This is a genomic window from Streptomyces sp. NPDC048643, assembly GCF_040650615.1.
Classification (GTDB): domain Bacteria; phylum Actinomycetota; class Actinomycetes; order Streptomycetales; family Streptomycetaceae; genus Streptomyces.
In genome coordinates, this window is the sequence record NZ_JBEZHO010000002.1 from 338,987 (window position 1) to 420,573 (window position 81,587).

At 70.8% G+C, this 81,587-nt stretch carries 80 protein-coding genes, 1 rRNA gene and 1 riboswitch (1 of these 82 cut by a window edge); of the genes, 32 read left to right on the top strand and 49 right to left on the bottom strand.

The features are described from left to right. A protein-coding gene (locus AB0C62_RS03385; protein WP_362969387.1) for a hypothetical protein crosses the window boundary here: on the bottom strand, positions 1-576 show its 5' portion. 156 nt of this gene lie to the left of the window's left edge; only the first 576 of its 732 coding nucleotides appear in the window; it begins with the start codon at positions 574-576; the stop codon falls past the left edge of the window. A 257-nt stretch (positions 577-833) separates the two neighbouring features. Between AB0C62_RS03385 and AB0C62_RS03390 the strand changes: the two genes are divergently transcribed. Further along, positions 834-1,241: a CoA-binding protein gene (locus AB0C62_RS03390; protein ID WP_362969388.1), complete on the top strand. Its 408-nt coding sequence runs from the start codon at positions 834-836 to the stop codon at positions 1,239-1,241. Between the two features lie 91 nt (positions 1,242-1,332). Beyond that, the gene (locus AB0C62_RS03395; RefSeq protein WP_362969389.1) at positions 1,333-1,773 is read left to right on the top strand and encodes a GNAT family N-acetyltransferase; all 441 of its coding nucleotides are present in this window, start codon (positions 1,333-1,335) and stop codon (positions 1,771-1,773) included. 66 nt (positions 1,774-1,839) lie between these two features. Here AB0C62_RS03395 and AB0C62_RS03400 read toward each other — a convergent pair whose 3' ends face one another. Continuing rightward, a complete protein-coding gene (locus AB0C62_RS03400) occupies positions 1,840-2,688 on the bottom strand; it encodes an alpha/beta hydrolase (protein WP_362969390.1) in 849 nt (282 codons plus the stop codon). 179 nt (positions 2,689-2,867) lie between these two features. Here AB0C62_RS03400 and AB0C62_RS03405 point away from each other — a divergent pair, with 179 nt between their 5' ends. From AB0C62_RS03405 to ppk2, 3 genes are read left to right on the top strand one after another with little or no spacing between them, the layout of a single operon-like run. After that, complete coding sequence (locus AB0C62_RS03405) at positions 2,868-4,022, top strand: inorganic phosphate transporter (protein WP_362969391.1); 1,155 nt, start codon at positions 2,868-2,870, stop codon at positions 4,020-4,022. A gap of 19 nt (positions 4,023-4,041) precedes the next feature. Next, positions 4,042-4,284 (top strand): hypothetical protein, encoded by a 243-nt coding sequence (locus tag AB0C62_RS03410; protein ID WP_362969392.1) that lies wholly within the window; start codon positions 4,042-4,044, stop codon positions 4,282-4,284. 56 nt (positions 4,285-4,340) lie between these two features. Beyond that, complete coding sequence (gene ppk2 / locus AB0C62_RS03415) at positions 4,341-5,246, top strand: polyphosphate kinase 2 (RefSeq protein ID WP_362969393.1); 906 nt, start codon at positions 4,341-4,343, stop codon at positions 5,244-5,246. A gap of 21 nt (positions 5,247-5,267) precedes the next feature. Here ppk2 and AB0C62_RS03420 read toward each other — a convergent pair whose 3' ends face one another. Then, positions 5,268-5,615, bottom strand: a complete 348-nt coding sequence (locus AB0C62_RS03420; RefSeq protein ID WP_362969394.1) for a metalloregulator ArsR/SmtB family transcription factor — start codon at positions 5,613-5,615, stop codon at positions 5,268-5,270. Positions 5,616-5,940: 325 nt separating this feature from the next. On the opposite strand from AB0C62_RS03420, the gene AB0C62_RS03425 reads away from it, so the two are divergent. Beyond that, a complete protein-coding gene (locus AB0C62_RS03425; protein ID WP_362969469.1) occupies positions 5,941-6,921 on the top strand; it encodes a cation diffusion facilitator family transporter in 981 nt (326 codons plus the stop codon). A gap of 56 nt (positions 6,922-6,977) precedes the next feature. On the opposite strand, the gene AB0C62_RS03430 is transcribed toward AB0C62_RS03425, so the two are convergent. Further along, positions 6,978-7,535 (bottom strand): YbaK/EbsC family protein, encoded by a 558-nt coding sequence (locus tag AB0C62_RS03430; protein ID WP_362969395.1) that lies wholly within the window; start codon positions 7,533-7,535, stop codon positions 6,978-6,980. Between the two features lie 77 nt (positions 7,536-7,612). Continuing rightward, positions 7,613-8,185 (bottom strand): XRE family transcriptional regulator, encoded by a 573-nt coding sequence (locus AB0C62_RS03435; protein WP_362969396.1) that lies wholly within the window; start codon positions 8,183-8,185, stop codon positions 7,613-7,615. Positions 8,186-8,277: 92 nt separating this feature from the next. Between AB0C62_RS03435 and AB0C62_RS03440 the strand changes: the two genes are divergently transcribed. Further along, on the top strand, positions 8,278-9,135 hold the full coding sequence (locus AB0C62_RS03440) for a DMT family transporter (RefSeq protein ID WP_362969397.1): 858 nt from the start codon (positions 8,278-8,280) through the stop codon (positions 9,133-9,135). A 28-nt stretch (positions 9,136-9,163) separates the two neighbouring features. Here AB0C62_RS03440 and AB0C62_RS03445 read toward each other — a convergent pair whose 3' ends face one another. Then, entirely contained in the window at positions 9,164-9,982 is an 819-nt protein-coding gene (locus AB0C62_RS03445) for an acyltransferase (RefSeq protein ID WP_362969398.1), read from the bottom strand. A gap of 153 nt (positions 9,983-10,135) precedes the next feature. Between AB0C62_RS03445 and AB0C62_RS03450 the strand changes: the two genes are divergently transcribed. Then, positions 10,136-10,666 (top strand): gamma carbonic anhydrase family protein, encoded by a 531-nt coding sequence (locus AB0C62_RS03450; RefSeq protein WP_362969399.1) that lies wholly within the window; start codon positions 10,136-10,138, stop codon positions 10,664-10,666. A 25-nt stretch (positions 10,667-10,691) separates the two neighbouring features. Here AB0C62_RS03450 and AB0C62_RS03455 read toward each other — a convergent pair whose 3' ends face one another. From AB0C62_RS03455 to AB0C62_RS03465, 3 genes are all read right to left on the bottom strand, one after another. Beyond that, positions 10,692-11,342 (bottom strand): DedA family protein, encoded by a 651-nt coding sequence (locus AB0C62_RS03455; RefSeq protein ID WP_362969400.1) that lies wholly within the window; start codon positions 11,340-11,342, stop codon positions 10,692-10,694. Between the two features lie 222 nt (positions 11,343-11,564). Then, positions 11,565-14,033 (bottom strand): beta-glucosidase, encoded by a 2,469-nt coding sequence (locus AB0C62_RS03460; protein WP_362969401.1) that lies wholly within the window; start codon positions 14,031-14,033, stop codon positions 11,565-11,567. Positions 14,034-14,295: 262 nt separating this feature from the next. Next, a complete protein-coding gene (locus AB0C62_RS03465) occupies positions 14,296-15,003 on the bottom strand; it encodes a TetR family transcriptional regulator (protein ID WP_362969402.1) in 708 nt (235 codons plus the stop codon). A 106-nt stretch (positions 15,004-15,109) separates the two neighbouring features. Here AB0C62_RS03465 and AB0C62_RS03470 point away from each other — a divergent pair, with 106 nt between their 5' ends. Further along, entirely contained in the window at positions 15,110-16,054 is a 945-nt protein-coding gene (locus tag AB0C62_RS03470; protein WP_362969403.1) for an SDR family oxidoreductase, read from the top strand. A gap of 77 nt (positions 16,055-16,131) precedes the next feature. Here AB0C62_RS03470 and AB0C62_RS03475 read toward each other — a convergent pair whose 3' ends face one another. After that, entirely contained in the window at positions 16,132-16,569 is a 438-nt protein-coding gene (locus tag AB0C62_RS03475) for a DUF4442 domain-containing protein (RefSeq protein ID WP_362969470.1), read from the bottom strand. 217 nt (positions 16,570-16,786) lie between these two features. Between AB0C62_RS03475 and AB0C62_RS03480 the strand changes: the two genes are divergently transcribed. Together AB0C62_RS03480 and AB0C62_RS03485 are read left to right on the top strand one after the other, a co-directional pair. Beyond that, complete coding sequence (locus tag AB0C62_RS03480; protein WP_362969404.1) at positions 16,787-17,851, top strand: hypothetical protein; 1,065 nt, start codon at positions 16,787-16,789, stop codon at positions 17,849-17,851. Between the two features lie 87 nt (positions 17,852-17,938). After that, positions 17,939-19,300 carry an MFS transporter gene (locus tag AB0C62_RS03485; RefSeq protein WP_362969405.1) on the top strand — a complete coding sequence of 454 codons (1,362 nt, stop codon included), beginning with the start codon at positions 17,939-17,941 and terminating at the stop codon, positions 19,298-19,300. On the opposite strand, the gene AB0C62_RS03490 is transcribed toward AB0C62_RS03485, so the two are convergent. From AB0C62_RS03490 to AB0C62_RS03500, 3 genes are all read right to left on the bottom strand, one after another. Next, on the bottom strand, positions 19,262-20,107 hold the full coding sequence (locus AB0C62_RS03490; protein WP_362969406.1) for a fused MFS/spermidine synthase: 846 nt from the start codon (positions 20,105-20,107) through the stop codon (positions 19,262-19,264). The genes AB0C62_RS03485 and AB0C62_RS03490 overlap by 39 nt on opposite strands. Positions 20,108-20,359: 252 nt before the next feature. After that, positions 20,360-21,529 (bottom strand): elongation factor Tu, encoded by a 1,170-nt coding sequence (tuf, locus tag AB0C62_RS03495; protein WP_362969407.1) that lies wholly within the window; start codon positions 21,527-21,529, stop codon positions 20,360-20,362. A 351-nt stretch (positions 21,530-21,880) separates the two neighbouring features. Continuing rightward, a complete protein-coding gene (locus AB0C62_RS03500) occupies positions 21,881-22,615 on the bottom strand; it encodes a DNA alkylation repair protein (protein WP_362969408.1) in 735 nt (244 codons plus the stop codon). 49 nt (positions 22,616-22,664) lie between these two features. Here AB0C62_RS03500 and AB0C62_RS03505 point away from each other — a divergent pair, with 49 nt between their 5' ends. Beyond that, positions 22,665-23,489 (top strand): VTT domain-containing protein, encoded by an 825-nt coding sequence (locus AB0C62_RS03505; protein ID WP_362969409.1) that lies wholly within the window; start codon positions 22,665-22,667, stop codon positions 23,487-23,489. Here AB0C62_RS03505 and AB0C62_RS03510 read toward each other — a convergent pair. Then, positions 23,486-24,661, bottom strand: a complete 1,176-nt coding sequence (locus AB0C62_RS03510; RefSeq protein WP_362969410.1) for a thiolase family protein — start codon at positions 24,659-24,661, stop codon at positions 23,486-23,488. The genes AB0C62_RS03505 and AB0C62_RS03510 overlap by 4 nt on opposite strands. A 190-nt stretch (positions 24,662-24,851) precedes the next feature. Here AB0C62_RS03510 and AB0C62_RS03515 point away from each other — a divergent pair, with 190 nt between their 5' ends. From AB0C62_RS03515 to AB0C62_RS03525, 3 genes are all read left to right on the top strand, one after another. Then, positions 24,852-25,313: a helix-turn-helix domain-containing protein gene (locus tag AB0C62_RS03515; RefSeq protein ID WP_164374808.1), complete on the top strand. Its 462-nt coding sequence runs from the start codon at positions 24,852-24,854 to the stop codon at positions 25,311-25,313. Between the two features lie 233 nt (positions 25,314-25,546). Beyond that, entirely contained in the window at positions 25,547-26,422 is an 876-nt protein-coding gene (locus tag AB0C62_RS03520) for an undecaprenyl-diphosphate phosphatase (RefSeq protein WP_362969411.1), read from the top strand. A 168-nt stretch (positions 26,423-26,590) separates the two neighbouring features. Beyond that, complete coding sequence (locus AB0C62_RS03525; protein ID WP_358819174.1) at positions 26,591-26,770, top strand: hypothetical protein; 180 nt, start codon at positions 26,591-26,593, stop codon at positions 26,768-26,770. Between the two features lie 34 nt (positions 26,771-26,804). Here the strand turns inward: AB0C62_RS03525 and AB0C62_RS03530 are convergent, their stop codons facing one another. Continuing rightward, positions 26,805-27,545 (bottom strand): glucose 1-dehydrogenase, encoded by a 741-nt coding sequence (locus AB0C62_RS03530; RefSeq protein WP_362969412.1) that lies wholly within the window; start codon positions 27,543-27,545, stop codon positions 26,805-26,807. Positions 27,546-27,771: 226 nt separating this feature from the next. Between AB0C62_RS03530 and AB0C62_RS03535 the strand changes: the two genes are divergently transcribed. Further along, entirely contained in the window at positions 27,772-28,257 is a 486-nt protein-coding gene (locus AB0C62_RS03535; protein ID WP_362969413.1) for a nuclear transport factor 2 family protein, read from the top strand. Positions 28,258-28,506: 249 nt separating this feature from the next. Beyond that, on the top strand, positions 28,507-30,093 hold the full coding sequence (lnt, locus tag AB0C62_RS03540) for an apolipoprotein N-acyltransferase (protein ID WP_362969414.1): 1,587 nt from the start codon (positions 28,507-28,509) through the stop codon (positions 30,091-30,093). On the opposite strand, the gene AB0C62_RS03545 is transcribed toward lnt, so the two are convergent. Further along, positions 30,011-30,922 carry a Gfo/Idh/MocA family oxidoreductase gene (locus AB0C62_RS03545; protein WP_362969415.1) on the bottom strand — a complete coding sequence of 304 codons (912 nt, stop codon included), beginning with the start codon at positions 30,920-30,922 and terminating at the stop codon, positions 30,011-30,013. The two genes, lnt and AB0C62_RS03545, sit on opposite strands and share 83 nt — an antisense overlap. Before the next feature lie 444 nt (positions 30,923-31,366). Between AB0C62_RS03545 and AB0C62_RS03550 the strand changes: the two genes are divergently transcribed. Further along, positions 31,367-31,834 carry a hypothetical protein gene (locus AB0C62_RS03550; protein WP_362969416.1) on the top strand — a complete coding sequence of 156 codons (468 nt, stop codon included), beginning with the start codon at positions 31,367-31,369 and terminating at the stop codon, positions 31,832-31,834. 28 nt (positions 31,835-31,862) lie between these two features. On the opposite strand, the gene AB0C62_RS03555 is transcribed toward AB0C62_RS03550, so the two are convergent. From AB0C62_RS03555 to AB0C62_RS03585, 7 genes are all read right to left on the bottom strand, one after another. Continuing rightward, on the bottom strand, positions 31,863-32,420 hold the full coding sequence (locus AB0C62_RS03555; RefSeq protein WP_362969471.1) for a hypothetical protein: 558 nt from the start codon (positions 32,418-32,420) through the stop codon (positions 31,863-31,865). A gap of 136 nt (positions 32,421-32,556) precedes the next feature. Continuing rightward, positions 32,557-33,240 carry a uracil-DNA glycosylase gene (locus AB0C62_RS03560; protein WP_362969417.1) on the bottom strand — a complete coding sequence of 228 codons (684 nt, stop codon included), beginning with the start codon at positions 33,238-33,240 and terminating at the stop codon, positions 32,557-32,559. A gap of 167 nt (positions 33,241-33,407) precedes the next feature. Further along, on the bottom strand, positions 33,408-34,988 hold the full coding sequence (locus AB0C62_RS03565) for an ABC transporter substrate-binding protein (RefSeq protein WP_362969418.1): 1,581 nt from the start codon (positions 34,986-34,988) through the stop codon (positions 33,408-33,410). Positions 34,989-35,259: 271 nt separating this feature from the next. Next, positions 35,260-36,021, bottom strand: coding sequence for an SDR family oxidoreductase (locus AB0C62_RS03570; protein ID WP_266854274.1), 762 nt, complete (start codon positions 36,019-36,021; stop codon positions 35,260-35,262). A gap of 17 nt (positions 36,022-36,038) precedes the next feature. Further along, on the bottom strand, positions 36,039-36,800 hold the full coding sequence (fabG, locus tag AB0C62_RS03575) for a 3-oxoacyl-ACP reductase FabG (protein WP_081223210.1): 762 nt from the start codon (positions 36,798-36,800) through the stop codon (positions 36,039-36,041). Between the two features lie 204 nt (positions 36,801-37,004). Next, positions 37,005-37,388, bottom strand: coding sequence for a DUF3037 domain-containing protein (locus AB0C62_RS03580; protein WP_081223211.1), 384 nt, complete (start codon positions 37,386-37,388; stop codon positions 37,005-37,007). Beyond that, positions 37,385-38,167 carry a HipA family kinase gene (locus AB0C62_RS03585; RefSeq protein ID WP_362969419.1) on the bottom strand — a complete coding sequence of 261 codons (783 nt, stop codon included), beginning with the start codon at positions 38,165-38,167 and terminating at the stop codon, positions 37,385-37,387. The genes AB0C62_RS03580 and AB0C62_RS03585 overlap by 4 nt, the downstream gene beginning before the upstream one ends. 211 nt (positions 38,168-38,378) lie before the next feature. Here AB0C62_RS03585 and AB0C62_RS03590 point away from each other — a divergent pair, with 211 nt between their 5' ends. Further along, positions 38,379-38,846 (top strand): Rieske (2Fe-2S) protein, encoded by a 468-nt coding sequence (locus tag AB0C62_RS03590; protein WP_362969420.1) that lies wholly within the window; start codon positions 38,379-38,381, stop codon positions 38,844-38,846. Between the two features lie 12 nt (positions 38,847-38,858). Here AB0C62_RS03590 and AB0C62_RS03595 read toward each other — a convergent pair whose 3' ends face one another. Beyond that, on the bottom strand, positions 38,859-39,497 hold the full coding sequence (locus AB0C62_RS03595) for a cysteine hydrolase (RefSeq protein ID WP_362969421.1): 639 nt from the start codon (positions 39,495-39,497) through the stop codon (positions 38,859-38,861). A gap of 145 nt (positions 39,498-39,642) precedes the next feature. On the opposite strand from AB0C62_RS03595, the gene AB0C62_RS03600 reads away from it, so the two are divergent. Continuing rightward, positions 39,643-40,110 (top strand): pyridoxamine 5'-phosphate oxidase family protein, encoded by a 468-nt coding sequence (locus AB0C62_RS03600; protein WP_362969422.1) that lies wholly within the window; start codon positions 39,643-39,645, stop codon positions 40,108-40,110. Positions 40,111-40,132: 22 nt separating this feature from the next. Here the strand turns inward: AB0C62_RS03600 and AB0C62_RS03605 are convergent, their stop codons facing one another. After that, on the bottom strand, positions 40,133-41,035 hold the full coding sequence (locus AB0C62_RS03605) for a LysR family transcriptional regulator (protein WP_362969423.1): 903 nt from the start codon (positions 41,033-41,035) through the stop codon (positions 40,133-40,135). Positions 41,036-41,109: 74 nt separating this feature from the next. Between AB0C62_RS03605 and AB0C62_RS03610 the strand changes: the two genes are divergently transcribed. After that, positions 41,110-42,045: a DMT family transporter gene (locus tag AB0C62_RS03610; RefSeq protein WP_362969424.1), complete on the top strand. Its 936-nt coding sequence runs from the start codon at positions 41,110-41,112 to the stop codon at positions 42,043-42,045. A 76-nt stretch (positions 42,046-42,121) separates the two neighbouring features. Here AB0C62_RS03610 and AB0C62_RS03615 read toward each other — a convergent pair whose 3' ends face one another. Continuing rightward, positions 42,122-43,453 carry an aminotransferase class I/II-fold pyridoxal phosphate-dependent enzyme gene (locus AB0C62_RS03615; protein WP_362969425.1) on the bottom strand — a complete coding sequence of 444 codons (1,332 nt, stop codon included), beginning with the start codon at positions 43,451-43,453 and terminating at the stop codon, positions 42,122-42,124. A 35-nt stretch (positions 43,454-43,488) separates the two neighbouring features. Here AB0C62_RS03615 and AB0C62_RS03620 point away from each other — a divergent pair, with 35 nt between their 5' ends. Beyond that, positions 43,489-44,175 (top strand): pyridoxamine 5'-phosphate oxidase family protein, encoded by a 687-nt coding sequence (locus tag AB0C62_RS03620; protein ID WP_362969426.1) that lies wholly within the window; start codon positions 43,489-43,491, stop codon positions 44,173-44,175. Positions 44,176-44,275: 100 nt separating this feature from the next. On the opposite strand, the gene AB0C62_RS03625 is transcribed toward AB0C62_RS03620, so the two are convergent. The 3 genes from AB0C62_RS03625 to AB0C62_RS03635 form a co-directional block, all read right to left on the bottom strand. Next, entirely contained in the window at positions 44,276-45,253 is a 978-nt protein-coding gene (locus AB0C62_RS03625) for an EamA family transporter (RefSeq protein WP_362969427.1), read from the bottom strand. A 205-nt stretch (positions 45,254-45,458) separates the two neighbouring features. Next, the gene (locus AB0C62_RS03630) at positions 45,459-46,469 is read right to left on the bottom strand and encodes an EamA family transporter (protein WP_362969428.1); all 1,011 of its coding nucleotides are present in this window, start codon (positions 46,467-46,469) and stop codon (positions 45,459-45,461) included. 46 nt (positions 46,470-46,515) lie between these two features. After that, positions 46,516-47,037: a Clp protease N-terminal domain-containing protein gene (locus AB0C62_RS03635; RefSeq protein ID WP_362969429.1), complete on the bottom strand. Its 522-nt coding sequence runs from the start codon at positions 47,035-47,037 to the stop codon at positions 46,516-46,518. Positions 47,038-47,324: 287 nt separating this feature from the next. On the opposite strand from AB0C62_RS03635, the gene AB0C62_RS03640 reads away from it, so the two are divergent. Then, complete coding sequence (locus AB0C62_RS03640) at positions 47,325-47,753, top strand: SRPBCC family protein (protein ID WP_355867336.1); 429 nt, start codon at positions 47,325-47,327, stop codon at positions 47,751-47,753. Between the two features lie 108 nt (positions 47,754-47,861). On the opposite strand, the gene AB0C62_RS03645 is transcribed toward AB0C62_RS03640, so the two are convergent. Further along, positions 47,862-48,515: a PadR family transcriptional regulator gene (locus tag AB0C62_RS03645; protein ID WP_362969430.1), complete on the bottom strand. Its 654-nt coding sequence runs from the start codon at positions 48,513-48,515 to the stop codon at positions 47,862-47,864. 478 nt (positions 48,516-48,993) lie between these two features. Here AB0C62_RS03645 and AB0C62_RS03650 point away from each other — a divergent pair, with 478 nt between their 5' ends. Beyond that, positions 48,994-50,643 carry a hypothetical protein gene (locus tag AB0C62_RS03650; RefSeq protein WP_362969431.1) on the top strand — a complete coding sequence of 550 codons (1,650 nt, stop codon included), beginning with the start codon at positions 48,994-48,996 and terminating at the stop codon, positions 50,641-50,643. 271 nt (positions 50,644-50,914) lie between these two features. Here the strand turns inward: AB0C62_RS03650 and AB0C62_RS03655 are convergent, their stop codons facing one another. Next, on the bottom strand, positions 50,915-52,918 hold the full coding sequence (locus AB0C62_RS03655; protein ID WP_362969432.1) for a HEAT repeat domain-containing protein: 2,004 nt from the start codon (positions 52,916-52,918) through the stop codon (positions 50,915-50,917). A 27-nt stretch (positions 52,919-52,945) separates the two neighbouring features. Further along, positions 52,946-53,092 (bottom strand): hypothetical protein, encoded by a 147-nt coding sequence (locus tag AB0C62_RS03660; protein WP_362969433.1) that lies wholly within the window; start codon positions 53,090-53,092, stop codon positions 52,946-52,948. An 82-nt stretch (positions 53,093-53,174) separates the two neighbouring features. Between AB0C62_RS03660 and AB0C62_RS03665 the strand changes: the two genes are divergently transcribed. Together AB0C62_RS03665 and AB0C62_RS03670 are read left to right on the top strand one after the other, a co-directional pair. Continuing rightward, positions 53,175-53,831, top strand: coding sequence for a hypothetical protein (locus AB0C62_RS03665; protein WP_362969472.1), 657 nt, complete (start codon positions 53,175-53,177; stop codon positions 53,829-53,831). Continuing rightward, the gene (locus AB0C62_RS03670; RefSeq protein WP_362969434.1) at positions 53,828-54,301 is read left to right on the top strand and encodes a hypothetical protein; all 474 of its coding nucleotides are present in this window, start codon (positions 53,828-53,830) and stop codon (positions 54,299-54,301) included. Before AB0C62_RS03665 ends, AB0C62_RS03670 begins: the two co-directional genes overlap by 4 nt. Before the next feature lie 1,319 nt (positions 54,302-55,620). Here the strand turns inward: AB0C62_RS03670 and AB0C62_RS03675 are convergent. From AB0C62_RS03675 to AB0C62_RS03685, 3 genes are read right to left on the bottom strand one after another with little or no spacing between them, the layout of a single operon-like run. Continuing rightward, complete coding sequence (locus tag AB0C62_RS03675; RefSeq protein ID WP_362969435.1) at positions 55,621-56,655, bottom strand: ATP-binding protein; 1,035 nt, start codon at positions 56,653-56,655, stop codon at positions 55,621-55,623. Beyond that, entirely contained in the window at positions 56,652-58,739 is a 2,088-nt protein-coding gene (locus AB0C62_RS03680; protein WP_362969436.1) for a Mu transposase C-terminal domain-containing protein, read from the bottom strand. Before AB0C62_RS03680 ends, AB0C62_RS03675 begins: the two co-directional genes overlap by 4 nt. Beyond that, complete coding sequence (locus AB0C62_RS03685) at positions 58,727-59,488, bottom strand: TnsA-like heteromeric transposase endonuclease subunit (RefSeq protein ID WP_362969437.1); 762 nt, start codon at positions 59,486-59,488, stop codon at positions 58,727-58,729. Before AB0C62_RS03685 ends, AB0C62_RS03680 begins: the two co-directional genes overlap by 13 nt. Before the next feature lie 155 nt (positions 59,489-59,643). Between AB0C62_RS03685 and AB0C62_RS03690 the strand changes: the two genes are divergently transcribed. Both AB0C62_RS03690 and AB0C62_RS03695 read left to right on the top strand, forming a co-directional pair. Beyond that, on the top strand, positions 59,644-60,063 hold the full coding sequence (locus AB0C62_RS03690) for a hypothetical protein (RefSeq protein WP_362969438.1): 420 nt from the start codon (positions 59,644-59,646) through the stop codon (positions 60,061-60,063). 236 nt (positions 60,064-60,299) lie between these two features. Beyond that, complete coding sequence (locus AB0C62_RS03695) at positions 60,300-61,109, top strand: PhzF family phenazine biosynthesis protein (RefSeq protein ID WP_362969439.1); 810 nt, start codon at positions 60,300-60,302, stop codon at positions 61,107-61,109. A 102-nt stretch (positions 61,110-61,211) separates the two neighbouring features. Here AB0C62_RS03695 and AB0C62_RS03700 read toward each other — a convergent pair whose 3' ends face one another. Continuing rightward, positions 61,212-62,012, bottom strand: a complete 801-nt coding sequence (locus AB0C62_RS03700) for a type II CAAX endopeptidase family protein (protein ID WP_362969440.1) — start codon at positions 62,010-62,012, stop codon at positions 61,212-61,214. Between the two features lie 187 nt (positions 62,013-62,199). Here AB0C62_RS03700 and AB0C62_RS03705 point away from each other — a divergent pair, with 187 nt between their 5' ends. Then, on the top strand, positions 62,200-63,969 hold the full coding sequence (locus tag AB0C62_RS03705; RefSeq protein WP_362969441.1) for a substrate-binding and VWA domain-containing protein: 1,770 nt from the start codon (positions 62,200-62,202) through the stop codon (positions 63,967-63,969). Positions 63,970-64,058: 89 nt separating this feature from the next. On the opposite strand, the gene AB0C62_RS03710 is transcribed toward AB0C62_RS03705, so the two are convergent. Further along, positions 64,059-65,576 (bottom strand): glutamate-cysteine ligase family protein, encoded by a 1,518-nt coding sequence (locus AB0C62_RS03710; protein WP_362969442.1) that lies wholly within the window; start codon positions 65,574-65,576, stop codon positions 64,059-64,061. Between the two features lie 544 nt (positions 65,577-66,120). Here AB0C62_RS03710 and AB0C62_RS03715 point away from each other — a divergent pair. Together AB0C62_RS03715 and AB0C62_RS03720 are read left to right on the top strand one after the other, a co-directional pair. Next, the gene (locus tag AB0C62_RS03715) at positions 66,121-66,714 is read left to right on the top strand and encodes a hypothetical protein (protein ID WP_358819203.1); all 594 of its coding nucleotides are present in this window, start codon (positions 66,121-66,123) and stop codon (positions 66,712-66,714) included. A gap of 377 nt (positions 66,715-67,091) precedes the next feature. After that, entirely contained in the window at positions 67,092-67,298 is a 207-nt protein-coding gene (locus tag AB0C62_RS03720) for a DUF5999 family protein (RefSeq protein WP_081223229.1), read from the top strand. A gap of 134 nt (positions 67,299-67,432) precedes the next feature. Here the strand turns inward: AB0C62_RS03720 and gcvP are convergent, their stop codons facing one another. After that, a complete protein-coding gene (gene gcvP, locus AB0C62_RS03725; protein ID WP_362969443.1) occupies positions 67,433-70,318 on the bottom strand; it encodes an aminomethyl-transferring glycine dehydrogenase in 2,886 nt (961 codons plus the stop codon). A gap of 177 nt (positions 70,319-70,495) precedes the next feature. Then, a riboswitch (glycine riboswitch) is annotated at positions 70,496-70,591 on the bottom strand. Between the two features lie 130 nt (positions 70,592-70,721). Here gcvP and AB0C62_RS03730 point away from each other — a divergent pair. Next, a complete protein-coding gene (locus AB0C62_RS03730; RefSeq protein ID WP_356167592.1) occupies positions 70,722-71,093 on the top strand; it encodes a PRC-barrel domain-containing protein in 372 nt (123 codons plus the stop codon). Here AB0C62_RS03730 and AB0C62_RS03735 read toward each other — a convergent pair. From AB0C62_RS03735 to rrf, 11 genes are all read right to left on the bottom strand, one after another. Next, on the bottom strand, positions 71,015-72,601 hold the full coding sequence (locus AB0C62_RS03735; RefSeq protein WP_362969444.1) for a DNA polymerase IV: 1,587 nt from the start codon (positions 72,599-72,601) through the stop codon (positions 71,015-71,017). The two genes, AB0C62_RS03730 and AB0C62_RS03735, sit on opposite strands and share 79 nt — an antisense overlap. 74 nt (positions 72,602-72,675) lie before the next feature. Then, positions 72,676-73,302, bottom strand: coding sequence for a MerR family transcriptional regulator (locus AB0C62_RS03740; RefSeq protein WP_362969473.1), 627 nt, complete (start codon positions 73,300-73,302; stop codon positions 72,676-72,678). A gap of 265 nt (positions 73,303-73,567) precedes the next feature. Then, positions 73,568-74,041: a bifunctional nuclease family protein gene (locus AB0C62_RS03745; protein ID WP_006123076.1), complete on the bottom strand. Its 474-nt coding sequence runs from the start codon at positions 74,039-74,041 to the stop codon at positions 73,568-73,570. Between the two features lie 85 nt (positions 74,042-74,126). After that, the gene (locus AB0C62_RS03750) at positions 74,127-74,879 is read right to left on the bottom strand and encodes a MerR family transcriptional regulator (protein ID WP_362969445.1); all 753 of its coding nucleotides are present in this window, start codon (positions 74,877-74,879) and stop codon (positions 74,127-74,129) included. A gap of 42 nt (positions 74,880-74,921) precedes the next feature. Further along, entirely contained in the window at positions 74,922-75,881 is a 960-nt protein-coding gene (locus AB0C62_RS03755) for an FHA domain-containing protein (protein WP_362969446.1), read from the bottom strand. A 60-nt stretch (positions 75,882-75,941) separates the two neighbouring features. After that, positions 75,942-76,781 carry a DUF881 domain-containing protein gene (locus tag AB0C62_RS03760; protein ID WP_362969447.1) on the bottom strand — a complete coding sequence of 280 codons (840 nt, stop codon included), beginning with the start codon at positions 76,779-76,781 and terminating at the stop codon, positions 75,942-75,944. 5 nt (positions 76,782-76,786) lie between these two features. After that, complete coding sequence (locus AB0C62_RS03765) at positions 76,787-77,119, bottom strand: small basic family protein (RefSeq protein WP_003988855.1); 333 nt, start codon at positions 77,117-77,119, stop codon at positions 76,787-76,789. Continuing rightward, positions 77,116-78,021: a DUF881 domain-containing protein gene (locus tag AB0C62_RS03770; RefSeq protein ID WP_362969448.1), complete on the bottom strand. Its 906-nt coding sequence runs from the start codon at positions 78,019-78,021 to the stop codon at positions 77,116-77,118. Before AB0C62_RS03770 ends, AB0C62_RS03765 begins: the two co-directional genes overlap by 4 nt. A gap of 98 nt (positions 78,022-78,119) precedes the next feature. Then, positions 78,120-80,615, bottom strand: a complete 2,496-nt coding sequence (locus AB0C62_RS03775) for a mannose-1-phosphate guanyltransferase (RefSeq protein ID WP_362969449.1) — start codon at positions 80,613-80,615, stop codon at positions 78,120-78,122. Positions 80,616-80,733: 118 nt separating this feature from the next. Further along, the gene (locus AB0C62_RS03780; RefSeq protein ID WP_362969450.1) at positions 80,734-81,342 is read right to left on the bottom strand and encodes a CDP-alcohol phosphatidyltransferase family protein; all 609 of its coding nucleotides are present in this window, start codon (positions 81,340-81,342) and stop codon (positions 80,734-80,736) included. 161 nt (positions 81,343-81,503) lie between these two features. Continuing rightward, positions 81,504-81,587 (bottom strand): 5S ribosomal RNA (rrf, locus tag AB0C62_RS03785); the annotation flags it as partial.

The following is an 81,587-nucleotide window of genomic DNA, read 5'->3' on the forward strand; positions in this document are numbered from 1 at the left end:
TGTGCGCAGCCGCAGGCGTACGTCGTCGGGGACGGCCTTGGACGGCCGGGTGGCCCAGCCGGCGACGGCGCCGCGCCAGCGCTTGAGCGTGCCCTCGGCGTCGGCCAGCGTTGCCGCGTCGAGACGCAGCGGCTGGTCCCTGCGGGGCGCGAGCAGCGCCAGCCGCAGGACGGTGGGGTCGGCGGGAACGGGAACCGGGCCTCCGTCGGTGTCGACCGGCGCCACCTCGAACCGGACGGCGTCCGTCGGGGTGCCGCCGGTGGCGCGCGCCTCGACGGTCTGGGTCGCCACCGGTCCCGTCCCGGTGTCGTGATGCTCCTCGAAGGGCCTGATGCCGAGTCCGGCCGCGCTCTCCCGCAGCCTGTCCGCGTCCGCAGGATCCTCGGCCGACGTCAGCGTCGCCCACACGGGGTTGCTGCCGACCTCCAGGGCCCGCACCAGGACGTCGGCGCAGACCAGCACCCGCAGCGCCGTGGCGTCGAACGTGTCCACGCGCGCGTGGACCCGGACCAGACCGCGGCGGGCGCGGGCGGCGTCGATGAGTTCGCCCGTACGGGCGTCGAGGATACGGAGCACGAGCTGAGCCTAGGCGGGTGGGCGGCCGGGGGCGGGGAGGTGGGAGCCATTCCGGACAGACGCTCCCGGTCGCGAGGCCTTCCGGTGCCGGGCCGCACCACGTTCGGCAGCTTCTTGGACGTCCGGGCGACGACAGGGCGAACCGCTGGGAACCGGCGGGAATCACCGCGTGACGCGAGCCGTTGTCCCTGGTGAGCGGCCGGACGGCCGAGCACTCATGTCAGGGACCCACTCAGGGACCCACGAGGAGGCCGAGCGTGTACGGCGACCAGGCAACGATCCGCAAGATCCTCACCGAGCTGGGCGACACCTGGGCGATCGTCGGGCTCTCCTCGAACCAGCACCGCGCGGCCTACGGCGTCGCCGACGTCCTCCAGCGCTTCGGCAAGCGGATCGTCCCGGTGCACCCGAAGGCCGAGACGGTCCACGGGGAGAAGGGGTACGCCTCGCTGGCGGACATCCCCTTCGAGGTCGATGTCGTCGACGTCTTCGTCAACAGCGGGCTGGCCGGTCCGGTCGCGGACGAGGCCGTCACCATCGGGGCCAAGGGCGTGTGGTTCCAGCTCGACGTGATCGACGAGAGGGCCTACGAGCGGGCGCGCGCCGCCGGGCTCGACATGGTGATGGACCGCTGCCCCGCGATCGAGATCCCGCGTCTGGGCTGAACCGGCCGGCGCGACCGCCCCGGCGCCGTCCGGACGGCCTTGCCCGCGAACGCCGTTGACGCCGGACGGCCCGTGAGGGTTTCCTGCTCCGGTGCCCAGACTTCGTATCGAGAAGCCCGACGACGACGCCCGTCTCACGGACTGGCAGCACGTCCACAACGTGATCGTCCCTCCCGCGGCCCTGTCGCTCGACGAGGTGCGGGAGCGGGTCCGGCGCAACCGTCTGGAGGTCGCCTACCTCGGTGACGTCCTGGTGGGCTGCACGACCGTTCGTCCGCCGGCCGGGGACCGCGGGACGGCGACCGTCATCGCGCGCGTGCTGGCCGAGCACCGCGGACGGGGCTTCGGCGAGGAGCTGTACGCGCGCGGCCTGGAGGAGGCCCGGGCGCTGGACGCCGGGACGATCGAGACGGTCGTCCTGGCGGCCAACGAGGCAGGACTGCGCTTCGCCCGACACCACGGGTTCGTGGAGATCGATCGGTACGTCCTGCCGGGCGAGACGGCGCAATGGGTCGATCTACGCCTGGCCTAGGGCCGGTTCACTTCCTTCGGCCCTCCCACGGACCCGTCTCCGGGAGTTCCGGTGAGACCGTTCCACTCAATCCTGACTGCCGAGGAATCCCTCGACCGTGTCCGTGAAGAGCCGCGGATCGTCGAGCCAGGGGAAGTGCCCCGCCCCCGGCAGGACGGCCGACTCGGCGTGCGCGAAGAGGTCCGCGACGGTCGCGGCGACGCGCGGCAGCGGGCCGCTGTCCAGGGCACCCGAGACGAGCAGCACCCGCACGTTCCAGGCGGCGACCACCGACCGGGCGACAACGGGCCGGAAGGCTTCCGGCGTCGCGTAGCCGTCGGCGGCCTCCTCGTTGGTCTGGTCGACGTCGGTCGCCGCGTGCGCGCGTGCGGCCGCGTCCCAACGGCCGTAGAAGAACGGGGTGGCCGCGTCGAAGTCGGCATCGCTCGCGGTGCCGGCCCAGATCCGCGCGTACGCCTCGTGCGCGCCCTCGAACCACGGTTCCCCCGAGCGGAGCGCTGCCCCCTCCGTCCGATGCTCCGGCGTGAAGTCGACACCGAGCGTTCGCGCCCGGGCGGTGACGAGGGTGAGGCAGCGGACGCGCCCGGGGTACCGGACCGCGTACAGGAGGGCCAGGTCGCCGCCCGCCGAGTGGGCGAGCAGGTCGACCCGGTCGAGTCCGAGGCGCGTCCGGAACGCCTCCACGTCGTCGACCTGGCGGTCGCAGCGGTATGTCGCCGGGTCGGCCGGGCGGTCCGAGGCGCCGGTCCCCCGCAGGTCGAGGAGGCACAGCCGGCGGTGGCGTGTCAGCCCTCCGAGGTCACCGAGGTAGGCGGAGGCGCGCATCGGCCCGCCGGGCAGACAGAGCAGCGGCGCGCCCTCGCCCCTGCTGTGGTGGGCGAGTCGGGTTCCGTCGGGTGCGGCGAAGGTCGGCATGACCGTCATCCTGATCAGCACATCCGTCGGCGGGCAAGCGGTTTGACGGCCCGTCAGCGACGTCCGCACGGGTGGACGCCGTCCGAAACGTCGTGAACGCACGTCCATCTCGACTCGGCCATGCGTGCGCTTTGCCTCCGGTTCTCCCTGCGTACGCCTCCGATTGCTTTCATCGAGGGATGGACCACATCACGTTCCTCGTGGCGGTCGTCATCGTCACGGCTCTGGCCTTCGATTTCACCAACGGATTCCATGACACGGCGAACGCGATGGCCACATCCATCGCCACGGGTGCGCTCAAGCCCAGAACTGCCGTCCTCATCAGTGGTGTTCTGAACGTGGGCGGCGCGTTCCTGTCCACCGAGGTCGCCAAGACGATCTCCGGCGGGATCGTCGACGACACCCTCGTGACCCCCGGCATGATCTTCGCGGGACTGGTCGGGGCGATCCTGTGGAACCTGCTGACGTGGCTGCTCGGGCTTCCGTCCAGTTCCTCCCACGCCCTGTTCGGCGGGCTCATCGGCGCGGTGTGGGTGGGGGCGGGCGCGAAAGGCGTCCACTTCGACAAGGTGCTCGAGAAGATCCTGATCCCGGCGGTGGCCTCGCCGGTCGTCGCGGGTGTCGCCGCCCTGCTGGCCACGTACCTCGCGTACCGGATCACCGCCCGGGCCCGCGAGAAGTCGGTGACCAAGGGCTTCCGGCTCGGCCAGATCGCCTCCGCCTCGCTGGTGTCGCTGGCCCACGGGACGAACGACGCGCAGAAGACGATGGGGGTCATCACGCTGACCCTGATCTCGGCGGGTGCGCTCGGCCACGACGCGGGCCCGCCGGTCTGGGTCATCGCGTCGGCGGGTCTGGCGATCGGGCTCGGCACCTACATCGGCGGCTGGCGGATCATCCGGACCATGGGCAAGGGCCTCACGGACATCCAGTCCCCGCAGGGATTCGCGGCCGAGGCCGCCTCCACGACCGTGATCCTCACCTCCGCCCACCTCGGTTTCGCGCTCTCCACCACCCAGGTCTGCTCGGGCGGCATCCTCGGCGCCGGGCTGGGCAGGCGGCTGGCCGAGGTGCGCTGGGGCACGGCGGGGCGGATGGCGGTCGCCTGGCTGGTGACCCTGCCGGCCGCCGCGTTCGTCGGCGGTGTGTCGGCGAGCGTGGTGAAGCACGGCGGGACCTTCGGCACCGTGGTGATCGCGCTCGTCGCGGCGGCAGTCGCCGCGTTCATCGTGGCCGCCTCGCGCCGCAACCCGGTGCACGCCTCGAACGTCAACGACCACCACGAGGTCTCCGTCCGCACGGCGTCGCCGGCCGGCGTCGGCTCGGCCGCCTGAGTCAGGGAGAGTTCCGGACATGCATCTCGACTGGACCGCACTCGGCGAGGTCGCCGCGGTGAGCACGGGAGTCACCGTGGCCGTGGTCGTCGTCTTCGCCCTCGGCGTGCTCGGGCTCGCCCGGGTCGAGGCCGCTCGCGAAGGCGACACCGGCACCTCCGGCGGCGGCGCCCTGGGGATCGCCCAGGCAGGGCTCTGCTTCCTGGCCTGCGCGGCCGTGGTGGCGTACGGGATCTATCTGATCGTGCCGCAGTTCCACTGACCTGCGGGAAGAACCGGGTCGACGGGGTACGCGCACCACGAGAGAGGGAGGGCCGGATGACGGAACTGCTGGCAGGCATGCGGGTCGACTACACCGACCACGACGACCCGGTACTGATCCGGCCGGACGGCAGCACGGTCGACACCTGGCGGGAGAACTACCCGTACGAACAGCGCATGGAGCGCAAGGAGTACGACTGGCACAAGCGGCTCCAGCAGATAGAACTGCTGAAGCTGCAGAGCTGGATCAAGGAGACGGGACGGCGGCTCGTCATCGTCTTCGAGGGGCGTGACGCGGCCGGCAAGGGCGGCACGATCAAGCGCTTCACCGAGCATCTCAACCCGCGCGGCGCGCGGGTGGTCGCCCTGGAGAAGCCCACCGAGCGGGAACGAGGTCAGTGGTACTTCCAGCGGTACGTCGAGCATCTGCCGACGGCGGGCGAGATCGTGATGTTCGACCGGTCCTGGTACAACCGGGCCGGCGTGGAGCGGGTGATGGGCTTCTGCGGCGACGACGAGTACCGGCGCTTCATGCGGCAGACGCCCGCGTTCGAGCGGATGCTCGTCGACGACGGCGTGGATCTGATCAAGTTCTGGTTCTCGGTCTCCCAGGGCGAGCAGCGCACCCGGTTCACGATCCGTCAGGTCGATCCGGTGCGGCAGTGGAAGCTCAGTCCCATGGACCTGGCCTCGCTGGACCGCTGGGACGACTACACCGCCGCCAAGGTCGCCATGTTCCGCGAGACGGACACCGAGCAGGCGCCCTGGACGGTGGTGAAGAGCAACGACAAGAAGCGGGCCCGCGTCGAGGCGATGCGCAGTGTGCTGGCACGGTTCGCCTACGCCGACAAGGACGAGGAGGTCGTCGGCCTGCCCGACCCGAGCATCGTGGGCGCGGCGGCGAACCTGATGGAGGAGGGCGAGGACGACACGGCGCCCCCGGGTGGTCCCGCGGCGTCCTGAGTTCCGGGCCGACGCGCGGATTCAGTCGTGCGCGGGACGGTCGGACAGCCGGTGGTCGGCCAGGCTCAGCGCCTCGTCGACCACCCGGCGCAGATGGCCGTCGCCGAGCGAGTAGATCACCCTGCGGCCGTCCTTGCGGGTGTTCACCAGCCCGGCGAGACGGAGCCGGGCCAGGTGCTGACTGACCGCGGGGCGGGCGGCCCCGCAGCCCTCGGTCAGCGTGGTGACGTCCGCCTCGCCGTCGGCCAGCGCGTGCAGCAGCGCCAGGCGCGTGCGGTCGCCGAGCAGGGCCAGGAGTTCGGCCGCGAGCTCGAACTGTTCCTCGCCGGGGCTGCGCGGGTGCGCATCGTGCGCAGGTGATAGGTGCATGCGTGCGCTCATACGCACATAATGGCGTCGTGGGCGCCGTGCGTCCACTCCCGCGCACCGGAAGGGGACGCCCGTGCACGACCGGCACCGTCACGAGGACGGCCACCACGACGATCACGGCGCCGGCCACCGCCACCACGCGCACGGGGACGACCACCACGGCCATCACCGTCGCACCGCGGGCGATCCCGACCGCACCGAGCACCGGCAGCCGCATCCGCGTCCACATCCGCACGGCGATCAGGACCGGACCGAGCACGCTCACCCGCACGGCGATCACGACCACGTAGGCCACCGTCACCCGGCCGGCGACCGGTCCCCCGGCCTGATCCGCCGGCTGCGCCATCGGCTCGCCCCGCACTCCCACGACACGGCCGACCGTGTCGACGCCGCGCTGGAGTCGTCGGCCCGCGGCATGCGCGCGCTGTGGGTGTCGCTGGCCGTGCTCGGCACAACGGCGTTGGCTCAGGCGGTCGTCGTGGTGCTGACGGGGTCGGTCGCCCTGCTCGGCGACACCGTGCACAACGCGGCCGACGCGCTGACGGCCGTACCGCTCGGGATCGCGTTCGTGCTGGGCCGTCGTGCGGCGACCCGGCGTTTCACCTACGGCTACGGACGGGCCGAGGACCTCGCGGGCATCGTGATCGTGCTGACGATCGCCGCGTCCGCGGGCTTCGCGGCCTGGGCAGCCGTCGGCCGCCTGCTCGATCCGCACCCCGTGCGACACCTTCCGGTGGTGGCGGCCGCCGCGCTCATCGGCTTCGCCGGGAACGAGTGGGTCGCCCGGCACCGGATCCGGGTCGGCCGCGAGATCGGCTCGGCGGCGCTGGTGGCGGACGGACTCCACGCCCGTACCGACGCGTTCACCTCGCTGGCGGTGCTGGCGGGTGCGGGCGGCTCGGCCCTGGGCTGGCAACTCGCCGACCCGTTGGTGGGGTTGGCGATCACGGTGGCCATCCTGGTGGTGCTGCGGGACGCGGCCCGTGAGGTGTTCCGGCGCGTGATGGACGCCGTGGAACCGGAGTTGGTGGACCGCGCCGAACGCGCACTGCGGGACGTGGCGGGTGTGCGCGACGTGGGCGAGCTGCGGCTGCGCTGGATCGGGCACCGGCTGCGCGCGGAGGTGGCGGTGGTGGTGGACGGCGAGGCGACCGTGCGCCGGGCCCACGCCATCGCCGTCGAGGCCGAGCACGCCCTGCTGCACGCGGTCCCGAAGCTGACCGCCGCCCTCGTCCACGCCGACCCGGCGCCGCTGCCCGGCGAGGCGGACCCGCACGGGCGGCTGGCACATCACGTCACCGCCTGAACGAGCCCCGGCGGGGCACGGAGGCCGATGACGGCCTCCGTTCCCCGGCGGAGGGGTCAGACGAGGCCCAGACCCTCCAGCACCACCGCGTTCGGCAGCTCCGCGAACGCGGCTCCCGGTACGAGGAGTTTGCCGCGCCGGCGCCCACTGCCCACGAGGACGTACGGCAGCGCGACGACGGCCGCGTCCACCAACACCGGCCATTCGGCGGGTAGTCCGATGGGGGTGATGCCGCCGTACTCCATGCCGGTCTCACCGGTCGCCGTGTCCGTCGGGGCGAACGAGGCCTTGCGCGCTCCGAGTTGGCGGCGCACGACGCCGTTGACGTCGACGCGGGTGGCGGACAGGACGACGCAGGCGGCGAGGGTCGTCTCACCGCCGCGCTTGCCGGCGACGACCACACAGTTGGCGGACCGGTCGAGCAGCTCCTTGCCGTAGTGCTCGACGAAGGTGGCGGTGTCGGCCCATTCGGGGTTCGTGTCGACGTGGACGATCTGCTCGGCGGGGGTGGCTCCGCGCCAGCCGCGTACGGCGTCGGCGACGGGGCGGGTGAGTTCGTCCAGGCAGTCGGGGGCGGGGACGGCGTGGTCGAAGTGTCCGATCGGTGCGCGCATGACGGCACGCTAACAGCCGTACGGACCGGCCTCGCGGGAGTGTCCGCCCGGCGAACGGGGACCGGGCGCCCGGCGGCTCAGTGGACCAGCGGGACCGACACGGCCATCACCATGTCGACCGGGACCTCGCCCTTGTTGGCGTACGTGTGAGGGGTGTTGGCCTCGAAGGACGCGCTCGCGCCCTCGGGGACGCGGTGTTCGACACCGTCCACGGTCAGTGTCATCTCGCCCGCGAGGACGTGCACGAGTTCGACGGTGCCGGCGGGGTGCGGGTCGGAGGGGCTGCCGTCGCCCGGCATGAGCCGCCAGTCCCACATCTCCAGCGGGCCGGGGGCCTCGGTCCCGGCCAGCAGCCGGTTGTAGCTGCCGGCGTCGGTGTGCCACAGGCGTACGGCCTGTTCGACCGGGACGATCCGGACGCGGGGCCCCTGTTCGTAGTCGAGCAGGGTGGTGATGCTGACCCCGAGCGCGTCGCCGATCTTGACGACGGTGCCGAGGCTGGGGTTGGTTCTGGCCTGCTCGATCTGGATGAGCATGCCGCGACTGACTCCGGCGCGGGCGGCGAGCGCTTCCAGGGTGAAGCCGCGCTCGGCGCGCCAGCGTCTGACGTTGCGCCCCAGGGACTGAGTCAGCAGGTCGAGATCCGACACATTCCGTCCAATATTTTGAATGACAGAGTTCAACCAGGTGAACTATCGTGTGGTGCACCTGATCGTCCACCGAACTGTACTGCGAGGCCCCCGTGACAGCACTCTTCGCCCTGGCCACCAGCCTCCTGTGGGGTCTGGCGGACTTCGGGGGAGGCCTGCTGACCCGCCGCACGCCCGCCCTCACGGTGGTGGTGGTCTCCCAGTCGATCGCGGCGGTGGTACTCGGCGCGATCGTGCTGGTCACCGGTGCCTGGAGCGCGGCGGGACCGCAGCTGTGGTTCGCCTTCGCGGCTGGCCTGGTCGGTCCGGTCGCCCTGCTCTCCTTCTACAAGGCGCTCGCGCTCGGCCCGATGGGTGTGGTCTCCCCGCTGGGCTCGCTGGCCGTCGCCGTCCCGATCGGCGTGGGCCTCTTCCTCGGCGAGCGTCCCGGACTGCTGCAGGTCGCGGGCATCGCCGTCGCCGTGTCGGGGGTCGTGCTCGCGGGCGGGCCACAGCTGCGCGGGGCGCCCGTGCAGCGGCGGGCGATCCTCCTCACGCTGATCGCGGCCGCCGGGTTCGGCACGGTGTTCGCGCTCATCGCGGAGGCGTCCTCGTCGGTCACCGGACTGTTCCTGGCCCTGTTCGTGCAGCGCGTGACGAACGTCGTGACCGGCGGCGCGGCCCTGGCCGTCTCCGTGCGACGCGGGGCGTCGGCCCTTCCCGAGGGCGGCTTCCCCTGGGCGTCCGTGCCCGCGCTCGCCTTCGTGGGCCTCGCCGACGTCGCGGCCAACGGCACGTACTCGGTGGCCGCCCAGCACGGCCCGGTCACCGTGGCCGCCGTCCTCGCCTCGCTCTACCCGGTGGTCACGGCTCTGGCCGCGCGCGGCCTCCTGCGTGAGCGGCTGCGTGCCGTGCAGGCCGCCGGAGCGGGACTCGCCCTGGTCGGCACGGTTCTGCTGGCGACGGGCTGATCCGCGGGCCGGGTGTGGACCGCGCGGGTCAGGACTCGGCGCGGACGTCCCCGGTCTGCACGGGTACGTCACCGGAGGCGTCCGCCGTGTCGGGGTCCAGCGCGGCGAGGCGCGCGGCCGTCTCCTCGTCGAGCCCCGAGAGCGCCGACAACTGGTCCGGGGTCACCCCGTCGGGGATCGGCACCGGCGGCGGCGTCCGCAGCGGCGGCTGCCATCCGGCCACGGGGTCCCAGCTCCGGACGACGCGCGCGGGCGCCCCGGCGACCACGGAATGGTCGGGCACCGTGCCCCGTACGACCGCGCCGGCCGCCACCACGACGTTCCGGCCGATCAGCGCACCGGGCAGGATCACCGCCCCGGTCCCGATCCAGCAGCCAGGGCCGATCTCCACGGGCTCCATCCGGGGCCACTGCCGGCCGATGGGCTGGTGCGGATCGTCGTACGAGTGGTTCGTGGACGTGACGTACACGTAGGGCCCGAAGTAGCAGTCGCTGCCGATCGTGACGGTCGTGTCCGCGATGACGTGGCTGCCGCGGCCGAGCACGACACCGTCCCCGACGCGCAGGATCGGCTCGGGGCCGAGGTCGAGGTCGGGCATCAGACCCGCGGTCAGCGTGACCTGTTCGGCGACGATGCAGTGCGAGCCGAGATGGATCCAGGGTTCCCCGAAGACCGTGCCGAGCGGGAAGGCCAGCCGGGTGCTCGGCCCGATGGCGCCGAAGCGGAACCGCCCCGGGTGTTCGGCCGTGACGGCACCCGTGCGCTGCGCCCAGGCCCAGCCCGCGTGGACGGCGCGCTGCGCGAGACGTCGCCGCCATGATGAGAACGTGTTCTTGCTCCTGGGCACCCGCTCACGGTACTCAGCGCGGGGTACGCGGACGCCGTCGCACCGCTGTGATCTTCGCCCCACCGGGGGCGGAGGCGATGGCATACGGTGCCGGTGCGGCCGGTGCCACCGGCCGTGCGACGACAACCGACGAGACGACGAGACGGTGACACGGTGACGACTCAGCAGGCGCTGATCAAGGGAATCGGCGGCAAGGACCCGCAGGTCGACGAGGAGGCGTTCGTGTCGCCCACCTCGGTGGTCATCGGGGACGTCACGCTGCACGCGGGCGCGAGCGCCTGGTACGGCGCGGTGCTGCGGGCCGACTGCGGGCCGATCGTCATCGGCGCGGACAGCAACGTGCAGGACAACTGCAGCCTCCACGTGGACCCCGGTTTCCCCATCACCGTCGGGGAGCGGGTCTCCATCGGCCACAACGCCGTGCTCCACGGCGCGACCGTCGAGGACGACTGTCTGATCGGCATGGGCGCCACGGTGCTCAACGGGGCCGTGATCGGGGCCGGTTCGCTGGTCGCCGCGCAGGCGCTGGTGCCGCAGGGCATGCAGGTCCCGCCGGGCTCACTGGTCGCGGGGGTGCCCGCCAAGGTCAGGCGTCAGCTCACCGACGAGGAGCGCGAGGGCATCACCCTGAACGGCACGCTGTACGTGGAACTGGCCAAGGCGCACCGCGGGATCCACGCGTAGGCGGTCCCACCCGGGAGGCGGGCTGCTAGTCGGCGGCGGGGACGGGCTCCGGCTCCGCCGCCTCGTGCTCCGCCGACGCCTTGTTCGCCCTGCGGCGGACGATCAGCATCGAGCCGAGACCGATGAGCACCGCCAGGACCAGACCCAGCCACGAGAAGCGCTTCAGCCAGGCTTCCGCGACGACACCGACGTAGTAGATGACGGCGGTGGTGCCGCCCGCCCAGACGATGCCGCCGAGGACGTTGGCGATCAGGAACTTCCAGTACGGCATGTGCAGGACACCCGCGAGCGGGCCCGCGAAGATCCGCAGCAGGGCGATGAAGCGGCCGAAGAACACGGCCCACATGCCCCACTTCTGGAACGACCGCTCGGCGGTGGCCACATGGCCCTCGCTGAAGTGCCGGGGGAACTTCGCGCCGAGCCAGGCGAGCAGGGGGCGCCCGCCCTTGCGGCCGATCGCGTACCCGATGGAGTCGCCGACGATCGCGCCGAGGGTGGCGCAGGCTCCGAGGATGACGGGGTTGATGCCGGCGTGCTGCGAGGAGAGCAGGGCCGCCGAGACGAGGACGATCTCTCCGGGCAACGGGATGCCCAGGCTCTCCACGCCGATGACCAGGGCCACGAGCGCGTAGATACTGACCGCGGGCACCGTCTCGAGCCACTCCTGGACGTGCAACGCCGGTTCCTCCCGTTGAGCTGTGCCTGACTCGGGCGGCTGCGTCTCGCTCGGTCACCCGGCGCGCGCTTCCCCCGGAGCGCACGCCCGGAAGCCTACCTGGTCGCTCCGGACCGGGGTCCGGTCGTGCGGACCCGACAGCCGCCCCGGCCCGCCGGCGCGGGGCAGGGGCGGCGCGGGCGACCGGACGGCGGGACGGGCCCGCGGCGCACCGGCTCCGGGTCAGGCACGCACCTCCGCGGTGGTCCTGAGCCGCAGGTCGCGCGAGGACGCCCCGACCCAGACGGTCCGGTGCCCGGTTCCGAGCACCCAGCCGTGCTTCTTCGGGTCCCAGGAGGAGAGGGTGCGTGCCGCGACCCGCACGGTGACCCGTCGCCGCTCCCCCGCGCGCAGCGCGAGCCGCCGGTAGCCGCCCAACGCCCGCACCGCCTGGTCGAGTTCGAGCCGGGGTGAGGGCCCGACGTAGACCTGCGCCACCTCGATGCCGTCGCGCCGCCCGGTGTTGCGCACCGTGAACTCGACCCGCAGCCCGCGCCGGTCCTGCCGGACACGGACGTCGTCGTAGGCGAAGGACGTGTACGAGAGTCCGTGGCCGAACGGGAAGAGCGGGCGCACGCCCTCGGCGTCGTACCAGCGGTATCCGGCGTGGATGCCCTCGGAGTACTCCTCGGTGCCGTCGACGCCCGGGTAGCGGCGCGGGTCGCCGGCCACGGGGTGGTGGTCGTCGTCGACGGCGAAGGACTGGGTGAGCCGGCCCCCGGGATCGCGGTCGCCGAACAGGACGGCGGTGGTGGCGGCGGCGCCCTCCTGGCCCGGGTAGTACATCTGGAGCACGGCCGCGGTGCGGCGCAGCCACGGCATGGACGTGGAGGACGAGGTGTTGAGGACGACGGTGGTGCGCGGGTTCGCCGCCGACACCGCCTCGATGAGGTGTTCCTGGTGCCCGGGGAGGGCGATGGTCGTGCGGTCCAGGCCCTCGGTGGCGTCCTCGTAGGCGAACAGGACGACACTGTGGGCGGCCCGCGCAGCGCGGACGGCTTCGGCGACGTCCTGGGCGCGGGTGGCGCCGGTGACGCGCCGCAGCCGGAAGACCTGCCCGGCGGTTCCCCCGTCGGCGGTGATCTTCAGCGTGTGTGCACCCGCGGCAAGGTTCAGGGTCGCGCGCCGGACCGCCAGGCCGTCGGGTGCTGCGGAGACCAGGCCGCCGGAGAAGTACTCCCCGTAACCGGGTGCCACGGGGAAGAGGTCCTGGCCGTCGAGAAGGACCTTGGGGCGTTCGCCCGAGTAGTGGATGACCAGCGTCCACTCGTCGGCCTCGGCGACGGTGAGGGTTCCGTCGTACGACCACGCCTGTCCCGCGGGGACGTTCTGCCCCTCGGTGGTGAGCGCCGGGCTCAGCGCGCTCGCGGGGACGGCCTTGCCGAACAGGTCCTCGCCCAGCGCGTAGGAGACGCGGGCGCCGCGTCCGGCGCGGGCCCTGATGGCGTCGAGCGGACTGTCGGCGTGGTCGGGCACCACGTGCGCGCTGCCGCCGCCGCTGACGAAGGGCAGCATGCCGGTGGGCCCGACGACGGCGATGTCGCGTGCCGCGGCGCCGGTGAAGGGCAGCGCGTGGTGCTCGTTGCGGAGCAGGGTGGCTCCGGCCGTGGCGACCTCCAGGGCCACGGCCGCGCCCGCTTTCGCGTCGCGGGCCGGGCGGGCCGGAGCGCTCCCGTCGAGCAGGCCGAAGCGGTCCATCACCCCGAGGATCCGGCGCACGGCGCGGTCCACGTACGCCTCGGCCACGCCGCCGCTCCGGACCGCGGACTTCAGGGCCGCGCCGAAGTAGGTGCCGTCGGGCATCTCCATGTCGAGGCCCGCGGTGATCGCGGCGGCGGTGCTGTGGGCGGCGAACCAGTCGGTCATCACCCAGCCGTCGAAGCCCCACCGCTCGCGCAGGATGCCGGTCAGGAGCGGCCGGTTCTCGCAGGCGTAGGTGCCGTCGACCTTGTTGTAGGCGCCCATGACCGCGCCGGTGCCGGCGTCGACGGCGGCCTCGAAGCCGCGGAGTTCGACCTCGTGCAGGGTCTGCTCGTCCACGACGACGTCGACGGACTGGCGGTCCTTCTCCTGGTTGTTCAGCGCGAAGTGCTTGACGGTGGCGATGAGTCCCTCGCCCTGGATGCCCCGGATCTCGGCGGCGACCAGGTCCGCGGCGAGCAGCGGGTCCTCGCTGAAGGTCTCGAAGTTGCGGCCCGCGTACGGGGCCCGGATGAGGTTGACCATCGGGGAGAGCAGGACGTCCTGGCCGAGGGCGCGCCCTTCGCGTCCGATGACCTGGCCGTAGCGGCGGGCCAGTGCCGGGTCGAAGGCGGAGGCCAGCAGGACGGGGGCGGGCAGGGCCGTCGCGTGCCGGGTGACACGGACGCCCGCCGGACCGTCGGCGAGACGCAGGGAGGGGATGCCGAGGCGGGGGACGCCGGGGACGAAGCCGGCCTGGCCGAGCGACTCGGGGTCGGTCGCGCCGTGCAGGAGGGAGATCTTCTCGTCGAGCGTGAGTCTGCGGATCAGGCCCTCGACGCGCGGGCCCGCGCCCGGTCCGGGTTCCGCGTGGGCGCCGGGGACGAAGCCGGGAGCGGTGGTGGCCGCGGCGACCGCCACGGCGCCGCCGACCAGTCGCAGGGCCGATCGCCGGGAAAAGGTGTGGGACATGAGCCGTCACTCCTTCGGTGCGCGGGCACGTCGTCGTGGTCCGCGTGTACGGGTGCCGGCGGCCGTCGCGTTCGGTCCTTGAACGCGGTTGCCCAGAAGCCGACTTGACCGGCCGTCAGACACCGTGGGTACGGCGCGAAAACTATGACCCGAGGTGACTCGTGTCAATGAAGTGAACAGAAACAGCGGGCAGTCGGACAAGAACCGAAGGAGTGCGGTCCGCCGGACCGCGCCCTGCCCGGGCGGGACAGGGGCGGGCCGGTCAGGCTCCGGGCGCGGAGTCGGCGTCGTCGCGTGCCGCACGGGCGAGCAGGCCCGCGACGACGACCGCGAGCATCTCGCGCAGGACCTCGGTGAAGTCGAGCCGCAGGGCGGCCAGTCGGGGGTCGGCCTCGTAGGCGGCGAGCATCGCGGCGGAGGGCTGCGAGTGCGTCCAGGCCGCTCCGGCGACCATGATGGTGGCGGCGGCGAACCGTCCGGCGTCACGGTCGCCCAGTTCGGGCACGCGCGCGTGCACCAGCCGGGCGAGCAGACCGACGTTGGCGATCGCGGTGTGCTTGTACTCGGCGGCGACGACGGGCGAGACGTTGCGTTCGAGGACGGCTGCCTGCGCGCTGATCAGATCGCACAGAACGGGGCGCGCCGCGAGGGACGCCGCGAGCACACCGGCCACCCGGTCGCCGCGCTCGGCCAGGGAGGCGTCCCCGTCGACGGCCTCACCGAACTCCCCCTCCAGTCCCGCCAGCCACTCGCGCTCGGCGGCGTCGAGGAGTTCGAGCAGCACGGCCTCGCGGGACTCGAAGTAGCGCAGCACGTTCGACTTCGCGAGCCCGACGCGACGACTCAGCTCGTTGAGGCTCAGCCGGGCGACCGGCATCTCGGCCAGCATCGCGGCGGCGGTGTCGAGGATGGCCTGCTTGCGCACGGCGCGCTGTTCCTCGCTGCGGGCGCGCTGGAAGGGCGTACTCATGGCCCCAGGCTACAGACCCCCGGTCTGTTGTTATCAGACCATCGGTCTGCTACGTTCGAAGGACAGAAAAGACCGCTGGTCTTTTGAACCTGCCGAGGGAGTTCTCATGTACACCGTGCCGGACCTGACCGGGAAGCTCGTCGTGGTCACGGGGGCCAACAGCGGCACCGGCAAGGAGGCCACCCGACGGCTCGCCGCCGCAGGGGCACACGTGATCATGGCCGTGCGCACGGTCGCCAAGGGCGAGCAGGCCCGCGCCGAGATCCTCGCCCGCCATCCGCGGGCCCGGCTCGACGTGCGCCGCGTCGACCTCGCCGACCTCGCGACGGTCGAGGAGTTCACGGACGGGATCCTGGCCGACGGCACCCCGCTCGACCTGCTGGTCAACAACGCGGGCGTGATGGCGCCACCGACCCGGATGACCACGGCGGACGGGTTCGAGCTCCAGATGGGCAGCAACTTCCTGGGCCCGTTCGCGCTCACCGTGCGGCTGCTGCCCGCCCTGCTCGACGCGGGCGCCCCGCGCGTCGCCACGATGAGCAGCGGCACGGCCAACTACGGCCGGATCGACTTCTCGGACCTCCAGTGGGAGCGCCGCCGCTACAGCGCCAACCGGTCCTACGCCCAGTCGAAACTGGCCGACCTCATCCTGACCCGGCAGCTCGCGGCCGTCGCCGCCGAGCGCGGCTGGAACCTGCTGAGCACCGGCGCCCACCCCGGCTACACCGTCACCAACCTCCAGACGGCGGGCGCGAGTCTCGGTCGGGACAAGCCGAAGCGGTCCCTGCTCAACGCGCTGGACTTCCTGCCCAAGCAGCAGGTCGAGGAGGGCACCGAGCCGCTCCTGCACGCGGCCACCAGCCCCGACGCGGTGGCCGGCGGCTACTACGGTCCGGGCGGCCGGTTCGGCCTCGTCGGCCCGACGGTCGCGGCCCGCGTCACCCGCCGGGCGCTCGACCCCGGGACCAACGCCCGCCTGTGGACCGAGGCCGAACGGCTCACCGGGGTCGCCCTGCCGGCCGTCACGGTCGGATCCGGCCCCACGGCCTGAACAGCAGGGCCCGGGAACGACCGCGGGCCCCGATCGGGTCGTACTCCCCGATCAGGGCCCGGTGCGAAAAGTGCGGCTCAGCCGTTGGGACGGAGTGTCCACACGACGGTCATCTCGCCGGTCACGGCGCCGTCGGCGCGCTGGATGGCGATGGCGACCGGGAACTCGGGGCGCCGGCCCGCGTCGAGTTCGGCCACGACCTCGGCGGCGGGCCGGCCGAGCGTCGCGGTGGCGGTGACGGGGCCCATCGCGAGCTTCTTGTACGCGATCTCTGCGCTCACGGCGAGCGGCACGGCGCGCGAGAGCTGGTCACCGAAGGCGGCCAGGACGATCGCCCCGCTGGCCGACTCCCCCAGCGTGAACATGGCGCCCGCGTGCGGTCCGCCGACGTGGTTGTGGAAGTCGCCCTGGTCCGGGAGCGCCACGACGGCCTTCTCCGGAGAGGTCTCGACGAACTCGAGGTTCAGGGTCCGGGCCATCGGCACGGTCGCGGCGAGCATCTCGCCGATCGTCATCTGGTCTGCGCTCATGGCTCGATGTTACCCATGGGTAGCAAACATTGACCAGCCCGCCGCCCGCCACCGGCTCCGGCCGGCACACCGGGCGCGCGCGACCCGGAGACCTCGCCGCCGGTCGCAAGCCGGGACCAAAGGGGGCAAGTACCGTGGCGACCCGGCCCTTTCGGGGACCGCCATGGCACTCGGGTCTCCGACCCCTCTATCGTTACCGGCCATGTGGCCAGGACAGCAGCCGCCCGGGGGCGAGCAGAACCCGCAGGACCAGAACCCGTACCAGCAGCCGGGGTACCAGCAGCCGAATCCCTACCAGCAGCCCGGCTACCAGCAGCCGGGCCAGCAGCCGGGGTATCAGCAGCCCGGCCCGCCGTACGGACCGCCGCAGGGCCAGCCGCAGTGGGGCGCTCCGACCGAGCCGCTCGGCGGACCCCGGCCGGCCGGCGGCAGCGGGGGCGGAGGCGGAGGCAACAAGACCAAGATCACCGCGATCGTCGCGGCCTCCGCCGTGGTGATCGCCGCCGGAGTCACCGCGTTCCTCGTCCTGGGCGGCGGCGACAAGGACGACGACGCGGGCGGTGACGCGTCCAAGTCGCCCAAGGCGTCCGCCTCGACGTCACCGAGCGCGAGCGTCAGCGGAAGCGACGACGATCCGCGCGGCGGCGACGAGGAGAAGGCGACGGTCGCCGGCTGGAAGGTCGTGGTGAACCCGAAGTGGGGCACCGCCTTCGACGTTCCGGCGGACTGGAACGTCGAGACGCCCGGCACCTTCATCGGCTTCGAGGACGACAAGAAGGGCGACGGCTCCGTGCTCATCGGCATGTCCGCGCCCGCGTTCCTCAAGGAGAAGTGGTGCACGTCCGACGACGACAAGGACGGTCACGACAGTGACACGTCCCTGGCCGCCGCGGGCACCAAGGGCCAGAGCGGCGCCAAGAACACCGCCGACGTGGCGCGCAACGACTCCGCGTGGTGGGTCTTCGGCGGATACACCGACCAGAAGGACGCCTCGAAGAAGCTGCTGAAGATCGGCAAGCCCGAGACGTACACCACGGCGTCGGGCATCAAGGGCAGCGTCGCGACGACCTACTCCACGGGTGTCCCCGAGAAGGGGAAGTGCGACACGAAGGGCAAAGCGACCACGTTCGCCTTCAAGAACTCGGCGGGCGACTTCGTCTCGTGGACGTTCTACGGAGCGAAGGACGTCAAGGAAGAGGTCCCCGACGCGACCGTCCGGAAGATCCTCAGCACGGTCCGGCTGCACGGCACCCCGACCGACTCCTGAGGGCCGGGGTAAGTCCTGGCGGGGCGTTCGCTCGATGCGGATGCAATCGGTTTGGCAAGTCGAGCGGCGGGCGGCGATAGTCTCGGGGTGACCTCAGCCGCCGCCCTCCCCCGCCGCACCCGACGCCCTTCCTGGGCGGGACGGAACTACACCCTGCTGACCGCCGCCGCGGTCGTCACCAACCTGGGCAGCCAGGGCGCGCTCATCGCGGCGGCGTTCGCGGTGCTCGCCACCGGCGGCGACGGCGGCGACGTCGGTCTGGTCGCGGCGGCGCGGACGTTGCCGCTGGTCCTGTTCCTGCTCATCGGCGGCGCGGTCGCGGACCGGCTGCCGCGGCATTGGGTGATGGTCGCCGCCAACGTCCTCAACTGCGTCTCGCAGGGCGCCTTCGCGCTCCTGGTCCTCGGCGGTCACCCACAGCTGTGGCAGATGATGCTGCTGTCCGCGCTCGGCGGCACCGGACAGGCTTTCTTCGGCCCCGCCGCCGAGGGCATGCTGATGTCCTCCGTCGACGGCGAGCAGGCCGGCCGCGCGTTCGCGGTGTTCCGGATGGCGATGCAGGGCGCGGGCCTCGGCGGAGCGGCCCTCGGCGGAGCGCTGGTGGCCGTGATCGGGCCGGGCTGGGTGCTCGCCGTGGACGCGGTGGCGTTCGCCGTCGCCGGCGCGCTGCGTTCGTTCCTTGACGTCGGCCACATACCGCCGCGCGAACCCGGCGGCGGTCTGCTCGCCGATCTCCGTGAGGGCTGGCGCGAGTTCGTCGGCCGCCCCTGGCTGTGGACGATCGTCGCGCAGTTCTCCGTGGTCGTCGCGGTCGTCGGTGCCGCGGACGCGGTCTACGGTCCGCTGGTCGCCCGGGACAGCCTCGGCGGGCCGGGGCCCTGGGGGCTGGCCCTCGGCGCGTTCGGCGCCGGAACCGTCGGCGGCGCCCTCCTGATGACCCGCTGGAAGCCCCGGCGGCTGCTGCTCGCCGGCACCCTGTGCGTCTTCCCGCTCGCGGCGCCCGCCGCCGCGCTCGCGGTACCCGTCCCGGTGGGCACGCTGTACGCGGTGATGTTCGTCAGCGGTCTGGCGATAGAGGTGTTCGGTGTCTCGTGGATGACCGCGCTGCACCAGGAGATCCCGGAGGAGAAGCTCTCCCGGGTGTCGGCGTACGACTGGTTCGGCTCGGTCGCGATGGTCCCGCTCGCCACCGCGCTCGCGGGCCCCGCCGAGCAGGCCTTCGGCCGCACGTCCGCGCTGTGGGGCTGCTCCGTGCTGGTCGTGGTGGTCACGGCGGCGGTGCTGTGCGTGCCGGACGTACGTCACCTGACGCGGCGCACCCGGCAGGTGGCGCAGCGGACGCCGGTGTCCCCTGCCGACGGTGTCCCGCTGCTCGGCGCCGAAGGCGCCCAGGTGTCCGGCGGGACGCTCTCAGCCGATGCCGAAGGATCCGCCGGGCGGCTCGGGTGACGGGACCGCGTCCTCGTCCCCGACGGGCGCGGCTCCGGCGACGAAGCGCCTGAGCGCGGCGCCGTGTTCGACACGCGCGGGGAAGGCGTCGGCGGCGGTGCGCCGGGCCAGGGCCGCCGTGTCGAGGGGCCGGTGGGAGGCCACGAGCACGGCGTTCCCGAAGCGACGGCCGCGCAGCACCCCGGGTTCGGCGATGAGGGCGAGTTCGTCGAACACCGTCGAGAACGTGGCGAGTTGGGACCGGAGGAAGGCGAAGGGCGCCGCGTCCGCGAGGTTGGCGAGGTAGACGCCGTCCGGGCGCAGGGCCCGTTCGGCGGCGCGCGCGTAGGTGGTGGACGTCAGATGGGCCGGGATGCGCGAGCCGCCGAAGACGTCGGCGATCAGGATGTCCACGGAGTCGGGGGCCGCGGCTTCCAGCCACTTCCGGGCGTCCGCCCCGTGCAGCGTGACGCCCGTGCCGGACGGCAGCGGCAGGTGCTCTCCGATCAGCGCGAGCAGGCCCAGGTCGGCCTCCACCACGTCCTGCCGTGAACCGGGCCGGGTGGCCGCGACGTACCGGGGCAGGGTGAGCGCCCCGCCCCCGAGGTGCAGGACGTCCAGTGCCCGTCCCGGCTCCGCCACCGTGTCCAGTACGTGCCCGAGGCGACGCGTGTACTCGAACTCCAGGTGCGTCGGCTCGTCCAGGTCCACGTACGACTGGGGTGCGCCGTCCACGGTCAGCAGCCACGCCCGCTCGCGGTCCACGTCGGGCATCAGCTTCGCGGTCCCGTGATCCACGGCCCGCGTCACGGGTATCGGCTCGTCCACGGCTCCATTGTGCGGCCTGCCGCCGGTCCCGCCGCCCGGGAGCCCGGCAGCCGGATCCGGGTGCCCCGCGCCCGCAGCCGACCACGTCACGCGGGTCGAACGCCGACCGCGTCTCCCCGGTCCGCGGAACGCCCCTGACCCCGGCACCGAACGGGTGCCGGGGTCGTGCGGGCGGGCACCCGTGCCGCCGCCCCGGCCGGGCGACGCGACACGGGTGGAACGCCGTCGCCCGGCCGGGGGCGGCCGAGCCGGTCAGCCGAGCGACGTCACCGTCCCGGCGCCGACCGTCCGGCCGCCCTCGCGGATCGCGAAACCGAGCCCCGGCTCCAGCGGGACGTCCCGCCCGAGCTCCACCGTCATGGTGACGGTGTCACCGGGCCGGGCCACGGCCCGCTCGCCGAGGTCGACGTCGCCGACCACGTCCGCGGTGCGGATGTAGAACTGCGGCCGGTACCCCGTGGAGACAGCGGTCGTCCGGCCGCCCTCGCGGGCCGACAGCACGTACACCTGCGCCGTGAAGCGACGGCTCGGGAGGACACTGCCGGGTGCCGCGGCGATGTGCCCGCGGCGGACCGCGTCGCGGGGCACCCCGCGCAGCAGCAGCGCCACGTTGTCCCCGGCCTGCGCCTCCTCCATGGGCTTGCCGAAGGTCTCCAGGCCGGTGACGACCGTGTCGACACCCGCGCCGAGCACCTCGACGCGGTCACCGACGCGGATCGTGCCGCGCTCCACGGCACCGGTGACGACCGTTCCGCGTCCGGTGATGGTGAGCACGTTCTCGACGGGCATGAGGAACGGCGCGTCGAGATAGCGCTCCGGCATCGGCACGTAGGTGTCCACCGCGTCGAGCAGCGCGTCGATGGCCGCGGTCCAACGCGGGTCCCCCTCAAGGGCCTTGAGGCCGGACACCCGCACGACGGGTACCGCGTCGCCGCCGTACCCCTGCGCGGAGAGCAGCTCGCGGACCTCCAGCTCCACGAGGTCGGTGAGCTCCTCGTCACCGGCGTCGGCCTTGTTGAGGGCCACGACGATGTGGTCGACGCCCACCTGCCGGGCGAGCAGCACGTGTTCGGCGGTCTGCGGCATGATCCCGTCGAGCGCGGACACGACGAGGATCGCCCCGTCGAGCTGGGCCGCGCCCGTGACCATGTTCTTGACGTAGTCGGCGTGGCCCGGCATGTCCACGTGCGCGTAGTGCCGGGTGTCGGTCTCGTACTCGACGTGCGCGATGTTGATGGTGATGCCGCGGGCGGCCTCCTCCGGCGCCCGGTCGATGCGGTCGAACGGGACGAAGGTGCCGGAGCCGCGCTCAGCGAGCACCTTGGTGATGGCGGCGGTCAGTGTGGTCTTGCCGTGGTCGACGTGACCTATGGTGCCGATGTTCAGGTGTGGTTTGGTGCGCACGTAAGCCGTCTTGGGCATGGCTGTACCTCGAAGCCTCTTCAGTGTCAGCGGAGCTGAGTGATGGCCCCGGCGCGAACGGGCCGGAGCGGGGACCCCCAGGAGCTGCCGACCCTCCCCCTGCGGGGTCCGCCGGACGATCCGGGAAGGGTCAGCTTCGGGCGCCGTCGACGGCTGCCGCGATGAACGGGACGGCAGCCTTCGGCGCATCCGCGACTGCGGACGCTGCGAAGAGGAAGGCGTACCGGAACATGAACTGATACTCGCCCACACGTCGTCCCACGTCGAATGGTTTTCCCTCCGTCCGCGCCGGGGTGCCGTGGCGTGAACGGCGCTTCGGGGGGCCCGGGTTCGCGGGAAAGCGGTCGTTGGTCAGGGGCCGACGTTCTTGAGCGCCTCGCGCGCGGAGAGCGGTGCGAGCCGGCCGTGCTCCCCGGCCACGAAGTCCCGTACCGCCTGGGGGTCCGTCTTCGCGTACTCGCGCAGACACCACCCGATCGCCTTCCGGATGAAGAAGTCGGTGTCCCCGGACCGGCGGACGCAGTACGCGAACAGCCGCTCGACGTCGGTGGCCTCCTTGTGGCGGAGCTGATGGAGCAGCGCTGTCCGGGCGACCCACAGGTCGTCGTCCTCGATCCAGGCGTCCATCTCGGTCCGCAGCGCGGGGTCCGCGGCCACGAGGCCGCCCACGACGTGCGCGGCGAGCGCGTCGACCGTGTCCCACCAGGAGACGGTGGCGACGAGGTGGCGGGCCACTGGCAGGAAGTCCGAGGACAGACGCGTCACATGACGGCGCAGGTAGTCGACGGCGAAGTACTGGTATTCGCGCTCCGGCAGCTCCCAGCAGCGCAACGCGAGCGCCGCGCAGTCCCCCTCGTCGGGGCGGGCGGTGTCCAGGAGCACGGTCCGCGAGAGGGCGCGGCGCCCGGGCGTGGTCAGCCCGAGGAAGGGGGCGATGTCCTTCATGTACGCGCCCATCGACGCGGCACGCTCAGGATCCGCGGCAGCCGGGTAGACGACCGTGAGCCGCTCCAACAGGGTGTCCGTGAGCGCGCTGTTCGGCACCTCGAACGGAGCACCTGACGTTCCGGAAGCTGTGACGCCCATGAGACGAACCATACGGCGATCACACACACCCGTCGGTTAGTGTCACCGGATGCTCGATGCCACCAACCGCTCTGGGGGCACCGCCACGGCCACTCCCCCGGCCACCGCAGGCAAGCTCGGCGTCGCCACCGACCTGGCCGTCGCCGCTGAGCTCGTCGGCGCCGCGCCCGCCGCCCTCGACACCGCACGCACCGGCCCCGCCGCCCGATGTCTGAGAGTGCTCCTCTCTCCCTGGTCACGCCTGTCCCTGCTGCTCGTCCTGCTCGCCGGCGCCGCGTCGAGCGTGCTGCTCTTCGAACCGCAGCGCCTGCTCGCGGACGGCTGGCCACCCCAGCTCGGCGGCGCGGCGGCGGCGCTCGCGTTCGGCGTCGCGTACGGGCTGTGCACCGTCGCGTTCGTGCCCCGCCCGCTGCTCAACCTGGCGGCCGGCGCCCTGTTCGGCTCCCAACTGGGCCTCGCGACGGCGCTGGCGGGCACCGTGCTCGGCGCGGGGGTCGCCTTCGGGCTGGGCCGGATCCTCGGGCAGGACGCGCTGCGCCCCCTGCTGCGGGCCCGCTGGCTGAAGGCGGCGGACGGACAGCTCAGCCGGCACGGCTTCCGTTCGATGATGGTCGCCCGGCTCTTCCCGGGCGTGCCGTTCTGGGCCGCCAACTACTGCGCCGCCGTCTCCCGCATGGGCTGGCTGCCCTTCCTGCTCGCGACGGCGCTCGGCTCGATCCCGAACACCGCCGCCTACGCGGTCGCCGGCGCCCGCGCGTCGGCGCCGACCTCTCCGGCCTTCCTCATCGCCATGGGGTTCATCGCGGTGCCGGCCCTGGTCGGCGCGGTGGTGGCCTGGCGCAAGCGCCACCATCTGCGCGGCACGGCACCCTAGGGCCGGACGGATTCCAGGATCATCGCGTTGGCCAGGCCGCCCGCCTCGCACATCGTCTGCAGCGCGTAGCGGGCTCCGCGGGCCCGCATCGCGTGGACGAGGGTCGTGGTGAGCCGGGTGCCGCTCGCGCCGAGCGGATGGCCGATCGCGATCGCTCCGCCGTGCACGTTGACCCTGGACAGGTCGGCGCCCGTCTCCTGCTGCCAGGCGAGGACGACGGCGGCGAACGCCTCGTTCACCTCGAAGAGGTCGATGTCGCCGAGGTCGAGGCCCGCCCTGCGCAGCACCTTCTCGGTGGCCGGGATGACACCGGTGAGCATGAGCAACGGGTCGGACCCGGTGACGGCGAAGCTGTGCAGACGGGCGAGGGGCCGCAGGCCGAGGCGGTCGGCGGTCTCGCCGGACATGATGAGCACGGCCGACGCGCCGTCGTTGATCGGGCTCGCGTTGCCCGCCGTGACCGACCAGTCGATCTGCGGGAAACGGTCGCCGAACCCGGCGTCGTAGTAGGCGGGCTTCAGACCGGCGAGCGTCTCGGGCGTGCTGCCCGGGCGGACGCTCTCGTCACGGGTGACGCCCTCCAGAGGCGCGACCTCGGAGTCGAAGAGACCGCTGTCCCACGCCGCGGCCGCCTTGCGGTGAGAGTCCACGGCGTAGGCGTCCATCCGCTCGCGGGTGATGCCCCACTTGGCCGCGATGAGTTCGGCACTGATGCCCTGCGGCACCAGCCCCTCGGGATAGCGCTCGGCCACCCCGGGCCCGAACGGGTCCGTGCCCGCGGGCACGTTCGACCACATCGGAACCCGGCTCATCGACTCCACACCGCAGGCCACGACGATGTCGTACGCCCCTGACATGACGCCCTGCGCGGCGAAGTGGACGGCCTGCTGGGACGAACCGCACTGGCGGTCCACGGTGGTCGCGGGCACGGTCTCCGGGAAGCCCGCGGAGAGCACGGCGTACCGGGTGGTGTTCATGGCCTGCTCGCCGACCTGGTCGACCGTGCCGCCGACGACGTCGTCGATCAGCGCCGGGTCGATCCCGGTGCGCTCGACCAGCGTGCGGAGGGTGTGGGCGAGGAGTTCGACGGGGTGGACGTGGGCGAGCGAGCCGTTCGGCTTGCCCTTGCCCACGGGGGTGCGTACGGCTTCGACGATCACGGCGTCACGCATGGGATGCCTCTCAGGTCTCTGAGGTCGGGGACCGGCGTCCGGGCGGGTCCGGCTTCCCCACTCGGCGCACCGCGTCGGGTGCGCCGACGCGACGCATCCCGACTCGGTGGGTTTGATTTTCCAACCCACTATGTGACCCAAGAGTAACCGAGTGAGTTGGAACATCCAACCCTCCCCGTAGACTGAGGCCATGAAGGACGCGCGCCCCTGTTCCATCGCCGCCACCCTCGCCCTGGTCGGCGAGAAGTACTCACTGCTGGTCCTGCGCGAGGTGTCGCTCGGCGCCACCCGCTTCGACCAGCTGGTCCGCAACACGGGCGCCCCGCGCGACGTGCTGACCACCCGGCTGAAGCGCCTCGTCGACGCGGGCGTGCTGGAGAAGGTGCAGTACAGCGAGCGGCCCAGGCGCTACGAGTACCGGGCGACGGCCGCCGGGCTGGAGCTGGAGCCCGTCCTGCTGACCCTCATGGCGTGGGGCGACCGCCACCTCCAGGAGGACGGTGCGCGGCCCATGGTGCTGGAGCACACCTGCGGTCACGAGCTGGTCCCCCAGGTGGTCTGCCGGGAATGCGGCGAGCAGGTCGACCACCACACCCTGACGCCCCACCCCCAGAGCCCGGGGTGGACGGTGACGGGGCCTGCGGTGGCGTAGTGCACGACGGACCCGCGGTGGCGCAGCGGCGGCTGCGCGACCGGGTTCCGCGCGGTCGGGTCACCGACGCACCGGCCTCCCCGGGCGAGCCAGGCGTGAGGGGCCGGTGAAACCCCTGTGGCGGGACGGCCGGACGCGGACGCTACGCTGCCCTCAACACCCGTGATCACCTCGCACCGCGATACGGCGTGCCCGTCGCCCTCCCTCGATCAGCGCTTGGACCACGTAACTTCATGTCTTGGTTTGAATCCCTCATCCTCGGACTCGTCCAGGGGCTGACCGAATTCCTTCCCGTCTCCTCCAGCGCGCATCTGCGGCTCACCGCCGCGTTCGCGGGCTGGGAGGACCCTGGTGCGGCCTTCACCGCGATCACGCAACTGGGCACCGAGGCGGCCGTGCTGATCTACTTCCGCAAGGACGTGGGACGCATTCTGTCGGCGTGGTTCCGCTCGCTCACCGACAAGGCGATGCGCAGCGACCACGACGCCCAGATGGGCTGGCTGGTGATCGTCGGCTCGATCCCGATCGGCGTGCTCGGCGTCACCCTCAAGGACCAGATCGAGGGGCCGTTCCGCGATCTGCGGGTCACCGCGACCATGTTGATCGTGGTGGGCATCGTCATAGGCGTCGCCGACCGGCTGGCGGCTCGCGACGAGACGGGCGGCCGGCACCGGGCGGCCAAACAGCGCAAGGCACTTGAGGACCTGAACACCAAGGACGGCCTGATCTACGGCCTCTGCCAGGCGATGGCCCTGATCCCCGGCGTCTCCCGCTCCGGCGCGACCATCAGCGGTGGCCTGTTCATGGGCTACACCCGCGCGGCGGCGGCCCGTTACTCCTTCCTGCTCGCCATGCCGGCCGTTCTGGCCTCCGGCACCTTCGAACTGAAGGACGCGGCCGAGGAGGGCCATGTGGCCTGGGGACCCACGATGTTCGCGACGGTCATCGCCTTCGGCGTCGGCTACGCGGTCATCGCCTGGTTCATGAAGTTCATCTCGCACAAGAGCTTCATGCCGTTCGTCTGGTACCGGATCGTCCTCGGCATCGTCATCATCGCGCTGGTCACGATGGGCACGCTGAGCCCGCACGCGGCCGAGTCGGCGGGCTGACCCCGCGCGGTCCTCCGTGGACGGACAGCGGGCAAGGTCAACCGGCTTCACCGCAAAGGGAGTTCGACGTCCCGCGTGGCGGCGTTCCGTTTCGCCGTGACGAAGGGCATACGAGTTGCGTAGCCGTCCGGTAGCGCAGCGTCAGTCCTTGCCCCTAGGCTGGTGCGCATGTCCCCCGACTTCGATCCCTCTGGTTCCGTGCGTTCGGCCGCCGCGTTAAACGAACAGATCCGTGCCCTGTGGACGCGGGCGGGCGGCTCCCTGTCCGCCCAGGAGCGGGCGGAGTACGAGCTGTTGGTCGTGCGGTGGGCCGAGGCTATCCGCGGGGAGATCATCGAGGCGGCCTGAAGCCCGCCCACGGAAGCCCCTCGCTCTCCCGCGCTCAGCGCCCGCCGGACACCCGCAGCACCGCTCCCGTCGCGTACGACGCGTCGGGCGACATCAGCCACGCGACGGCGGCGGCGATCTCCTCCGCCGCGCCGGCCCGGCCCAGCGGAATCGACGCGGCGGCGCGCTCGGCACGGTCCGGGGCACCCATGGCCGCGTGCATCCCGGTGTCGATCATCCCGGGCGCGACCGCGTTGACACGGATGCCGTCCGCACCGAGTTCCTTGGCGAGTCCCGTGGTCAGCGCGTCGACGGCGGCCTTGCTCGCCGCGTAGTGGACGAACTCGCCGGGACTCCCGAGGGTGGCCGCGGCCGAGGACACGTTGACGATGACACCACCGCCCAGGGCCGCCATGGAGCGGGCGGCGCGGCGCGAACACAGCAGCGTGCCCAGCACGTTGACCTCCAGCACACGCCGCAGATCGGCGGGATCGGCGTCCACGAGACGGCCGAGCGGTCCGGTCACCCCGGCGTTGTTCACCAGTCCCGTCACCGGGCCGAGCCGCTCCTCGGCCGTGGCGAACAGCCGCTCCACGTCGGCCTCGTCGGAGGTGTCCATCCGCACCGTGACGCACCGCCCACCGGCCTCACGTACGGCGGACGCCGTCCGCTCGGCGGCGTCGACGTCGCTGACGTAGCCGACGACCACGTCGTGCCCGTCCGCCGCGAGCCGTACACAGGTAGCGGCCCCGATGCCCCGGCTGCCGCCCGTGACGATCGTGACAGGACGTGCCATGACAACCTCCCGGCGGGGACCGCGACACCGGGTCCGCGGTCGGAATTGGATCACCCACGATGGCAGATCCGGTCCGACGACGCCTCACCGGCCGCGTTCCGAGGCCCGCGCCCGCCGCCCACGGTCCCCGGGACCACGGCCGGAAAGCGGAACCCGATGCGGCCGGGCACCGAATAACCGCGCCCACCCCCTTGGCGTGGCAGGCCGGGTGGCCAACACTGAGCCGATGACGCAGCGCGTGGAACTCGCGACCGTGATGGACCGGTTGGCCGTGGACGGACTCGTGACCGAGTACGCGGTGGCGGTGGACGACGGTGACTGGGACGCCTACCGAAGGCTGTTCACGAAGGACGGACGTGCCGACTACCGCACGGCCGGCGGCATCGAGGGCGACGCCGACGAGGTCGCCGAGTGGCTCGCCGGCAGCCTGGAGCTCTTCTCGATGCGCCAGCACCTGATCGTCAACCGACGCGTGCGCTTCGACCTCCTGGACCAGAACGCGGGCGACACCGCCCTGCTCCAGGCGGACTACATCAACCCGATGAGGCTGGCCGGCCAGGACGGGGCGTCCACCGCCCCCGACTTCGTGTGCGGCGGACGCTACGCCTTCGGCCTGCTGCGTACGGACGGCGGCTGGCGGCTGCGTCAGGTCGTCGTCGAGGAGAAGTGGCGCCGGATGCCGCAACCCCGGCACGCCCCGGCGACCACCTGACCCACCGGGCCCCCGCGCCCCACGGACCGACTTGCCCCGGTCACCTCGGCATCCCCTGTGGGCCCCTCATCACCGCCCACCACCACACCGCCGACCCTGACTACCCCGCTCCGCCTCCCCACCAACGTGCCAGGTGTCACGACCTGGATCGCTTCCCCCGGTGCGCGCCCCGCACCGCGCTCCGCGCCCCCTGTCGTAGATCGCCGGGGACGCGCACACTGGAGGGACCACGAGGGAGGGAGGCACGTCATGAAGAGGTCCGATCGTCCGCTCGGCCGATGGCTCGTCTCCCCCTGGAGGCGGAACGTGGTGGCGGCGCTGGCGGGCGCGCTGCCCATGTTCGCCTTCCCGGCCCCGTCCTGGTGGTGGTTCGCGTACGTCGCGCTGGTGCCCTGGATCCTGCTGGCCCGCGCTGCGCCCACGGGCAGGCGTGCCGCGTACGACGGCTGGCTCGGCGGGCTCGGGTTCATGCTGGCCGTGCACCACTGGCTGCTGCCGAGCCTGCATGTCTTCACGGTCCTCATAGCGGCCCTGCTCGGCGCGCTGTGGGCTCCTTGGGGCTGGCTCGTCCGCCGCTTCCTGGCGGGGGTGCCCTCACCGGGCCGGATCGGCCCCGCCCTCATCGTCCTGCCCTCGGGCTGGCTGGCGGTCGAACTCGTCCGTTCCTGGCAGGGGCTGGGCGGTCCCTGGGGTCTGCTCGGTTCGAGTCAGTGGCAGGTCGAACCGGCGCTGCGGCTGGCCTCGGTCGGCGGCGTGTGGCTGCTCAGCTTCCTGCTCGTCGCGGTCAACGTCGCGGTCGCCGTCCTGGTCGCGGTGCGCGAGTCCCGCGTGCCCGCCGTGGCCGGACTGGTCGCGACGGCCGCCGTGACCTCGGCCGCCTGGGTGTGGTCTCCGCGCCCGGACGTCGACGGCCGCATACGGATCGCCGTCGTGCAGCCCGGCGTCGTGGACGGCAGCGCCAGTGGTGAGAGGCGGTTCGAGCGGGAGGAGGTTCTCACCCGGCAACTCGCGGGCCGGGGAGCCGATCTGGTCGTCTGGGGCGAGAGCAGCGTCGGGTTCGACCTCGCCGGCCGGCCCGATCTGGCGAACCGCGTCGCGGCGCTCTCGCGCGAGGTGGGCGCCGACATCCTGGTGAACGTCGACGCGCGTCGCTCCGACCGGCCCGGGATCTACAAGAGTTCGGTGCTGGTGGGTCCGCAGGGCCCGACCGGCGACCGCTACGACAAGATGCGGCTGGTCCCGTTCGGCGAGTACGTGCCGGCGCGTTCCCTGCTGGGCTGGGCCACCTCCGTCGGCAAGGCGGCCGGCGAGGACCGGATGCGGGGCACCGAGCAGGTGGTGATGGACGTCGGGCACGGGCTGCGCATCGGCCCGATGGTGTGCTTCGAGTCCGCGTTCCCCGACATGAGCCGCCATCTCGCCGAGGACGGTGCCGAGGTGCTGCTCGCCCAGTCCTCGACGTCGAGCTTCCAGCACAGCTGGGCGCCGGAGCAGCATGCCTCCCTCGCCGCGCTGCGTGCCGCCGAGACCGGCCGACCCATGGTCCACGCGACACTCACCGGAGTCTCCGCGGTCTACGGCCCGAGCGGCGAGCGGATCGGTTCCTGGCTCGGCACGGACGCGAGCGAGGCCATGGTGTACGAGGTGCCGCTGGCCACCGGCGTCACCCCGTACGTCCGCTTCGGGGACTGGCCGGTGCACGGTGCCCTGCTCGTGCTGGCGGCGCTGTGCCTGACGGAGGGCGCCCGCGCGCTCAGAGTGCGGCGGAGCGTTCCTGAACCGCCAGGACCACCCGCTCGCACAGTTCGTGAGTCGCCAGCGCGTCCCGGGCGCTGAGCACCCTTCCCGCGCGGACGGCGTCGAGGAACGCCAGGACCGCCTGCTCGATGCCCCGCTGACGGGCCACCGGCACCCAGTCCCCGCGCCGCCGGACGGTCGGCTGTCCCTTGTGGTCGACGACCTCGGCGAGGTTGACGACCTGCCGCTTGGTGTCCTGGCCCGACACCTCGAGGATCTCCTCGTTCGAGCCGCTCATCCGGTTCATCACGCCGAGGGCGGTGAAGCCGTCCCCGGCGAGCTGGAGCACGATGTGGTGCAGCAGTCCGCCCTCCGTGCGGGCGCGGACGGTGACGTCGTCGACCGGGCCCGGCACCAGGAACCGCAGGGTGTCGACGACATGGATGAAGTCGTCGAGAACCATCGTCCGCGGGGCCTCGGGCAGCCCGGTGCGGTTCTTCTGCATCAGGATCAGCTCGCGCGGGTGCTCGACGCACTGCGCGTATCCGGGCGCCAGACGCCGGTTGAAGCCGACGGCGAGGCTGACGTTCCGTTCCTCCGCGATCCGTACCAGCCGCTCGGAGTCGGCCAGTTCGTAGGCGAGCGGCTTGTCGACGTACGTCGGAACGCCGGCCTCCAGCAGGCGGGTGACGATCTCCGGATGGGCGATCGTGGCCGCGTGCACGAACGCGGCGTCGAGGTCCTGCGCCAGGAGGTCGTCCAGGTCGGTGTGGCGCTGCGCCGTCGGCAGGTGAAGAGTGTCGGCGACCCGGGTGAGCGTCTCGGGGTTCCTCGTCTGGAGGTGCAGCTCGATCCCCGGCTGCACGCCGAGCACCGGCAGATACGCCTTCTGCGCGATGTCGCCGAGTCCGATGCAGCCGACCTTCACAGCGATCTCCTTCGTTCGTCCGAGCCTGCCCGCGCGCACCTGTCCCGGCACGCCCATCCGAGGGCAGGGGCCTGAGCCCGTGCCTCGTCGGAAGCATACGGCCGCCGCGTCGGGCGTCCTTCGGCGATGCCGTCCGCGCGGCACGGGAAAGGCGCAGGTCCGCCGTGGTCGGCGACGATCGCTCTCCCGCGTGGGGCCGTGCGGAGACGCCCGCTCGTCGCGATCACGGTCCGACCGGATCGCACCCCTCGGTCCACGGCCCGGGGACGGCGGACCGCGTCGGCGGATCCGGCCCGACCTCGCCGTGGCGCCCCGGCTCGTGGCCTCTCCCGTCGTCAGCCCGCTGGGCCCCGCGCCCGCCGGAGGAGCGGAAGGATCACTCGTGCGGGGCAACCTGCGTCTCTCCGCTCCCCAAAGCCGGGCGGAACCAGCAGAGTTGCGGAGGTGCATCGAACGACGACGACCGCGACGCTCCTGGTCACCGTGGCGGTCACCGCCCTCTCCGGCTGTATGACCGTCCAGCGACCACCCGCCTCCGGCCCGCCGACCGCTCCGTCCGGATCCGCCGTGCCGCAGCCGGGCGGCAGGGCCGAACCGCAGATCGTGCAGGCACCGGCCCGCGAGGCCCTGGAGCGCGTCGGTCCCTCGATGAAGCCGATGCCCGCCCCGTCACCCCGGCAGCGGGCCGCTCCCCCGCCGGCCGCACCGGCGGTGCCCGCGCGTCCCCGCCCGCGTCACCCGCGCCCGGCTCCTCCTGCCGTGCCACGCCACTCCGAGCCCCGCGCCGCCGTCCCGCGCGTCTCCCCCGACGTACCGAAGAACGCGGACGTGTGTGCCCTGGGAAGGGCCTACGGGGGCTGGAAGGCGGACAGTCCGGAGGCGGTCATCTGCTCCGGGACCTACGGAAACTGATGCCCGCCCTCGGCTGGCCCGCGCGGCCTCACGGGCGCTGTCTCGGCGGTCCCAGGGTCTCTCCCCCGGGGCCACCGAAACGGTCGGGTCTGCTCGTCTCGACCGAGCTGCCGGGGTCCTGGATGCGCAGTTCGAGGCGGCCGATCGCGGCCCGGACGCCGTCGCCGTAGCGGTCGTCCGCGAGCGCTCCGGTCGCTCCGCGCGCGTGGCCGAGATGGGTGCGCGCCGCCTCGGACCGGCCGAGCTTCACGTAGTCGGCCGCGAGGTTCAGATGGAGCGAGGGGTAGAACGCGCGCACGGCGAGGGACTGGTGGTGCTCGGCGACCCGGCCGTCCGTCAGCTCGTCGGCGGCCGACAGGGCCCGCAGGTCCCAGGCGAGTTCGTCCGCGGGGTCGTCCTGGGTGTCCGCCATGTAGTGCGCCAGGGTGCAGCGGTGCAGGGCGTCGCCGCCCTCGCCGATCTCCCCCCACAGGTCCAGGAACCGGGTCCGGGCCTCTTCGCGGTCACCGGCGTGGTGCAGCATGACGGCCTGTCCGATCCTGGTCATCATGGCGTCCGGCGCCGCCTGCTCCTGTTGCTCCGCCACCGCGTCCTCCAGGCTCGTCACTGTCTCCGCCGACGCTAGCCCGAGCCACTGACAATCCCGCTCAGGCGCCCCCGTACACCGCTGGGCCAGGCCGGTGACGGTCCTGGCCCAGCGAGGACCCCCCGGCGGGCGACGGTCAGCCGAGGTCCGGCACGGTCCAGTCGATCGGGGCGTGGCCCTGCGCGGCGACCGCCGCGTTGATCTGCGTGAACGGACGCGAGCCGAACCACTTCTTCGCGGACAGCGGCGAGGGGTGCGCCCCCTTCACGACCACGTGCCGCGTCTCGTCGATGAGCGGGAGCTTCTTCTGCGCGTAGTTGCCCCAGAGCACGAAGACGGCGGGGTCGGGACGCTCGGCCACCGCGCGGATGACCGCGTCGGTGAACTTCTCCCAGCCCTTGCCCTTGTGCGAGTTGGCCTCACCGGCGCGCACCGTCAGCACCGCGTTGAGGAGCAGGACGCCCTGTTCGGCCCACGGCATGAGGTAGCCGTTGTCCGGGATCGGGGTGCCGAGCTCCTCCTTCATCTCCTTGTAGATGTTCCGCAGCGACGGCGGGGTCCGCACTCCCGGGCGGACCGAGAAGCACAGGCCGTGTCCCTGGCCCTCGCCGTGGTACGGGTCCTGACCGAGGACGAGGACCTTCACCCGCTCGTACGGTGTGGCGTCGAGCGCGGCGAAGACCTCCTCCCGCGGAGGGTAGACGGGGCCCTTCGCACGCTCCTCCTCGACGAACTCGGTGAGTTCCTTGAAGTAGGGCTGCTGCAGCTCCTCGCCCAGTACGCCGCGCCAGGACTCGGGCAGCATGGCGATATCGGTCACGTCAACTTCCTCCGATGTGCGGTCACTTCCAGAGCACAGAACCTACCGTCGCCCACTGACAACCGGTTCCGTGCCCCGTGCCGCCCACCGTCCGCCTGCCCCTGCCCGGACGACACGCCCCGGGTGTCCGGCCGCGCGCGGTCGTCGCGGCGGCCGGTCGGGGCCCGCTACCAGCTGGTCTTCCGGTCCAGCTCCCACATCGTCATGATCGTCGACGGGTCCAGGGCGCGCTCGCCGCCGGAGATATCCTCGCTCGCGGCCACGTACTGCTTGCCCTGCCACAAGGGCAGCAGCCGGGCGTCGTCGACGAGGATCTGCTGCGCCTCCTCGAACTCCTTGACCACGGCGGCCCGGTTGCTCACGCCGCGGGAGTCGGGCAGCAGGTGGCCGGTGATGCGCGGCGCCGGGTAGGGCGTTCCGAGCGCGTTCTGTTCGCCGACGAAGGGCGCGATGAAGTTCTCGGCGTCCGGGAAGTCGGGGAACCAGCCGCGTCCGAACACCGGGTACTCGCCGTCGCGGTAGCCGGCTTCGTAGGTCTTCCAGGGGCGGCTTCTGAGCGTGACCGTGAACAGGCCCGAGTTGTCGAGCTGTCGCCTGAGTTCGCGGAACTCGGGGGCGGTCTCGGAGCCGTAGCGGTCGGTCGTGTACCAGAGCGTGAGCGGGACGCGCCGGTTGATCCCGGAGTCCAGGAGGATCTTGCGGGCCTTGGACACGCTGGGGCTTCCGTAGGAGTCGAAGTAGCCGGTGGTGTGGCCGACCAGGCCGGCCGGGACCATGGAGTACAGCGGGTCGACGGTGTCCCGGTAGACCTTGTGCGCGATGGCGGGCCGGTCGACGATCTGCGCGATCGCCTTGCGCACGGCGGCCTTCCCGGCCCAGGGGTCCTTCGGATTGAAGACCAGGTAGCTGATCTCGGTGCCCGCGCCCTCGACGAGCTGGAGGCCCTTGTCGGTGCCGCCGCCCTTCAGGTCGACGATGTCGCGGGCGGCGAGTCCGCGATAGGTGAGGTCGATCTTCCGGTCCTTCAGGGCCCCCACCATCTGGGCCGAGTCCGGGAAGTAGCGGATGGTGACCGCGTCGTTCCGGCGCTGGGCGAAGCCCTCGTAGTGACTGTTCCTGACGAGTTCGGCCTGCTTGCCCTCCTGGTAGGACTCCAGGCTGTAGGGCCCGGAGCCGAAGATCCTGTCGCCCTTGTGCAGGGAGCGGGCCGGGTACTCCGCGGGGTCGACGATCGACATCGCCGGGGTGGCCAGCACGAACGGGAAGGTGGCGTCGGGCTGGTTGAGGTGGAAGACGACCTCGCGCTCGCCGAGCACCTGGACGCGTTCGAGGCTGCCGAGCAGACCCGCGGGGCCGCCACGGACGTTGATCTTCCTGATGCGGTCGATGGAGTACTTGACCGCCCGGGCGTCCAGCGGGTCGCCGTCGGAGAACTTCAGGCCCTCCCGCAGTTCACAGCGGTAGGTGCGGTTGGTTCCGTTTGTGAACGCGCACTTCTCGGCCGCGTCCGGCTGGGGGCTGACCGAGCCGTTCGGGTAGCCCAGCAGGGTCTGGTAGACGTTGCGGAACAGCTCCCAGGAACCGTCCCAGGAGGCGGCCGGGTCCAGCGTGCTCGGGGCGCTCGTGGTGCCCACCACGATCGGCCCCTTGTCTTCGGACGAGCCCGAGGAGAAGACGCCACATCCGGCCACCAGGGTTATGGACGTGATCGCAGCCAGCTGTCTCAGGCATCTGTTCCGGTTGAACACGCGCACGCTCCTCGATCTGCCGTACCAAGGGTCGGCAGACCATACCGCAGCACCCCACCGTCGGAACCGTGTTCGCGGCAGGGCACTTGATCAGCACGTTTGTGACTACGTTGTCAGGATGCTGTGACCCGTCCGGCGCTCCGGATATCGGACTCCGTGTCGCGCGACGCGGGCACTCACCTTGTCGACTCCCCACAACACAAGGGCCGGTGGTCCCCCGCGTGCGGGAGGCCACCGGCCCTGGGCTCGGGAAACGTTCCCCGACGGTGCCTCAGGCGACGCCGGCGTTCAGGAAGAGACCGCCGTCGACCACGAGCGTCTGACCGGTGACCCAGTCCGACTGCTGCGAGGTGAGGAACGCGGCGGCCCCGCCGATGTCGGTGGGCACGCCGAGCCGGTTGAGCGGGTAGGCCGCGGCGGCCTCCGCCTCACGGCCCTCGTACAGTGCGGCCGCAAACTTCGTCTTCACGACGGCGGGCGCGATCGCGTTGACGCGCACCTTCGGCGCGAACTCGTGCGCTAGCTGCACGGTCAGGTTGATCATCGCGGCCTTGCTGATGCCGTACGCCCCGATGAACGGCGAGGGTGCGAGGCCGGCGACGGAGGCGATGTTGACGATCGCGCCGCCGTTCTCGCTCTGCCAGGCCTTCCACGTCTGCTGGGCGAAGCCGAGCGCGGAGACGACGTTGGTCTCGAAGACCTTGCGCGCCACGTTGAGGTCCAGCTCGGCGATGGGGCCGAACACCGGGTTCGTACCGGCGTTGTTGACCAGGTAGTCGACGCGCCCGAAGGCCTCCATGGTGCGTTCCACGGCGACGGCCTGGTGGGCCTCGTCGTGCGCCTTGCCGGCGACACCGATGACACGGTCGGCACCGAGCGCCTCGACGGCCTCCTTGAGGGCGTCCTCGTTGCGGCCGGTGATGCAGACCCGGTCACCGCGGGCCACCAGGGCCTCCGCGACCCCGTAGCCGATGCCGCGGCTCGCGCCCGTGATGAGCGCGACCTTGCCCGAGAGTTCGGGAAGAGTGGTCATGTCGTTTTCCCCCGGCCTCAGTTGAGCGGTCCGCCGGCCACGTACAACACCTGGCCGGAGACGAATCCGGCGGCTTCGCCGGTGAAGAACGCGATGCTGTTGGCGATGTCGTCGGGGTTACCGACGCGCTGCACGGGGATCTGGGTGGCGGCCGCGGCCTGGAAGTCGTCGAAGTCCATGCCGACGCGGGCGGCGGTGGCGGCGGTCATGTCGGTGACGATGAAGCCGGGCGCGACGGCGTTCGCGGTGACGCCGAACTTGCCGAGCTCGATGGCGAGGGTCTTGGTGAAGCCCTGCAGACCGGCCTTGGCCGTGGAGTAGTTGGCCTGGCCGCGGTTGCCCAGCGCCGACGAGGACGACAGGTTGACGATCCGGCCGAACTTGGCCTCCACCATGTACTTCTGGACGGCCTTCGCCATCAGGAAGGCACCGCGCAGGTGCACGTTCATGACGGTGTCCCAGTCGGTCGCGCTCATCTTGAACAGCAGGTTGTCGCGCAGGACGCCCGCGTTGTTCACCAGGATGGTCGGCGCGCCGAGCTCCTCGGCGATGCGGGCGACGGCCGCCTCGACCTGGGCCTCGTCGGAGACGTCGCAGCCGACCGCGAGGGCCTTGCCGCCGGCGGCGGTGATCTTCTCCACGGTGTCCTTGCACGCGGCCTCGTCGAGGTCGATCACCGCGACGGCGCGGCCCTCGGCGGCCAGACGTACGGCGGTCGCGGCGCCGATGCCGCGCGCGGCACCGGTGACTACGGCGACGCGCTGCTCAGTGGTGGACATTGCTGGTTCTCCTCGCCCTTGGAAAAGCCGGCCCAAGCCCGGCCAAGCTGTCTCGACAACCTTGCGGCGCCTTCGGGAGCCCCGAAGGACCTGCGGCTCACACGGTACGCCCCTCCGGTGAGCGACCGCTTAGTACCTTCAGCAGACGTGACGCTAGAAGCCCTGGCACCCGGTGTCAACGGCACACCGCGCGCATGTGATCCATTACCTGACCAGCAGCTGGAGCAACCGCTCGGTCTCGGCTTCCGGATCGGCGGTCAGGCCGGTGTGCACGGGGCCCGGCTGGACGACCGTCGAGCGGGGTGCGATCAGCCAGCGAAAGCGCCGTCCGGCGTCGTCCCCCGCCGCCTGACCGGCGGCTTTCCCTCCGGCGCAGACCCCTTCGACGGCACGCAACGCGGCCCGCACACCCGCCACGTCGGCGCCCGGGTCGAGCGCGAGCAGCTTGCCCTCGTCCAGATGGGTACGGGCGGCGACGAAGGTCCGGGCGCGGCAGTACACCAGCACGCCCGCGTTGAAGCACTCGCCGCGTTCGACGCGCGGCACCACCCGCAGCAGTGCGTACTCGAAGACGTCCCGCTCGCTCACTTGTCCCCCTCCATGCCGTCGATGCCCTCGATGCCCTTGATCCGCCGGTGGATGACGCCCGCCCGGGCCAGTAGCGGTCGCGCGTAGGCGCGGCGCAGCGCGTCGGTCGACTCGAAGCCGGGTTCGTCCGCCAGCCAGGCATCGGGGATCTGGGCGGTGACCTCGGCGAGCAGGTCCTCGGTGATCAGCGGGGCCAGCTCGGCGGCGGCCGCGGCGATGTCCGGGCGGAAGGGCGCGAGGGCGTGGTCGGCGATGTCGTAGGGCTTGGCGGCGGAGGTCTCAGCGCCGGGCCAGTGGTGGTGCCAGATCATCGTGGCGCCGTGGTCGATGAGCCACAGCTCGCCGTGCCACATCAGCAGGTTGGGGTTGCGCCAGGACCGGTCGACGTTGTTGACGAGGGCGTCGAACCAGACGATCCGGCCGGCCTCCTCGGGGCCGACCTCGAAGGCCAGCGGGTCGAAACCGAGGGCGCGGGAGAGGAAGTCCATCCCGAGGTTCGGTCCGCCGCTCGACTTCAGCAGCTCCTGGACCTCCTGGTCCGGTTCGCCGAGGCCGAGGACCGGGTCGAGGCCGATCGTCACGAGGCCGGGCACCCGCAGGCCGAGCCGGCGCGCCAGCTCACCGCAGACGACCTCCGCGACGAGCGTCTTGCGTCCCTGGCCCGCGCCGGTGAACTTCATGACGTACGTCCCGAGGTCGTCGGCCTCGACGAGTCCCGGCAGCGAGCCGCCCTCACGCAACGGCGTGATGTAGCGGGTGGCGTTGACTTCCTTGAGCATCGCCCCAGGTTACTGGGGCGTTCACGGCCGGCCGACGCAGCCGGCGGGTCTCGTCGGAACCGGTCTGCCGGACGGGAGTGCCCTGTCGCGGCGGCGCTCCTGTGGACTCGCTGTCGATCCGGTCAAGAAGTCCTCATGCCCTGAACAGGGCGGACGGCCCGACCGTACTTCTGATCAGAACCACCTCACGTCCGTCGAAGGGAACGTCAGCATGACCAGCGAATCGCTTCACCCCGTGCCGGGACCGGCACGGCGCACCGTCGTGGCGGCGGTCGGCGCGGCGGGAATCGCCGTGGCGCTGACCGCGTGCGGTGCGGACGACAAGGCGTCCGACAGTGTGGGCTCCGGCGACGGCGGGAGCGGCGGCAAGAGTTCGGGCGGCGGGGCAGGCGGCACGGAGCTCGCGAAGACCGCCGACATCCCGGAGGGCGGCGGCAAGGTCTTCGCCGACCAGGGAGTCGTGGTGACGCAGCCGGCGGCCGGCACCTTCAAGGCCTTCTCGTCCAAGTGCACCCATCAGGGCTGTGCGGTCAAGGGCATCGCGAACGGCGTGATCACCTGTCCCTGCCACGGCAGCCAGTTCTCGGCCACCGACGGCAGTGTGAAGAAGGGGCCCGCGACCAGCGCCCTGGCCGCCGCGAACATCACCGTCGAGGGCGACTCGATCAAGCTCGCGTGACCGTGCGGGGTGTCACCGCCGGGGTCCCTTGAGGCAGGCGAGCACGTCGTCGGTCGTCGTGATGGTGGCGACCAGCGCGAGGGTGTTCCGGATCATCGCGGGGGTGTACTCGGCGGGCACCCCCGCGATGGCGTCCGCCGGCACGACGACGGTGTAGCCGCGGTTCACGGCGTCGAAGACGGCGTTGGGGACGGCGATGTTGGCCGAGACACCGGTCACGACGAGGGTGCGGCAGCCCAGATTGCGCAGCAGCGGATCGACGTCGGTGCCGGCGATGGGCGACAGCCCGTGCAGGCGGCGGACCACGAAGTCCTCCTCGGCGACCTCGATGGGCGGTGCGACCCGCACCGCCGTGGTGCCGGTGAGCTGTTGCACGGGCAGGCGTTCGGCGGCGCGGAAGAGCCGGGCGTTGCGGTTCGCGCCGCGTCCGTCCGGGCGCCGTTCGGCGACGGCGTGCACGACCTGCACGCCGCTCTCGTGCGCCGCGTCGACCAGGCGGGCCACCCGGGCCAGCACCCCGGAGGAGCGTGCCTCCTTGGCGAGTTCGGGTAGCGCGCTGTCCTGTCCCACGACACCCTGTTGGCACTCGATGGTGAGCAGTACCGTGCCGGCCGGGTCGAGGAGTTCACTGAGGTGCTCGGACGACGGCATGGCTCTCCTTGTCGTCGTGGGTCGGGGCGGGCGAGCGTAACGACCATTGCGTGAGGACGGAAGACACCTCATGCTTTTCTGACGGAACGTCAGAAACCCCGTCCGCAGGGAACGGGGCCGACAGACACAGGACGAGGGGACCCGCATGGCCGTCACTCAGCGCCGAGGCCGGAAGATCATGATGACTCCCGGTGAACTGGACGAGTTCCTCACCACCCAGCGCACCTGCCGCGTCGCGTCCGTGTCGAAGGACGGCGTCCCGCACGTCAGCGCGCTCTGGTTCACCTGGGACGGCACCTCACTGTGGCTCTACTCGGTGGTGCGCAGCAAGCGCTGGGTGCAGCTGCGCAACGACCCGCGCGTCGCCGTGGTGGTCGACTCCGGTGAGGAGTACGGGGAGCTGCGCGGCGTCGAGCTGTCCGGCACCGTCGAGTTCGTGGGCGAGTTCCCGCGAACCGGGGAGCTGTGCGCCGAACTCGACGTCCCGGAGACCCTGTTCGCCCGGAAGAACTTCGGCCTGGAGGAGATGCCGCACGACGGCCGGCACGCGTGGATGCGGCTGACCCCGGACGCCATCGCCTCCTGGGACTTCCGCAAGCTGCCCCCGATGTAGCCGAACACCCCTTCCGGGCAGCTCACTTGACCGCCTCTCCCGCCCTGCGCAGGGCGTCCACGGCCGCCCTGATCGAGGGCCTGCGGTCGGCGTCGGCCCGCCACACCACGTAGACGTGCCGGCGCACCCGCTGGCGCACGGGGACCGTGACGACACCCTCGGGCATCGGATGGCGCCCGAGGAGTGGTGCCACGCACACGCCGAGTCCGGCGGCGACCAGCCCGAGCTGGGTGTGCGTCTCCGCTGCGCGGTGCCCGACATGTGGTTCGACGCCCTTGGAGCGCAGGGTGAACATCAGCCACTCGTGGCAGAACTCGCCCTCGTTCCAGGTGATCCACTCGTCCTCCGCGAACTCTCCGAGGTCCACCTCGTCCCGGCCCGCGAGCCGGTGGCCGGCCGGCATCGCCACGTCGGCGGGGTCGTCGAGGATCGACGCCTTCACCAGGCCGTCGGGCAGCGGCATCGGCTTGTTGTACCAGTCGAGCACGACCGCCAGGTCGAGGTCGCCGCGGACCACTCCCGCGACCCCGGCCTCCGGCTCCAACTCACTGGAGCGCACCCGCAGTCCCGGGTGGTCGGCCCGCAGCGCGGCGAGCGCGGCCGGGAACAGCCCGCGCGCCGCGGTCGGGAACGCCGACAGTCGCAGCTCGCCCACCACCTGACCGCGGTGCGCCTCCAGGTCCGACCGCGCCAGCTCGACCTGGGACAGGATGCGCGCCGCGTGCTCGGCGAGCAGCCGTCCCGCGTCGGTGAGACGCACCCCCCGGCCGTTCTTGGCGAGCAGTCGCTGGCCCACCTCGCGCTCCAGCTTGGACATCTGCTGCGAGACGGCCGACGTCGTCACATGCAGGCCCTCGGCCGCCGCGCTCACCGAGCCGTGCCGCGCGAGGGCGTCGAGGGTGCGCAGGCGCTCCAGGTTCAACATGTAAGCGATGCTACGAGATACCGCTCGAAACTTCTCGCTTGTGCTACGACATCCCGGTGCATCATCGTGGCCTCATGACCACCGTCACCACGCCCCGCACCGCCTCGCCGACCGGCGCCCCGGCCCGCTCCCGTACCGCCCTGGACTGGCGGATCCGGTTCGGCGTCCTGTCCCTGATCTGGGGCTTCAGTTTTCTGCTCATCAAGGTCGGCACGGACGGCTACGCGCCCTTCCAGGTCACCTTCGGCCGGCTGCTGTTCGGTTCGGCGGTGCTGGTGGCCGCGATGGCGGTGAAGCGGGAGCGGCTGCCGCGCGGGGCGCGCACCTGGGGCCACCTCGCGGTCGCGGCCCTGCTGCTGAACGCACTGCCGTTCTCCCTGTTCGCCTACTCCGAGCTGACCATCCCGTCCACGCTCGCCGGCATCTGCAACGCGACCTCGCCGCTGTGGGGCATGGCCCTCTCGCTGGTCGCCCTCTCCGAGGACCGGCCCACCCGGCTCAGGGTCGCCGGCCTCGGCATCGGCTTCCTGGGGGTCCTGACAGTCCTCGGCGTCTGGCAGGGCTTCCACGGTCTGGACGCCACAGGCACCGCGATGGCGCTGCTCGCCTCGCTCAGCTATCCGGTCGGCTGGATCTACGTCCGCCGCACGCTGGCCGGCACCGGTGCCTCGCACCTGTCCATGACCGGCGCCCAGTTGCTTCTGGCGACCGGGCAACTCGCCGTCGTCACGCCGCTGTTCACCACGCTGCCGAGCCGGTTCCCGCTGGTTCCGCTGCTCGCGGTCGTCGCTCTGGGCGCGCTCGGCACCGGCCTCGCGATCTTCCTGCAGTACGGCATCGTCGCCGAGGTCGGTCCGACGACGGCGCAGATGGTCACGTACTTCATCCCGGTCATCGCCGCCGCCGCCGGTGTCGCGATCCTCGGCGAGTCGCTGGCCTGGTCGACGCCGGTCGGCGCGGTGATCGTCCTGGCGGGCGCGGCTCTCACCCAGGCCAAGTCGCGCCGCTGATCCGCTGGGCAGCCACCGTCCGGTGCGCGCCCGGCGCAGCCCTCGGACACGACGACCGGCGCACGCCCGGCACGCCTCATCCGTAACGGCGTCCGGGACCGGGGCCCACGGCCGAGGCGACGGCGTCCGCGAGCGGCTCCATGCCGTCGGGCCCGAGGGTCGAGACGGTGATCCGGATACCGGGCGGCGCGTTCATCCGGAACCGGGCGCCGGGGGCGACCGCCCAGCCGGCGTGCAGCAGCCGGGCGACGGCCCCGGTCTCGTCCGGGACGGGGATCCAGACGTTCATGCCGCTCCGTCCGTGCGCCGCGACGCCGCGCGCCTTCAGGGCGGAGATCAGCGCCTCGCGGCGCCGTCCGTAGGCGTCCGACACGGCCGCCACGTCGACCGCGCCGGAGGTCCACAGATGGACCACGGCCTTCTGCAGCAGACGGCTCACCCAGCCGGGGCCGAGCCGCTGCCGTCCGTGCACGCGGTCGACGGTGACGGCGTCCCCGGTGAGTACGGCGAGGCGCAGGTCGGGGCCGTATGCCTTCGCGGCGGAGCGCACGAACGCCCAGTGCCGGGTGACCCCGGCGAGCGGATGCAGGGGCACGTCGACGATCCGGTGACCGTGGTCGTCCTCGACGAGCAGGGTCTCGGGGTACTCGGCGAGCACGGAACGCAGGGCACGCGCGCGTGCGGCGGTCACCGCGGCGCCGGTGGGGTTCTGCGCCCGGTCGGTGACGATCAGGGCCCGCGCCCCGCCGGCCAGCGCACGCCGTACGTCGTCGGGCAGCGGGCCATCGTCGTCGACGCCGACCCCGACCGTACGCAGCCCGAGCACCGGCGCGAGGTCGAGCACACTGCCCCAGCCGGGGTCCTCGACGGCCACCGCGTCGCCGGGCCTGAGATGCGCCGCCAGGACCCGCTCGATGGCGTCGAGCGACCCGGAGGTGACGACCACGGGCCCCTCGGGCACTCCGTCCGCGTCGAGGTCGGCGCGGGCGATCCGCCCCAACTCCGGCTCCACGGCCTCTTCCCCGTACCGCACGGGGTGCCGGTCGGACTCCCGGCCCGCCACCGCGAAGGCTTCGGCGAGGCCGGGCAGCAGCGCCCGGTCGGGGTTGCCGTGGGCGAGGTCCCGCACTCCCTCGGGGACCTCGACCCTGAGGTACTCCCGTCCCGTGGTGACCGGCTTCGACCGCACCCGGCTGCCCCGCCGGCCCGCGGTCTCGATCACCCCGCGTTCCCGCAGCGTGCGATAGGCGGCCGCGACCGTGTTCGGATTGACCCCGAGCCGCTCGGCCAACTCCCTCATCGGCGGGAGCAGTTGTCCCGGCTCCAGCTCTCCCGACCCCACCGCACGCTCGACACTGGCAGCGATGTCGGCTGCGCGACGCCCCTCGATCCGATACTCTCCTAGCACAAACCAGATTGTGCACTAGTGCAATGGAGAAGGCAATGTCGGAGACGAGCACCCAGCCGAGGACGACGCAGTCCGCTGCCTACACCCCGACCGACCGCACCGTCCCCACCCGCTCCAAGGAGCGTGCCGCGTACGACCACGAGATGGTGCACGCGATACTCGACGAGGGATACGTCGGCCACCTCGGCTTCGTCCGCGACGGCGCGCCCGTCGTGCTGCCGACGCTGTACGCGCGGGTCGGTGAGCGTCTCTACGTCCACGGCTCGACGGGGTCGCGCCCGCTGCGGATGACCGGCCAGGCCGATCCCGGTCTCGCCGTGTGCCTCACCGTGACGCACGTGGACGGACTCGTCCTCGCCCGCTCGGCCTTCCACCACTCGATCAACTACCGCTCTGTAGTCGTGCACGGCATCGCCCACCAGGTGACGGATCCCGAGGAGAAGCGCCTGGCCCTGGACGCGCTGGTCGACCACGTCGTCGCCGGGCGCTCGGCCGACTCGCGGCCCGCCAACGCCAAGGAACTCGCGGCCACGGCCGTGATCAGCCTCGACCTGAACGAGGTCTCCGCCAAGCTGCGCACCGGCGGCCCGAACGACGACGAGGAGGACCTCGGTCTTCCGTACTGGACCGGCGTGGTTCCGCTGACCAAGGGACACGGCACCCCGGTCCCGGCGGACGACCTGGCCCCGGGCATCGAACTGCCGGACTATCTGGCCCGCTGACGGAGCACCGGTCGCGGAGGCCCGGTATTGCCGTGCGGCAGGCCCATGGAGCCGGGTGCGGGTGCGGACCGATCGGCCCGCAGCCGCACCCGTGCCGTCCTCACACGAGCGCCGCCTCCCGCTCCGCGGTCGAACGGCGGTCGGCCCCCGCGGCGCGCGTCTCCGCCACCGCGAGTCCCCCGACGGAGCCGAGCATGAGCAGGGTGCCGGCGACGGTCGGCGGGGTCAGCCGCTCGCCGAGGAGGCAGACGGCGAGCACCGCCGCGCTGACCGGTTCCAGCAGCATGATCACGGACACCGTCGCCGCGCGCACGACGGCGGCACCCGCGAAGAAGAGGGCGTACGCGAGCGCCGTGGGAACCGCGGCGATGTACGCGAGCAGGGCCAGTACCTGGACCGGGTGCGCGGTGTGCGGCGTCAGACCCTCGGCGAGCGCGAACGGCAGCAGGCAGACGGTGGTGACGGCGAACGCCCCCACCGTCGTGCCGGACCCGTCGGACCGGCCGCCGCGTCCCCACCAGCGGGTCAGCAGCGTCATCGCGGAGTATCCGACCGCGGAGAGCAGGGCGAGCAGGACACCCCAGGGACGCACGGTCGCGCCCTCACCCCCCAGGACCAGTACTCCGAGCCCGGCGAGCGCCCCGACGACGGCGGCACCCCCACCGCACCCGAGGCGCTCCCCCATGGTGAGCCGTGCGCCGAGCGCGATGAGCACCGGCCCCGCGCCCAGCGTGACGACGGTCGCCACCGCGAGGCCGGTCGCCTCGACGGCGGCGAAGTAGGCGGTCTGGAAGACCGCGAGCCCGATCCCCGTGAGACCGATGCGCAGCGCCCTGCCGCCGAGGGGCTGCCGGACGACGGGACGGACCGGGCGCCGTCCCGGCCGCATGCGCACGGCGAGCAGCAGGGCGAGGCCGCCCGCGCAGCGCCAGAAGGAGAGGGCGATCGGCCCCATGTCACCGGCCCGGTAGACCAGTGACGCGGCCGCGCCCGCGGTGCCCCAGGCGGCACCGGCGACGATCAGATAGAGCAGGCCTCGCCCGATGGGCAGGCCGGAAGAAGTGTTCGCGTTCGACACGTGTTCTCTCCGCAGATCCGCAGAAGTTCGGGAAGGGACCACGTCGCGCCGTCCCCGCCGTGGCGGCGGGGACGTACGGAAAGGTCCTCGGACTTCTTCTGCGGGCAGCGCCGTTCCGCCCGGCACGGGGCCGGGCAGGTCTCCGGGGCGCCCGCCTCAGGCGGCCGGAGGCGGAAGAACGAGCGTCGCTGGCATGATCCGCAGCCTAGACGGCGGTTCCGTGGGCCGACAACTCCCTTTCGGCGTCGCCCGGCCCACCGGCCACGGGCCCGTCGGAGGGCTTCGCCGGGGCCGACGACTGCGCGATGAACGCGCCGAGCAGGACGACCGCTCCGCCGATGATCTGCGGAGCCGAGAGGTGCTCACCGAGCAGCACCCAGGCCAGCACGGTGGCGATCACCGCTTCGAGGCAGGCGACCACGCCCGCGACCTGCGGGGAGAGCCTGCGCACCGAGAGCACCCCGGTGACGTAGGCGACGACGGTGGCGATCAGCACGATCCAGCCGAGGAGCAGCGAGGCGAGGACGGACGTGCCGTTCATCTCCGCGCTGCCGCCGAGGACGGACCAGTCCATCGTCCAGGGGCGGGCGACGGCGGTCAGCACGACCGTGCCGACGAGCAGGCCGTACGCGATGACGCCCAGCGGTTCGGGTGCCTCGTCCCCGGCGTCGCCGCCCTGGTCGGACAGGACGAAGTAGCCGACCTGGCAGCAGGCGGCACCGAGCGCGAGCAGGAGCCCGAGAAGGTCGAAGCTCAGCCCCGCCCACACCTCGACCACACAGGCGAGTCCGCCGGCGGCGAGGACGACACCGAGCGCGGCGGCACGGGTGACGGGCCTGCGCTGCACGAACCGCACCCAGCCGAGGACGAGCGCCGGGGCGAGGTACTCCACGAGCAGGGCGACGCCGACGGGAATACGGGAGATGGCGGCGAAGTAGCAGGCCTGGACACCGGCCACGCCGAGGAGTCCGAACCCGGCGAGCAGCGCCGGGCGGCGCTTGACCAGCGCCCGGTGCCGGACGGCCCACGGCAGCATGACCAGTGCGGCGCCCGCGACCCTCAGCCACACCACGTGGAGCGGGTCGAGCCCCGCCTCGATCAGCGGCTTGGCCGCGACACCCGATCCGCCGAAGGCGACCGCCGACACGAGCGCGAGTCCCAGGCCGACCCCTCTGTCGCGGCTGCCCTGACTCCCCTGAGACGTATGCACCGGCACATGATGACAGGCGATGACATGACCGTCACCCCCAATGGCACCTGTCTCAACGGCTGGACTCCGTCGCCGCTCTTTCCGGCCGCACCGGGATGTCGACCCCGGCGTGCGCGAGGACCTCGACGGCCCTCGACAGCGGGTCGGCGACGAGTGCGTCGAACAGGTCGAGGCCGCGGGCGCGTTCGTCCCCGCGCACGAGGGCGCTCTCGTGGGCCCGCTCCATCGCGCCGGCCGCCGCCGGCGACCAGCCCGCCTCGGTGACGACCGGGACCGCGCCGGAGTCCTCGACGGTGCCCTGCCAGCGCAGTCCGTAGCCGATGCTGCGCTGCACGAGGTAGCCGAGGAGCCGGGCGAGCTGCGCTCCCCCGTCGAAGGCGGCGCGCACCTCGGGGTCGGACTCCAGCAGCGAGTGCAGCAGATGAGCCGTGTCGATCTGCCGATCGCCGTCCCGCAGCGCCCGTCTTCGCGCACCGGAGACCACCGAGGCCAGCTCCACGCTGAGACCGGCATCGTTGTCAGGATGGTTCGGGCCGCTCTCGGCGGCGGACTGCTGGGGGATACGGGACGACACATCCCCTACCTCATCAGCCTCGCGGAGCCGGGGCATCCCCGGCGGGCAGCATCTTGGCGTCCGACACAGGGTGGGCATCCCTGTGCGGATTCTCCTCCCTGCGGATGACTTCGCGCCGATTCCTCCCGAGGGGCGCGCGCCGCCTTGCGTCAGTGCCCGCGGGCCTCTCCGTCCCCTCCCGCCAATTTCTGACGGTTCATCAGTATTGAATGTTGCGGGGCCTGCGGCTACGTTCCGCGACACCGGAGCTGCGCCGGGCGCAGCCCCCGACACGAAGGGGTGGTCGCATGGCCGAAGTCAGCGCGGAAGCACGCATCGAGGCGCCCGCCGAGAAGATCTGGGACCGGCTCACGGACTGGTCGGGGTACGGCGAGTGGAACGCGACGCACACGAACTTCCCGAACGGCGGCCCCGAGAAGTTCGAGGTGGGCGGCACCTTCGCGGAGAACATGAAGCTCATGGGCTTCCCGGCCGAGGTCACCTGGACGATCGAGGAACTGGAGCCCGGCCGTGTCCTCGCCATCCGCGGCAAGGGCCCGATGGCGGTGAACGTCACCACGCGCTACACGCTCACCCCCGACGGCGACGCCACGTCGGTGCGCATCGACGGCGAGTTCACGGGCGCCGCGGTCTCCCTCATGGCCGGCAAGCTCAAGGACTCGGCGACGGCCGCGCTCGACGAGTCGCTGCGCAAGCTGTCCGGACTGGTGGCCTGAGTCCCGCCCGGCTCCACGTCGCGCGCGGCGGCACCCGGCACCCGGTATGCGGAAAGGCGCCCCGCGGAAACACTTCCACGGGGCGCCGGCAGGTACCACAGCATGCCGTCAGTCCTCGTCGGCGAGGATCAGGTACAGCTTCTTGCGGGCTTCGTTGATGACCTTCAGCGCCTTGTCGCGCTGATCCTTGCTGCCGGTCTTCCAGACCTGGCCGAAGGCCTCCATGAGGCCGAATCCGGCCTGCCGGATCTCGTGCAGCGTCTCCCAGTCGACCCCGCGCCCAGCCTCTTCCCAGGGCGCGTCGGGTCCCTCGTCGGCCGCGCTGCGGCCGGACTCGGTGAGAGAGAACAGCTTCTTGCCGCCCTCCGCCTCACTGGTGATCAGGCCCTCGTCCTCCAGCAGCTGGAGGGTCGGGTACACCGAACCCGGGCTGGGCTTCCACGCCCCGCCGCTGCGCTCGGCGATCTCCTGGATCATCTCGTAACCATGCATGGGCCGGTCCTTGAGCAGAGCGAGGATCGACGCGCGCACGTCGCCGCGCCGCGCCCTCCCCCGCGGTCCGCCCCGACCGCCACGCCCGCCCCAGGGGCCGGGACCGAAGCCCGGTCCGCCGAAGCCGGGGCCACCGGGACCACCCGGTCCGAAGGGCCCGAAAGCCCCACGCCGCCCCTCGAAGCCGCCCCGACCTCGATGGCCGGGCCCGCCGTGGTGTCCATGTCCGTGTTCGTGCTCGTATCCGAAATCTTCTCCACGGGAACGCATCGCAATCACTCCATTCCATCGTTGATCGGTCGCGATGCGTCAACGATATATCGGAAGCACTCACAAGACAACCCCTCGGATCGAGCACTCCCTGACTTGTCTCATCGAAGCTGGGGCACGTCTCAGCGAAGGTGGGTCGACGACGGTTTGTCTCAGTGAAGACGGGCCACTGCCCTATCCGTCTCATCGAAGATGGGCCAGCCCGTTGGGCCCCAGTGAAGGCGGGCCGGCCTCGGTCGGCCCGGGCAGGCGATGATCGTGCGGGCTGCCTGGGTCGGACGGGGTGACCGGCGGTCGCATCGGTGCAGCTGAGATGACCTGCCTATGCCCCTCGTGATCGACAGCGGACGTGGAGATCTTGATCAGCGGGAGGGGTGGAGGCGCCGCCGGACGGCGAGCTGGCGGTACGCCGGCGGCGATGGCGTCTCTATTGCCTGATATTGGGGCGGGTAGGCCGCAAGCGGTCTACCCTTCCCCCATGTCAGCTCTCTCGCCACTGAACCGTGCCTTCAACCAAATCCCGAAGCGTGCAGAGAAGCAAGAAAGCCCCCAGCTGCACGAGACGTTCGTCGACTCGGGGGTCGTAGATGTGATCAACACGGTCGATCACCAGGTCATCTACGGCCGACGAGGCACTGGCAAGACCCACGCCCTCAGCTACCTGGGTTCAGAGGTCGCAGCCAACGGTGATCTGGCTCTGTACATAGACCTCCGCACCATCGGGTCGGCTAACGGTCTGTTCGATCCGCAGTCGGCTCCGATTACAGAGCGGGCCGCTCGCCTGCTCGTGGATCTTCTCGGCCAGTTGCACGAGTCATTGCTCAACGCAGTGCTTGAAGACGACTCGTTGATGGAGGACGGCCGCTTCGTAGAGAAGGCCGATCAGCTCATCGCGGCGATCACCTCGGTCCGAGTCCTGGGCGAGGTTGAGCAAACTGCGGAGGCGGAGAACAAGACTGGTGTCAGGTCCGGCAGATCGCTTGAAGCGCGTCTCACGCCCCAGGACGTCCGGGTATCCGGCAAGATCAGCAGCGATGCATCATCTGAAGATCGCGGGCTGCACCGGGAGACCCGGAAGGGCACCGAACAGATCAGCCTCAACTTCAGTGACGTGGCCAAGGCCCTACGTGAACTTGGAGGAACGCTCTCCAGCCGACGGGTGTGGATCCTCCTCGATGAGTGGAGCAGCGTCCCGCGAGACCTTCAGCCCTACTTGGCTCAGTTCTTGACTCGTTGTGTCCTTCCCGTCCATAAGTTCACGGTCAAAATCGCTGCCATCGAGCAGCAGTCGAACTTCAGGACTCAGGTCGACGGCGTCACGATCGGGATCGAGCTCGGCGCGGACATGGGCGCCCATGTGAACCTCGATGACTTCTTGGTCTTCGAAGGCAACGAAGAGCGGGCGCGCTCGTTCTTCCAAGGGTTGTTCGTCAAGCATCTCCACAGCATTGCCGCAGACACGTCCAACTCGGCGTTGGCCCAAATTCCAGGGAGCCTCGTCTCTGCGGGGTTCACGGACAAGCGTGCGTTTGACGAGCTTGTCCGTGCGGCCGAGGGAGTTCCAAGGGACGCTCTGTACATTGCGGCCAAGGCCGCGATGAAGGCAGGCCAGGGAAAGATCTCGGTCCCCCTGGTTCGGGACGCTACCCACGGCTGGTACCACGGAGACAAGATGACCGGGCTCACGAGCCTGGTCGAGGCGCGACGGCTCCTTGAGTGGATCATCACCGAGGTCATCCGGGGAAAGCGTGCCCGGGCCTTTCTCGTCAACTCCGCTGACTCCCGAGATGACCTTCTTCTCGCTCTCTTTGACGCCCGGGTACTGCACATCCTCCGTCGTGGCTACTCCGCGCAGGATCATCCGGGCGAGCGGTTCGACATCTGGGGCATTGACTACGGCGCCTACGTCGACTTGGTACAGACACAGAGCGCGCCGGCCGGAGTGCTGCCGATCTTCGATGAGGAGGGTGTCGAGGCCTACGCGGATATCGACGTCCCCATGCAAGATCACAGGGCCATCCGCCGAGCCATCCTGGACCTTCAGCTCTTCTACGGAGTCGAAGGAGAGCAAGGCCCGGACCTTGGGCAACAGACTGAGGCACCCGCTGAAGCGGAGCCCGTCGGCTGAACCCTGCCGCTATGGGTATGGGGGGGCTCGACCAGCATCGCCGAATTCCCCTCGTGGCTACGTACGCAAGTTGTGCGTCTGGCTCAACTTCTTTGGAGTTGTGCTGTCAGCCCCCGCACCCCCGCTGAGTCAAGCCGCTGACCTGCCCCCTTCCGCCGCTCCGGTGTACTGAGCACCGGAGCGGCACCGCGGAGTTGAGCCAGAGCACAAGCTGCAACTCGTGAACAAAAGCCACGGTCCGACCAGGGCCCGCATGTAAACCTCATGCGGATTAAACAGAAGCACTGAGCAGCTCTCTGACGGCGGTGCGGATGTTCTCGTCCTGGACGAAGCCTCGCCAGCCGCCGTTGGTACGCAGCCGCTGGTCCCGGGCGGGCACGTCGCGCAAGAGGTCTGCGGCAGGTTGGGCTGCTTGCCCGAGCTTGGCCAAGTGGTCCAGTGCGGGAAGCATGACGGGCAGGTAGGTGCCCTTGGTCAGATCCAGCACGGCCGTCGCTAGCACTGGGACCGCGGTCTCGGCGTCGCTGGTCACAGCCCACAGGGCGTGTGCTGCCTCGACACGAGTCCAGGGGTCGGTGTCGCTTGTCATCGCCCTGAGGCGGTCTGCGTAGGGGGCGGCATGAGGTCCGAAGCTGGCGAGCTTACGCAGGGTGGGATGGCGGAACCTTCGCTCCTCAACGCTGCGTCCGAGTATTTCCAGGGCCGGCCCAGGTTCGCCGCCGACTCTCCAGTACGCCCAAGCCGCGAGTTCCGTGTGCGGTGCGGCGTCACGCAATCGGGATAGGAGCAGGTCCCGTGCACCGACCCCCGCCGACCCGATCCCTGCCAGGGCCTTCGCCGCCGCCATCCAGGTTCGGTCGTCCTCCAGGAGGCCGAGCAGCTGTGGAACAGCTGCCCCTGCAACGGGCCCCCAGTCCGCGAGTCCCTCGCAGAGACGGTTGAGCAGGCGGTCATCCGTAGCGGTGTCAAGCTGGCCGCAGATCGACGGAAGGAGCCGCTCGGCGTGGTCCGAGAGGTAGCCCAGCACCTCATCGAGTGCGGGGAGGACGACAGGGTGCAGGTCTGTGGCGGGGTAGTGGGCGGATGTCGATGCGAAGCCGGAGCGTGCGCCGGAGATCAGTTCGATCAGGCCCGGCAAGCAGCGCGGATCGTTCATCCGGGCCAGGGCCCACAGGGCGGCCTCGCCTACGGTCTCCCGTTTGCGTGTGGTGCGGGCGGAGGTGTCAGAGAGGAGTGTGGCGACCTCGTCAGCGTGGGCGGCGGCCGCCGGGCCGAGGCAGGCCAGCAACTCGGCCGCCCGGAAGCGTGCTTCGGGGGCGGGATCGTACAGTCGCGCGACGAGACGCGGCAAAAGGGCAGCGGTCGGTGAGCGCCACTGAGACAGCAGCCTGCCCGCCTGGGCCAAGGCACCGATCCGCTGTTCGGCGTCGTGATGGTCTGCCAGCAGGCCGAGCGTGAATGTGGGGGCGGGGCCCGCTATCAGACCCGCAGCCCAGTGGTGGACACCCAGTACTCCGGTTTGCACCGAACTGGTGTGGCGCCACAGCTCGATGGTGGGGTCCCGGACCGCTTCGAGAATCAGGTCGAGCCGCTCGGCAGGCAAGCCCGGGTCGTTCGGGGCAAGCGCGTGCACCGCTGCCAAGCGTATCTGAGCCTGTGGAGAGTCGAGCAGATCACGGAGCAGGTCGAAGACCTCGGCGCCATGTCCGCCGACTGGCGCGCGTAGGGCCGCCTGGCCCAGTGAGAGGACGAGCTCAAGGCGGGTGGCCAGATCATCCTCCGCCTCCCAGCACCGCAGCAGCCCAGGCAGAACCAACTCACCGGGGCTATCGCAGGCAGCGAGCACGTCGGCTGCGGCCCGCCGGATCTCCGGCTCGGGATCGTCCAGCAGGCCCAGCAACTCGGGCAGGGCCTGTGTCCACGCCGGCGCCCAGCCGGGATCCAGGAACCGGGCTTCGATCCGACCGGCTTCCGCCGCCAGCATCGCCACCAATTCCAGCATCGCGCAGCGGCTCGGCACTTGCGGTGTCGCAGCGAGGCGGAGTACGAAGGGCAGTGCGGCCGAGGCGGCGGAACAGACCCAGCCACCTTGGTGGAAGAGCAGATTGAGCAGCTCGGACGAGGCGTCGTCTGCGTCGTCCTGATTCGGACCCCCGCATCGGCGAAGCAGGCCGGGTACATCCTCGGCAGACCCGTAGTTGTGCTTCAGCCCAGCCCAGTCGGCCTCATCCAATCCCACCCACATGCGCGCGATCTTACCGGCCGGGTTACCCACGAAGCTCAGCCGAGCCCGCAACGGCATTTACGCCCTTGGCCGCTCCATGCCAACCAGCCTTGCGGCGGCAGCGATCCCCGACTGCGGCCAGCCGTCCAGGCTGAGGACGGTGACAGCGAGGCAGCCGTCGACGAGGTCGGAGCGGTACTGGATCTTCTTGAGTCGGCGTTTCACGGCTCGGCGAAGACGAGGATGCTCGGGGTAATCGGGAGGCGAGATCGGCGACGGATGAGGAACACTTCGCCAGGTGATCGTGATGCAGCCCGTTCTAGAGATGAACACCCCCGATGGGTTCGACCTCTGGCCTGTCGCCGAGACCGAACGGTTCAGTTTCCTGCCGCTCAACGGTGAACTTCCACCCGCCGAGATCGGGACGGCGCTCATGCGCATCGCCGCCTGCAATGACATAGACCCCGACGACGATGGCGACCTCCCGCCTCGGCCGACCGAGCCTCTCAGCGGCTTCCTCCACGGACTGCTGAACCTCGACAGCCCTTACGTGGCGGGCGGCCTGCGCGTCACGGACAACTCCACGGGCATCGCCTTCTCGCCCGGCTGCTGTGACGGACTGGAGGACTGGCACGACTGGCACCAGGTCGTCGACGGCAGCGGCGTAATCGGGTACGGCCACGATCCGGAGCCGTCGCTGGCCGAGCGCCTCGGGGATACCATCCGCCTCACCGTCGACACCGACCGGAACGACAGTCCCGTGATCGAGCTGTCAGTCACCGAGCTCCGCCATCTGCTCGCCAGCGCCGAGCGCGACCTGACCGAGTTCCTCGCGGCGGCAACGGACTGGATTTCCGAACACCTACCTGACTACTCCGCTCCTCTGACCGCCGCCCTTGCCCGCGTTCTCGCCCTTCCCGCGCCGGGCATACCGCCAACGCCGCTCGATACGGAACGAACGTGACTGCTGGCATGCGCATGGCCTGGACGCTCGACGGACATGGCTGGGCCAACTGCACAGTTGAAGATCAACAGACCAAGGTCGAGCTCACCGCCTCCTACATCACCAGCGCTCCAGAGGAGTTGCTCACCGCCGTGGCCCGGCTCGTCTCAGGCGAAACAGACACCCGCGCGCAGTTCGAAGCCGAGCCCACCGCCTTCCGGTGGATCTTCTACCGCCAAGGCGACGACGCCTGGATCCGCATCCTGGAACTGCGCCGTGGCAGCGACCACGACCACAAGGGCACCGAGATCTGGTCGAGTCAACTTCACATCGACACGCTAGCCCGAGCCGTGATCCGCTGCTTCGACGAGGTTGTTAAGACCTACGACGAGAGCGGCTACCGAGGTAAATGGGGTGAGCACTTCCCTCGAACCGAACTCGAAGCCCTCAGACGCCTCTGGAACGCTCATCTACACGGAGATGACGCATAGCCCACGGTCGCCCGTTGCTCATGTCTACTGAGACGGGACTTGATCGGCGGTGTCTGCTCCGCGGGTGCTGAGTTCCATTCGCCACCGGACGGCCTTCTGACGGCATGCTCCTGAGCACCAGCGGCGGGTGTCGTGCGGCTTTCGGTCGCTCAGCGATATCGCGCAGATCCCGCATGCGAGCTGTTGGGATCGCTGATCAAGCGCCTCACTCCAACACTTGGTTGAGCACCAAGGGCAGCTGCGGGAGGCGGTTCCCTGGAACGGGTGTTCGCAGTTGAGACAGTGCAGTGTCGTCGTCTTGACTGGCTGCGGTCTCGGTGTCTTGCGCAGCGTCGGCGCCGCAAGCAGAGGGCGGGCCTGTCGCCGGCAACTGTCTGAACACCAGCGACGAGCTCTCCCGGACGGCCCTAGCTCGAACAGGGTCTGGCAGTGATCGCAGCTCAACGGCCCGCGGTAGGCGGTTGGGGCTCGACGCCGGTATCTCCGCTGACGACATCGGTCTGAGCACCAGCGACTTGCTCTGCCGGACGGCCCTCGCTCGAAGGAGGTACTGCATAGTTCGCAGATCAAAGGCCTGAGGTAGGTGGTCGGGTCGAGGCGCCGGTATGCCCGCTGACGGCATCGACTTGAGCACCAGCGACGAAGTGGCCAGGTGCGGTGTTCAGAGCGAATCGGGGTTCCGCAGAATGCGCAGGTCGAGAACTGTTCGGATAGTTGTTCAACCTCAGTGATCTGGTTCCAGCGGATGACCTGCTGACGGCAGGGGGCCGAGCAAGTACGGCGAGAAGCATGAGAGTCGGGCGGCAGCGGGCGCTCGCAGGCGAGGCAGGCACGGTCAGTCGGCGGTTCTTCGCCCTCGGCTGGCAGAACACCCTGCCGCATGAGGTAGGCCCTTCTCCGGCAAGGTGACGAGCACAGCCGGTGACGCTGGCCGATCTGGATCTTCATCGGTTTCTGGCAGATCCTGCAGGGGGCCTTGGTGTAGCGCTTCCGGGAGATGCGCATGCGGCAGCGGGCCGAGCAGAGGAAGGCCCGTCTGCCGAACGCGCTGGAGGGTGGGAGATCGATGCCGCACTCTCTACACTGTCTCGTCTCCAGCGTCGTTCGCAGGAAGTCGGGGTCTCGGCCGGTGACTGCGGCGAGGCGGTCCCATGAGGGTGTGCCGCGGTGCAGTGGCGGCTTGGCGAGGAACTTCCGCAGGTAGGCGGGTGGCAGCTGGTTCGCGTGGGCCAGGCGGGTGATGAAGGACGGGCCCCCTTCACCGGCAATGGGGCGGATCTGGAAGGGGAGTCGGGCGACCGGCGGATCGTTGCCTGGGGTCATTCCCCGGGTTCCGGTGTCGAGGGACCTTTGGGACGCCTGCGTCGTGAGGCGATGTCGAGATCGACGGCCAGCAGACCGGCTTTGGTGATCTTCTGCGTGCCGGTCAGGATGGCGTCGACTGCGGCTCCGCGGATCTGGTGGGAGAGAGTGCCGATCATGCCGCCGGTCCGGGTGTGGATGAAGCGGTCCAGCCGGGTCAACGTGCCTGGCTTGTGCTGGTCCAGCAGCAGGTTCGCCTCCATCTGCGCGACCAGGGACTTCCATTCCGCGTTGTAGGGGAACGGGTGGGTGGCCACCGAGGTGAAGCGTCCGGCGATCTGGTCACCGCGGGTGCCCGAGAGCAGGCCGCCCTCCTCGATGTCGATGCCCGCGTAGGCGAAAGTCGCCGGGATCCGCTCGGAGAAGTACTTCAGGGTGTCGGAAGCCTCGGCGCCGTGGCGGGTCTGCAGGGAGATGTTGTGGATCTCGTCGACCAGGACCAGGCCGGTGCGGGCCTTGGTGCAGACTCCGACCACCGCCTCGGTCAGGTCGGTGATGTTCGAACTGCGCAGGACCGGCAGGCCGAGGAATCGGGCGAACTCAGCGGCGATCATGCGGGGTGTCGCGGCCGGCGGGACGGTGATGTAGATGACCGGTATGCGTTCGTCCTGCCCGGGGTGGCGGCGCCGGTCCACGAGTTCGTGGGCCAGGCCGAGCTGGGTGAGCGCGATGGTCTTGCCGGTGTTGGCCGGGCCGGAGACGATCAGGCCGCGGCGGGCACTGATCGAACCCCGGTTCAAGATGATGAGGCGGCGGCCGCAGGTGACGGTGTGCCGGACGGTGGAGGTGGCGACCACTTGCAGGCGGGCGTGGTGGTCGAGCCGGTCCTCGTCGTAGGCGTACTTGTCCTCCTTGGTGAGCGCGTCGTACTCGGTCTGGGAGAGCTGGACCATCGGCTCGCGAGTCGACGATGCGACGAACTCCCGCCAGCCGGTCCGGAGGGTCAGGTAGCGGCCGAAGTCCTCATGCGGATTGTCGGGAAGCGTTGTCACGATCGTCTCCAGGGGTCCTCGAGCGGGTCGAAGAGCCCCAGTGGGATCACTTCGGCCAGCGTCTCCTCGTCCTCCGCCGGTCCCTCGGATGCGAGTTCTTCCGGTGGTTCGGGCTGCAGTGGTGGTGCCGTCGGCGCTGTGGCTCTGGTCCTGGCGGCGATCCGGCGGTCGTTCTTGGAGGGCTTGTCCTTCTTGCTGCTCTTGGCTGCCGGGACGGGGCCGGCATGGGCGCGGGTCAGCAGGGCGGCGACCGCCTCTGCGAGTTCTTCCTCGGTGGCCTTGGGCAGTTGGTGGCTAATGTGGTCCCAGGCCAGGTCGCCGAAGGGGACCGGGGACCGGTTCAGGTACTTCCAGGTCGCCTGGACCCAGCCGCCGTCGCCTCGGTGATCGCGGACCCAGACGCGGGAGGCGTCGTAGGGGTCGCGGTGGACCTCCCAGAGGCCGCGTTTGGCGGTGACGCCGGAGCCCTGTCGGCGCATCGGCCCCAGCTCGGGGCTGTCGTAGGTGCGGTTGTTGATCCGGATGCCGTAGGCGTTGACGGCCCGCCAAGCTGCCGGCAAGAGCTCGATGTAGTCCTGGCCGCTGAGGGCGACCGGGACGTAGCCGCAGGACTCGACCAGAGCGGCGTACTTCTGGTTCGGCGTGAACAGCCGGCCGGGGTGGTCGGGGTCGCGCAGGCCCTCGTGGGGCCGGTTCTGCCAGTGGGCGACGATCCACTCGTCAAGCAGGTCCTGGAGCTCGGGCAGCGACCACAGGTTCTCCTGCTCGGGGCTCCGGCCGCGGTGGTCGGTGTTCCTGCCGGTGTACCCCGGCAGGAACTGAGTGAACAGGGTGGCGATCGAGCCCAGCATTTTCTCGATGTGGCCCTTCTCGAAGGGCGCCCCCTTGTGGGTGGGCTGGAAGTCGATCTCCAGGAACCGGCAGGAGGCCCGGAAGTTCTGAGAGATGAACACCTTGCCGTGGTCGCAGACGATGGCCTCGGGGACGATCACGGGTTTGGCTGCGGCGTGTTCCAGGCGTTCGTCCAGGGACAGCAGGCGGCGGTGCGGCAGCACAGACCGGGACATCTTGAGTGCGTCGACCCAGCCGGGCCGCATCAGCTCCGGGGTGACGGTCCGGGCCAGGAGCACGCTGGCGTCCACCGATTTGGTGGAGGGACGCAGTACGGCCGCCGACAGCGTCCTGGTCGCGACGTCGATCATGGCGGTCAGCTCGACCTTGCCGACCACGCCGTTGTCCAGCCGGACCATGGCGTCCAGCGGGGTGGAGTCGATCTGGACGACCTCGCCCGGCGCGGACACCGTCAGTTCCCCGAACGGGGCGGCCGCTCCGTGGGCCTTCGAGCGGCGGGTGACCGCTGATCCCGTCGTATGAGTGCCGGTCGTGAGTTTCGCCAGCAGACGGTAAAGGGTGGGCCTGGACGGCCACGCAGGCTCTCGGCCGTCTCCTTCTTCCCGGTCTGGCTGCCGCAGGATCTCGCCCGTTCGCCAGATCAGGTAGGCGCCGTTCCTGGTCGAGGTGTCGACGGCTTCCTTGATTGCCTGACGCATCGCGTCAACGACGGCCGGATCCACTGTCCCGTACTCCGGCCGTTTGCGGACTGGACGGTGGTCCGCCAGCCCGACGAGGCCGTCCGTCGCATAGCGGCGCCGCCAGTTACCAATCGTCTTGGCAGCCACCGTGTAGCCGGCTTCGTTCAGTTCGGTTGCCTTCTGCCTCTGTCTCGAGGTCACCGACGTCCCCGGGCCGTAACCAGGACGTGGAGCGGTTCCCGGTTCCGCGTCCGGCGGCAGCCCGTGGATGACCTCCAGAATGTGGCTCTCCACCCGCAATGCCTGTTTCACGGCCTCCGGCGGGAACGTCTCCAGCAGCCCGGACGCGGGCAGCGGCATCCGCTCCGGCCTGAACAACACCTCAAATCCGTCCGCCTCGAACAGATCGATCAAGGCCACTACCCGGTGGGACTCCTCGGCGTCCTCCAGCACCACGGCCTGGGCCGTGACCTGCAGGACGCCTCTCACCTGCCCGTCGAATCGGACCCTCTCCCCGACGCCCAGAGCCGGTGGGCGCCTCAGCCTGCCCACGGCCGGGCTCCCTCCGCCCAGACCAGGCTGTCGGTCTCCATCAGTACTCCTCCCAGGTCGGTCTCCAGGGCTCCGGACCACAACAGGTGAAACAGCACCGGCAGGACCTGCAACCGGTCGCCCACCAGCTCGGCTCCTTGCCACATCGCCTTCGGCTCGCCGAACACTTCCAGGAGCCGGTCCGCGATCGCGGCCGGGCTCCCGGACCGAGCGCGGCGATACCGGGCCAGCCAGCGGATATTGGCCATGAACACCGGATCGGGCCTGCCCGCCCACTCGAACTCCCACCCCACTCTCGCGCAGGCGCGTTCGGTGGCAGCGAATGCCTCACGCGTCCTGTCGTCCATGTCGTCCTCGGCACGGACGTCCACGATTCGAACCCGTCCGTCAGCCAGCCGGACAAAGTAGTCGGGGGCGTGACGATGCTTGCCGTCGTCGGTGTCCCAGTGCAGCCAGAACGGCTGAGAAATGATCGCGGCGACCTGCGGATCACGGTCGAGCAAGATCAGCCGGTCGCGCTCCAGCCACGATTCGTAACCCACATGATCGCGGGCAGTCACCGAGTAGTACCACCCTGCGAACCCCAGGCCACCCTTGCGCCAGCTGAACTCCCGAACCGGGTCAACGTCCTCGAACCGCGTGTCCCAGCTCGCTCCCAGCGAATGCCGGACGCTTGTACCGTTCAGAGAAAATCCCAGCTCAAAGCCCTCAAGCTCAGCAGCAGTTAACGCACCAACCGGTGCCCCCACGACGCCCCCACCAGATCAGACACCGATCGGCCCAACTTCGGTGAAACTAACGGGCACCCGTCCTTCTTCACTGAGAAACAGCCCACCTTCACTGAGACGGGTCACTCCCCTTCCTGCTGTTCAGCGTGCCGGCGAGGCCGCGTAGCCTCGCCCGCATGCCTCGCCGTTCGGAGCAGTCCCGTCGTCTCGTCGCCGATGGGCGTGTGTACCTGTGGACGCTGCGCCACAGTCACCGGCGGGATCCCGCCGGGCGTGCGGTCGGCTGCCGCCAGACCCTCACCCTGGCCCTGCAGCCGTCCGGCACCGGCGGCGCGCTGCGCGTCGTCTTCGCGTCCGGGCCCGGCCGGTACATCCCGGGCGGGGCCCCCATGGGCTCCGGGGACGTGGGCTTCGTCCGGGGCGCGGACCTGAACCTGCACGAGCCGGGCGCGGTCCGGGCCCTGCTGGACGTGGCGCTGGCCCGCGGATGGCGCCCCGAGGAGCGGCGGACGGCGGAGATCGACGGCTGGCCCTTGCTGGACGCCGCGGCCGCGGCGCGGGCCGCAGGATCCGGCTCCGAAGACCCACAGCCCTAGCGGGACACCCGTCGGCCACGTCGTCGTTCCTCACACCGCCCCGCGCGGCGATCGGACTTCGGGGCGGCCGATCGGACCACGCGCCGACGAGACGGCGTTCCGTCACCCGCGCCCCTCCCGAACTCCCGCCTGCCGGGCGGGCGTTCAGGGGGAGCGTGCACGGCAGGGCCGTCATGGGTCCAGACGCACCGGATTGGCCGTGGCCCCCCGCTTCGTACGGCGGCTAGCTTCGGACCATGCGCATTCGTATCGTCGACGCCTTCACCGACCGCCCCTTCGCCGGCAACCCGGCCGGGGTCCTCCTCCTCGACTCCTTCCCGGACGACGCGTGGCTCCGACACGTGGCCGTGGAGGTCAACCACGCGGAAACGGCGTTCACCCACCCCCTCCCCGCCGGCGGCGAGGCCGACTGGGCGCTGCGCTGGTTCACGCCCACCACCGAGGTCGCCCTGTGCGGGCACGCGACGCTGGCTGCCGCGCACGTCCTGCACACGACGGGCGCCCATCGGGGTCCGGTGCGGTTCGCCACGCACAGCGGCGTTCTCGTCGCCACCCCCGGCGACGACGGTTCGATCACGCTGGACTTCCCGACCGCGCCGCTCACAGCGGTCGCCGCCCCCGACGGTGTCGCCGAGGCACTCGGCGCCGAACCCCTGGCCACCTTCGACACGGGTCCGAACACCGGGGACCTGCTGATCGAGGTCGCGGACGAGAAGACGGTGCGCGGTCTCGCCCCGAACCACAAGGCGCTCGCCCGTCACTCGAAGCGCGGCATCATCGCGACCGCCCGCGCCGAAGACCCCGCCCGCGGCTACGACTTCGTCTCGCGCTGCTTCTTCCCCAACGTGGGCATCGACGAGGACCCGGTGACCGGCAGCGCGCACACCGCCCTCGCCCCGTTCTGGTCCGAGCGCCTCGGCCGAACGGCCCTCACGGGGCTCCAGGCCTCACCCCGCTCCGGCCTGGTCCGCACGGAACTGCGCGGAGAGCGCACCCTGCTCACCGGGCACGCGGTCACGGTCATCGACGGCGAACTGCTGGCGTAGCGCCGCCGGCGCCGCGAGTCCGTGCGACCTCACCACGCGGCTCGGCACACGGAAGGGGCGTACGACCCTGTCGTACGCCCCTCGGTGGTCCGCTCCCGGCGCTCATCCCGTCGGGAGCCATCCCACCTTGCCCGCGAGCAGCGCATATCCGACGAAGGCGCCGATGTCGAGCAGCGAGTGCGCCACCACGAGCGGTCCGACCCGGCCCCAGCGCCGGTACAGGTACACGAAGACGATGCCCATCGCCATGTTGCCGACGAACCCGCCGATGCCCTGGTAGAGGTGGTAGGAGCCGCGCAGCACCGCGCTCGCCACCAGCGCGGTCCCCGGCGTCCAGCCCAACTGCCCGAGCCTGCGCAGCAGGTACCCGACGACGATGACCTCCTCCAGTACGGCGTTCTGCACCGCCGAGAGGATCAGCACCGGGAATTTCCACCAGACGTCGGGCAACGCCTCGGGCACCACCGTGAGGTTGGCGCCGAACGCGCGTGCCGCGAGGTAGAAGGCGATTCCCGTACTGCCGATCACCGCCGCGACCACGGCACCGCGCCCGAGGTCCGGCCACGGGCGCGTGCGGTCGAAGCCGATCACCCGCATGCCCTTGCCCTCGCGCATCAGCAGGTGCGCGACGAGCGCGACCGGCACCAGAGCGGACGCGATACCGAAGAGTTGCCAGGCCAGATCGAGCCACGGACGCCCTGGTGCGGCCGAGGCGTTGAGCGTGGCCGCCTGGTCCTTCAAGCCGCCCGGTTTGGTGACCGATCCGACAAAGCTGATCAGGGCGGACACTCCGCTCGCACCGAGCGACAGCGCCAGGACGAGCAGCGTCTCATCCCGGAAAATCCGTCGTGTCAGCCCCTCCTCGCGAAAAGAATCGGCCGCCGACCCAGCCTCCACCTGCACTCCCGCCTCCAGTTGAGTAATCGCGCCTCATCCCCATCTTCGCCCCGCTAGGGTCTCGAAAGAAGTTACGAAGATCGTGCGCGACAGGCCGTTGGGGGACACGGGCGCCGTACGGGGTGTACTTCCCCCTTTGCCTGTTTTACGGCTGTCCCACGGCTCAGGCTCACCTCGGAGGGACACCACCGTCATGGGACGTCACAGCTTGCCCGACGAGCGCCGGGCGGGCACCGCCGACCCCCGGATCCGCGCGCGCCGCCGCACGGTGGCCGTCGCGACCGTGCTCGTCCTCAGCGTCGCCGGCGGCACGGCCGTCGCGGTCCGCGGCGGGCTCTTCTCCTTCGGCGGCTCCTGCGAGGACGACGCCGTGCACCTCACGGTGGCCGCGTCGCCGGACATCACGCCCGCCCTCGCGGCCACCGCGGCGTACGCACGCGAGAAGAACATCACCTCGGACGGCCGCTGCCTCGACATCCGGGTGACCGCTCGCGAGTCCTACAAGGTCACCGACACGCTCCAGACCGGCAAGCCGACCGATGTACAGGTGTGGGTGCCCGACTCGGGGCTGTGGGTGGAGCGTGTCTCCGGGTCCACCACCGCGACCCAGGTCACCGGTGCCGGCAATGTCGCCTCCACCCCGGTCGGCGTCGCCATGGTCCCGGCGTCCGCCAAGACGCTCGGCTGGCCGAAGAAGACCTACGCGTGGACCGAACTGGTCGGCGCGACGATGCAGGACGACAAGCTGAAGCTGGGCGCGGCCGACCCGACGCGCAGCGCGACGGGGCTGCTCGCCCTCACCCGGATCAGCGCGGCCGCGTCCCGCGTCAAGGGCGGTGACACCCAGGCCGCCGCCATGGCCAAGGCCCTCTCGCAGCGCACCTCGGACAGCGACACCCAGGTCCTCGACACCCTCCCCCGCGACGACTCCGGCACCGAACAGGGCAACCCGAAACGCAACCAGGCGCTGATCCTCTCCGAGCAGGCGGCGTTCGCGCACAACGCCTCGGACGAAGGCGGGCAGGACCTCGACCTGTTCTATCCGAAGGACGGCACGCCCCTGCTCGACTACCCCTACACCCTGGTCGACGAGGCCGGGCAGAGCACCGACGAGAGCCGCGCCGCCCTGCGGTTCATGACCCTGCTGGGCGAACCCGCGCCGCAGAAGATCCTGCGGAAGTACGGCTTCCGTACGGATGCGCAGAGCCCGTCCAGGTCGCTGGTCACCGCGGCCGGCGGCAGCTCGCCGCAGCCGTACACCCGGACCGCGACGGAACCCGAGTCGCCCACCGCGGTCAAGGAAGCCCTCGGCATGTGGACGATCACCGTGCAGAGCGCCCGGATCACCACGGTCGTCGACGCCTCCGCGTCCATGGGCGAACCGGTGACCGGGACCGATCAGTCCCGCATGGACGTCACGAAGTCGTCCCTGCTCCAGGCCCTCGCCACGTTCACCCCCGAGGACGAGATCGGGCTGTGGAAGTTCTCCACGAAGCTCGACGGCGACAAGGACTACCGCGTGCTCGTGCCCACCGCCCGGCTCGGCGACTCGAAGGGTGCCGGAACCCAGCGCGAGAAGCTGTCGTCGGCGTTCAGCTCCCTGAAGCCGGTCCCCGGCGGGGCGACCGGTCTCTACGACACCACGCTCGCCGCGTACAAGGCGGCCGTCGCGTCCTACGCGAAGGGCAAGTTCAACGCGCTGGTCCTGCTGACCGACGGCGCCAACGAGGACCCGGGCAGCATCTCCCGTTCCGATCTCGTCGCCGAGCTGCAGAAGCTGACCGACCCGGAGCACCCGGTGCCGCTGATCGCGATCGCGGTGGGCCCGGACGCCGACAAGCAGGAGGTCGACCAGATCGCCAAGGCGACCGGTGGATCGGGTCAGCAGGTCAACGACCCCGCGCAGATCCACGCGGTGATGCTGAAGGCGATCGTGGCGGCGGGCTCCGGCATCACGGGCTGACGCTCCGGGATCGCCGGTTGCCCCGACCGGGCGTTCCGGGCGGGGCCGGTGCCGCGGTCCGCCCGGGCCCGGCCGCCGCCCGCGTCGTCTCAGGCCAGCGGAGCCGGCTCCGGAAGCCCCACCGGCCAGGTGTGCACCGGGTCCCCGAGGTGCATGAGTTCGCCGTAGCGCCTGGTCGTCGCCGCAAGGGCGGCGTCCCGCCCGAGACCCTTCTCCAGCGCCCGGTGGAAGGTGGCGGCCTGCCAGGTCGCGCCGTTGGTGCGCAGTCGGCACCGGTCCTCGATCACGCCCAGGTACAGGTCCCGGTCGGCGGGTTCGATGCCCCACGCGTCCAGCCCGGCGGCGGCGAGCGGGAGCAGCTCGTCGCGGATCAGGTTCGCGGCGTCCACCTGGGTGGTCCCGCTGTGGCGTCCGCGCCGCGGCCACTCCAGTCGCGCCTCGATGCCGTGCTTGCAGGCCGCGTCGAAGTTGGCGGCGGCGGCCTCGAAGGGGAGCCGCGTCCACACGGGCCGGGACTCCTCGGCCAGCGCGCGCACCAGCCCGTAGTAGAAGGCGGCGTTGGCGACGACGTCGGTGACGGTGGGACCGGCGGGCAGCACCCGGTTCTCGACCCGCAGATGCGGAACGCCGTCGGCGATGTCGTAGACGGGCCGGTTCCACCGGTACACGGTGCCGTTGTGCAGCACGAGTTCGGCGAGCTTGGGCACGCCGCCGGCGTTCAGGACCTCGAGCGGGTCCTCGTCGTCGCAGATGGGCAGCAGCGGCGGGAAGAACCGCAGGTTCTCCTCGAAGAGGTCGTACGCCGAGGTGACCCAGCGTTCGCCGAACCACGTACGGGGCCGCACCCCCTGCTCCATCAGTTCGGGCGGGCGGGTGTCGGTGGACTGCTGGAAGAGCGGGGGCCGCGACTCCCGCCACAGCTCGTGCCCGAACAGGAAGGGCGAGTTGGCGCCGACGGCGACCTGCGGGGCGGCGACCACCTGCGCCGCGTTCCACACGTCGGCGAAGCGGCCCGGGGTGACCTGGAGGTGCAACTGCACGGAGGTGCAGGCGGCTTCGGGCGCGATGGATCCCGACCGGCAGACCAGGCGTTCCACCCCGTCGATGTCGAGCACGAAGTCCTCACCGCGCGCGGCGACGATCTGGTCGTTGAGCAGCGCGTACCGGTCGACGTCCGACAGGTTCGCGGAGACCAGGTCGTCCTGTGCGAGCGTCGGCAGGATGCCGATCATCACGATTCCCGCGTCGACCTCGCTCGCCTTTCGATGGGCGTACGCGAGGGACGTGCGCAACTCCTCGGCGAGCCGGTCGAATACGCGGCCGTCCAAGCGGTGTGGGGCTATGTTGACTTCCAGGTTGAACATGGCGAGTTCTGTCTGGAAATCCTTGCTCGCAATCCGCTCCAGTACTTCCGCATTCATCATGCGCGGCATGCCGTCGGGTCCCGCGAGATTCAATTCGATCTCCAGGCCCATCAGGTTCTTCGGACGGTCGAACCTCTTCTCCTCCAGCAACCTCTCCAGCACCGTCAGACACTGCCGGAGCTTGTCGCGGTGGCGCTGTCGGTCGCTCAGGTCGAACGGCCCTGCAACGACCTTCTCCCCCATCGCGATGTCCTTCCTCGACTGGGCAGGCCGACGATCCGGCGGCCTTGGCGTCCCGGGTACGGAGGATGATGCCCCGGCAACGCGATCCATAACGTCCCGCGCGCGCCCTTCGGCCGCTACGCTGGCATCCGATTCCTCGGGCACATTCACGAGGCATGCGGCAATAAGCAAGTTTACCGCCGGCGTGATCTCGTGAAAAACGCCGACGAGTATCGGCCGACCGCTCCGGCGAAATACTCCGAGGTCACCGCGGTGCGGCCGCACGGAACCGGGATGAACCGCGCGTTTTCGCGACCGAATAGTGCCTTGTTCTTCATATTCGGGACGACTAGCCGAAACACTCTATGAACACGTGTCGTATAAACTCCGCTACCGAGGCAGAGAGTTTGCGCTCGCGGTCCTAGGTCCTGTCGTCACGGTGACGGCGACAGGCGGCATTCCTGTCGGCGGATCCAGAACCCACGCCCCTCTGACCCGAGAGCTGACAGCGCCGTCCGCCCCCTCCCTCGCGCCACTGTGCCTGTCGAACGAGAGGCGACCCACCATGCCGCTGCACGTACCTCCGGCTCCCGCGCCCGCCCTGCGCACCGTCCTCACGGCACTCGGTTCCCCCACCGCCGTCCGCGAAGCCCGTACCCCCTCCCTGCGCCTGGCGCAGGGCCCGATCACGCCCGAACTCCCGCTGCCGGTCCACGTCCTGGACCGCATCACGCCGGCGGGCGCGTCGGCCACCCGGCTCGCCGGATGGCGGTTCCTGCTCCGCAGCGGGGATCGCGCGGTGGCCGCGGCCGACACCATGCTCACGCCGGACGGCTGGGCCTTCTCGCGTTTCTTCGAGGGGCCCTACATCGCCGCCACGGAACACGCCCTGGGGCAGGCCGAGGCCATGCACCAGCCCTACCAGGCACGCCTGTTGTCCGTGCCCGAGCTGTACATGCTCACTCTCTGGCTGCACGGCGACATCACGGCCGACGGCGCCGACGGCCATCCGGCCGCCACCGACCTCCTCGTCCCGCTGGCCCCCGCCCCGCCCGGCATCGCCGCGCACCGTCCGCACCGCGTCGCCGAACTCCTCCCGGTGCTCACCCACCGGGTCACCCCCGTCACTCCCGGTCCGCTGCTCGGCTCACCCGCCTGACCCGACGACCACCGTGCCCCGCGGCCGACGTCCGGCCGCGGGGCGCAGCGCTGTCACGACCCCGGACCACCGGCCCGCTCATCGGGGCTCCACAACGCTCGTACGAGGGAGAACGCCCTGCGGACCCGACCGGACTAGCCCTATTCGGTCACCTCGAACCACCCGAAGAGGTACTGCAGTTGGGATGAACCGTCCGCACGGGTGATGCGTCATCAACCTGTGAGAAGCGGTGCCGTCAAATCCCTGCGGATCGACGCCCGTAGGGCAACACTGGGTTCCAGACCACACATCAACGGGGGGCGGCCATGAGTACTTCGAGCCGCGGGACAGACACCACATCCATCACTGACCTCTCGACCCAGCGAAAGATCCCATCCATGTGCCAGCACCAGCCACCGTGCCCGTCAGCCGCGTCCGCCGACCGGGAGTCCGCCCGTCTCGTGGCGCATCACCCGGAACAGGGATGGAGCCTGCTGTGCAACGGCGTTCTCCTCTTCGAGGACACCGGTGAGCTCCTGCCGGACGGCCGGATCATCGCCCCGCACCGCCCGCTGGGCGGCGCCGCGGTGATGACCGCGGCCTGACCCGCACACCCGGGCGGCCCTGACGGGCGGCCCAGACACACAAGGGGCCGGCCCGGAGACGTACTCTCCGAACCGGCCCCGACGCATGTCCACGGGTGGTCACTCCCCGTAGCCGCTCGCGTCCTGTGTGCCGATCAGTCCTCGTAGGCGTCCAGCGGCGGGCAGGAGCAGACGAGGTTGCGGTCGCCGTAGGCCTGGTCGATCCGGCGGACCGGCGGCCAGTACTTGTCGGCTGCCGAGACACCGGCCGGGAACACGGCCTCCTCGCGGCTGTACGCGTGCTCCCAGTCACCGCCGAGCGCGGCGGCCGTGTGCGGCGCCCCCCGCAGCGGGTTGTCGTCGACGGCCCACTCGCCGGAGCCGACCTTCTCGATCTCCGCGCGGATCGCGATCATCGCGTCGCAGAACCGGTCGAGCTCGCCCAGGTCCTCGGACTCGGTCGGCTCGATCATCAGGGTGCCCGCCACCGGGAACGACATCGTCGGCGCGTGGAAGCCGTAGTCGATCAGGCGCTTGGCGATGTCGTCCACACTGACGCCGGTCGCCTTGGTCAGCGGGCGCAGGTCGATGATGCACTCGTGCGCGACCAGACCGCCGGGGCCGGTGTACAGCACCGGGTAGTGCGGCTCCAGGCGCTTGGCCACGTAGTTCGCGGACAGCACGGCCACCTGCGTGGCGCGCTTGAGACCCTCGCCGCCCATCAGCCGGACGTACGACCAGGAGATGGGCAGGATGCCCGCGGAGCCCCAGGGCGCGGCGGAGATCGGACCGACGCCCGTCTCGGGGCCGGCCTCGGGCTGCAGCGGGTGGTTCGGCAGGTACGGCGCCAGGTGTGCGCGCACGCCGACCGGGCCGACGCCGGGACCGCCGCCGCCGTGCGGGATGCAGAACGTCTTGTGCAGGTTGAGGTGCGAGACGTCGCCGCCGAAGTGGCCCGGCTTGGCGAGACCCACCAGGGCGTTCAGGTTGGCGCCGTCGACGTAGACCTGGCCGCCGGCCTCGTGCACCTGGGCGCAGATGTCGGCGACGTGCTCCTCGAACACACCGTGCGTCGAGGGGTAGGTGATCATCAGCACCGACAGCTCGTCGCGGTACTGCTCGATCTTGGCGCGCAGGTCCTCGACGTCGATCTCGCCGTCGTCGGCCGTCTTCACGACGACGACCTTCATTCCGGCCATCACGGCGCTCGCGGCGTTGGTGCCGTGGGCGGAGGACGGGATGAGACAGATGGTGCGCTGGTCGTCGCCGTTGGCGCGGTGGTAGCCGCGGACGGCCAGCAGACCGGCCAGCTCGCCCTGCGAACCGGCGTTGGGCTGCAGCGACACCTTGTCGTAGCCGGTGACCTCGGCGAGCTGGTCCTCCAGTTCGTGGATGAGCGTGAGGTAGCCCTGGGCCTGCTCGGCGGGCGCGAAGGGGTGCATCTGCCCGAACTCGGGCCAGGTGACCGGCTCCATCTCCGTGGTCGCGTTGAGCTTCATCGTGCAGGAGCCCAGCGGGATCATGCCGCGGTCGAGCGCGTAGTCGCGGTCGGAGAGCCTGCGCAGGTAGCGCAGCATCGCGGTCTCGGAGCGGTGCTGGTGGAACACGGGGTGCGTGAGGTAGTCGTCGGTGCGCAGCAGCGCGGCCGGCAGTGTGTCCTGCGCGCTCGCGTCCAGCGCCTCGACATCGCCCTCGACGCCGAACGCGGTCCACACGGCGGCGAGCTGCGCGCGCGTGGTCGTCTCGTCGCAGGAGATCGACACATGGTCGGCGTCCGCCCCGTGGACGTTGACGCCGAGGTCGCGGGCGCGCTCCACGACGGCGGCGGCGCGGCCCGGGACCCGCACGGTGAGCGTGTCGAAGTACGCGCCGTGCACGACCTCGACTCCGCCGGCGGTGAGCCCGGCGGCCAGAACCGTGGCGTAACGGTGCGTGCGCCGCGCGATGGTCCGCAGCCCGTCGGGGCCGTGATACACGGCGTACATGCCGGCCATCACGGCGAGGAGCACCTGCGCCGTGCAGATGTTGCTCGTCGCCTTCTCGCGACGGATGTGCTGCTCACGCGTCTGGAGGGCGAGGCGGTACGCCTTGTGCCCGTCGGCGTCCACGGACACACCGACCAGGCGGCCGGGGAGGCTGCGGGCGAACTTCTCGCGCACCGCCATGTAGCCGGCGTGCGGTCCGCCGAAGCCCATCGGGACGCCGAAGCGCTGCGTCGTGCCGACGGCGATGTCCGCGTCGAGCTCGCCGGGCGAGGTGAGCAGCGTGAGGGCGAGCAGGTCGGCGGCGACGGTGACGACCGCACCCAGCTCGTGCGCCTGTTCGATCAGCGGCTTGATGTCACGTACGGCACCGGAGGCGCCCGGGTACTGGACCAGCACGCCGTTGATCTCGCGCCCGGCCAGGTCGGCCGGGATGCCCTCGGCGAGGTCGGCGACGACGACCTCGACACCGGTCGGCTCGGCACGCGTCTCGATGACCGCGATCGTCTGCGGCAGCGCGTCCGCGTCGACCAGGAAGAGGCCCTTCTTGTTCTTGCCCATGCGGCGGGACAGCGCCATCGCCTCGGCGGCGGCGGTGCCCTCGTCGAGCAGGGAGGCGCCCGAGGTCGGCAGACCGGTCAGCTCGGCGACGACGGTCTGGAAGTTCAGCAGGGCCTCGAGCCGGCCCTGCGAGATCTCCGGCTGGTACGGCGTGTACGCCGTGTACCAGGCCGGGTTCTCCATGACGTTGCGCAGGATCACCGGCGGCGTGAACGTGCCGTAGTAACCGAGGCCGATCATCGAACCGAGCACCTGGTTGCGGTCCGCGAGGGACCGCAGCTCGGCGAGCACCTCGGACTCGGTGCGCGCGGCCGGCAGCCTCAGGGCCTCGGCGTTCTTGATCACGTCCGGCACCGCGGCGGCCGTCAGCTCGTCGAGCGAGCCGTATCCGACCTGCGCGAGCATCTTGGCCCGGGCTTCGGAGTCGGGCCCGATGTGGCGCTGCTCGAAGGGGATTCCCTGTTCGAGCTCGGAGAGCGGAATGCGAGGGGCGGTCATTGCGGAGGCCTCCTGGTCTGACGCGACCTTCGGGGGGTACCCCGGCACGGGTACCCCGACGGCCTCCCCCTCTGTCATCTCAACCTGAGAGCTTCACCGGTCCGTCCACTGACGTCCCGGCTTTCACCGTCGGTGAGGGCGGAGGCCAACGACACCCGCCCTGCTTTCCAGAGTGACCTCGTCCGTGCGGTACGTGAGCCTGAGAGATTCCGGGGAGGATTTGCTCCTTCGGCGCCTCCGGTGAAGTCTGGAGGACTCTCCCGCACGGGATCGGCAGCCGTTGGCCAGCCTACCAGCGGGGACAAGACACCTGCCTTCGAGTGGCCGCCCGCCCGAAAGTGCTCTTTTGTAGTGCTTACGGATGTACTGCTTACGGATGAGTTTGCGACCACGTGGAGGGACCGTGCAGACCGACATCGATCCGCGCAACCTGATCGGCCGCAAGGCGTTCGACCGCAAGGGCACCAAGATCGGCACCATCGACGAGGTCTACCTCGACGACGCGACCGGGGTACCGGAATGGGCGGCCATACGCACCGGCCTGTTCAGCAGGGACGCGTTCGTCCCCCTGGAACCCAGTGAGGTCGTCGAGGGGACCCTGCGCATCCCCTTCGACCGGGCCCTGATCAAGGACGCCCCCGACTTCGGCGTCGGCCGGCACCTCTCCCCCGAGCAGGAGCTGCAGCTCTACCACCACTACGGACTCGACGTGGCGTCCCCTGCGCCGCCGCCGGACCGTGACTTCGGCCGGCTCGCGGGATCCGAGGACACCTGATCCGCGGAGTCCGAGGACACCTGGCCCCCTGGGCTCGAGACCGCCCGGCCCGTCGGGTCCGACCCCGGTGCCCCGGCTCCTGACGCCTCCGGCTCCACGTCCGCCGGCGTCCGCCCGGGCTCCTCGGGTCTCGGCTCCACCAGGGGGAGCGGATCCGCCGGCTCCAGCCGTGGATCGTCCGTCCGGAAGGTCCGCACCCGACCCGGCTCCGAGTACGGCGTCTCGAACCGCACCGTGACCCGCCCCAGCCCGCTCCCCTGCACCCATCCGTGCCCGAACTCGTCATGCCGGACGTCGTGCCCCGCGGACCACCGCCGCTCCGCGGGCGGTTCCTTCGCTCCCGCGGGCCCGGTGTCCGGCTCCGCCCGGACATCCTCCTCCGCCGACGGCTCGGCCGCGGCCACCGCCTCGGCGCGCGCCTCCGCCTGAGCCTGCGCCTGTGCCTGCGCGAACAGATCCTCCTGTGTGTAGTCCGCGAGCCCGGAGACACCGACCCCGAGCAACCGCACGCCCCCGGTCGTGTCCACTCCCTCCAGGAGCCGCGCGGCGGCCTCCTGGACGACCCCGGGGTCGTCCGTGGGCCCCCGCAGCGTCTCGGAGCGGGTCAGCGTGGAGAAGTCGTACCGGCGCACCTTCAGCACGATCGTCCGCCCCGACAGCCCCGCCCCGCGCAGCCGCCGCACACAGCGGTCCGCGAGCCGCTGCACCTCCAGACCGACCCGGACCCGGTCGTGGATGTCCACGTCGTACGTGTCCTCGACCGACACCGACTTGGTCTCCCGATCGGACACCACGGGCCGGTCGTCGTGTGCGAGCGCCATCGCGAACAGCGCGTGCCCGTGGGCCTTCCCCAGCAGCCGTACGAGTTCGTCCTCGCCCGCCTCGGCGATCTCCTCGACCGTGGTGATCCCGGCCCGGCGCAGATGGTCCCCGGTCGCCGGCCCGACCCCCGGCAGGATCCGCACGGACATCGGCCCCAGCAGCTCGCGCTCGGTGCCCGGATCGATCAGCACGAGACCGTCGGGCTTCGCCTGCTCCGAGGCGATCTTCGCGAGCATCTTGGAGGCGGCGAGCCCCACCGATCCCGTGAGCCCCGTGACAGCTCTGATGTCCGCGCGCAGCTTGACCCCCGCCAGCCGCGCCGAGCGCTCGTCCCAGGCCGCTCCGCCCGCCTCCAGGTCCACGAACGCCTCGTCCAGGCTCAGCGGCTCCACGAGCGGCGACAGAGCCCGCAGCAGGCCCATCACCTGCTCGCTGACCTCCTTGTAGAGCGAGAAGCGCGGCACCAGATACGCGGCGTTCGGCGCCCGGCGGCGCGCCTGGGCCATCGGCATCGCGGAATTCACCCCGAAGACCCGGGCCTCGTACGAGGCGGTGGAGACGACTCCACGCGGCCCGAGCCCGCCCACGACGACGGCCTTCCCGCGCAGGCTCGGCTTGGACGCCTGCTCCGCCGAGGCGAAGAAGGCATCCATGTCGAGATGCAGGATCGTGGGCGCGGTTCTCACATGTCCGATGCTGCCCTACGCCACTGACAATGCCCCGGCAACGCCGGGGCATCACGTCATCGGAAGCGCCCCGGTCACACAGCCCGGTTGCGCCTGCGGGCCAGCTCGTCCGCGGGATTGTGGGCGACCAGCGTCTCCCCGGTGTCCACCCGCTCTCCGTGGAGCTGGGACAGGGCGCTCTCGACGTCCCGCCACACCACGCCCACGGCGATGCCGAAGACGCCCTGGCCGCCCTGAAGGAGGGCGTGGACCTCGTCGGGAGAGGTGCACTCGTAGACCGTCGCGCCGTCGCTCATCAGCGTCATGCGCTCCAGATCCTGGAAACCGCGCTCTCTCAGGTGCTGGACCGTGGTGCGGATGTTCTGCAGCGACACCCCGGTGTCCAGGAATCGCTTCACGATCTTCAGAACCACCACGTCACGGAAGCTGTAGAGCCGCTGCGTCCCCGACCCGTAGGCCGGACGCACGCTGGGCTCGACCAGACCGGTCCGCGCCCAGTAGTCCAGCTGCCGGTAGGTGATGCCCGCGGCGGCACACGCCGTGGGTCCCCGGTAGCCGACCTCCTCGGGAACAGCTCCTCCCTCGTCGGACACTGCCGCCGGCCGCCGCGGAACGTGATCGGCCGCGCTGCCATGGTGGGGGAGCCCCCTGCTCGAGTCGAGCCGAGAGCTTGGGGGAGGGTACGGGCCGCTCTCCCCCAGACCGTGTCCGGGAGCACCCCCAGCCGTACCGTCGCCGCTGCTTCTCACGCCGACCTCCGTCCTTGACCTGCCTTCTCGACGGTAGGCAGTCACCGGGGGCGCGTCAACGATCGCCACACTCGGCACGCCGAGTGATAATCACCCAAGGAGTGGTTTGCCGTGTCCTACCGCGGGGAAAGGCTAGCCGAATGCGCTCGGTGAGGGCCGCGGCACACCACAGTGGCCACGGGCAAATGCCGCCGAATCGTCTGCCGCGGCGCCGACCTCACTGACTGTTGGTGCCGAAGTCCTCGGGCGAGATCTGGTCGAGGAACTCGCGGAACTTCTCCACCTCGTCCTCCTGCTCGTCCGGGATCGCGATACCCGCGTCGTCCAGCACCCCGTCACTGCCGTAGATCGGCGTTCCGGTGCGCAGGGCGAGCGCTATGGCGTCCGAGGGACGGGCGCTGACCTCGACCCCGCTCGCGAAGACGAGCTCGGCGTAGAACACACCCTCACGGAGGTCCGTGATCCGTACTTCGGTGAGCTCCTGGCCGACAGCCTCCAGCACGTCCTTGAACAGGTCGTGGGTCAGCGGTCGTGCGGGGGCCATGCCCTGCTGGGCGAAGGCGATCGCCGTCGCCTCCCCCGGTCCGATCCAGATGGGGAGGTAGCGGTCGCCTCCCACTTCACGCAGAAGCACGATCGGTTGGTTGGAGGGCATTTCCACCCGGACACCTACGACATCGAGCTCGTTCACACAGCAACCCTAGGCCGTGCTCGGGACGTTTGGGTAGTCGGGCACAGAACGGGTGGCCGATCCACCGGCGGCGCCGGTCCCCCGATCAGGGAAGTCGCACGCCCAGCGCGGTCTGCACCAGGGCCGCGTGGAGCTTCACGGTGAGCCCCGCCAGCTCCTTCGCACGGGCCTCCGCGTGCGCCCGCGTCTGGGGGTTGCGGTGGCGCCGCAGCGGGGCCACCACCTGGTCCACGAGACCGGCGTCGCGCTCCGCCGCCGCCTTCATCGCCCTGAGGTGGCGCGGTTCGATCCCGAACCGGCCCAGCTCGACGACGAGCGCGGCGACGGTCACCGCCTCCGCGTCGTACACGCCGTCCGGCAGGGGGCCGATCAGGCCGTACGACTCCCACTCCTCGAGTTCCTGCTCACCGATCTCCGCGGCGGCCAGCAGCTCCGCACGGCCCACCCGCGCCGCTGTCGGCCCCTCGATCTCTCCGTAAAGCCCTCCGAGGGGCTCTCCGTCACCGGAGTCGCGCTGGCGGCCCACCGCGGGCAGACGCACCTGCTCACCGCGCTCCAGGGCGTCCAGGTGCTCGCGGATCACCTTGAGCGGGAGGTAGTGGTCGCGCTGCATCCTCAGGACGTGACCGAGGCGCTCGACGTCGTTCGCGCTGAACTTGCGATACCCGGAAGGGGTCCGCCGCGGCTCGACGAGCCCCTCCGACTCCAGAAATCTGATCTTGGAGATGGTTACTTCGGGAAACTCGTCGCGCAGCTGGCTCAGCACCGCGCCGATGCTCATCAGACCACTGTCCGCGGCGGTGCCGCTGCCGGCACCGCCGCTCGGTGTTTGAAGCATGGACATTCCCTCGGTGTCCCCCCGGACGGAGTTGGGGGAGGGTCAGACGCCCAGCTGGCTCGCGTAGAACACCAGCCGGTACTTGCCGATCTGCACCTCGTCACCGTTCGACAGGGCGACCTGGTCGATCCGCTCCCGGTTGACGTACGTCCCGTTCAGGCTGCCGACGTCGGCGACGGTGAACGAACCGTCCGCCACGCGACGGAACTCCACATGGCGGCGCGACACGGTCACGTCGTCCAGGAAGATGTCGCTCTGCGGATGACGCCCGGCCGTGGTCAGGTCACTGTCCAGCAGGAAGCGGCTGCCCGAGTTCGGGCCGCGGCGCACCACGAGGAGCGCCGAGCCGAGCGGCAGCGCGTCGACCGCCGCCTGGGCCTCCGGGGAGAGCATCGGCGAGGGCGTCTGGCCCGTCACCTCGGCGTCGTAGGCCTCGATCCCGGAGATGGAGATCGTGGACGTCGTCTCGGAGGGGCGCTCCGCGCCGCCTCGCAGCGGGGCACCACAGTTGGAGCAGAACCGGCTGTTCTCCGCGTTCCGGTTCCCGCACCTCGTACACACCAGGGCCGACATGGACGGATCCTCCTGCCGCGGCTGCCCACCAGGGGCTTGGGACGCATACGGATCGGAGGCGAACCCTCCACCCGAGCTTGAGGCTGACGGTTCCCCGAAACCTATGCGGCCGGACTGGGCAGGGTCAACAGACGGCGCGCCGGGACCACCGGCACCGCCGACCTGGTCACGGAACAGCGGGCGGTCGCCGCTCTGGGCCTCCGCCGCGTCTCCCTGGCGCGGTGCACGGTGGCGAGCGGTCGCGTTGTCACCGCTGCCCTCTCGCGTGCTCTTGCCGAACAACTTCGCAAACAACTTCACGGGCGATTCCCCTTGACCGAAACAGACCCGCCCGTGGGGCAGGACGAACACTGATTGAACACACCGGTCGACCCGGACATCCTCACAACGTCCGTATCCACCAGACAGTTTCCACCACGCACCACCCATTCGGTGCGCCGACCCCCCGCAACCTCATGCCCTCGCCCGGCGGACCTCATGCGACCCACCTCACGGGGAGGACGACCGAGCGTAGTCAGGCCGCTCCGCCGGTCGCAAGGCATCCACGACGATCTTCGTCGAACGCTCCACCGTGACGGTGGCCTGCTCCTTCTCGAGCGTCTGGACCACACCCCCCGGAATGTTCAGCGCCGGCTCCAGATCCTGAGGCTTGCCGATGACCTTGAAACGATACGGCTGGGTGATCTTGTTCCCGTCGACCTTCACTCCGCTCCCGGAGTCGGCCAGATAGGTACCGGCGACCACGCGCACTCCGTTCACCTGGATCGCCTCCGCGCCCGCGGCGCGCAGCTCCTGGATCGCGTCGAGCAGCATGTCCGCCTTGACCGTCCCCTTCGTGTCGTCGATCGTCAGCGTGATGCCGGGGCCCTGGGCGGCCACGGTGCCCGCGAGGATGCCGAGTTGCTTCTCCTTCTCGACCGTCTGCTTGCGGGCCTCCTCGGCCTGGTCCGAACTGTTCTCCAGTTCGGTGCGCTGGTCCTCGAGGCCCTGCTTCTCGTCTTGAAGACGCTGAGTGCGGTTGTCGAGTTCATCGAGGATGCGTACGAGATCCTCCTGGCGGGCTCCGCGCAGGGCGCTGTCCCCGTCGCTGTTGGAGGCCACCTGGACGGCCAGGCCGAACCCGAGGCCGAACAGCAGCACGGCGACGATGAGTTGGGCGCGCGAGACGCGCGGCGGCCACAAGCCGCTGACCAGCCGCTGCCGACCGGCGGACGACGGACGCGCGACCGGCTCGGGTTGTGCGGGACCGGGGCCCTCCGCGGCGGCGGGGACCTCTTCCGGCAGCTCTCTGCGCAGCGGGTTCTCGGGGGTCTCGTCTTCGTTGCTCATCGGTCTCACGCCCGGAACACGTGCCGGCGGATGGCGGCGGCGTTGGAGAAGATACGGATGCCGAGGACGACGACGACACCCGTGGAGAGCTGGGCGCCCACGCCCAACTTGTCGCCCAGGAAGACGATCAGTGCGGCGACGACCACGTTCGAGAGGAACGAGACCACGAAGACCTTGTCGTCGAAGATGCCGTCGAGCATCGCGCGCAGGCCGCCGAACACGGCGTCGAGCGCCGCGACGACGGCGATCGGAAGGTACGGCTCGACAACCGCCGGAACCTCGGGCCGGACCAACAATCCAGCCACGACGCCCACGACGAGGCCCAGTACGGCGATCACGATGTGCCCTTCTCTGTGCTCGGCTCTGCTGTACGTACGATCACACTCGGTGCCGCGGACAACCGGACGTCGTCCTCGGCGGAAATGCTGGTCCGGATGCCGTAGTTCTCCTGCAGGGCATGCAGGTACAACCCGTCGGCGCTGTCCTGGAACCTGGTGCTGAGTCGCTGGCCGTCCCCCACCGCGAGCACCGTGTACGGCGGCACCAGCGGCTTGTTGTCGACCAGTATCGCGTCACCGGCGGCCCGGATGGCCGACAGTGCGGTCAGCCGCTGCCCGTTGACGGAGACGGCCTCGGCGCCCGACTCCCAGAGCCCGTTGACCACGCGCTGCATGTCACGGTCCCGCACTCGCCCGGTGTCGGAGAACCCCGACGTCTCCCGCGGGTTGGTGCCGTCGCCGCCGGTGCTGGCTTCCTTGGCGTCGTTCACGACGAGCTTCACGCCCGGGCCGTGCACGTCGGTGGCGCCCGACAGGATGCTCACCAGGTCGGCCTGCTCGCCGCCGGTCTTCTTCAGCGCCTCACGCTGGCGCGCGCTCACGTCGGAACGCAGCGTGTCGACGTTCTTCTCCAGCTTGTCCGCGTTCGAGGACTCACGCTCGATGCGGTCGATGAGTTCCTGGCGCTCCTTGGCGACGACCGGGGCCGCTATCCGCGCGTTCGCGGCCCCCACGGTGACCACCAGCGCGGCGAGCACCAGGCCCGCCGCGAGTCCGAGCTTCGCCCGCAGCGTCTTCGGGAGACCACCGTCGCCCTCGGCCTGCTTGCGGGCGGCCGCCTCGGCGTAGCCGTCGTCGAGGCTGTGATCCATGACATTGGTGAGCAGCGACATGGAGGCGTCCGGGCGCGAGGGGCGCGGAGCGCTGCTCCGAACGGGGGGCTGCTGCGGCATGCCGCACATCGTCGCACGTCGCGGGTGCTACCTCCGAATGGCCCCACCGGCGTGCCGGACAGGCCCCCTTGGGGGCACTTGTCCGACACGCACGGGTGAAGGATGTTTCAGCGGCCGGCGCTGTCCACCACGGCCGCCCACTCGTCGAGCAGAGCCTCGGCGGAGGCGTCGTCCGGGCCCTCGGCCCACAGGTGCGTGACCGCCTCGGCGGGGTCGGGCAACACCATGACCCAGCGTCCGTCGGCCTCGACGACCCGTACGCCGTCCGTCGTGTCCACGGAGCGGTCTCCCGCCTCCTCCACGACACGGCGCATGACCAGACCCTTGACGGCCCACGGTGTCGCGAGGTCCCGCTTGAGGACGTGCGCCCGCGGAATCCGCGCGTCGATCTGGCTGAGCGTGAGCTGCGTCCGCGCCACGAGACCGATGAGCCGTACGAACGCGGCCGCACCGTCGAAGACGCCGCTGAACTCGGGAATGATGAACCCGCCACGGCCGTCGCCACCGAAGATCGTGGCTTCCTCACGGCCGACCCGGGTCAGGTCGTCGGGAGACGTCGTCGTCCACTCCACCTGTGTGCCGTGGTACGCCGCCACCTGCTCGGCGATCCGCGTGGTGGTCACCGGCAGCGCGACTCGGCCGCTACGACGCTCCGCGGCCACCAGGTCGAGCATGACGAGCAGGGCACGGTCGTCCTCGACGATGCGCCCCTTCTCGTCGACGAGCGAGAGCCGCTCACCGACCGGGTCGAAACGGATGCCGAACGCGGCCCGCGCCGACGCGACGATCTCGCCGAGCCGCACCAGACCGGCCCGCCGCGACTCCGCCGTCTCCGTCGGCCTGGACTCGTCCAGGCCGGGGTTGATGGTGAGCGAGTCGACACCGAGCTTGCCCAACAGGCTCGGCAGGACAAGTCCCGCACTGCCGTTGGAGGCGTCCACGACCACCTTGAGACCGGACTCCCTGATACCGGTGGTGTCGACGTTGCGCAGCAGCGATCCGGTGTACGAGTCGAAGACGCTCGCCGGGAAGTGCAGGTCCCCGATCTCGCCCGGGAACGCCCGCCGGTACTCCTGGCGGGAGAACACCCGGTCCAGCTTCCGCTGGCCGGCCTGGGAGAGGTCGGCGCCCTGCTCGTCGAAGAACATGATGTCGACGGAGTCGGGCACTCCGGGCGTCGTCCGGATCATGATTCCGCCGGCACTGCCCCGGGCCGTCTGCTGCCGTGCCACCGGCAGCGGTACGTTCTCCAAGTCGCGTACGTCGATGGCGCTGGCCTGGAGCGCGGAGATGACCGCCCGCTTCAGGGCGCGGGCACCTCTGGAGTGGTCGCGGGCCGTGGTGACCGTGGACCCCTTCTTCAGCGTCGTCGCATAGGCGCCGGCGAGCCGCACGGCGAGCTCAGGCGTGATCTCGACGTTGAGGATGCCGGAGACACCGCGGGCGCCGAACAGGTTCGCCTGGCTGCGGGACTCCCAGATCACCGAGGTGTTGACGAACGCGCCGGCCTCGATGGTCTTGAACGGGTAGACCCGCACGTTGCCCTGGATGATCGACTCTTCACCGACGAGGCACTCGTCACCGATCACCGCGCCGTCCTCGATCCGGGCGGCCCGCATGATGTCGGTGTTCTTGCCGATCACGCAGCCGCGCAGATTGCTCTGCTGCCCGATGTACACGTTGTCGTGCACGACGGCACGGTGCACGAAGGCGCCGCTCTTGACGACGACGTTGGAGCCGATCACCGTGTGCTCGCGGATCTCGGCGTTCGCCTCGACCTTGGCGTAGTCACCGATGTACAGCGGTCCCCGGAGCTCGGCGTCGGGGTGCACGTCCGCACCCTCGGCCACCCAGACGCCCGGCGATATCTCGAATCCGTCGATCTCGACGTCGACCTTGCCTTCGAGGACGTCGGCCTGCGCCTTCACATAGCTCTCGTGGGTGCCCACGTCCTCCCAGTAGCCCTCGGCGACATAGCCGTAGATCGGCTTGCCTTCCTTCATCAGCTGAGGGAAGACGTCGCCGGACCAGTCGACGGAGACGTCGGCCTCGACGTAGTCGAAGACTTCGGGCTCCATGACGTAGATGCCCGTGTTGACCGTGTCCGAGAAGACCTGGCCCCAGGTCGGCTTCTCCAGGAAGCGCTCGACCTTGCCTTCCTCGTCCACGATGGTGATGCCGAATTCCAACGGATTGGGAACGCGCGTCAGACAGACGGTGACGAGCGCGCCCTTTTCCTTGTGGAAGGCGATGAGTTCGGTGAGGTCGAAGTCGGTGAGGGCATCACCGGAAATGACGAGGAAGGCGTCGTCCTTCAACGCCTCTTCGGCGTTCTTGACGCTCCCGGCAGTACCGAGTGGCTTCTCCTCATTGGCATAGGTCAGCTCCATGCCGAGCTCTTCACCGTCACCGAAGTAGTTCTTGACCAGGGAGGCCAGGAACTGCACGGTGACGACGGTCTCGTTGAGCCCATGCCTTTTGAGCAGCCTGAGCACGTGCTCCATGATCGGGCGGTTCACCACGGGCAGGAGCGGCTTGGGCATGCTTGAGGTCATAGGGCGAAGGCGTGTGCCTTCGCCGCCGGCCATCACGACGGCCTTCATGTCGGAAGCGTCCTCCTCTAAGAGACGACGGTACAGCCGACTTCACCCGTCCTGATTGTCCCGCAGTTCTCGAGCGGGGGCCATCGGGGCACTGCAGCAGGCGCCCAATCGGGCGAGCTCAATCGGTCTTCGCGTCCGCTCGGACCAACCGGCGGACCTGCACCACGTAGAGGACTCCTGCCCACCAATAGAGGGTTGTACCCCATCCGGCGAACGCCCATCCGAAAATAGCGCCGACTGACGCGATCCAACCGCTGGCGTCACTGAGCAGCAACAACGGGAAGGCGTACATCAAGTTGAAGGTGGCGGCCTTGCCGAGGAAGTTCACCTGCGGCGGCGGATAGCCGTGTCGTCGGAGGATCCCGACCATGACGAGCAGGACGAGCTCTCGGGCCAGCAGCGCGGCCGTCAGCCAGAGCGGGAGAATCTCGCGCCAGGTGAGACCGACGAGCGTCGACAGGATGTACAGCCGGTCGGCCGCGGGGTCCAACAGCCGGCCGAGGCTGCTGATCTGGTTCCAGCGCCGGGCGAGCTTTCCGTCCAGGTAGTCGCTGATACCGCTGAGCATGAGGACGAGCAGGGCCCAGCCGTCGCTCTTGGGGCCACCGAACTCCGGCCTGAGGATCAACCACAGGAAGATGGGGACGCCGACGAGACGCGCCATGCTGAGGATGTTCGGGATGGTGAGGACCCGGTCCGTCTGGACGCGGGTCTCCTGGACCTCCACCCGGGGGCCTCCTGTGGGAAACGAGCCAACGATGCCCCTTGACCTTACCCGCAGGCTCCTCGCACCAGCGCAGAGGGGTCGCGGCGTCAGCGGAAACTCCGGAAAACAAAAAAGCTCCGGCTCTCAGGATCGAAATCCTGAGAGCCGGAGCTCTAATATTAGTTCGGCGGCGTCCTACTCTCCCACAGGGTCCCCCCTGCAGTACCATCGGCGCTGTGAGGCTTAGCTTCCGGGTTCGGAATGTA

Excerpts from the sequence above, each read along its gene's own strand:
- AB0C62_RS03400 (WP_362969390.1), bottom strand. The coding sequence starts at position 2,688 with ATGCCGACCTTCGCCGCACCCGACGGAACCCGACTCGCCCACCACAGC.
- AB0C62_RS03405 (WP_362969391.1), top strand. The coding sequence starts at position 2,868 with ATGGACCACATCACGTTCCTCGTGGCGGTCGTCATCGTCACGGCTCTG.
- AB0C62_RS03410 (WP_362969392.1), top strand. The coding sequence starts at position 4,042 with ATGCATCTCGACTGGACCGCACTCGGCGAGGTCGCCGCGGTGAGCACG.
- ppk2 (WP_362969393.1), top strand. The coding sequence starts at position 4,341 with ATGACGGAACTGCTGGCAGGCATGCGGGTCGACTACACCGACCACGAC.
- AB0C62_RS03420 (WP_362969394.1), bottom strand. The coding sequence starts at position 5,615 with ATGCACCTATCACCTGCGCACGATGCGCACCCGCGCAGCCCCGGCGAG.
- AB0C62_RS03430 (WP_362969395.1), bottom strand. The coding sequence starts at position 7,535 with ATGCGCGCACCGATCGGACACTTCGACCACGCCGTCCCCGCCCCCGAC.
- AB0C62_RS03460 (WP_362969401.1), bottom strand. The coding sequence starts at position 14,033 with ATGTCCCACACCTTTTCCCGGCGATCGGCCCTGCGACTGGTCGGCGGC.
- AB0C62_RS03465 (WP_362969402.1), bottom strand. The coding sequence starts at position 15,003 with ATGAGTACGCCCTTCCAGCGCGCCCGCAGCGAGGAACAGCGCGCCGTG.
- AB0C62_RS03470 (WP_362969403.1), top strand. The coding sequence starts at position 15,110 with ATGTACACCGTGCCGGACCTGACCGGGAAGCTCGTCGTGGTCACGGGG.
- AB0C62_RS03475 (WP_362969470.1), bottom strand. The coding sequence starts at position 16,569 with ATGACGATCGGCGAGATGCTCGCCGCGACCGTGCCGATGGCCCGGACC.
- AB0C62_RS03480 (WP_362969404.1), top strand. The coding sequence starts at position 16,787 with ATGTGGCCAGGACAGCAGCCGCCCGGGGGCGAGCAGAACCCGCAGGAC.
- tuf (WP_362969407.1), bottom strand. The coding sequence starts at position 21,529 with ATGCCCAAGACGGCTTACGTGCGCACCAAACCACACCTGAACATCGGC.
- AB0C62_RS03500 (WP_362969408.1), bottom strand. The coding sequence starts at position 22,615 with ATGGGCGTCACAGCTTCCGGAACGTCAGGTGCTCCGTTCGAGGTGCCG.
- AB0C62_RS03505 (WP_362969409.1), top strand. The coding sequence starts at position 22,665 with ATGCTCGATGCCACCAACCGCTCTGGGGGCACCGCCACGGCCACTCCC.
- AB0C62_RS03510 (WP_362969410.1), bottom strand. The coding sequence starts at position 24,661 with ATGCGTGACGCCGTGATCGTCGAAGCCGTACGCACCCCCGTGGGCAAG.
- AB0C62_RS03515 (WP_164374808.1), top strand. The coding sequence starts at position 24,852 with ATGAAGGACGCGCGCCCCTGTTCCATCGCCGCCACCCTCGCCCTGGTC.
- AB0C62_RS03520 (WP_362969411.1), top strand. The coding sequence starts at position 25,547 with ATGTCTTGGTTTGAATCCCTCATCCTCGGACTCGTCCAGGGGCTGACC.
- AB0C62_RS03525 (WP_358819174.1), top strand. The coding sequence starts at position 26,591 with ATGTCCCCCGACTTCGATCCCTCTGGTTCCGTGCGTTCGGCCGCCGCG.
- AB0C62_RS03530 (WP_362969412.1), bottom strand. The coding sequence starts at position 27,545 with ATGGCACGTCCTGTCACGATCGTCACGGGCGGCAGCCGGGGCATCGGG.
- AB0C62_RS03535 (WP_362969413.1), top strand. The coding sequence starts at position 27,772 with ATGACGCAGCGCGTGGAACTCGCGACCGTGATGGACCGGTTGGCCGTG.
- lnt (WP_362969414.1), top strand. The coding sequence starts at position 28,507 with ATGAAGAGGTCCGATCGTCCGCTCGGCCGATGGCTCGTCTCCCCCTGG.
- AB0C62_RS03570 (WP_266854274.1), bottom strand. The coding sequence starts at position 36,021 with ATGACCACTCTTCCCGAACTCTCGGGCAAGGTCGCGCTCATCACGGGC.
- fabG (WP_081223210.1), bottom strand. The coding sequence starts at position 36,800 with ATGTCCACCACTGAGCAGCGCGTCGCCGTAGTCACCGGTGCCGCGCGC.
- AB0C62_RS03585 (WP_362969419.1), bottom strand. The coding sequence starts at position 38,167 with ATGCTCAAGGAAGTCAACGCCACCCGCTACATCACGCCGTTGCGTGAG.
- AB0C62_RS03590 (WP_362969420.1), top strand. The coding sequence starts at position 38,379 with ATGACCAGCGAATCGCTTCACCCCGTGCCGGGACCGGCACGGCGCACC.
- AB0C62_RS03595 (WP_362969421.1), bottom strand. The coding sequence starts at position 39,497 with ATGCCGTCGTCCGAGCACCTCAGTGAACTCCTCGACCCGGCCGGCACG.
- AB0C62_RS03600 (WP_362969422.1), top strand. The coding sequence starts at position 39,643 with ATGGCCGTCACTCAGCGCCGAGGCCGGAAGATCATGATGACTCCCGGT.
- AB0C62_RS03605 (WP_362969423.1), bottom strand. The coding sequence starts at position 41,035 with ATGTTGAACCTGGAGCGCCTGCGCACCCTCGACGCCCTCGCGCGGCAC.
- AB0C62_RS03610 (WP_362969424.1), top strand. The coding sequence starts at position 41,110 with ATGACCACCGTCACCACGCCCCGCACCGCCTCGCCGACCGGCGCCCCG.
- AB0C62_RS03620 (WP_362969426.1), top strand. The coding sequence starts at position 43,489 with ATGTCGGAGACGAGCACCCAGCCGAGGACGACGCAGTCCGCTGCCTAC.
- AB0C62_RS03640 (WP_355867336.1), top strand. The coding sequence starts at position 47,325 with ATGGCCGAAGTCAGCGCGGAAGCACGCATCGAGGCGCCCGCCGAGAAG.
- AB0C62_RS03645 (WP_362969430.1), bottom strand. The coding sequence starts at position 48,515 with ATGCGTTCCCGTGGAGAAGATTTCGGATACGAGCACGAACACGGACAT.
- AB0C62_RS03650 (WP_362969431.1), top strand. The coding sequence starts at position 48,994 with ATGTCAGCTCTCTCGCCACTGAACCGTGCCTTCAACCAAATCCCGAAG.
- AB0C62_RS03665 (WP_362969472.1), top strand. The coding sequence starts at position 53,175 with ATGCAGCCCGTTCTAGAGATGAACACCCCCGATGGGTTCGACCTCTGG.
- AB0C62_RS03690 (WP_362969438.1), top strand. The coding sequence starts at position 59,644 with ATGCCTCGCCGTTCGGAGCAGTCCCGTCGTCTCGTCGCCGATGGGCGT.
- AB0C62_RS03695 (WP_362969439.1), top strand. The coding sequence starts at position 60,300 with ATGCGCATTCGTATCGTCGACGCCTTCACCGACCGCCCCTTCGCCGGC.
- AB0C62_RS03705 (WP_362969441.1), top strand. The coding sequence starts at position 62,200 with ATGGGACGTCACAGCTTGCCCGACGAGCGCCGGGCGGGCACCGCCGAC.
- AB0C62_RS03710 (WP_362969442.1), bottom strand. The coding sequence starts at position 65,576 with ATGGGGGAGAAGGTCGTTGCAGGGCCGTTCGACCTGAGCGACCGACAG.
- AB0C62_RS03715 (WP_358819203.1), top strand. The coding sequence starts at position 66,121 with ATGCCGCTGCACGTACCTCCGGCTCCCGCGCCCGCCCTGCGCACCGTC.
- AB0C62_RS03720 (WP_081223229.1), top strand. The coding sequence starts at position 67,092 with ATGTGCCAGCACCAGCCACCGTGCCCGTCAGCCGCGTCCGCCGACCGG.
- gcvP (WP_362969443.1), bottom strand. The coding sequence starts at position 70,318 with ATGACCGCCCCTCGCATTCCGCTCTCCGAGCTCGAACAGGGAATCCCC.
- AB0C62_RS03750 (WP_362969445.1), bottom strand. The coding sequence starts at position 74,879 with ATGCTTCAAACACCGAGCGGCGGTGCCGGCAGCGGCACCGCCGCGGAC.
- AB0C62_RS03755 (WP_362969446.1), bottom strand. The coding sequence starts at position 75,881 with ATGGGTGGTGCGTGGTGGAAACTGTCTGGTGGATACGGACGTTGTGAG.
- AB0C62_RS03760 (WP_362969447.1), bottom strand. The coding sequence starts at position 76,781 with ATGAGCAACGAAGACGAGACCCCCGAGAACCCGCTGCGCAGAGAGCTG.
- AB0C62_RS03770 (WP_362969448.1), bottom strand. The coding sequence starts at position 78,021 with ATGTGCGGCATGCCGCAGCAGCCCCCCGTTCGGAGCAGCGCTCCGCGC.
- AB0C62_RS03775 (WP_362969449.1), bottom strand. The coding sequence starts at position 80,615 with ATGAAGGCCGTCGTGATGGCCGGCGGCGAAGGCACACGCCTTCGCCCT.